112 protein-coding genes and 2 tRNA genes (2 of these 114 cut by a window edge) are annotated in these 108,539 nt (G+C 61.0%); 51 read left to right on the top strand and 63 right to left on the bottom strand.

Features of this window, described 5'->3' with window-relative positions:
* Nucleotides 1–90, bottom strand: partial view of a metal-dependent hydrolase gene (locus AC1DF8_RS24410; protein ID WP_478155360.1) — the start only. Its footprint begins 411 nt before the window's first position; 90 of the gene's 501 nt are visible here — the first part of the coding sequence; its start codon is at nt 88–90; the stop codon falls past the left edge of the window.
* 460 nt (nt 91–550) lie between these two features.
* On the opposite strand from AC1DF8_RS24410, the gene AC1DF8_RS24405 reads away from it, so the two are divergent.
* On the top strand, nt 551–2,077 hold the full coding sequence (locus tag AC1DF8_RS24405) for an ABC-F family ATP-binding cassette domain-containing protein (protein WP_478155359.1): 1,527 nt from the start codon (nt 551–553) through the stop codon (nt 2,075–2,077).
* 55 nt (nt 2,078–2,132) lie between these two features.
* Here AC1DF8_RS24405 and AC1DF8_RS24400 read toward each other — a convergent pair whose 3' ends face one another.
* From AC1DF8_RS24400 to AC1DF8_RS24390, 3 genes are all read right to left on the bottom strand, one after another.
* Nucleotides 2,133–2,909, bottom strand: coding sequence for a VOC family protein (locus AC1DF8_RS24400; protein ID WP_112543044.1), 777 nt, complete (start codon nt 2,907–2,909; stop codon nt 2,133–2,135).
* Between the two features lie 112 nt (nt 2,910–3,021).
* Entirely contained in the window at nt 3,022–3,486 is a 465-nt protein-coding gene (locus tag AC1DF8_RS24395; protein WP_478155358.1) for a DUF1579 domain-containing protein, read from the bottom strand.
* A gap of 87 nt (nt 3,487–3,573) precedes the next feature.
* On the bottom strand, nt 3,574–4,317 hold the full coding sequence (locus AC1DF8_RS24390) for a DUF899 domain-containing protein (protein WP_478155357.1): 744 nt from the start codon (nt 4,315–4,317) through the stop codon (nt 3,574–3,576).
* A 90-nt stretch (nt 4,318–4,407) separates the two neighbouring features.
* Between AC1DF8_RS24390 and AC1DF8_RS24385 the strand changes: the two genes are divergently transcribed.
* The 3 genes from AC1DF8_RS24385 to AC1DF8_RS24375 all read left to right on the top strand — a co-directional run bounded on the left by AC1DF8_RS24385 (nt 4,408) and on the right by AC1DF8_RS24375 (nt 6,339).
* On the top strand, nt 4,408–4,854 hold the full coding sequence (locus AC1DF8_RS24385) for a MarR family winged helix-turn-helix transcriptional regulator (protein ID WP_112971012.1): 447 nt from the start codon (nt 4,408–4,410) through the stop codon (nt 4,852–4,854).
* Nucleotides 4,855–4,967: 113 nt separating this feature from the next.
* Complete coding sequence (locus tag AC1DF8_RS24380) at nt 4,968–5,375, top strand: MerR family transcriptional regulator (RefSeq protein ID WP_478155356.1); 408 nt, start codon at nt 4,968–4,970, stop codon at nt 5,373–5,375.
* On the top strand, nt 5,344–6,339 hold the full coding sequence (locus AC1DF8_RS24375) for an aldo/keto reductase (protein ID WP_478155381.1): 996 nt from the start codon (nt 5,344–5,346) through the stop codon (nt 6,337–6,339). Before AC1DF8_RS24380 ends, AC1DF8_RS24375 begins: the two co-directional genes overlap by 32 nt.
* 63 nt (nt 6,340–6,402) lie before the next feature.
* Here AC1DF8_RS24375 and AC1DF8_RS24370 read toward each other — a convergent pair whose 3' ends face one another.
* On the bottom strand, nt 6,403–7,947 hold the full coding sequence (locus AC1DF8_RS24370; RefSeq protein ID WP_113116234.1) for an acid phosphatase: 1,545 nt from the start codon (nt 7,945–7,947) through the stop codon (nt 6,403–6,405).
* A gap of 211 nt (nt 7,948–8,158) precedes the next feature.
* Between AC1DF8_RS24370 and AC1DF8_RS24365 the strand changes: the two genes are divergently transcribed.
* Nucleotides 8,159–9,457, top strand: a complete 1,299-nt coding sequence (locus AC1DF8_RS24365; RefSeq protein WP_478155355.1) for a cytochrome-c peroxidase — start codon at nt 8,159–8,161, stop codon at nt 9,455–9,457.
* Between the two features lie 57 nt (nt 9,458–9,514).
* Here the strand turns inward: AC1DF8_RS24365 and AC1DF8_RS24360 are convergent, their stop codons facing one another.
* Complete coding sequence (locus tag AC1DF8_RS24360; RefSeq protein ID WP_007818814.1) at nt 9,515–9,937, bottom strand: organic hydroperoxide resistance protein; 423 nt, start codon at nt 9,935–9,937, stop codon at nt 9,515–9,517.
* Nucleotides 9,938–10,064: 127 nt separating this feature from the next.
* Here AC1DF8_RS24360 and AC1DF8_RS24355 point away from each other — a divergent pair, with 127 nt between their 5' ends.
* Nucleotides 10,065–10,541 (top strand): MarR family winged helix-turn-helix transcriptional regulator, encoded by a 477-nt coding sequence (locus tag AC1DF8_RS24355; RefSeq protein WP_113203626.1) that lies wholly within the window; start codon nt 10,065–10,067, stop codon nt 10,539–10,541.
* Between the two features lie 61 nt (nt 10,542–10,602).
* On the opposite strand, the gene AC1DF8_RS24350 is transcribed toward AC1DF8_RS24355, so the two are convergent.
* Nucleotides 10,603–12,003, bottom strand: a complete 1,401-nt coding sequence (locus tag AC1DF8_RS24350; RefSeq protein WP_112543036.1) for an MFS transporter — start codon at nt 12,001–12,003, stop codon at nt 10,603–10,605.
* A 123-nt stretch (nt 12,004–12,126) separates the two neighbouring features.
* Between AC1DF8_RS24350 and AC1DF8_RS24345 the strand changes: the two genes are divergently transcribed.
* Nucleotides 12,127–13,089 (top strand): LysR family transcriptional regulator, encoded by a 963-nt coding sequence (locus AC1DF8_RS24345; RefSeq protein WP_478155354.1) that lies wholly within the window; start codon nt 12,127–12,129, stop codon nt 13,087–13,089.
* Nucleotides 13,090–13,235: 146 nt separating this feature from the next.
* Here the strand turns inward: AC1DF8_RS24345 and AC1DF8_RS24340 are convergent, their stop codons facing one another.
* The 5 genes from AC1DF8_RS24340 to AC1DF8_RS24320 form a co-directional block, all read right to left on the bottom strand.
* On the bottom strand, nt 13,236–13,961 hold the full coding sequence (locus AC1DF8_RS24340; RefSeq protein ID WP_112543034.1) for a L,D-transpeptidase: 726 nt from the start codon (nt 13,959–13,961) through the stop codon (nt 13,236–13,238).
* 176 nt (nt 13,962–14,137) lie between these two features.
* On the bottom strand, nt 14,138–14,950 hold the full coding sequence (locus AC1DF8_RS24335; protein WP_112543033.1) for a L,D-transpeptidase: 813 nt from the start codon (nt 14,948–14,950) through the stop codon (nt 14,138–14,140).
* 147 nt (nt 14,951–15,097) lie between these two features.
* Nucleotides 15,098–16,021 carry an alpha/beta hydrolase family protein gene (locus AC1DF8_RS24330; protein ID WP_112543032.1) on the bottom strand — a complete coding sequence of 308 codons (924 nt, stop codon included), beginning with the start codon at nt 16,019–16,021 and terminating at the stop codon, nt 15,098–15,100.
* Nucleotides 16,022–16,135: 114 nt separating this feature from the next.
* Nucleotides 16,136–17,761: a cisplatin damage response ATP-dependent DNA ligase gene (locus AC1DF8_RS24325; RefSeq protein WP_478155353.1), complete on the bottom strand. Its 1,626-nt coding sequence runs from the start codon at nt 17,759–17,761 to the stop codon at nt 16,136–16,138.
* A 3-nt stretch (nt 17,762–17,764) separates the two neighbouring features.
* Nucleotides 17,765–18,775, bottom strand: a complete 1,011-nt coding sequence (locus tag AC1DF8_RS24320) for a ligase-associated DNA damage response exonuclease (RefSeq protein ID WP_478155352.1) — start codon at nt 18,773–18,775, stop codon at nt 17,765–17,767.
* Between the two features lie 155 nt (nt 18,776–18,930).
* On the opposite strand from AC1DF8_RS24320, the gene AC1DF8_RS24315 reads away from it, so the two are divergent.
* Nucleotides 18,931–19,527, top strand: a complete 597-nt coding sequence (locus tag AC1DF8_RS24315; RefSeq protein ID WP_113145925.1) for a DUF922 domain-containing Zn-dependent protease — start codon at nt 18,931–18,933, stop codon at nt 19,525–19,527.
* 5 nt (nt 19,528–19,532) lie between these two features.
* Here the strand turns inward: AC1DF8_RS24315 and AC1DF8_RS24310 are convergent, their stop codons facing one another.
* Nucleotides 19,533–20,105: a dienelactone hydrolase family protein gene (locus AC1DF8_RS24310; protein WP_478155380.1), complete on the bottom strand. Its 573-nt coding sequence runs from the start codon at nt 20,103–20,105 to the stop codon at nt 19,533–19,535.
* A gap of 133 nt (nt 20,106–20,238) precedes the next feature.
* Between AC1DF8_RS24310 and AC1DF8_RS24305 the strand changes: the two genes are divergently transcribed.
* Nucleotides 20,239–21,210: a glycerophosphodiester phosphodiesterase family protein gene (locus AC1DF8_RS24305; protein WP_478155351.1), complete on the top strand. Its 972-nt coding sequence runs from the start codon at nt 20,239–20,241 to the stop codon at nt 21,208–21,210.
* Here the strand turns inward: AC1DF8_RS24305 and AC1DF8_RS24300 are convergent, their stop codons facing one another.
* Nucleotides 21,211–23,508: a putative bifunctional diguanylate cyclase/phosphodiesterase gene (locus AC1DF8_RS24300; RefSeq protein WP_478155350.1), complete on the bottom strand. Its 2,298-nt coding sequence runs from the start codon at nt 23,506–23,508 to the stop codon at nt 21,211–21,213.
* A gap of 224 nt (nt 23,509–23,732) precedes the next feature.
* Between AC1DF8_RS24300 and AC1DF8_RS24295 the strand changes: the two genes are divergently transcribed.
* Both AC1DF8_RS24295 and AC1DF8_RS24290 read left to right on the top strand, forming a co-directional pair.
* Nucleotides 23,733–25,100 (top strand): TIGR03808 family TAT-translocated repetitive protein, encoded by a 1,368-nt coding sequence (locus AC1DF8_RS24295; protein ID WP_478155349.1) that lies wholly within the window; start codon nt 23,733–23,735, stop codon nt 25,098–25,100.
* Between the two features lie 98 nt (nt 25,101–25,198).
* Nucleotides 25,199–25,864 carry a glutathione S-transferase family protein gene (locus AC1DF8_RS24290; RefSeq protein WP_478155348.1) on the top strand — a complete coding sequence of 222 codons (666 nt, stop codon included), beginning with the start codon at nt 25,199–25,201 and terminating at the stop codon, nt 25,862–25,864.
* A gap of 3 nt (nt 25,865–25,867) precedes the next feature.
* Here the strand turns inward: AC1DF8_RS24290 and AC1DF8_RS24285 are convergent, their stop codons facing one another.
* Entirely contained in the window at nt 25,868–26,764 is an 897-nt protein-coding gene (locus tag AC1DF8_RS24285; RefSeq protein WP_478155347.1) for a LysR substrate-binding domain-containing protein, read from the bottom strand.
* 412 nt (nt 26,765–27,176) lie between these two features.
* On the opposite strand from AC1DF8_RS24285, the gene AC1DF8_RS24280 reads away from it, so the two are divergent.
* Nucleotides 27,177–27,554: an MmcQ/YjbR family DNA-binding protein gene (locus tag AC1DF8_RS24280; RefSeq protein WP_112543023.1), complete on the top strand. Its 378-nt coding sequence runs from the start codon at nt 27,177–27,179 to the stop codon at nt 27,552–27,554.
* Here the strand turns inward: AC1DF8_RS24280 and AC1DF8_RS24275 are convergent.
* Nucleotides 27,524–28,144, bottom strand: coding sequence for a glutathione S-transferase family protein (locus tag AC1DF8_RS24275; protein ID WP_478155346.1), 621 nt, complete (start codon nt 28,142–28,144; stop codon nt 27,524–27,526). The genes AC1DF8_RS24280 and AC1DF8_RS24275 overlap by 31 nt on opposite strands.
* A 103-nt stretch (nt 28,145–28,247) precedes the next feature.
* Entirely contained in the window at nt 28,248–28,604 is a 357-nt protein-coding gene (locus tag AC1DF8_RS24270; protein ID WP_478155345.1) for a DUF4406 domain-containing protein, read from the bottom strand.
* Nucleotides 28,605–28,727: 123 nt separating this feature from the next.
* Between AC1DF8_RS24270 and AC1DF8_RS24265 the strand changes: the two genes are divergently transcribed.
* The gene (locus AC1DF8_RS24265; protein WP_113014975.1) at nt 28,728–29,483 is read left to right on the top strand and encodes a DeoR/GlpR family DNA-binding transcription regulator; all 756 of its coding nucleotides are present in this window, start codon (nt 28,728–28,730) and stop codon (nt 29,481–29,483) included.
* Here AC1DF8_RS24265 and AC1DF8_RS24260 read toward each other — a convergent pair.
* Both AC1DF8_RS24260 and AC1DF8_RS24255 read right to left on the bottom strand, forming a co-directional pair.
* On the bottom strand, nt 29,458–30,279 hold the full coding sequence (locus AC1DF8_RS24260) for a hypothetical protein (RefSeq protein WP_478155344.1): 822 nt from the start codon (nt 30,277–30,279) through the stop codon (nt 29,458–29,460). The two genes, AC1DF8_RS24265 and AC1DF8_RS24260, sit on opposite strands and share 26 nt — an antisense overlap.
* A gap of 66 nt (nt 30,280–30,345) precedes the next feature.
* Nucleotides 30,346–31,350 (bottom strand): asparaginase, encoded by a 1,005-nt coding sequence (locus AC1DF8_RS24255; protein WP_478155343.1) that lies wholly within the window; start codon nt 31,348–31,350, stop codon nt 30,346–30,348.
* A gap of 199 nt (nt 31,351–31,549) precedes the next feature.
* Between AC1DF8_RS24255 and AC1DF8_RS24250 the strand changes: the two genes are divergently transcribed.
* Nucleotides 31,550–32,761, top strand: coding sequence for an MFS transporter (locus AC1DF8_RS24250; RefSeq protein WP_478155342.1), 1,212 nt, complete (start codon nt 31,550–31,552; stop codon nt 32,759–32,761).
* A gap of 1 nt (nt 32,762) precedes the next feature.
* Here the strand turns inward: AC1DF8_RS24250 and AC1DF8_RS24245 are convergent, their stop codons facing one another.
* On the bottom strand, nt 32,763–33,386 hold the full coding sequence (locus tag AC1DF8_RS24245; RefSeq protein ID WP_112543017.1) for a helix-turn-helix transcriptional regulator: 624 nt from the start codon (nt 33,384–33,386) through the stop codon (nt 32,763–32,765).
* A gap of 100 nt (nt 33,387–33,486) precedes the next feature.
* Here AC1DF8_RS24245 and AC1DF8_RS24240 point away from each other — a divergent pair, with 100 nt between their 5' ends.
* Complete coding sequence (locus AC1DF8_RS24240) at nt 33,487–34,944, top strand: MFS transporter (RefSeq protein ID WP_478155341.1); 1,458 nt, start codon at nt 33,487–33,489, stop codon at nt 34,942–34,944.
* 61 nt (nt 34,945–35,005) lie between these two features.
* Here AC1DF8_RS24240 and AC1DF8_RS24235 read toward each other — a convergent pair whose 3' ends face one another.
* The 4 genes from AC1DF8_RS24235 to AC1DF8_RS24220 form a co-directional block, all read right to left on the bottom strand.
* A complete protein-coding gene (locus tag AC1DF8_RS24235) occupies nt 35,006–36,004 on the bottom strand; it encodes an NAD(P)H-quinone oxidoreductase (RefSeq protein ID WP_478155340.1) in 999 nt (332 codons plus the stop codon).
* A 77-nt stretch (nt 36,005–36,081) separates the two neighbouring features.
* Nucleotides 36,082–37,887, bottom strand: a complete 1,806-nt coding sequence (locus tag AC1DF8_RS24230; protein ID WP_210295343.1) for a GGDEF domain-containing protein — start codon at nt 37,885–37,887, stop codon at nt 36,082–36,084.
* A gap of 154 nt (nt 37,888–38,041) precedes the next feature.
* Nucleotides 38,042–38,284 carry a ribbon-helix-helix domain-containing protein gene (locus AC1DF8_RS24225; RefSeq protein WP_112543014.1) on the bottom strand — a complete coding sequence of 81 codons (243 nt, stop codon included), beginning with the start codon at nt 38,282–38,284 and terminating at the stop codon, nt 38,042–38,044.
* Between the two features lie 212 nt (nt 38,285–38,496).
* Nucleotides 38,497–39,045 carry an HdeD family acid-resistance protein gene (locus AC1DF8_RS24220; protein ID WP_112543013.1) on the bottom strand — a complete coding sequence of 183 codons (549 nt, stop codon included), beginning with the start codon at nt 39,043–39,045 and terminating at the stop codon, nt 38,497–38,499.
* A gap of 140 nt (nt 39,046–39,185) precedes the next feature.
* On the opposite strand from AC1DF8_RS24220, the gene betI reads away from it, so the two are divergent.
* The 5 genes from betI to AC1DF8_RS24195 all read left to right on the top strand — a co-directional run bounded on the left by betI (nt 39,186) and on the right by AC1DF8_RS24195 (nt 44,655).
* Entirely contained in the window at nt 39,186–39,809 is a 624-nt protein-coding gene (betI, locus tag AC1DF8_RS24215) for a transcriptional regulator BetI (protein ID WP_112543012.1), read from the top strand.
* Entirely contained in the window at nt 39,806–41,269 is a 1,464-nt protein-coding gene (gene betB, locus AC1DF8_RS24210) for a betaine-aldehyde dehydrogenase (RefSeq protein WP_478155339.1), read from the top strand. Before betI ends, betB begins: the two co-directional genes overlap by 4 nt.
* Before the next feature lie 52 nt (nt 41,270–41,321).
* Nucleotides 41,322–42,974, top strand: a complete 1,653-nt coding sequence (betA, locus tag AC1DF8_RS24205) for a choline dehydrogenase (protein ID WP_478155338.1) — start codon at nt 41,322–41,324, stop codon at nt 42,972–42,974.
* Between the two features lie 93 nt (nt 42,975–43,067).
* On the top strand, nt 43,068–43,961 hold the full coding sequence (locus AC1DF8_RS24200; RefSeq protein WP_478155337.1) for a sigma-70 family RNA polymerase sigma factor: 894 nt from the start codon (nt 43,068–43,070) through the stop codon (nt 43,959–43,961).
* 88 nt (nt 43,962–44,049) lie between these two features.
* Nucleotides 44,050–44,655 carry a flavodoxin family protein gene (locus tag AC1DF8_RS24195; protein WP_478155336.1) on the top strand — a complete coding sequence of 202 codons (606 nt, stop codon included), beginning with the start codon at nt 44,050–44,052 and terminating at the stop codon, nt 44,653–44,655.
* Between the two features lie 5 nt (nt 44,656–44,660).
* On the opposite strand, the gene AC1DF8_RS24190 is transcribed toward AC1DF8_RS24195, so the two are convergent.
* The 3 genes from AC1DF8_RS24190 to AC1DF8_RS24180 form a co-directional block, all read right to left on the bottom strand.
* Entirely contained in the window at nt 44,661–45,131 is a 471-nt protein-coding gene (locus AC1DF8_RS24190; RefSeq protein WP_113014983.1) for a DUF6644 family protein, read from the bottom strand.
* Between the two features lie 9 nt (nt 45,132–45,140).
* On the bottom strand, nt 45,141–45,527 hold the full coding sequence (locus AC1DF8_RS24185) for a DUF6152 family protein (protein WP_113014984.1): 387 nt from the start codon (nt 45,525–45,527) through the stop codon (nt 45,141–45,143).
* Between the two features lie 93 nt (nt 45,528–45,620).
* On the bottom strand, nt 45,621–46,067 hold the full coding sequence (locus tag AC1DF8_RS24180) for an RrF2 family transcriptional regulator (RefSeq protein WP_478155335.1): 447 nt from the start codon (nt 46,065–46,067) through the stop codon (nt 45,621–45,623).
* A 419-nt stretch (nt 46,068–46,486) separates the two neighbouring features.
* Between AC1DF8_RS24180 and AC1DF8_RS24175 the strand changes: the two genes are divergently transcribed.
* From AC1DF8_RS24175 to cysN, 3 genes are read left to right on the top strand one after another with little or no spacing between them, the layout of a single operon-like run.
* Nucleotides 46,487–47,230, top strand: a complete 744-nt coding sequence (locus AC1DF8_RS24175; protein ID WP_112543005.1) for a phosphoadenylyl-sulfate reductase — start codon at nt 46,487–46,489, stop codon at nt 47,228–47,230.
* A gap of 17 nt (nt 47,231–47,247) precedes the next feature.
* Nucleotides 47,248–48,201 carry a sulfate adenylyltransferase subunit CysD gene (gene cysD / locus AC1DF8_RS24170; protein ID WP_112543004.1) on the top strand — a complete coding sequence of 318 codons (954 nt, stop codon included), beginning with the start codon at nt 47,248–47,250 and terminating at the stop codon, nt 48,199–48,201.
* Nucleotide 48,202: 1 nt separating this feature from the next.
* Entirely contained in the window at nt 48,203–49,687 is a 1,485-nt protein-coding gene (gene cysN, locus AC1DF8_RS24165; protein WP_112971038.1) for a sulfate adenylyltransferase subunit CysN, read from the top strand.
* Nucleotides 49,688–49,714: 27 nt separating this feature from the next.
* Here the strand turns inward: cysN and AC1DF8_RS24160 are convergent, their stop codons facing one another.
* The gene (locus AC1DF8_RS24160) at nt 49,715–50,767 is read right to left on the bottom strand and encodes a LacI family DNA-binding transcriptional regulator (RefSeq protein ID WP_112543131.1); all 1,053 of its coding nucleotides are present in this window, start codon (nt 50,765–50,767) and stop codon (nt 49,715–49,717) included.
* Nucleotides 50,768–51,288: 521 nt separating this feature from the next.
* On the opposite strand from AC1DF8_RS24160, the gene AC1DF8_RS24155 reads away from it, so the two are divergent.
* The gene (locus tag AC1DF8_RS24155) at nt 51,289–52,794 is read left to right on the top strand and encodes a DegQ family serine endoprotease (RefSeq protein WP_112543002.1); all 1,506 of its coding nucleotides are present in this window, start codon (nt 51,289–51,291) and stop codon (nt 52,792–52,794) included.
* Nucleotides 52,795–52,845: 51 nt separating this feature from the next.
* Here AC1DF8_RS24155 and pdxR read toward each other — a convergent pair whose 3' ends face one another.
* Complete coding sequence (gene pdxR, locus AC1DF8_RS24150; RefSeq protein WP_478155334.1) at nt 52,846–54,252, bottom strand: MocR-like pyridoxine biosynthesis transcription factor PdxR; 1,407 nt, start codon at nt 54,250–54,252, stop codon at nt 52,846–52,848.
* A gap of 106 nt (nt 54,253–54,358) precedes the next feature.
* On the opposite strand from pdxR, the gene AC1DF8_RS24145 reads away from it, so the two are divergent.
* Nucleotides 54,359–55,027: a GNAT family N-acetyltransferase gene (locus AC1DF8_RS24145; protein WP_478155333.1), complete on the top strand. Its 669-nt coding sequence runs from the start codon at nt 54,359–54,361 to the stop codon at nt 55,025–55,027.
* 238 nt (nt 55,028–55,265) lie between these two features.
* Nucleotides 55,266–56,144: a glutathione-dependent disulfide-bond oxidoreductase gene (yghU, locus tag AC1DF8_RS24140; protein ID WP_113145832.1), complete on the top strand. Its 879-nt coding sequence runs from the start codon at nt 55,266–55,268 to the stop codon at nt 56,142–56,144.
* A gap of 329 nt (nt 56,145–56,473) precedes the next feature.
* Here yghU and AC1DF8_RS24135 read toward each other — a convergent pair whose 3' ends face one another.
* Together AC1DF8_RS24135 and AC1DF8_RS24130 are read right to left on the bottom strand one after the other, a co-directional pair.
* On the bottom strand, nt 56,474–56,659 hold the full coding sequence (locus tag AC1DF8_RS24135; RefSeq protein WP_112542999.1) for a hypothetical protein: 186 nt from the start codon (nt 56,657–56,659) through the stop codon (nt 56,474–56,476).
* 197 nt (nt 56,660–56,856) lie between these two features.
* Nucleotides 56,857–56,933 (bottom strand) — tRNA-Pro (locus tag AC1DF8_RS24130).
* Nucleotides 56,934–57,194: 261 nt separating this feature from the next.
* Here AC1DF8_RS24130 and AC1DF8_RS24125 point away from each other — a divergent pair.
* The gene (locus AC1DF8_RS24125; RefSeq protein ID WP_478155332.1) at nt 57,195–57,605 is read left to right on the top strand and encodes a hypothetical protein; all 411 of its coding nucleotides are present in this window, start codon (nt 57,195–57,197) and stop codon (nt 57,603–57,605) included.
* 95 nt (nt 57,606–57,700) lie between these two features.
* On the opposite strand, the gene AC1DF8_RS24120 is transcribed toward AC1DF8_RS24125, so the two are convergent.
* The 3 genes from AC1DF8_RS24120 to AC1DF8_RS24110 form a co-directional block, all read right to left on the bottom strand.
* A complete protein-coding gene (locus tag AC1DF8_RS24120) occupies nt 57,701–61,096 on the bottom strand; it encodes an acyl-[ACP]--phospholipid O-acyltransferase (protein WP_478155331.1) in 3,396 nt (1,131 codons plus the stop codon).
* Nucleotides 61,097–61,187: 91 nt separating this feature from the next.
* Nucleotides 61,188–61,469, bottom strand: coding sequence for a YiaA/YiaB family inner membrane protein (locus AC1DF8_RS24115; protein ID WP_008529123.1), 282 nt, complete (start codon nt 61,467–61,469; stop codon nt 61,188–61,190).
* A 34-nt stretch (nt 61,470–61,503) separates the two neighbouring features.
* Complete coding sequence (locus AC1DF8_RS24110) at nt 61,504–62,190, bottom strand: PspA/IM30 family protein (protein WP_478155330.1); 687 nt, start codon at nt 62,188–62,190, stop codon at nt 61,504–61,506.
* 111 nt (nt 62,191–62,301) lie between these two features.
* Between AC1DF8_RS24110 and AC1DF8_RS24105 the strand changes: the two genes are divergently transcribed.
* The gene (locus AC1DF8_RS24105) at nt 62,302–62,919 is read left to right on the top strand and encodes a TetR/AcrR family transcriptional regulator (protein WP_478155329.1); all 618 of its coding nucleotides are present in this window, start codon (nt 62,302–62,304) and stop codon (nt 62,917–62,919) included.
* Between the two features lie 6 nt (nt 62,920–62,925).
* Here the strand turns inward: AC1DF8_RS24105 and AC1DF8_RS24100 are convergent.
* Nucleotides 62,926–63,000 (bottom strand) — tRNA-Gln (locus AC1DF8_RS24100).
* Nucleotides 63,001–63,157: 157 nt separating this feature from the next.
* Here AC1DF8_RS24100 and AC1DF8_RS24095 point away from each other — a divergent pair.
* The 3 genes from AC1DF8_RS24095 to AC1DF8_RS24085 are packed head-to-tail and all read left to right on the top strand — an operon-like array spanning nt 63,158 to nt 64,829.
* Entirely contained in the window at nt 63,158–63,454 is a 297-nt protein-coding gene (locus AC1DF8_RS24095; RefSeq protein WP_112542994.1) for a cupin domain-containing protein, read from the top strand.
* Nucleotides 63,455–63,456: 2 nt separating this feature from the next.
* Nucleotides 63,457–64,371, top strand: a complete 915-nt coding sequence (locus AC1DF8_RS24090; RefSeq protein ID WP_478155328.1) for an MBL fold metallo-hydrolase — start codon at nt 63,457–63,459, stop codon at nt 64,369–64,371.
* A 2-nt stretch (nt 64,372–64,373) separates the two neighbouring features.
* Entirely contained in the window at nt 64,374–64,829 is a 456-nt protein-coding gene (locus AC1DF8_RS24085; RefSeq protein ID WP_478155327.1) for a thiol-disulfide oxidoreductase DCC family protein, read from the top strand.
* A 170-nt stretch (nt 64,830–64,999) separates the two neighbouring features.
* Here AC1DF8_RS24085 and AC1DF8_RS24080 read toward each other — a convergent pair whose 3' ends face one another.
* Nucleotides 65,000–65,905, bottom strand: coding sequence for a DUF1499 domain-containing protein (locus tag AC1DF8_RS24080; protein ID WP_113015056.1), 906 nt, complete (start codon nt 65,903–65,905; stop codon nt 65,000–65,002).
* Between the two features lie 225 nt (nt 65,906–66,130).
* On the opposite strand from AC1DF8_RS24080, the gene AC1DF8_RS24075 reads away from it, so the two are divergent.
* Nucleotides 66,131–66,520: a hypothetical protein gene (locus AC1DF8_RS24075; RefSeq protein WP_112542991.1), complete on the top strand. Its 390-nt coding sequence runs from the start codon at nt 66,131–66,133 to the stop codon at nt 66,518–66,520.
* Nucleotides 66,521–66,572: 52 nt separating this feature from the next.
* Here AC1DF8_RS24075 and AC1DF8_RS24070 read toward each other — a convergent pair whose 3' ends face one another.
* Complete coding sequence (locus tag AC1DF8_RS24070; RefSeq protein WP_007818080.1) at nt 66,573–66,818, bottom strand: hypothetical protein; 246 nt, start codon at nt 66,816–66,818, stop codon at nt 66,573–66,575.
* 108 nt (nt 66,819–66,926) lie between these two features.
* Between AC1DF8_RS24070 and AC1DF8_RS24065 the strand changes: the two genes are divergently transcribed.
* Together AC1DF8_RS24065 and AC1DF8_RS24060 are read left to right on the top strand one after the other, a co-directional pair.
* Nucleotides 66,927–67,124, top strand: a complete 198-nt coding sequence (locus AC1DF8_RS24065) for a hypothetical protein (RefSeq protein ID WP_112542990.1) — start codon at nt 66,927–66,929, stop codon at nt 67,122–67,124.
* Between the two features lie 73 nt (nt 67,125–67,197).
* Entirely contained in the window at nt 67,198–67,473 is a 276-nt protein-coding gene (locus tag AC1DF8_RS24060) for a hypothetical protein (protein ID WP_112542989.1), read from the top strand.
* On the opposite strand, the gene ppdK is transcribed toward AC1DF8_RS24060, so the two are convergent.
* The 4 genes from ppdK to AC1DF8_RS24040 all read right to left on the bottom strand — a co-directional run bounded on the left by ppdK (nt 67,467) and on the right by AC1DF8_RS24040 (nt 75,549).
* Nucleotides 67,467–70,133 (bottom strand): pyruvate, phosphate dikinase, encoded by a 2,667-nt coding sequence (ppdK, locus tag AC1DF8_RS24055; RefSeq protein ID WP_478155326.1) that lies wholly within the window; start codon nt 70,131–70,133, stop codon nt 67,467–67,469. The genes AC1DF8_RS24060 and ppdK overlap by 7 nt on opposite strands.
* Nucleotides 70,134–70,572: 439 nt before the next feature.
* Nucleotides 70,573–74,031: a chromosome segregation SMC family protein gene (locus AC1DF8_RS24050; RefSeq protein WP_478155325.1), complete on the bottom strand. Its 3,459-nt coding sequence runs from the start codon at nt 74,029–74,031 to the stop codon at nt 70,573–70,575.
* Nucleotides 74,032–74,109: 78 nt separating this feature from the next.
* The gene (locus AC1DF8_RS24045; protein WP_112542986.1) at nt 74,110–74,808 is read right to left on the bottom strand and encodes a DsbA family protein; all 699 of its coding nucleotides are present in this window, start codon (nt 74,806–74,808) and stop codon (nt 74,110–74,112) included.
* A 249-nt stretch (nt 74,809–75,057) separates the two neighbouring features.
* Nucleotides 75,058–75,549: a DUF721 domain-containing protein gene (locus tag AC1DF8_RS24040; protein ID WP_112971050.1), complete on the bottom strand. Its 492-nt coding sequence runs from the start codon at nt 75,547–75,549 to the stop codon at nt 75,058–75,060.
* A gap of 97 nt (nt 75,550–75,646) precedes the next feature.
* On the opposite strand from AC1DF8_RS24040, the gene mutY reads away from it, so the two are divergent.
* The 3 genes from mutY to AC1DF8_RS24025 are packed head-to-tail and all read left to right on the top strand — an operon-like array spanning nt 75,647 to nt 77,724.
* The gene (mutY, locus tag AC1DF8_RS24035) at nt 75,647–76,738 is read left to right on the top strand and encodes an A/G-specific adenine glycosylase (RefSeq protein WP_478155324.1); all 1,092 of its coding nucleotides are present in this window, start codon (nt 75,647–75,649) and stop codon (nt 76,736–76,738) included.
* Between the two features lie 2 nt (nt 76,739–76,740).
* Entirely contained in the window at nt 76,741–77,355 is a 615-nt protein-coding gene (locus AC1DF8_RS24030; RefSeq protein WP_478155323.1) for an HAD family hydrolase, read from the top strand.
* Between the two features lie 3 nt (nt 77,356–77,358).
* Entirely contained in the window at nt 77,359–77,724 is a 366-nt protein-coding gene (locus AC1DF8_RS24025) for a nuclear transport factor 2 family protein (RefSeq protein ID WP_113014997.1), read from the top strand.
* Between the two features lie 129 nt (nt 77,725–77,853).
* Here AC1DF8_RS24025 and AC1DF8_RS24020 read toward each other — a convergent pair whose 3' ends face one another.
* The 3 genes from AC1DF8_RS24020 to AC1DF8_RS24010 form a co-directional block, all read right to left on the bottom strand.
* The gene (locus AC1DF8_RS24020; protein ID WP_112542981.1) at nt 77,854–78,984 is read right to left on the bottom strand and encodes a site-specific DNA-methyltransferase; all 1,131 of its coding nucleotides are present in this window, start codon (nt 78,982–78,984) and stop codon (nt 77,854–77,856) included.
* Between the two features lie 148 nt (nt 78,985–79,132).
* Nucleotides 79,133–79,492 (bottom strand): antibiotic biosynthesis monooxygenase family protein, encoded by a 360-nt coding sequence (locus tag AC1DF8_RS24015; RefSeq protein ID WP_112971053.1) that lies wholly within the window; start codon nt 79,490–79,492, stop codon nt 79,133–79,135.
* The gene (locus AC1DF8_RS24010; protein WP_112971054.1) at nt 79,489–79,818 is read right to left on the bottom strand and encodes an NIPSNAP family protein; all 330 of its coding nucleotides are present in this window, start codon (nt 79,816–79,818) and stop codon (nt 79,489–79,491) included. Before AC1DF8_RS24010 ends, AC1DF8_RS24015 begins: the two co-directional genes overlap by 4 nt.
* Nucleotides 79,819–79,889: 71 nt before the next feature.
* On the opposite strand from AC1DF8_RS24010, the gene AC1DF8_RS24005 reads away from it, so the two are divergent.
* Nucleotides 79,890–80,576, top strand: coding sequence for an ArsR/SmtB family transcription factor (locus AC1DF8_RS24005; protein ID WP_478155322.1), 687 nt, complete (start codon nt 79,890–79,892; stop codon nt 80,574–80,576).
* Nucleotides 80,577–80,654: 78 nt separating this feature from the next.
* Here the strand turns inward: AC1DF8_RS24005 and AC1DF8_RS24000 are convergent, their stop codons facing one another.
* On the bottom strand, nt 80,655–81,323 hold the full coding sequence (locus AC1DF8_RS24000) for a GntR family transcriptional regulator (protein ID WP_112543128.1): 669 nt from the start codon (nt 81,321–81,323) through the stop codon (nt 80,655–80,657).
* 160 nt (nt 81,324–81,483) lie between these two features.
* On the opposite strand from AC1DF8_RS24000, the gene AC1DF8_RS23995 reads away from it, so the two are divergent.
* Entirely contained in the window at nt 81,484–82,173 is a 690-nt protein-coding gene (locus tag AC1DF8_RS23995; RefSeq protein WP_112542977.1) for an HAD family hydrolase, read from the top strand.
* A gap of 154 nt (nt 82,174–82,327) precedes the next feature.
* Here the strand turns inward: AC1DF8_RS23995 and AC1DF8_RS23990 are convergent, their stop codons facing one another.
* Nucleotides 82,328–83,014 (bottom strand): hypothetical protein, encoded by a 687-nt coding sequence (locus AC1DF8_RS23990; RefSeq protein WP_183848403.1) that lies wholly within the window; start codon nt 83,012–83,014, stop codon nt 82,328–82,330.
* Between the two features lie 262 nt (nt 83,015–83,276).
* Here AC1DF8_RS23990 and thrC point away from each other — a divergent pair, with 262 nt between their 5' ends.
* The 5 genes from thrC to AC1DF8_RS23965 all read left to right on the top strand — a co-directional run bounded on the left by thrC (nt 83,277) and on the right by AC1DF8_RS23965 (nt 89,968).
* Nucleotides 83,277–84,677: a threonine synthase gene (gene thrC / locus AC1DF8_RS23985; RefSeq protein ID WP_478155321.1), complete on the top strand. Its 1,401-nt coding sequence runs from the start codon at nt 83,277–83,279 to the stop codon at nt 84,675–84,677.
* 27 nt (nt 84,678–84,704) lie between these two features.
* Nucleotides 84,705–86,003 (top strand): M16 family metallopeptidase, encoded by a 1,299-nt coding sequence (locus AC1DF8_RS23980; protein WP_478155320.1) that lies wholly within the window; start codon nt 84,705–84,707, stop codon nt 86,001–86,003.
* A 30-nt stretch (nt 86,004–86,033) separates the two neighbouring features.
* Entirely contained in the window at nt 86,034–86,648 is a 615-nt protein-coding gene (locus AC1DF8_RS23975; protein ID WP_112542973.1) for a GNAT family N-acetyltransferase, read from the top strand.
* Nucleotides 86,645–89,557, top strand: coding sequence for a sensor domain-containing phosphodiesterase (locus AC1DF8_RS23970; protein WP_112542972.1), 2,913 nt, complete (start codon nt 86,645–86,647; stop codon nt 89,555–89,557). Before AC1DF8_RS23975 ends, AC1DF8_RS23970 begins: the two co-directional genes overlap by 4 nt.
* 102 nt (nt 89,558–89,659) lie before the next feature.
* Nucleotides 89,660–89,968 (top strand): Dabb family protein, encoded by a 309-nt coding sequence (locus AC1DF8_RS23965; protein ID WP_112542971.1) that lies wholly within the window; start codon nt 89,660–89,662, stop codon nt 89,966–89,968.
* A 10-nt stretch (nt 89,969–89,978) separates the two neighbouring features.
* On the opposite strand, the gene AC1DF8_RS23960 is transcribed toward AC1DF8_RS23965, so the two are convergent.
* From AC1DF8_RS23960 to AC1DF8_RS23935, 6 genes are all read right to left on the bottom strand, one after another.
* The gene (locus tag AC1DF8_RS23960) at nt 89,979–90,878 is read right to left on the bottom strand and encodes a metal ABC transporter solute-binding protein, Zn/Mn family (RefSeq protein WP_478155319.1); all 900 of its coding nucleotides are present in this window, start codon (nt 90,876–90,878) and stop codon (nt 89,979–89,981) included.
* A 15-nt stretch (nt 90,879–90,893) separates the two neighbouring features.
* Nucleotides 90,894–91,766 carry a metal ABC transporter permease gene (locus AC1DF8_RS23955; protein WP_183887387.1) on the bottom strand — a complete coding sequence of 291 codons (873 nt, stop codon included), beginning with the start codon at nt 91,764–91,766 and terminating at the stop codon, nt 90,894–90,896.
* Nucleotides 91,763–92,503 (bottom strand): ABC transporter ATP-binding protein, encoded by a 741-nt coding sequence (locus AC1DF8_RS23950; RefSeq protein ID WP_113116274.1) that lies wholly within the window; start codon nt 92,501–92,503, stop codon nt 91,763–91,765. The genes AC1DF8_RS23955 and AC1DF8_RS23950 overlap by 4 nt, the downstream gene beginning before the upstream one ends.
* The gene (locus AC1DF8_RS23945; RefSeq protein WP_478155318.1) at nt 92,500–92,631 is read right to left on the bottom strand and encodes a hypothetical protein; all 132 of its coding nucleotides are present in this window, start codon (nt 92,629–92,631) and stop codon (nt 92,500–92,502) included. The genes AC1DF8_RS23950 and AC1DF8_RS23945 overlap by 4 nt, the downstream gene beginning before the upstream one ends.
* 156 nt (nt 92,632–92,787) lie before the next feature.
* On the bottom strand, nt 92,788–93,273 hold the full coding sequence (locus AC1DF8_RS23940) for a peroxiredoxin (protein WP_112542967.1): 486 nt from the start codon (nt 93,271–93,273) through the stop codon (nt 92,788–92,790).
* 69 nt (nt 93,274–93,342) lie between these two features.
* Nucleotides 93,343–94,182 (bottom strand): protein-disulfide reductase DsbD domain-containing protein, encoded by an 840-nt coding sequence (locus AC1DF8_RS23935; protein ID WP_478155317.1) that lies wholly within the window; start codon nt 94,180–94,182, stop codon nt 93,343–93,345.
* Nucleotides 94,183–94,323: 141 nt separating this feature from the next.
* On the opposite strand from AC1DF8_RS23935, the gene AC1DF8_RS23930 reads away from it, so the two are divergent.
* The 4 genes from AC1DF8_RS23930 to AC1DF8_RS23915 all read left to right on the top strand — a co-directional run bounded on the left by AC1DF8_RS23930 (nt 94,324) and on the right by AC1DF8_RS23915 (nt 96,377).
* The gene (locus AC1DF8_RS23930) at nt 94,324–94,929 is read left to right on the top strand and encodes a YqgE/AlgH family protein (RefSeq protein WP_112542965.1); all 606 of its coding nucleotides are present in this window, start codon (nt 94,324–94,326) and stop codon (nt 94,927–94,929) included.
* 94 nt (nt 94,930–95,023) lie between these two features.
* Entirely contained in the window at nt 95,024–95,215 is a 192-nt protein-coding gene (locus tag AC1DF8_RS23925) for a CsbD family protein (RefSeq protein ID WP_037105617.1), read from the top strand.
* A complete protein-coding gene (locus AC1DF8_RS23920; RefSeq protein WP_112543127.1) occupies nt 95,199–95,291 on the top strand; it encodes a hypothetical protein in 93 nt (30 codons plus the stop codon). The genes AC1DF8_RS23925 and AC1DF8_RS23920 overlap by 17 nt, the downstream gene beginning before the upstream one ends.
* A 9-nt stretch (nt 95,292–95,300) precedes the next feature.
* Nucleotides 95,301–96,377 (top strand): zinc-binding metallopeptidase family protein, encoded by a 1,077-nt coding sequence (locus tag AC1DF8_RS23915; protein WP_478155316.1) that lies wholly within the window; start codon nt 95,301–95,303, stop codon nt 96,375–96,377.
* Here AC1DF8_RS23915 and rnhA read toward each other — a convergent pair whose 3' ends face one another.
* The 5 genes from rnhA to AC1DF8_RS23890 all read right to left on the bottom strand — a co-directional run bounded on the left by rnhA (nt 96,378) and on the right by AC1DF8_RS23890 (nt 100,050).
* Nucleotides 96,378–96,830, bottom strand: a complete 453-nt coding sequence (rnhA, locus tag AC1DF8_RS23910) for a ribonuclease HI (RefSeq protein ID WP_113015008.1) — start codon at nt 96,828–96,830, stop codon at nt 96,378–96,380.
* On the bottom strand, nt 96,827–97,792 hold the full coding sequence (locus AC1DF8_RS23905; protein ID WP_112542961.1) for a homoserine kinase: 966 nt from the start codon (nt 97,790–97,792) through the stop codon (nt 96,827–96,829). The genes rnhA and AC1DF8_RS23905 overlap by 4 nt, the downstream gene beginning before the upstream one ends.
* A gap of 66 nt (nt 97,793–97,858) precedes the next feature.
* A complete protein-coding gene (gene ispH / locus AC1DF8_RS23900; RefSeq protein ID WP_478155315.1) occupies nt 97,859–98,863 on the bottom strand; it encodes a 4-hydroxy-3-methylbut-2-enyl diphosphate reductase in 1,005 nt (334 codons plus the stop codon).
* Between the two features lie 61 nt (nt 98,864–98,924).
* A complete protein-coding gene (locus AC1DF8_RS23895) occupies nt 98,925–99,677 on the bottom strand; it encodes an SURF1 family protein (RefSeq protein WP_478155314.1) in 753 nt (250 codons plus the stop codon).
* Nucleotides 99,670–100,050: a DUF983 domain-containing protein gene (locus tag AC1DF8_RS23890; RefSeq protein ID WP_112543126.1), complete on the bottom strand. Its 381-nt coding sequence runs from the start codon at nt 100,048–100,050 to the stop codon at nt 99,670–99,672. Before AC1DF8_RS23890 ends, AC1DF8_RS23895 begins: the two co-directional genes overlap by 8 nt.
* 125 nt (nt 100,051–100,175) lie before the next feature.
* Between AC1DF8_RS23890 and AC1DF8_RS23885 the strand changes: the two genes are divergently transcribed.
* Nucleotides 100,176–100,817 carry a chloramphenicol phosphotransferase CPT family protein gene (locus AC1DF8_RS23885; RefSeq protein ID WP_478155313.1) on the top strand — a complete coding sequence of 214 codons (642 nt, stop codon included), beginning with the start codon at nt 100,176–100,178 and terminating at the stop codon, nt 100,815–100,817.
* Between the two features lie 76 nt (nt 100,818–100,893).
* On the opposite strand, the gene AC1DF8_RS23880 is transcribed toward AC1DF8_RS23885, so the two are convergent.
* From AC1DF8_RS23880 to coxB, 6 genes are all read right to left on the bottom strand, one after another.
* Nucleotides 100,894–101,772, bottom strand: coding sequence for a cytochrome c oxidase subunit 3 (locus AC1DF8_RS23880; protein ID WP_112542957.1), 879 nt, complete (start codon nt 101,770–101,772; stop codon nt 100,894–100,896).
* Nucleotides 101,773–101,829: 57 nt separating this feature from the next.
* A complete protein-coding gene (locus tag AC1DF8_RS23875; RefSeq protein ID WP_112542956.1) occupies nt 101,830–102,435 on the bottom strand; it encodes a cytochrome c oxidase assembly protein in 606 nt (201 codons plus the stop codon).
* 4 nt (nt 102,436–102,439) lie between these two features.
* A complete protein-coding gene (locus AC1DF8_RS23870; protein WP_183848187.1) occupies nt 102,440–102,577 on the bottom strand; it encodes a hypothetical protein in 138 nt (45 codons plus the stop codon).
* Nucleotides 102,577–103,533: a heme o synthase gene (locus AC1DF8_RS23865; protein WP_478155379.1), complete on the bottom strand. Its 957-nt coding sequence runs from the start codon at nt 103,531–103,533 to the stop codon at nt 102,577–102,579. Before AC1DF8_RS23865 ends, AC1DF8_RS23870 begins: the two co-directional genes overlap by 1 nt.
* Before the next feature lie 67 nt (nt 103,534–103,600).
* Nucleotides 103,601–105,304: a cytochrome c oxidase subunit I gene (gene ctaD, locus AC1DF8_RS23860; protein ID WP_112542955.1), complete on the bottom strand. Its 1,704-nt coding sequence runs from the start codon at nt 105,302–105,304 to the stop codon at nt 103,601–103,603.
* 17 nt (nt 105,305–105,321) lie between these two features.
* Nucleotides 105,322–106,215 carry a cytochrome c oxidase subunit II gene (coxB, locus tag AC1DF8_RS23855; protein ID WP_478155312.1) on the bottom strand — a complete coding sequence of 298 codons (894 nt, stop codon included), beginning with the start codon at nt 106,213–106,215 and terminating at the stop codon, nt 105,322–105,324.
* Between the two features lie 314 nt (nt 106,216–106,529).
* Here coxB and AC1DF8_RS23850 point away from each other — a divergent pair, with 314 nt between their 5' ends.
* Together AC1DF8_RS23850 and tldD are read left to right on the top strand one after the other, a co-directional pair.
* Nucleotides 106,530–107,192, top strand: coding sequence for an invasion associated locus B family protein (locus AC1DF8_RS23850; RefSeq protein WP_183887381.1), 663 nt, complete (start codon nt 106,530–106,532; stop codon nt 107,190–107,192).
* A gap of 78 nt (nt 107,193–107,270) precedes the next feature.
* Nucleotides 107,271–108,539, top strand: the 5' portion of a protein-coding gene (gene tldD / locus AC1DF8_RS23845) for a metalloprotease TldD (RefSeq protein ID WP_113116282.1). 147 nt of this gene lie beyond the right edge of the window; the window shows 1,269 of its 1,416 coding nt (coding positions 1–1,269); its start codon is at nt 107,271–107,273; its stop codon lies beyond the right edge, outside the window.

The following is a 108,539-nucleotide window of genomic DNA, read 5'->3' as shown; positions in this document are numbered from 1 at the left end:
CAGCGCTGCCGCCATGACGGTAGAGGATGATGCCCTGCGTCGCGCTGCAGTTCCAAGAATATAGCCTGCCGGCAGATGAGCGATGAGCATGCGGTGCCTCCCTGTGACGCCTGACATCGCTAGGAGGCGATTGTGTCGGGATCAAAGCGGCTGCGACATGAAGACTTCGGTGTGGCTGATTTCTGCCGGCATGGTGTGAAGGGGTGCGAGTGCGATGCGGCTATCTCTATCGTGATCCCTTGTTTCCAGGCGCGAGCAATGGTATTTCCCTCGTGCAATCGAGAAAGAAAGGAGGGCTGCGCATGAATATCTATTTCCGGCATCATCGCCAGCGTGGCCCAGTCAACGCCCTGCAAATGCGTTTGCAGGGCTGACCAGAGACCGTTTCTCGCAAATCTCTTCCTGGTCTGCCCCTAGTGGCACTGCTGCACCTGAATGCCCGCCGTTCAAGCTGCAAGCATTTCATAATCCGCCAAGCATAACGCGCTTTTCCGTCGATGGCTGGAAGCCCCGGATATGCGCGATCGCTTGGCAAGACCAGGATACGATCATGACCCTCATCAATATCCGCAATCTCGGCATCGTTCTCTCCGCGCCGCTGTTTTCGAAGCTCAATCTCGTCGTCAATGYCGGCGACCGAATCGGCCTCGTGGCTGCGAACGGGCGCGGCAAATCCACCCTGCTCAACCTGATGACGGGCAAGCTGGAACCGACCGAAGGCGAGCTCACCAGGGCGCGCGGCCTCACCATCGGCCATGTGGAGCAGAATGTGCCGCCGGCACTTCTCGACGCGAGCTTCCGTGACGCCGTGCTTCACGCCCTTCCTCCCGATCAGGCCGACGGCGAAAGCTGGCGTGCGGATGTCGTGCTGGAATCGCTCGAAGTGCCCGAGGAATTGCGCGAGAGGCCGCTCCGACAGCTCAGCGGCGGTTGGCAGCGGCTGGCACTGATCGCCCGCACCTCGGTGAACGAACCGGACGTGCTGCTGCTCGACGAGCCGACCAACCATCTCGATCTCGAAAAGATCGCGCAGGTGGAAAACTGGCTGAACGCGCTGCCGCGCGATACGCCCGTGATCATCTCCAGCCACGACCGCGCCTTCCTCGATGCGACGACCAACCGGACGCTCTTCCTGCGGCCGGAGCAATCGCCGGTCTTCGCCCTGCCCTACAGCCGGGCGAGAGCGGCACTCGACGAGGCGGACGCATCCGATGCGCGGCGTTACGAGAAGGATATGAAGACGGTCGAGCAGTTGCGCAAACAGGCGGCCAAGCTCAACAATATCGGCATCAATTCCGGCAGCGACCTGCTGGTGGTCAAGACAAAGCAGTTGAAACAGCGCGCCGAAAAGCTGGAGGAAACGGCAAAGCCCGCGCATCTGGAGCGTTCAGCAGGCGCAATCCGCCTCGCCAATCGCGGCACGCATGCCAAGGTGTTGGTCACGCTTGAGGATGCGGAAGTCACCACGCCTGACGGCACGCTGCTCTTCCGCACGGGAAAGCAGTTCATCTGCCAGGGCGACCGCATCGTACTGCTCGGGCTCAACGGCGCCGGCAAGTCGCGGCTGATCTCCATGCTGCGCGCGGCGATCGCCGAGCCGGAAACAGCAAAGGCAGGCATCAAGGCTACGCCCTCGCTGGTGCTCGGTTATGGCGATCAGCTGCTTGCCGATCTCAGCGATGCCGACACGCCGCTGCAGACGATCATCCGCCGCTTCGATGTCGGCGACCAGCGGGCGCGCTCACTGCTTGCCGGCGCCGGCATGACGATCGAGATGCAGGGCAAGCCGGTCAAACTGCTCTCGGGCGGGCAGAAGGCACGGCTCGGCATGCTGGTGCTCAGGCTGACGCAGCCGAACTTCTACCTGCTCGACGAGCCGACGAACCATCTCGACATCGAGGGTCAGGAAGCACTGGAAAACGAACTGCTGGCGCATGAGGCGAGCTGCCTGCTCGTCTCTCACGACCGCAGCTTCGTGCGCGCGGTCGGCAACCGCTTTTGGCTGATCGAGCGGAAGAAGCTCGTGGAGGTGGAGAGTCCTGAAGGCTTCTTTGCAAGTGTGGGAGGGGCTGGGTAAGGCCTGCAGAGATGAGGGAGCGCGCGGATGCGTGCTCCCTCCTTGTTGACGATGACTACCGCACAGCCGCCGAGAGGCAGAAAAACGCTCCCTGCGGATCCACGGCCTGGCAGACCCAGCCGCCGGGGACTTCCATCGGACCGTTGACGACCTTGCCGCCGCCGGCATTGGTGCGCTCGATCGCAGCATCGAGCGCGGGCACGGTGAAATAGTAGGACCAGAAGGCCATGCCGACCTCAGGCGGGCGGGTCATCATGCCGCCGGTCTGTTTTCCGTGTTCGGCGAAGATGTGGTAGACACCCATTGGCCCCATGTCGAAGTCCTGATCCTTCGTCCAGCCAAAGAGCCTGGAATAGAAGTCGAAAGCCTTTGCCCCGTCATTGGCATAGAGCTCGCGCCAGCCGACATGGCCGGGCGTGTCGAAGGGCAATTCCGGCGGCGGGTTTTCCATCGGCAGCGGCGTCATGATGCAGAGCACCGCTCCGTCCGGATCGGCGACGACCGCGAAACGGCCTATGCCTGGAATATCCGCCGGCTGGCGGCGGATGGTGCCGCCATTTGCGGAAAAGTCGCGTGCCGACTGATCGACATTGTCGACGGCGACATAACCAGTCCAGTTCGGTGGAATGCCCTGCCCTTCCAGCTCTGCAGGAAAGGGCATCATGCCGGCGACCCTGACGCCGTTTGCTTCGAAGATGACATATTCCGGCTGGTCCGCCGCCGGCATTTTGCTCGATGTCCAGCCGACGACCGATCCATAGAATTTTGCCGCCGCATCGGGATCCGGCGTCATCAGTTCGCACCATATGAACTTGCCATGCGTATTGGACATCGTGTTCTCCTCGGTCCACGCTTGAGTTCTGTCTCGTTGTTTGCACGCAATTCCGGACACAAAACCGCTCTCGCACTTTTGCTGGAATTGCGCTTGAGATGCCCCGGCGATTTCAGCCCTTGCGGGTGTATTTGACTTCCATGAACTGCTTCCAGGTGCCGTCGGCTTCCCTGGCGCTCGATGTGAAGGTCCTGACATTGTCGTCGAGAAAGGCGATCTGCTCGCGATAGTCGGCAAGGCCGTCACCTTCGAAGGCCGGCCCTCTGGTGAAGAGCGACAGAACATTTCCCGAGGGATCGACCTCGCCCTCATAGACCCACATGTAATCCATCATCGAGCCGATCCAGCTGCCGACATATTTGCTTTTGCTGGAGTCGTAGCCGAGGGTCAGGATTGTCGTTGCCTGCTTGCCGTCGCTCATTTGACCGGCTCCTTCGGCAACGAACCAAATGCCCTGCAGGGAGCGCACGGTCTCCTGCCAAGGCTTGTCGCCGGTCATGTCTGAGGCGGCGACGATCCAGTCGCCGACCATTTTCTCCAGGAAAGCATGCTCCTTCAGCACTTCTGCAGTCTTCATCGTCCTTCTCCTCCGGATGATGGATGGCTGGCTGGATGCTTCATGCAATTCCGAACGCAAAACCACGACAGTTTTGCGGGAATTGCGTTAGTGGCAGCAAGATGAGGCCTGGGGGGCTTCCTCATATTCATCGTGACGCTTCACGAAATCCATCGTCGAATCCTCGTTGCGACCCTTGGGGGCATGATCCAGGATCATCAACGTGCCGAGAATTTCTTCCGCGCCGCGGGCGTAGCTCGAATAGGTATGGAACACTTCGCCCTTCTCATTCTTGTAGAAGGCCGAAAGTCCGGGCAGTTCGTCATTGGCCTCATCAGGCGCTACGGAAGTAAAATTGTAAAAGACCTTGTCCTTGGCAAGGTCCTCGGGCGTGAAAGATACGTGATAGTCGAAATTGAAGTCGCTGCCGAAAGACGAAACCCAGGGAAATTTCCAGCCCATACGCGTCTTGTAGGCCTCGATCTTGGCGAGCGGCGCGCGGGCGACGGAAACAAGGGTGACGTCATGGTGGTTGAGGTGCGCCAACGTGCCGTCGAGGTGATCGGCCAGGAACGAGCAGCCCGGGCAGCCGGCTTCCCATTCGGGGCCGAACATGAAGTGATAGACCATGAGCTGGCTGCGGCCATCGAAGAGGTCGGCGAGCGATTTCGGCCCCTGAGGCGTGTCGAACATGTAGTCCTTCTCCACCTTCACCCAGGGCAACGCCATGCGTTCGGCATTCACCTTGTCTCGGAGATGGGTCGCCTCCTTCTCTTTCGAGAGCAGGGAGCGGCGGGCTTCAAGCCATTGCTCGCGGGAAACGACGGGATTTTGAGTTACCTTGTTCAGCATGGTCTACGCCCTCCTCCGGCGCGGCCGGCACGTTCCGGCAAATAGTCTCCTCTTCTTGACTAAATAGATTGATATCAATAGAAATGGATCATGTCAAACGCGATAATGATTCCATTTTCTACGACGCTTCTGGTGCGCGACACGTGCCTCTGCCTGCACGTACAGCGCGCCGCCCGCGCGCTTGGCCGCCTGTTCGACGATGCGCTGCGGCCCGTCGGATTGACCAACGGGCAGTTCTCGCTGCTGATGTCCTTGAACCGGCCGGAACCGCCGCCGATGGGCCCGGTCGCAAGCCTGCTTGCCATGGACCAGACGACGCTGACGGCAGCGCTGAAACCGCTGCAGCGCAGGGGGTTGGTCGACATCGTGCCCAACCCGAAAGACCGGCGCGGCCGGCTACTCCGGCTGACGGATGAGGGGCGAGCCGTGCTGCAGAAGGCTCTGCCAATCTGGGAAAGCACGCATGCGTCGCTCGAGGCGAAAATGCCCGGGGGCAATGCGGATGGGCTGAGGCGAGACCTGCAATACCTGGCGTGATCATTCTGCTGCCGGGGACAAGACGCCTGCAAAATCAGCCTTAAAAAGCCTCTTGACTTAGAGCGCGCTCGAAGCCGTAGCTTCCTTGGCGTCGTGACGAGAACAGGTGTTTCATGAAGATCAGTGACCTCGCGAAACGGTGCGGTCTGTCGGCTCATACGCTGCGTTATTACGAGCGTATCGGCCTGCTGCCCTATGCCGATCGCGACCGATCCGGACAACGCGACTACGACGCTTCAATCCTTTCCTGGATCGAGTTTCTCGGCCGTCTGAAGACGACCGGCATGCCGATCCGCGACATGCTGCTTTATGCAAAGCTTGCCGGTATCGGGAAAGCCACTTTCAGCGAGCGTCGCGAGATGCTCAAAAAGCATCGTGAGCATGTCCGGGCCCATGTGGCCGATCTCGAATCCTGCCTTCGCGTCCTCGACGGCAAAATCGCCTCCTATGAGGAGGCGGAAGAAAGGATGAGAGATGACAAACGGAAGATTGCAGACACGCCGGCTCGGGCAAGGACTTGAGGTCGGGTCGATCGGCCTCGGCTGCATGGGCATGAACTGGGCCTATGGCGCAACGGCGGACGATAGAGGTGAGGCGATCGCCACGATCCATCATGCGCTCGAGCGCGGCGTCACCCTGCTCGATACGGCCGATACCTATGGTCCGCACACCAACGAAGAACTTGTTGGGGAAGCGATCAAGGACCGGCGTGACCAGGTGGTACTGGCAACTAAGTTCGGCATCGTACGCGCAGCAGGAGCGATGCCCGGCGTCAGCGCCCAGTCGGCCAACGGACGGCCAGACTATGCAAAGGCATCCTGCGAAGGGTCTTTGCGCCGGCTCGGCGTCGACCATATCGATCTCTACTATCTCCACCGTGTCGATCCCGATACGCCAATCGAAGAGACGGTGGGCGCGATGAAGGAACTCGTCGAAGCCGGCAAGGTCCGACATATCGGCCTGTCGGAAGCGAGTGCCGAGACGATCCGCAGGGCGCATGCCGTGCATCCCATTACTGCCGTTCAAAGCGAATATTCGCTCTGGTCGCGCGAGCCGGAAGACGGCGTGCTGCAGACGCTGCGTGAACTCGGGATCGGACTTGTCGCCTATTCGCCGCTCGGACGCGGTTTCCTGTCCGGAGTGATCAAGTCTGTCGACGAACTCGCGCCCGGCGACTACAGGCGCAGCTCGCCGCGGTTCATGGGTGAGAACTTGCAGCGGAACCTCGAACTGGTCGCGGTGGTCGAAGAGATTGCGCGCCGCAAGGGCGCAACACCCGCACAGCTGGCGCTCGCCTGGGTGATGGCTCAGGGCGAAGATATCGTGCCTATTCCCGGCACGCGCCGCCGCACGCGGCTCGACGAAAATCTTGGAGCGGCTGCCGTTGATCTGACGCAGCAGGATCTCGAGGAAATCGCCGGCGCCCTGCCCCGCGCTGTCGGAGATCGCTATAGCGAAGTCGGCATGCGCGCGCTCAACGGATAAGACATCCGAAAGCAAGAAGTCTTCTCCCCAATGTCTGGGGAGAAGACAACGTTATCGTGACGATCAGCGCGTCAGGTCGAGCGATGCCGTCAGGTTGCCCATCGGCGGCTCGTTGTTCAGCGCCAGCGCCCTGTCGCGGGCAAGCAGGCCCGGAAGCACCGGCAGGTCGTAACGGGCCGTGATCAGGCGCAGGATCGAGGTCGTGTCATATTGCGTATGATCGACCATGCCGCCCTTGGCATAGGGCGAGATGATGAAGGCTGGAATGCGATTGCCCGGGCCCCAGCGGTCGGCCTTCGGCGGAGCGACGTGATCCCAGAAGCCGCCGTTTTCGTCATAGGTGACGATGACGAGCATATGACCCCATTGCGGGCTCTTTTCGAGATGGGAGACGAGATCGGCGAGGTGCTGGTCACCGCTCGAGACATCGGCGTAGCCACCATGTTCGTTGAGGTTGCCCTGCGGCTTGTAGAAGGAAACGGCCGGCAGTTTGCCGTCGTCGATATCCTTGATGAAGCCTTCGCCGCCGAGGCCGCCGTCCTTCAGATGCTCGGCGCGGGCGGGCGTGCCCGGCGCAAAATTGGCAAAGTAGTTGAAGGGCTGGTGATGGAACTGGAAGTTCGGCACCGGCGTGGCGTTCTTGCCATCGAGGGCTGCCTGCCATGCGCCGCCGTACCATGCCCAGCTGACGCCCTTTAGTGACAGGAGATCGCCGATGGTGATCTCGTGCTGCGGCGGCAAGGTGTTGGGCTGCGAGGGATCGGCATAGGCTGCATCACCGTCCTTGGCCGGTGCATTGGCGCTCGGCTGGTAGGGCGGCTGCATGGTGTTGACGGCATAGAAATCCGGCGTGAGGTTGCCGTCGGAGACGAATTTCGGGGCACCGTCGAGCGCGGATTTTGGTGCATTTTCGGCAACGGTCAGCGAAATGCCGTCGGCATCGACCTTGGCGATCGTGGGCTTGGCGGGGCTCTTGTCGGCATCCGCATAATAGGGTGCGCAAGCGCAGATCAGCTGGAAGTGGTTGAAGAAGGAGCCGCCGAAGCCGCCCTGGAAGAAGTTGTCGGCGAGGACGTATTTCTTGGCGACCTGCCACATGGGCAGGATCGAGCCGTCATAGTGGCCCATGACGAGGCTGCCGGAATCGGCCCAGGCGACGAACTTGTCGTTCTTGCCGCCATCGATCTGCATCTGCTCCTCATAGAAGCGGTGCCAGAGGTCGCGGGTGATGACATTGGTCGATTGAGCAAAGCCCTTGGGATCGTCGATCGAGAAGACGGCATTAGCAAGGTGAGCGGACTGGGCCTCGGTGACGGCGGGTGTCACACCCTTGGCGGTGAGACCGCCCCAGGAAGGCGGCAGTTCGGAAAGCGGCGCGCCATCGCGATCGAGCTGGCGTGCCTGGCTTTCGCTTGCATTGGCGAGGCCGTTGGCGCCCGGAAAGCTGCCATAGAGGTTATCGAAACTGCGGTTTTCAGCGTAGATGACGACGATATTCTGGATCTTGTCCATGCCGGCGGGTGCTGCATGGGCGGCCGTGGCAAGCGCCAGCGGCAGCATGGCCGAGCCGGCCAGCGAAAGATTGCGGAGGAATTTCAGTCTGGTCATGGCGGGATACCTCATGGCTAAGGGGGCGTGGCTAGAGGGGCGTCGGGCGGACGTGGAAAGACCCAGCGCAGGCGAGACGCTATTCCCGCCATCTATCAACTTTGTGACATCGGGCGGGTTGTTGCTGCGGCCGGTACGCGCGCGTCATCAATCTGTTGCAGTCAGGTTCGATCATGAGCATGCATTATGTTAACTCGTTGGAATCGCTGACATGGCGACAAAGATTATCTGGCTTCTGCGGTCCGGACTGGCGCTTGGTCTGGCGGCCAGCACGCTTGGTTTCAGCCTTATTCCCCTGCGGCAAAGCAGCGCGGCCGTCACCGGCGGCGCGCACCCCGGCCCGATGTCGCGGGCACAAGCCTATGCCCGCGCCGAGGCGCTGACGGAACTCGGCCGCAAGATGTTCTTCGATTCCTCGCTTTCGGCCTCCGGCATGCAGGCCTGCGCCTCCTGTCACGACCCGCATCATGGTTTCGCTCCTGATACCGCGACACCGGTCGAAATGGGCGGGGCGCATCTGGACCGGCCGGGCCTGCGCGCGGTGCCGACCTTGCGCTACCTGCAGGCGGTCCCCTCCTTCACCGAACATTTCTACGATTCCGAGGATGAAGGCGACGAGAGCGTCGACAATGGGCCAACGGGCGGCCTGACCTGGGACGGGCGGGTGGACCATGGCTATGACCAGGCGAAGATCCCGCTGCTTTCGCCTTTCGAAATGGGCAACAAGGACGAAAACCAGGTCGTCACCTCGCTCAGCAAGGCAGCCTATTCCGGCGACTTCAGGGAGATTTTCGGCCAGGATGTCTTCGGCAATGCCCGGGATGCGTTCCAAGGGGCAGTCGAGGCGCTCAGCACTTTCGAGCAGAGCGGCGCAGACTTCTATCCCTATTCCAGTCGCTATGACGCCTTTCTTGCCGGCAAGGGCACCCTGACGGCACAGGAGCTTCACGGGCGCGAACTCTTCGAAGACCCGGCCAAGGGAAACTGTTCGAGCTGCCATCTGAGCGAGCCCGCCAATGACGGGGAGCCGCCGCAATTTTCCGACTTCGGCTTCCTCGGTCTCGCGGTACCGCGCAACATGGCAATCCCGGCCAATGCCGACCCCAACTACCATGATCTCGGCCTTTGCGGCCCTCAGCGTACCGATTTCAAGGATCGGCCGGACTATTGCGGTCTGTTCCGCACGCCGACGCTACGCAATGTGGCGCTTAAGAAAAGCTTCTTCCACAATGGCTATTTCCACTCGCTGCGCGACGTCGTCTCCTTCTATGCCACACGCGACAGCGATCCGGGCCGCTGGTATCCGAAGAACGCCGACGGCACGATCCGCAAATATGACGATATACCGGAGGCCTATTGGGGCAATCTCAATCAGGACCCGCCCTTCGGCCGCAAGCCCGGCGATCCGCCGGCACTGACGGAATCGGAAATCGACGATATCGTCGCTTTCCTCGGCACCCTGACCGATGCCGATCAGTTGCCCGGGCCAGCACAGCAGGCGGCGCATTGATCCAAAAGAAAAGGCCGGAGCATTGCCCCGGCCCTTGTTCACTGGCGCAGCAAGTAATCAGGCAACCGTGACCGGAACTTCGGTCGAGGTGCGCATGGCGTGGCTGTAGGGGCAAACGATGTGGGCGGCAGCTGCGAGCTTTTCGGCAGTTTCGCGGTCGACACCCGGGATGTTGACGGTCAGGGCCACTTCGATGCCGAAGCCGCCGCCATCTTCACGCGGGCCGATGCCGACGGTTGCGGAGACGGTGGTTTCCTCGGGAATCTTGACCTTTTCCTTGCCGGCCACAAATTTCAAAGCACCGAGGAAGCAGGCGGAATAACCGGCCGCAAAGAGCTGTTCGGGATTGGTGCCGGTTGCGCCGTCGCCGCCGAGTTCCTTCGGCACGGTCAGCGTGACGTCGAGAACGCCGTTTTCGGAAACGGCGCGGCCTGCGCGGCCACCGGTGGCGGAAGCTTTGGTCGTGTAGAGAATAGGCATGACAATCTCCTTTGGTTGGCCCCGTTCGTTCGGGTTGAGTTTTTAATAATGCCCAATTAAATTGTACGCAAGTGAATTTTGCAAATTGCATTCGGAATTTGAAAAGAGGACAATGGGACCTCTGAGGATGATAGCGATGAAAGCGAGAACGGCGAAAGTGATGGAAATACCGGAAGAGGAAAAGCGGCTGGAGAAGCAGCTCTGTTTCGCGGTTTACGCGACGGCGCATGCCTTTACCCGCGCCTACAAGCCCATACTTGACAAGGTGGGCCTGACCTATCCGCAATATCTCGTCATGCTGGTTCTATGGGAAAAAGCCGAACTGCCGGTCAAGACGATCGGCGAGCAGCTCGATCTCGATTCCGGCACGCTCTCCCCTCTCCTCAAGCGGCTGGAGCAGAACGGCCTCATCAAGCGCACCCGCGATTCCCGCGACGAGCGACAGGTCATCGTGTCGCTGACACCGAAAGGTCAGTCGATGAGGGGCGAGGTCAATACGATCATGTCGTCGATCGGCGAGGCGATCGGCTGCACGCTGGAGGAAATGGCGGTCATGCGCGACATGCTGACCCGGCTGCGCGGAAATCTCAACGCAAGCATATAGGCCGAGGCCAAGCACGGCCTGAAAGACGATGCCCGCGCCACCCCGGCGCGGGCAATTTGCATTATTCCGCTGCCTGATAGGCCTGCGGGCGAAGCGTGGCGCTCTTCGGGCCGACAGCAGCAAGCAGGGTGATCAGGATCGCCAGCAGCGCCACGAAGACGATGCCGCCGACATAGGGATCCCAGCCGAAGTGCGGGGCTGCGGCGAAGATGGCGGAAGCGGCCGCAAGCACGATGCCGCCGCCGATCTGGAAGGAGGCAAAGAGCAGGCCGGAGGCAAGGCCGGACTTGTCTTCCTCGACGTCAGACAGTGCTGCAACCTGGATTGCCGGATAGGTCATGGCATAGCCGACGCCGAGCGGGATCTGGTTCAAGGCAACCAGGATGATCGGATCGATGTGGCCGACCAGAGCAACCCAGAGGATATAGCTCGTCGCCTGCAGCCCGACGCCAACCGCCATCAGGCCCGTCGTGCCGCGGTTCTGCGCGACAGTGGCAAAACGCGGTGCAAGGAACATCACGCAGACACCGCCGAAGGCGAAGCAGAAGCCGGTGGCAAAGGCCGACCAGCCGATCACATCCTGATAGTAGAGCGTGGCGATGAACTGGAAGCCGACATAGGCTCCCTGGAACAAAGCGGCGATGGCATTGGCATGGCTGAGCTTTGCCCGGCGGAAGATATGCAGCGGCACCATGGGATCGGCATGGCGCGATTCGACAATCAGGAAGAGTGCGATCAGCACCACGGAGGCAACGAGCGAGCCCCAGGTGAAGAAGTCATTCCAGCCGGCTGCGGCAGCGTTGGTAATGCCGAAGACGAAGAGTAGCAGGCCGGGGGTGATCGTCAAGGCGCCCGCCCAGTCGAAATGCTTGCGTCCCTCGCCGCGCCGCGCATCCGGAGGCAGGACAAAGGGAGCGATCGCCAGCGTGAGGATCGCGACCGGAGCGCCCATGACGAGCGTTGCCCGCCAACTCACGAGGGTGGCGGCACCGCCGAGCACCATACCGAGCACAAAGCCGGTGGCACCCGTCGAGGCGAAGACGCCGAGCGCCTTTGCCCGCTTCTCGCCCTCGCCGAAGACGGAGAGCAGCAGGGCAAGGGCCGCCGGGGCGGTGAAGGCTGCGGCGATGCCTTTTACCAGGCGGGCAGCGATCAGCGTCGGGCCGCTATCGACGAAACCGCCGGCAATGCTGGCGGCCGCAAAGATGCCGAGCGACCAGAGGAAGACGCGGCGGTGGCCGAAGAGGTCGGCGACACGGCCGCCGAGCAGCAGAAACCCGCCGTAACCCAGCACATAGGCGCTGACGGCCCATTGAAGCGAGGTTGGCGGCATACCAAGTTCGGTCTGGATGGCAGGCAGGGCGACCCCGATGGTGGAAACATCCATGGCGTCAAGGAAATTCGCAGCGCAGAGCAGCAGCAACGCCAGGCCGGCTCCGCGTGGAGATGGGGAATTGGTCATCGATCTCGGTTCCTTCTTTGCTGCCGTCGTCGCCGGGAGGCTGGCGGGCGGCAGGGAACGAGAAAATGTACAGCTTCAAACCCTATTGCAAATTGATAGTAGCCATGTCAGGTATTACTCATAATGATGAATGATGCTGTCCTTCGCAAAATTGATCTGAACCTTCTGCTTGCCTTTTCAGTGCTGATGCAGGAGCGCAATGTCAGCCGTGCAGCTGAAAGGCTGTTGCTCGGCCAGCCCGGACTTTCCGCCGCGCTCAAGCGATTGCGCGAGGCGCTGGACGACGAACTCTTCATACGCGTCGGCCGCGGCCTGCAGCCGACAGCGCGGGCGCTGGCGATCGCCCCAGCGATCGAGGATGCTCTTTCCGGCATCGAACGGGCGATCCGCCCGCCCAAGGGTTTCGACCCATYGACCTGGCAGGGTGAATTCCGCGTCGGCATGTGCGACAATCTGGAAACCGCTTTCTTCGGCCCGCTGGTTGCGCGGCTACGTCAGCTTGCGCCGGGCGCGCGGCTCGTGGGCGTGGCAGCCGACAAACGCGATGCGGCGCAGATGCTTGATGACGGCGCCTACGAATTCAGCATTTCCGTTCATGGCGAACCCGCCTCCTGGCACATCCGCATGCCGCTGTTCGAGCAGTGTTCGGTCGCCATTTACGATCCGCAGCAATTGAAACTGAAGCCGCCGATCAGCGTCGAGGATTTCGTCGCCGCACCGCATATCGCCATCTCCTTCGTCGGTAGTGCGACGACGGCGGTCGATGCCGCGCTCGACAAGGTGGGTTTGAGCCGCAACGTGGTGGCGACTGTGCCCCGCTATTCGGCGGTGCCGCCGGCGCTCAGAGCCATGCCGTCGATTGCCATCGTGCCGGAATCGCTCGGACGCTGCATGGCGCAGCTTCACAATCTCGAGGTCTCGATGCCGCCGATCGAGCTGCCGGCCGATCCTGTGTCGATGCTGTATCGGCGGGTCGACAGGGCGGACGAGCGGGCGTCGTGGTTTCGGCAGTTGTTTGTCGAGGTGGCGGACAAGGCGCTGCTTGCCTCGGGGTGCAAGGCTGGGATTTGCGCTGAGGCGGCGTAACTATCAAGTCAAAAGAAAACCGCCCGTGTTGGGCGGTTTTTGTGTTTTGGGGTTAGGCACCCTTCCAGCCCTGCGCTTACGCTTCGGGCGTTCGCTGCTGCAATCGATTCACTGGATCGATTGCTCGGGCTACGCCCGACCGCAGCTCACTGCCAAACAACGATCGGGGTTTTGTTGGGAACGCGATCGTAGAGGTCAATGATGTCCTGGTTGAGCAGGCGCACGCAGCCCGACGAGACGGCCTTGCCGATGGAGCGCCATTCCGGGTTGCCGTGCAGGCGGTAGAGCGTATCTTCGTTGTTCGAGAAGATGTAGAGCGCGCGCGCACCGAGCGGATTCAAGAGGCCTGGCTCCATGCCGCCACGCTCGATTGAGTATTTCGCAAGCTCCGGCTGGCGGGCGACCATCTCGTTCGGTGGCTTCCAGCGCGGCCATTTCTGCTTCCACTGGATGACGCCATTGCCCGACCAGGCGAAACCTTCGCGGCCGATACCGACGCCGTAGCGCATCGCCATGCCACCGGGCTGGACGAGATAAAGGAAGCGCGAGGGCGTATCGACGACGATCGTGCCCGGCGGCTGGCCGGTCGGATCCACGACCTGCTGGCGATAGTAGCGCGGGTCGATCTGCTGGTAGGGAACGGCGGGGATGAGGAAACCGCCGTCTTCGATTGGGCCGTACATGACGGCAAGTTCTGCTTCGCTGGGTACGCTCGTCGTCTGGAACGCGCGGAAGGGCGAACGGTAGCTGATCGACATGCCGCCATTTTCGACCGTATTCGAAGTGGAGGCACAGCCTGCCAGCGCGGAAGCCGCTGTCAAAGCCGAAAAGGAAAGAAAGCTACGACGGGAGATGGGGTTATCGAGGCTCATGACGCGGGACTGATTTCCTTCGTGATGCGGGGCTTGCCATAAACGCAACTCACCCCTGATTCGTCCAATGCCGAAATCGACAAGGAAAAAATCTATCGGCTTATACTAAATAAACCATAGCATCACGCAGACGTGTCCAGCTTCGGGCAGACGATCTCGCCCGCCCTGTTGCAGCCCTACATCACCACGATCTCCGACTTGGCCGACACGCGGTCGTAGAGGTCGACCACATCCTGGTTGAGCATGCGTACGCAGCCGGAGGAAACCGCCTTACCGACGGATTGCCAGTCGGGCGTGCCGTGAATGCGATAGAGCGTGTCCTGGCCATCCTTGAAAATATACATGGCGCGGGCGCCGAGCGGATTTGCAAGGCCCGGATTCATGCCGCCATTTTCCGCCGAGAAGGGACGAACTTCCGGCTGGCGGGAGACCATTTCGACCGGCGGCGTCCAGCGCGGCCACTTCTGCTTCCACTGGATGACGCCGCGGCCCTTCCAGGCAAATCCCTCGCGGCCGAGGCCGACGCCGTAACGCATGGCCCTGCCATTGCCTTCAACGAAATAGAGGAAGCGGTCCTGGGTATCGACAACGATCGTGCCGGGGCGTTCGTTGGTCTGGTACTCGACCTCCTGGCGCAGATATTCCGGACGGATGCGAGTGGCGGGGATGGCCGGCAGCGTGAAATCGCCGTCCCTGACCTGGCCGTACATGCCCATGTCGAGGTTCAGCGGGTTGCTGACCGGCAGGCCATAGGTCTGATTGAACTGCGTCCTGTAGAGTTCGCGTGTATGCGGCACCGGTTGATCGGGAAGCGGCTTGACGCGACGCGGATCGACGCCCGGCGGCTCGTAGAAGACCGGTGAAATCTCCTGCACGAAGCGCGCAGGCGAATCGGCTGCGACATCGGGGACAAGAATGTTGCAGCCGCTGAGCATCGTTGCAGCAGCCGCGAGCCCGACAAACGGGAAAGCCCGGCGCAGAAAATTCATGAAACCACCCTCATCAGCGATCACGGAGACAGCATTATCTGCTCACAGGATGGCATTCGCGGCTGGCGCGAGGCTGGTGCCAGAAGCTGGAACCCGCCGAAAAAGACGGATGACGCAGGTCCCTGCCGGACATGCATCCGGCAGCTGTCAGGCCGCCACACCGTGGAAGAATGCGATGCTCTGCGCGATCTCGGCCGGCAGTGCCGAAGTGTGGTTGCCGTCAACCGTATCTGCTTCGATATGCGTACCGGCCGCACGGGCACGCGAAACGAGAAGATCGGCGCGATCGTTGAAATGAGACTCTTCCGTGCCGTGCAGCACACGCACCGGGCACTTGAAGCTGTGCGCATAACAAAGCGCCGTGCGTACCTCGAATTCATGCGCGTTGGAATCGTCGAAGCGGATGTCTTCGGGATAGCGGTTGAAGAAGCGGAAGGCATCCGCATTGCCCGAAATCGGCACCGCCGCCCGAAAATGATGCGTACTCATCGCCGTCAACATGGTCAGCGTACCGCCGATGCTGTGGCCGGCAATGAAGAGGCGCGCGGGATCGACGCCCGGCAGATGGCGCAGGCGCTCGGTCGCGGCAAGCACGTCGTCCACCTCGTCATAGAAACCGGAAAAATTGCCCATCTGGCCGTTTTCGCCGCGCATGGAAGGCATCATCACCACATAGCCGGCATCCACGTAGGGCTTCATGAGCTGCCAATGGCCGATGCCCATGGCATTGCCGCCGTGAAGGAAGAGGATGCCGGGCTTCGACTTGGTCCCGCGCTTGTATTTGGACACCCAGGCCGTCAACTCCAGCTCGCCGCCATAGCCGGAGCGGTAGAATATCCGGTCGGCATCGGCCGGTGCCGTCAGCGGCTCATATTTATCCGGCGCCGGCCCCTTCTGCAGCAGCTTGGTGCGGAAGTGATGGCGGACACTGGCATAGTCATGCTTGGCGAGCCTTGGAACATCGGGGACATCGAAGGCATTCGCGAGGCGAGGCAGCATAAGAGAGCCGGCTATCCCTGCAAGCACGCCGCGGCGTTGACGGAAAAAGGCATTTCGTTCTTGCGAGCTCATACGCGGCACCCATCATTTCCCCGGCCCAAAAAATCTGCACCGGACGAACCTTGCCGCCAATACACATGCTGTTGAAAACGGGGGACTGCGTCATTTTTGCGCAGGCAGGTGATATCAACCCGCCTTGGCGTCGATCATAGCAATGAGCGTGCGCAGGCGATCGGCCTCGTAGGAGGGCTTGTCGGGGCGCAATCTCGCGATGCGGGGGAACCGCATGGCTACGCCCGACTTGTGGCGTGTGGAGCGATTGATTCCCTCGAAGGCGACTTCCACCACGAAGCCGAACTCCTTGTCCGCCCGCACTGCGCGGACCGGGCCGAAGCGCTCGGTCGTGTTATTGCGCACGAACTTGTCCAGCACTTCGAGCTCGGCATCGGTGAAGCCGAAATAGGCCTTGCCGACAGGGACGAGCTGTTCGCCATCCTCATCCTCCGCCCAGACGCCGAAGGTGAAATCGGAATAATAGCTGGAGCGCTTGCCGTGGCCGCGCTGGGCATACATCAGCACCGCATCGACATTGTAAGGATTGCGCTTCCACTTGAACCACGGCCCCTTCATGCGACCAGCCTGATAGATGCTGTCGCGGCGCTTGATCATCACGCCTTCGATAACGGGATCGGGCGGGGCAGCACGAAGATCGTCCAGCTGCTCCCAGGTGGAGAACGGCACCAGAGGCGAGAGGTCGAAGCGGTCGTGCGGGGCGCGGTCGATAATTTCCGAGAGCCGGTCGCGACGCTCGATATAGGGCTTGCCGCGCACGTCCTGGTCGCCGTCGAAAAGCATGTCATAAGCGCGGATGAAAGCCGGATATTCTTCCAGCATCCGTGCCGTCACCGTCTTGCGGTTCAGGCGCTGCTGCAGGTCGGAGAAGGTGCGGGTCGGGTTGTTGGAACGCGCCGTGCCGCCAACCAGAAGCTCTCCGTCGATGACGCCGGAAAAGCTGATCGAATCAAGAATATCAGGAAAGGCACCGGAGATATCGTCGCCGGAGCGGGAATAGATCCTGCGTGTCTCGCCGGAGCGGGAGAGCTGGACGCGAATACCATCCCATTTCCACTCCGCGGCATAATTGGCGGGGTCGAGACTATCGAGATCGCCCTCCTCCACCGGATTGGCAAGCATCACGGAATGGAAGATCGCAGGCGTTGCAAGCACCGGCTTTTCCTCACCACCCTCCAGCCATTTGAAGAGCGATTCATAGGGCGGCTGCAGGCCGTGCCATAGAGTTTCGATCTCGGTCACCTCCTTGCCGCCGAGATCGGCAAGCGCCTGCTTGGCGAGGCGGGCGGAAACGCCGATGCGCAATGCCCCGGTCGCGAGCTTGATGAAGGCAAAGCGCCCGGAGGAATCGAGACGGTCGAGCAGGTCGCGCACGAAGCTGCGCACTTCCGTGCGGCCAAGCGAATTCATCCTGACGACCACCTCGCCGAGACGCGGCTGGGCGAGCGCAGAGCGGTCGACATCGCGTTCATTGTCCCAGACCAGCGAGATGGTTTCGGCGAGGTCGCCGACATAATCATAGGAGTAGCGGAAGAGCACATCGTCCATGCGCTCCAGAACCAGTTCGCGCAGCATGGCGGGCTTGACGTTGCGCACCTCCAGCGTGCCGGCAATGGCAGCAAGGCCATAGCCGCGATCAGGGTCGGGCGTGTCGCGGAAATAGTCGGTCAGCAGCTTGAGCTTGCCGTTGCGGCCGGGGGTCAAGACCAGGCGGTCGAGGAGGTCGGCGAAGGCTTTCATGCTTCAATCCCCCTCGTCCTCATAACCCACCAGATGCAGCGGCTTGGCCTTGATGCCCTGCAACTCGCACCAGCGCACCAGTGCCTCCTCGCGGCCATGGGTGACCCAGACTTCCTGCGGGGCAAGCTCGGTGATCGTCTCGGTCAGTTCCGGCCAGTCGCAATGGTCGGAGATGACGAGCGGCAGTTCGACACCGAGCTGTTTGGCGCGCTGGCGCACCATCATCCAGCCGGAGGCGAAGGACGGCAACGGATCGTTGAAGCGGCGGGCCCAGCGGTCGGCAAAGGCAGAGGACGGGCCGACGACGACGGCGCCCTTGAAAATGGACTTGTCGCGGCTTTCGATCGTGGCCGGCAGCAGTTCGCCGAGATCGATGCCCTGGCTGATATAATAATCGCAGAGACGTTCCATCGCGCCGTGAATATAGATCGGTTCGCCGTAACCGGCGTCGCGCAGCAGGCGGATGACACGCTGTGCCTTGCCGAGCGCATAGGCTCCGACGAGGTGCGTGCGTTCGGGAAACTGGCGCAACGAGGCGAGCAGCTTGCCGGTCTCGTCGATCGGATCGGGATGGTGGAAGACCGGCAGGCCGAAGGTCGCCTCGGTGATGAAGACATCACAGGGCACGGGCACATAGGCTTCGCAGGTCGGGTCGGGCCGGCGCTTGTAATCGCCCGATACGACGATGCGCGTGCCATTCTTCTCGATGGCGATCTGGGCCGAGCCCAGCACATGGCCGGCAGGATGGAAGCTTACCTTCACGCCGTTGACGACGAGTTCTTCGCCGAAAGCGACCGGCTGTTCGCTGGCAGAGAAGCCGTCGCCGTAGCGGATGCGCATGATATCAAGTGTCTGGCGGGTGGCGAGCACATTCACGTGGCCGGGACGCGCGTGATCGGAATGGCCATGGGTGATCAGCGCCCGCTCCACCGGCCGCACCGGATCGACATAGAAGCCGCCTTCCGGGCAATAGAGCCCTTCGGGGGCGGGATAGAGCAGCGCGTCTGGTCTCATGACAGCAAAGATAGTGGGAAATGCGTTTTGCGCCAGAGGGATACGCAGAACCAAATTCAGCGGTGAAGACGGGCTATGCGGCCTCTGTCCATTGCATCCGCCGCCAAGCCTCGTTAGCTTCGCCCGCGCTCGGCAAGGAAGCGGATGAGAGGCATATGAGGACTGTTTTCGGATATGCGTTGGTGGCGTTCGGGCTGGCTCTGCCTGCCGCGGCCGCGGCAACCGACTGGCAACCGAGTGAGGAAGTGAAGGCATATGCAATCGCCGGCCGCACCGGCATGCAGCTCTACCAGTCCATCGGCGAGCGCGGCCCGCAGGTCGGGCCGGGCCGGGTCATCGCGCATACGACTTTCAAGCTGACCTGGACGCGCAAATACGAACAGCAAGGCAGTGCCTGCACGCTGACTTTTGCAAAGCCGAAGCTCATCATCATCTACACGCTGCCGAAGGCGCCGAACGACCTGCCGGCGGCGACCAAGGCAAGTTGGGAGAGCTTCATATCGGGTGTGCGCATACATGAGCGCTGGCACGGCGAGACGATCATCGAAATGGTCAAGGAGATCGAGACGCTGAGCAACGGCTTCTCCGTGCCTGATGATCCCGGCTGCAAGAAGATCAGGCCGGAGCTGACGGTGCGGCTCGGAGAGCTCTCCAACAGGCAACGTCAGCGCGGCCGGGATTTCGACCGCGTGGAAATGAGCGAGGGCGGCAATATCCAGCAGCTCATTCTGAAGCTGGTGAACGGTCCCTGAGCGGTTCAGAGCGCCGCGAGGAAAGTGTCGACGCGGCTCCAGGTGGCCTCCGCCGCCTTTGCATCGTAGTCAGGCAGCGACGGATCGGTATAGAGATGGCCGGCGCCGGGATAGAGGAAGACCTCCAGGCTGATACCAGCTCTTGCGGCATGCGCACGCCATGGAGCCACCTCGTCCGCGGGCGCGAACTCGTCGGGGTCCGCCAGATGGACCTGAAGGGGAATGCCTTCGCGCGCGTTTGCCGGAATTTCTGCGATACCATGCAGCAAGAGGATGCCGGCCGCTTGCGGTCGTCCCGGCCAGAGGCTCGCGGCTACGCCTGCGCCCATGGAGAAGCCGCCGAGGACGGCCGATGCCGGCAAGTCGGCGATCGCCTTTTCAGCGCGCCCGCAAAGTTCGGCCCAGCCGATCTCTTTCCTGAGGGCAAAGCCTTCTTCGAGCGTACCCCCTACCCTTCCCTCGTAAAGATCCGGCGTTACGACTTGATGGCCTGCCGCGCGCAGACGCGCCGCGGCGTCGCGTTCAAGGGACCGCAATCCGTAGACCGAGTGAAAAAGTGCAATCGCCGCCATCACCATCTCCCTGTTTTCTGGGCTAAACATAGGGTTTCTGCAACGTGAAGGCGAGCTTTAACGCACAAAAGCCCCAAATGAGCCAAAGAACCACCGGAATCGCTTTCTAGCCATTGCCGAGGCACGGCCGGAGGGGATGATGGGACGGAAGCTCAAATATGCAGGCGCGGCAATTCTCGTATTTGCCGCCGCAGTTTATCTCAACAATACCAGCTTTTTAGCCAAACATCGCGAGGGCAAGCCGTTGCTTCTGGCGCATCGCGGCATTGCCCAGCGTTTCGATGAGACGGATCTCAAGAACGACACCTGCACGGCTACACGCATGCTGCCGCCAAAGCACGACTATCTGGAGAATACGATCCGCTCCATGCAGGCGGGTTTTAATGCGGGTGCGGACGTGGTGGAGGTCGATATCCACCCCACGACGGACGGGCAATTTGCCATCTTCCATGACTGGACACTCGATTGCCGGACAGATGGGCATGGCGTGACGCGGGAGCATTCCATGACCGAGATGAAGATGCTCGATATCGGCTATGGCTACACCGCCGATAACGGCAAGACATTTCCTTTTCGTGGCAAAGGCGTCGGTCAGATGCCGACCCTGGATGAGGTGCTTTCTACCTTCCCGGACAAACATCTGCTCATCAATGTCAAAAGCCGCGACCCCGCGGAGGGCGAAAAGCTCGCTGCCGTGCTGAATGGCCTGCCGGCTGAGCGGCGCGCCAGGATCATCGTTTATGGCGGTGATGAGCCGATCGATCGCTTCAGGCAATTGGCGCCCGAGATCCGCACGGCGTCGCGCGCCAGTCTCATGGGCTGCCTTACCGGCTATATCGGCTATGGTTGGACGGGTGCGCTGCCTGCCGATTGCAGGAATGTGATGATGCTGGTGCCGATCAATTACGCGCCCTGGCTGTGGGGCTGGCCCGACAGGTTCCTCAACCGCATGCAGGATGCGAATACGCTGGTCTTCGTGATCGGCCCCTATCACGGCGGCGGCTTTTCGACCGGTATCGACAGTGCCGAACGCTTTGCGCAACTGCCAGCCAATTACTCCGGCGGCATATGGACGAACGAGATCGAGACGGTCGCCGATCTGGTGAAGTGATCAAGCGCCCCGCGCGAGCAGCATGACGACGATTTCTTCCGGCGCAACAGGCTCGGAGAAGCGATAGCCCTGTGCCTCCTCGCATCCTGCGTGGCGCAGGAATTCCAGCTGCGCATCGGTTTCCACGCCTTCGGCGAGCACCGAGAGCTTCAGTGTCTGGGCAAGCGAAATGACGGCCGACGCGATGGCAACGGCAGTCGTATCTGCAGGCAGAGCCTCGACCAGCGAGCGGTCCATCTTCAGCCGGTCGAAGGGAAAGGTCTTCAGTGCCGCAAGCGAGGAATAGCCGGAGCCGAAATCATCGATCGACAGGCGCACACCGAGCGCGCGCAGAGAGAGCATGATCGCGAGCGCTCTGGCCGCATCCTGCATGATGACGCTTTCGGTCACCTCCAGCTCCAGCCATCGCGCATTGAGCCTATGGCTGTCGATCGCCTCGGCGACGTGGGAGGCGAAGTCCGGATCGGCAAACTGCTTGGGCGAGACATTGACGGCAATGGTCAGTGGCGTCAGGCCCATGTCCTGCCAGGCGCGAGCCTGGCGACAGGCCTCGTTCAGCACCCACAGGCCGAGCGGCACGATGAGACCGGTTTCCTCCGCAAGCGGAATGAAATTGGCAGGCGGTATCACACCCTTCATCGGGTGATTCCAGCGCACCAGTGCTTCGAGGCCGGTAACGCGGCCTGTCGCGACATCGACCTGCGGCTGGTAGAGCAGGAAAAGCTGGTGGGCGACGATCGCCTGGCGCAATTCCTCCTGTTCGGTGAGCGGCAGGTCGACGGAATCGCTTACAACGCCGTCGTGATATTGCAGCGTATTGCGACCGAGCTGCTTGGCGCGGTACATGGCGCGATCCGCATTGGTGAGCAGTTCGTCCGCTGTCGCGCCGTCCCATGGGAAGGCGGCGATGCCAATGCTTGAGGTGACAGCGATTTCACCCACAACGGAGCGGACCGGCTTGGAAATCGCCTTCTGCAGATCGCGCAGGCGCCGCATGATGCCGGCATCGTGACTGGACTGGTGGACGAGCACGACGAGGAATTCGTCACCGCCGAGGCGTACGACCATATCCGAAGCCCGTACGCAATTCGCCATGCGCGTGGCGGTTTCCTTCAGCACCTCGTCGCCGGCGGCGTGGCCGCTCGTGTCATTGATCTCCTTGAAATTGTCGAGATCGATGTAGGCAACGGTGACCTTGCGGTTGTTGCGCCGGGCCTGATCGAGGATCTTCGCCATGCGCTCCTTCAGAAAAGCACGGTTCGGCAGGCCCGTAAGATCGTCGTGATGGGCCATGAAATGAATGCGGTCATCGACACGCTTGCGCTCTACGGCAATGCCGGCGACGTGGGTGGCGAGCGCCACCAGTTTCATTTCGTGTTCGGTGGGGCGCCGCGTCTCTTTCGAATAAAGCGCGAAGGTGCCGAGGACATTCTTCTGCGAGGTGCAGATCGGCGTCGACCAGCAGGAGCGGAAGCCGAACTGGCTGACCATCGCCCGGAAATCCTCCCAGAGCGGGTCGGCCATGACGTCCTCGACGATGACGGTTTCGCCACGCCAGGCTGCCGTGCCACAGGAGCCCACCTTCGGGCCGATGACAACGCCGTCGATCATGCGGCTGTAGGCGCCGGGCAGATTGGGAGCCGCGCCGTGGTAGAGCCGCGTACCCTCGCTGTCCAGCAGCAGCACCGAGCCGGAAATGCCGGTCATCTGCCGCTCGATCATCAGCACCAGCGCTTCGAGGATCATCGGCAGCGGTTCGTTGCGGGCGATCATTTCCAAGAGGTTCGCCTGGCCGCGATAGAGCTCTTCCTGCCGCTTGCGCTCGGTAATATCGCGGGAGACGCCGATGAGCCCGACGACTTCGCCGCGATCGTTGCGCAGCGGTATCTTGGAGGTCAGGCGGCACATGGTACCGCCATCAGGCAGCGGCACGAATTCCTCCAGGTCAATGCGGGGCTCGCCGCCCGACATGATCTCCTGCTCGACATCGAAATACCGGCGGGCCGTCTCAAAATCGAACAGGTCGAAATCACGCTTGCYGGCGATCTCGGCAGCGTTCTCAAATCCGTGGCTGCGCGCCGTGACAGCATTGGCGAAAACGAAGCGGCCGTCGCGATCCTTGACGTACAGAAAATCGGGAAGCTCGTGGACGATCGCCTTGAGGCGGAGGTTCTCTATGCCTTCGGAAAGATGGTGCGCGGTCGCCGCCATCATTGCCTCGGTGGCAGCTACGATACGTTGTGTCTCGGCACTGAAGCTATCACCAGATTCCCAACGCCGGGCACCAATTCCATTCATGACGCTGTTCTCCCGGTAACCTCAGGCGCTGTCCACAATAGTCATAATTGAAACCGCTTTCCAAAATAGCGAGCATTTCCTTCAGGTTGTTTAAATGGAAAGGTGAACAAGACGACAATATCCGGGAGGTTGCGTTTCTTACTCGACCGACGGTTATTCTTCTTTTGCGGATATGCATCAAAAGAGGACATTTCTACTGGCATGTTTCCTGCGTGGGCACCGATATGAAGAAAGATTTCAGCAAAATCTCCCGACGAGATCTGCTTGGCATGCTGGCCGCCTCCGCGGCAGCCATGACTGCGGCTCCCGTTGGTGCGGAGCAACCCGACCTGCGTGGCTCGATCGATACGGTCCGGTATCGCGCCGTTCCCGAGAGCGGCGACAGGAAGAACCGTAACCTGCAGCAGATGATCGAGCAGGCGGCTCGCGAGAACGCACCGGTCTTCCTGCCGCCGGGCACCTACCGGATCTCCAACCTGACCTTGCCGGACAATACGCGCATCAGTGGCGTGCCCGGTGCGACGCGGATCGTCTATACCGGCGAAGGCCATCTCTTCGCAGCCGAAAATGTCGGCCGCATCGAGCTTTCCAACCTCGTGATCGACGGATCGAACCGCTTGCTTGCGGACTATGCCGGCGGGCTCGTCCAGTTCACCGGTGTCGGTGAGGTCCTGATCGACAATTGCCAGATCATCGGCAGCCGCAAGCACGCGCTGCAGCTCGAGCGCTGCGGCGGGCGGATCGAGCGCAGCACGGTTTCCGGCGCCGGACAGTCCGGCATCTATGCTGTGGAATCTTCGGGACTTGAAATATCGGGCAATACGGTTTCGGATTGCGGCAATGGCGGCATTCTGGTGCACCGCTGGAAGAAGGCCGAGGATGGCACGGTCGTGTCCGGCAACCGCGTTTTCAATATCCGCGCCAATGATGGCGGCACCGGCGAGAACGGCAACGGCATCAATATTTTCCGCGCCGATGGCGTAACGGTGACGAACAATCAGATCTCCGACTGCGCCTTCACTGCGGTTCGCGCCAATTCCGGCTCCAACATCCTGATCAGCAACAACCAATGCCGCCGCTCCGGCGAGACGGCGATCTACGTGGAGTTCGAATTCGTCGGCGCGGTCGTCTCCGGCAATGTGATCGACGGGGCGGCAAACGGCATATCGATTGCCAATTTCGACCAGGGCGGCCGGCTGGCAAGTGTGACGGGCAATGTCATCCGCAACCTGACGCTCAAGGGGCCTTACAAGCACGAGGTCGGCTTCGGCATCGGTATTGCGGCGGAGGCCGATACGCTGGTGTCTGGCAATGTCATCGAGGATGCACCGCGCTGGGGGCTGCAGATCGGCTGGGGGCCTTATCTGCGCAATGTCGTGGTCAACGGCAATGTCGTGCGCAAGTCGCCGGTCGGCTGCGCGGTCTCGGTCGCGGAGGGCGCCGGTTCGGCCGTGATCACCGACAATATCTTCCAGGAGATGGGCAAGGGCGCCGTGATGGGATTCGAGTGGGAGAAGCAGGTTTCTGACGAGCTTGCTGACAATAACTCCCGCTATAAGCAGCTGACCGTCGAGCGAAACCGGATTTCCTGAGTGCTATCAAAAGCTTTCATCGACATATCATCCGCGGATGCTTTCTTCACGATCGCGCTGGCTTTAGGGTCGGCGCACCAAAGAAGAGGGACATTTCCATGCTAACGATTTATGGGGTTTACCGCTCGCGTTCGGCCCGCGTTTACTGGATGGCCGAGGAACTCGGGATCGAATTCGAGTCCGTGCCGGTGTTGCAGGCCAAACGGCTTGCCAATCCGCTCTCGCCGGACGCGCCTATCAATACTCTGTCGCCGAAGTTCCTTGCGCTCAATCCGATGGCATTGATCCCCGCCCTCAAGGACGGCGATCTCGTGCTGAACGAGTCTTTGGCGATCAACCTCTATCTTGCGCGCAAGTATGGCGGCGAGCTCGGCGGCAATACCGTCGAGGAAGACGGTTTGATGACGATGTGGACGGTCTGGGCGGTTTCCGAACTCGATGGCAATACGGGCAAGATCGTCTCGACCTATGATGACGGCAGGGAAAACACCGAGGCAGGACGCGCGGTGGTCGATGTCGCGTGCCGTACCATGAAGCGGCCGCTCTCGGTTCTCGAAAAGCATCTCGACGGCAAGGACTGGATCGTCGGCGGACGCTTCACGGTTGTCGATCTCAACATCGCGGAAGTGCTGCGCTATGCCCAGAGCGAAACCGCGCTCTTCGAGGCACATCCGAATATCAACGCCTGGATCAAGCGCTGCCAGTCGCGTCCGGCCTATCTGGAGATGCAGCGCAAGCGCTCACTGGAGCCGATCGAGATTTGAGGATCAGCCGAAGATCGCGGCAGTTTCAGCCATTTGCTCGCGAATCCAGGCCTTGAAGTCGCGCACCTTCTTCGGCTCGCGGCTGCCTTCGGCTGTTACGAAATAATAGCCGTCGCCGGTATTGGCGCGGATGCCGAAGGGTGCGACCAGCCGGCCCTCCTGCAGGGAAAAGCCCGCAAGCGTCTGCCAGGCAAGCATCACGCTCTGCCCGGCAATCGCCGCATCGAGGCAAAGCGAGGCATCGTTGAAGCTGTGGCGTACTGCGGGCGGGGCGCCGGATAGGCCGGCCGCCTGCATCCAGACATCCCATGTGAACATGGCATGGGCATCGATGACGGCCGGGAGCTTCAGGATATCGGCCGGCCTCTTGAGTTTCGCGGCCATTTGCGGAGAACAGACAGGAAAGACCTGCTGATCCAGAAGGTGCTCGATCCTCACGCCGGGCCATTGACCCTTGCCGACGCGGATCGCGACATCGATATCGGAGGCGGCCGGATTGATGAGCCTCGTCGTCGCATCGAGGCGCAGGTTGATTTCCGGGTGGCGCTCCATGAACCGGTCGAGGCGGCAGACCAGCCAACGGGCGGCGAGAACCGGCGCGACCGAGATGGTCAGGATGCATTCGTCCTTTCGCTGCGCCATCGAGACGGCTTCCGAAATACGGAGGAAGCCCTCGTTCAGGGCGGCAAGGACAGGTGCGCCTGCTTCCGTTACCAGCATGCCCTTCGGCGTGCGCTCGAAGAGCAGTCGGCCAAGCTGGGCTTCGGCCTTGATGACTTGCTGGCTGACAGCGCCAACGGAAACGCCAAGTTCATCTGCGGCCGCCTGAAGCGAGCCAAGCCGACCGACGGCTTCCAGTGCGCGAAGGCCATTGAGATGCACAGAGCTGAGATTTCTCATATAGTTTTCCTATAGCAGGAAACCGGTAATCTCAATTGAAAAGCAAGCGTTCGCGGCTGATATTGCGATCATTGGACGCCGATCTTCATTCCATGACTAGATTGGACGCGCGGCCAACTGAAATCCATTGCGCCAAAAGCCGAGCTGCGCCCTCAGAAAGCGAGAGCAAGATGTCGTTGCTGAAGTTTTTCTTGAACCAATCCAACCCTGTCTCCAGGGTTCCGCAAAGCGAACATGACAGGGGTGACGATCTTCTCGATCACCCGGATATCGCCTCGATGTCGCCGCGGGAGCTTGCCGACCTGCCGCTGCCGGTCCCCGCGCCCGGACGCCCCCCTGCAACGACAACTAGAGAAATGCGCCTGAACATATGATAGAATCTGCCCGGGGACGATTCAGGGCGGACATTACGATGGAAAGCATAGCGAGCATTCTGGCGCGATTGAAGCGGTTGACAAAGGAGGCTGGCCTTTCCGGCATCGAGGAAAGCACGTCTTATGGCAACCTGGCGCTGAAGGTCGGGGGCAAAAGCTTCGTCGCGGTCAAGAACGACGAAACGGTGGTGATCTCGATCCCGATCGACCACAAGGAACATCTATTGACGATGGCGCCAGACATCTACTTTCAGACGAACCACTATGTCGGCTGGCCGCACCTGCCCGTGCGGATCGCCGCCATCGGCGACGATGAACTCAAGCAACGGCTGATTGACGCCTGGACGTACCGGGCGCCGAAGAAGCTCATATCTGCGTACCGTGCTCAGGCCTTTTCGCGTGCCAGCGCGCGCTGAACAGCAGGGCGTTCCAGCATGCGGGCATAATGCGCGCTGATCCCCGGGAAACGCGCGGGATCCACGCCATCGGACGGCAGCCAGCCGGTCATGACGAAAAGATAGGGGTCGGCGACCGTATAACTGTCACCCATCACCCATGGCCCCCTGAACAGGGCGGCCTCGATAAGCTCAAAGCTTTCACCCATGGTCTGCGGCACCTTGGCCTTCATCGATTCCAGCGCAGCTTCGTCATCAGCCCAGCGGGATCCGCGCGGGCGGTGGGCGTGGTTCACATGCACGGTGGAAGAGATATATCCGTTGAAAGCTTGCAGCCGGGCAAACTCGAACGGATCGTCTAGCGGGGCGAGTTTCGCAGTCGGCGCCGTCTGGGCGATGTAGGCGAGGATCGCCGTCGACTCCGTCAATACGCCACGGTCGGTGGCGAGTGCCGGAACGCGGCCCTTCGGATTGATCTTCAGAAATGCTTCCGAGCGCTGCTCGTTCTCCCGCGTATTGACCTTCTTCGTATCGAAGGAAAGGCCGGATTCTTCCAGGGCAATAAGGCTTGCGAGAGCGCAGGTACCCGGTGCGAAATAGAGTGTGTGCATAGTGAGACTCCCCTTTCGGGGAGCCTTATAGCGCGAGTTTCAGGACCGGCGAAAGACGCCGGGGCGCTTTCTCTTCCCCCTCTCGGGAAGAAGAGGCAGGGCCTCAAGCGCAACCCGGCACGTCCTCCAGCCGATACCAGACGGGAATGCCGCGCTCGGTGGCGATGCGGACGTCATTATCGGCACCCTTGGAGTCGCCCGGCAGGCGCAGAACGCCCTCGCAAAGCTGCAGCAGCCTGCCTGCGACCGGATGGAAGATTTCCTCGTAGAGATCGTCACCCACCGACTTGCCGCCGGCGGCGCTCCACACCGGCAATGCCACCCATTCGCCGATCATGGGCACATGGCCAGCCTTGAAGAGCGCGTGCGACGGCTCCTCGAGGCGCTTGAGATTGGCAGCCATCTTCGTCGGGTCATCGCCCGTTCCGGACCTGTAAGGCCCGGCAATCAAAATCAACATGATCTACTCCATCAAGTCCCGGCCTCATGCACGGGATTTCGCGAAAATGCACGATATTTCTTGAATGTCGAGTCAATTCGTGCATATTCACGATACTCCGTAAATTTTCGTGCAAGAACATTCATGCTGACCAGCCAACGCAAGACCCTCATTCTCGACATCCTGCGCCGCGACGGGCAGGTCATCGCCAAGCGCGTGGCGGAGGATTTCGAGCTTTCGGAAGACACGATCCGCCGCGACCTCCGCGAAATGGCGGCGGAAGGGCTATTGAAGCGCGTGCATGGCGGCGCCTTGCCCATTGCCCCCGACCTGCCAGACTTCACGGCCCGCCGCGACGTCGCTTCCGACGTCAAGGCGCGGCTCGGCGCGAGGGCGGCGCAGATGGTGAAGGCCGGACAGATGGTATTTCTCGACGGCGGCACGACGACGGCAGAAGTTGCCCGTCACCTGCCGCGCGACATCGCCTTCACGATCGCCACCCACAGCCCGACGATCGCCGCCGAGTTGGAGCATCACCCGACGGCCGAGGTGATCCTCTGCGGCGGCAGGCTCTACAAGCATTCCATGGTGGCGACAGGCGCGGTCGCAATGGCTGCAATCTCCGCTCTGCGGCCGGATCTCTTCTTCCTCGGCGTGACGGCCGTCCATCCCGTGCACGGATTTTCGACCGGGGATTTCGAGGAGGCGGCCATCAAGCGGCATATCGCCCGGTGTTCGGCGGAGACGCATGTGCTGCTGACGGCGGAGAAATTCGATCTCGTTTCACCCTGCACAGTGCTTGCCGCAGGCGAAGTGGCGGGGCTGATCGTGCCCGCAGAAATGCCTAGGGAAAGGCTTCAGCCCTACGCCGAACTCAATGTCGCAATTGCCTCAGCTTGACCCGCTTTCGGCGCAGCGGAGGAACAAGGCCCGGCGGCAGCAGGCTGAGGACAAGCGCGGCGATGAAAACCATAAGCACGAAGACACCAGGCAGGACATTGCCGAACCCAAGCGTCAGTACCTCGTGGAAGCGTGGCTGGACATTGGCAATGATGGCCGCGAGCGCCGGCATGCCTAGAAGCTTAGCCACCATCGATGAAAGCCAGTTCATTTCAGCAACAGCGGCGAGAACGCCATAGAAGGCCGCGGCGTAGACAATGCCGCGTAGGACAGTCGAGGCGCCGAGGGGCTTGGTGCCATCATCCTCGAAGGGAATGGCAAGATAGGCAAGCAAGGAGGCGAGAAACAGGAAAGCCAACGGAAGCGCTTCAGATATCGCGGCCCATTGCAGGCGTTCGCCGGTCGCGACGAACAACAGGAAGGGCATGGAGGCCACAAACCACAGGGTTACCGGCAGCCCCCAAAGCCGCAGCAGCGAAAGATAGCTCAGCCGCAGCAGCGCAGCGCCAAACAGAATCCCGATCGCAATCCACACGCCTGCAGTTTTCAGCGTACCGGCCATGAACTGCACCACCGGCATGCAGGAGCCGGCCATTTCCACACAATTGGAGAGCTGGACCGCAAGCCAGGTGAAGTAATCGAAGCAGAGCGTAAAGAACATCAGGAGGGTGATGCCAGTCAGCATCCACCACAAATAGCGGCCTGCGAACATGTTCTGCCCTCGCAGATCAGGAGGAACCGTATTCATGCGCTCCGTCGCGGCGAAGACACGGCTGACCGCCGGACGTGCCTCCATTTATATTAGGTAATTCTTATTTTTTTATAACTTATATATTTAACAATGCAGCGATCGGGGCAGCGATCAGGCAAAGGCATCTGTCACCCTGACATCACCGACATGGATGCCGTTCCAGTTGCGCATCGATTTATTTGCCATAGCGCTCAGCGCGGCATGTTCCTTGCCGCCCTTCTCGAAGTAGCGTGCAAGCGTCGCGGCAACCATGGCCTCGGCAGCGCGCGTGGTGCCGTCATCACACTTCAATGCGATTGCAATTCCCTGTTCCGGGATAGCCGCGCAGAAGACACCTTCCGCGCCCGTCTTGCAAAAGATCCGTCCGGGGGCGATCTGCATCAGTTCGGTGCAGGCACGGCCGGTGCCGGCCACATAGAAGGGCTCGGCCATGCAGGCTTCGATGAGCCGGCGGGAAGCTTTCGCGCGTTCGGGGCCGAGGCCATGACCCGTCGCCATCTTCGCAAAGCCATGAGCAAGTGCTTTCAGCGGCACGGCATAGGTCGGAATGGAGCAGCCGTCGGTGCCGCAGACATCATGACCGAGTGTGGCGCCCGTCAGGTCCCCCATGGCGTCTCGGATCTGCTGCTGCAGCGGATGATCGTAGCTGACATAACCCTTGCTATCGATATCCTGATGGCAGCAGACGCAGATGAAACCGGAATGCTTGCCGGAGCAATTGTTATGAAGCGCCGTCGGCTTCTCCAGCGTGCGCGCCTGATGGATCAGCGTCTTCTGGTCCGAGGACCAATGCGCGCCGCATTCCAGCGCCCCCACGTCACGGCCGGCACGCGAGAGCATGGAGGCGGCAAGGGCCACATGTTCATCCTCGCCGCTATGCGAGGAACAGGCGAGCGCCAACTCCCTGTTGCCGAAGCCATAGGCATCCGCCGCGCCGCTTTCGAGCAGCGGCAGGGCCTGCATGGCCTTGCAGGCCGAGCGCGGGAAGACACTTGCTTCGATATCGCCACGCGAAAAGGCGACACGGCCATCGCCATCCACGACCGCAACAGAACCGCTGTGACGGCTTTCGACAAGGAGGCCCCTGGTGACTTCGACGAGGACGGGATTGGGCATGAGCAAGGATCCGGATGTGGGTAAAGAGACTGCAGGAGGCATAGCCCCTCCATCTCTGAAAGCCAATGGAATTTGCGCCCGATGACGGCGGATCACAGCATCTAAACAGCGATCACACGAAGTGACCGGCGGTGCGTCAAACTATCGTTTTCCGTGTGGACGCTATGGGGCTAAAGGTGGGGTATCAGGACTCGTTTTCATGCCATCCTCATTCTCTTCCATCATCCGCGACAGCCGCATCCGCATTCCAACCGTCACCCTGGTGGCGCTCGCCTTCACCTATGCGTCGACCGTTCCCTACCAGTCGATTATCGGCATCAGCGAACTCGGCATGAGTGACGGCGCCTATTCGGCGCTGGTCTTCTTTGCTGCCATCGTCAATGTCTCGATCAGCCTGACGCTCGGCATATGGTCGGACAGGCTGACGGAAAGGCGACCGCTGGTGCTTGTGCTTTCCATTGCCGGTATGATCGGCTTCGGATCGATCGCGCTCATCCATAGTCCCGCTGTCTTCATCTTCTCGGTGCTGTTCCTCGTGCCGATGAGCAATTCCACCTATTCGCTGCTCTTTGCCAGCGTGCGGGCGCGCACCAACCAGCTGGTCCGCAGTGAAGCGGTCGCCATCACCTCGACAGTGCGCGCACTCTATTCGGGGTCCTGGGCGGTGGCGCCGGGGCTGGTCGGACTCGCGCTGGTCACTTCGCCATCGATGACGCCGGCTTATGGCGTGGCGGCGGTGGCAAGCCTCATCTGCTTCTGTCTCTATTTTTTCTTTGCGCCCGGCAATGGCCCGGTACGCGAGACGATCCCCAACCAGCCGGGCTTCTTCGCTTCACTGAAGCGGGTCTTCGCGCCCGATGTTTTCATCCGTGTTTTCGTCATGTCGCTGCTTCTCGGCCTGCAGCGGCTGAGCGGCATGGTTTCGCCGCTCATCGTCGTGCACAAGATCGGCGGCAGCGTCGTCGATGTCGGCTTTCTCTCGGGCCTGACGGCTTTTCTCGAAATGCCCTTCATGATGATGTGGGGGCTTGTACAGCGACGTTTCCGCACTGTGCATGTATTGGCTTTCGGCTCGGTGCTCTACTGCCTCTATCTGGTGCTGCTCGGCTTTGCCACCGCACCCTGGCAGCTCTATGCGCTGCTCGGTCTCAATGCCTGTGGGGCTGCTGCCATCCTCAGCCTGCCGATCACCTATCTGCAGGACCTCATCGCCGACCGGCCGGGTCTCGGCAGTTCGCTCATCTCGCTCAACACCTTTATCGGCATTGGCGTTGCCGCAGGTCTTTTCGCGCTCGGAACAGCGGTAACGGATTATTCCGGTACGGCCTTTGTCGGGGCGGCGACAGGCATCGCCACCATCGTGATCCTGCTCTATCTGGAAAGCGGCAGCGGCGTGCGCCAGCCTGCCTAAGTCATCGCGGTGTGATGCGATAGGCGCAGCGTCGTGCCCCAAGCAGGATGTGTTCGCTGCGCTCGACCCTGGCCGAAAGCACGCTGCGGAAAGTATCGAGTTCGGAACGGCAAAAACCGGCGCAGGCGGTTGCCGCCGCGCAGATCGGACAATGGTTCTCGACCAGCATCAATGATCCATCCTCCTCCTGCCAGCTATCGGCCATATAGCCCTCGCGGCTGCGGATGGCGGCCAGCCCCTCCACGCGGGCAGCAAGATCCGGCTTGTCTGCGAGTTCGTCGCGATAGCGCTGCAGCGTTTCGTTTTCGCGCGCAGTTATGACGGCATCGAGTGCTGCGGGGCCAAGTTGCTGAACCACCGTTGTCAGCAACGTCGCCGTCAGCTCGGCGTGGCCGTCAGGGAAATGACTGTTACCTTCCGCTGTCAGATGCCAGAGCTGGCTCGGACGCCCCCTGCCCCTGGCGGCGACGCTGACGGGCTCCACCAGCCCCTCCTCCGCCATCTTCGCAAGCTGCTGGCGAGCGGCTTCGCCGGAAATACCGAGCGCATTGCCGAGCGCGGCAGCAAGCTGCGGCCCTTCTGTCTTCAACAGGATCAGGATACGATTGACAGGGGACTGGCGCATATTTTCCAAGTTATCTCTTGTTTTAATCCGGTGCTCATGCAATTTTCCAATTCATAACTTGGAAAATAATCACGGGTCAGGAAAAACGCAAGGATTCATCATGTCCGAGACCGCCTTGGAACCGTCAGGCTCGACCACTTCCGTCTTCCAGCTGTTTTCTCCCACGCTTCTGCCGGCGACGCTGATGCTTGGCGGCGGTATGACAATCTCTGCCGTGGAAAGCTATATTACAGCAACGATCGCGCCGAGCATCGTGCGCGATGTCGGCGGGCTGGAGCTGTTTTCACTGGTCACGACGCTATATATCGCCGCCACCATATTGGGCGCGATCTTCATGGCCATGCGGCCAAGGACTATCGGGCTGCGCAGCGTCTATGTCATCGCGGCTGTGATCTTCGGCGTCGGCAGCCTGCTTTGTGCGGCTGCACCTTCAATGCCGGTCGTGCTGATCGGCCGGACGGTGCAGGGTTTCGGCACCGGCGCACTCGCCGCCCTTTGTTACGCCTTCATCCGCTTTGTCTATCCAGAGCCGCTCTGGCCCAAGGCGTCCACGCTCTATGCGGCGATCTGGGGTATTTCGACCGTCATTGGCCCGACGCTCGGCGGCTTCTTTGCGCATGGCAGCGCCTGGCGCTACGCCTTCGCCGTGCTTGTCCCGCTCGGCGTATTGATGGCGGTGCTGGCGCCGCGGCTCCTGCCGCAGGCCAAGGATGACCGGGAACACACAAAAATGCCGGTCGCGCAGATCTGCCTGCTGCTTGCAGCGGTGCTGCTGGTCTGCACCGCTGGCACAACCGAGATGGCGACGGCCAAGATTGGGCTGATCGCCGTTTCGATCGTCGCCGTCGGCGTCATGCTCATCATGGAACGCAGGGGGAAAAACCGGTTGCTGCCCCTGGGCGCGGTGACACTGAGCCAGCCGATATCGCGGGTTTATCTGACGATGCTCGGCCTCAACTTCGTTCTCGTCAGCGATATCTTCATTCCCTATTTCCTGCAGGTTCTGCACGGTGTAACGCCGCTGATTTCGGGCTATCTGGTGGCTCTCGTCGCGCTCGGCTGGACGGTGGCGGCCTTTTTCAGCGGCTCCTTCTCCGGCAGGAAAGCCAACGCCGCGATCATTGCGGGCTGTTCGACCGAAGCCGCAGCGACAGCCATGCTCGCCGTCTTCCTTGCCCGCGAGAACCCTGAGGCGCGCCTCATCGTCCTCGCACCGGCGGCCATCGCCATGTTCATGATGGGTTTTGGTGTCGGCCTCGGCTGGGCACATCTCGTCGCCAAGGTGCTGAAGCTGGTAGCCGACAGCGAGCAGGACAAGGCTTCAGCCGCCATCCCGACCATAAGCTCGCTCGGCAGTGCTTTCGGCGCGGCCTTCGCCGGTGTCATTGCGAACGGCACCGGACTGGTTGAGCCGGGCGGCATTGCGGGTGCATTGTCTGCGGCGAGCTGGCTCTATCTCATCATGGCATTGCCCGGGCTGATTGCGACAGGCGCAGCGCTGTCGCTCACAGCATCGAACCGAAAATCGGAATCGATCTTCGGAAAGCCCGATGCATAGATTCAAAGAGTTAGAGCGTGTCGCGATCGCAAAACCGCTATACACTTTTGTGCGACACGCTTCAGCCGAGTTTCAGCATGATCTTGCCGATGTGGTTGCTGCTCTCCATCAGCCGATGAGCGGCTGCTACATCCTCGAATGCAAAGGTCTCGTAGATGACGGGTGCGACCGTGCCGGCTTCCAGAAGCGGCCAGACCTCGGAGAGAAGATCGTCGCGGATTGCCCGCTTCTCCTCCGCCGTGCGCGGGCGCATGGTGGAGCCTGTCACAGTCAGGCGCTTGACCATGATCGGCGCCAGATTGACCTTTTCGGCAACCGCGCCCTGCAGGAAGGCGATGATGGAGAGGCAGCCGTCCTTGGCCAGCGAGGCGATGTTCTTCTCGAAATAGGCCGCGCCAATCATATCGAGGACGATATCGACGCCATGGCCGGTTTCTTCCCTGATGACGGCGGCGAAATCTTCCTGCCTGTAGTTGATGGCGCGCCTGGCGCCAAGCCTCTCGCAGGCCTCACACTTTTCCTTCGAGCCGGCGGTCGCATAGACCTCGGCACCGAAAGCCTTGGCGAGCTGAATCGCGGTCGTGCCGATGCCGCTGGAACCGCCATGGATCAGCACTTTCTCGCCTTCCGTCAGGCCGGCCATCTGAAAAAGGTTTGCCCAGACGGTAAAGAAGGTCTCGGGAAGGGCCGCTGCCTTCACCGCATCGAACCCTCTCGGGAAGGGCAGAGCCTGACCGGCCGGCAGAAGGCAATACTCGGCATAAGCGCCGCCATTGGCGAGGCCGCAGACCTTTTCGCCCAGCGAATAACCCGTCACGCCAGGCCCGATCGCGACCACCTCCCCCGCAAGTTCGAGGCCGAGAATGGGGCTTGCATCTTTCGGCGGCGGATAGCTGCCCTGGCGCTGCGAAATATCGGGCCGGTTAATGCCGACCGCTTCGGTGCGGACAAGGATCTGACCTTCCGACGGCGCCGGCACAGGTCCATCCGCAATGACCATCGCCTCCGGACCACCGAACGAGGGCACATCGACAAAACGCATACGCGACGGCAACGACATGACCGGCTCTCCCTATTCCTAGGCAATGGAGATAAATCAGGGTCCGTAGCTTGGGAAGGCCGGAAGTGGCAGAGGCGTCAATTCGCCTCGCCTAACGTATGGAATACGAGGCCTTCGTCGCTCTCCTTGGCGCTCGACTTCACTTGGGCGATCTCGGCGCTGACCCGATTGATGTCGTCGATAACCAGACCCTCGGACAGTTCCAGTACACCGATCGAGCAGCGCATCAGTGGGAACAAGGCTTCCGCACCGGCACGGTCGTGCCCGCGGATGCGGCCGGCGGCGCGGTCCTCATCCGAATAGAGATCGAGCACGTCATCATGGAAGTCGCTGATGAGACGATCGAGGATTTCCGTCAGTTCCTCCTTCGTCCAGCCGACGACGCCGATGAAGAAGTCATCGCCGCCGACATGGCCGAGGAAATGGCGCTCGGCGAAGAAGTAGCGGCGCATCAGCGCGGCAAAGAGCGAGATCGCATGGTCACCGAGGTGGAAGCCGTAGGCATCATTGAAGGGCTTGAAGTTGTCGAAGTCGCAATAGCAGAAGTGGCGCACTTCATCGCCGTCGCGTCCGGAATGGCGCATGAAGTCGCGGATGGCGCGGTTGCCCGGCAGGCCGGTCAGCGGGTTCTGATCCTGCGCCGTTTTCAGTTGCTTCTCGTTGATGACCTTGATGAGCGAGGCGGCGGAAACGACACCGGCATAACGCATATTGTCGGTGAGGATCAGGCAGTTGCTGCCTTCCATATTGGCGAAGATCGCCATCAGCTGATCGGCGTCGCTGTCGAGGCCGACAATCGGCGCGCGCTCGACGAAATGCGATATGGCGCGCTCGTAGACCTTGTTCTTCAGAAGATCGCGGCCGAAGGGCTGGTAGATATATTCCTTCAGGTGGTGCTCGTGGATGATGCCGCGCGGCTCACCATTGGCATTCAGGACCGGGAAATAGGCCTGGCGGGGATTGCGGCGGAAGAGCTCGAAGACCGTATCGATGGCGTCGCTCTCGTAGACGGTCGGCAGCATTTCGATCTGCTTGCGGATGAGGATTTCGTCGAGCGACTGGCTGGTGCCCTTGTTCTTGCCGAGTTCCTGCAGATGCGGGAAGGCCGGCACCAGTTCCGAGAGATGCGTGGAAGGGCGGGAGATGAACCAGCCCTGCACGAGATCGACGCCATAATCTCGGCAGACGATGAATTCGGCTTCCGTCTCGATACCCTCGGCGATCACGCGCGTGCCGAGGACATGAGCCATATTGACGATACTCTTCAGCAGGTGCCGCTTGCGCGGGCTGCGATCGATATCGGCGACGAAGTGGCGGTCGATCTTCAGGTAATCGACGGAATAGTCGCAGAGCAGTTTCATTTCGCCGTGACCGACACCGAAATCGTCGATCGCCAGTTTGAAACCAGCCTTGCGCAGGCGCGAGACGAGCTCGGCGAATTCAGGCACGCTGGTATTGTCGAAGCGCTCTGAGAATTCGAAGCAGACGGAGGACGGGGGGATATTGGCCGTTTTCAACTGCAGAAGCAGGCTCTCGAGAAGGCGATTGCCAAGCGGGATCAGGCGGACATCGAGATTGAGAAACAGCGTCGCGGTTGCGAAGTTCGACAGCGTGGCAAATTTGGCGAGCGCTCGGCTGGCCACCATTTGCTCGAGCTGCAGAAGCTGTCCGTTCTCATGGGCTTCATCCAGGATTTCGATCGGCGTCTCGAAACCGATACGCTCCTGCCCGCGCATGAGGGATTCATAACCGAAAACCGTGCCGGTACCGGCTTCGACAATCGGCTGAAACGCATTTTCAATGACGAGTTTGGCGAGGGTGACGATCTGATCGCTGGCGTAACGACGCACGACACCCGGTTTGACGCTGGCAGCCAAAGACATGCCAATCTCCACTGTGACCTTTTCTTTTTCGGCCGGACAATGGAGCAGAAGGGTCAACGAACCCTTTCGTCAGTGTGAAACTTTCATGACCGCGCAAACGCTTATGCACGCTGCGCGCTTATTAGATTTTTTGATCTTACAATCAACGGCTTGACTAGGCCGAACGGCGATGCTCGGCTTCGTGATCGGCGAACATATCGGCGACGCATCTGCCGCTGCCGGGTGCGCTTTCGTCAGCTAGGACTTCGCTGCTGTATTCGCCCAGTTTGCGGGCGGCATCCCACAGTCGCAGTGCCTCGCGCACGACTTCGCTGCTCGATGCATATCCACCTTGATCGACAGCATCGCGGATGCCGGCTGCCTGGAGCGGTGAGATGGAAACGGTGACCATCGGCATGGAATTCTCCTCCCATTCTATTTCGGCAGAGACTGCCTCGGGGGTCCATTTTCGGCTTCTCAAGGCGACAAGCGCCAATGCCGAAGTGCCTGAGCACAGGAGGCGGCTCTTCTGCGAAGCCGATCTCCAGCGGGGAACATTAGTCCCCCGTCATGACCTTGTCAAAAAAGAAACGGCCGGATCGAACCATCAGCCCGCCTCTCTCCAAAGTTTCAAGAGCGGATACCTAGGCCGAAGGCGAGCATTGTCCAGCCCTGAACGATGAGATCGATCGCCAGGAAGAGGCCAAGGATCCAGAGGCTGTTGACAGGCCAGCCAAGCGCGATCACGAAGCCTGCGAGAGCAGTGATGAGGCCGCTCGCAACAATCCAGGCCCAGCCCTTGAGGGGCCGCATGCGGATGCCGACGAAGAGCCGGAAGACACCGGCAATGAGCAGCGCGATGGCCAGAAACAGGGTCAAGGCGGCAGATGTGAGGATGGGATTGATGAAGGCACAGATGCCGGCGAGCACATAGAGCACGCCGCTCAACGCCCAGAAGAGCACATGATCCCAACCACGCACCTGGAAGGCATGGACGAGATAGATGACACCGCCTGCCAGCATCAGCATGCCGACATAAAAGACCGAAGCGACGGTCGCCATCAGCAGGTTGCTGACAGCGATGAGACCGCAAATGAGAAGCAGCACGCCGAGACCGGCGAACCAGGCCCACTTCGACCGCAGCGGGGATGCGGACATTCCGTCATAAATATTGGCCATTTGCGCACCTCCTGATTGCCGGAGATATGCTGCAACAATTTTGCACGGAAAGAGCTGAGCGAGATCAATCTGGCGAAAGATTTTTATTGATTGATCCGTCAATCAAAAATACGTTGCTTATATTCTCGGGAGAAATTGGCTTGCCGAAGGTTGGAATGGAACCGGTGCGCCGCAAGGCGCTTGTGGATGCGGCACTGCGAGTGATCGGCGATCACGGCTCGCTCACCGTCACCATGTCTGATATCGCCCGGCGGGCCGGCGTCTCGCCGGCGCTTGCACATCATTATTTCGGCAGCAAGGAGCAATTGCTGATCGAGACGGTTCGCTTCCTTCTACGCCAGTTGCGCAACGATGCGGTGACGGCGCTGAGAGAAGCAGCGACACCGCGCGAAAAGGTCTCAGCCATTATCCGCGTCAGCTTCCAGGCCGACCAGTTTGCGCCGCAGACGATCGCCGCCTGGCTTGCTTTCTATGCCGAGGCCCAGCGATCCGAGGAGACACGGCGTTTCCTCGTCATCTATGCCCGGCGCCTCCGCTCCAACCTGCTGGCACCGCTGAGGTCGCTCTGCGCTGCCGATGCCGCAGAACGCATCGCCGAAGGCGCGGCCGCGATGATCGACGGGCTCTATATTCGGCAAAGTCTGAAATCGGCGCCGATCGGCATTACAGCCTCGATCGCCCTGACTGAGGATTATGTCACGACACAACTCGCCCGTATCGGGGGCATGAACCAAGCAACATCAAGCCAGGGACCAGCGACATGAAAGCCCAGCCGAAAGCATCGCACTTCATCGACGGGGAATATGTCGAGGATGAAGGCGGCACCGTCATCGAAAGCATCTATCCAGCAACCGGCGAAGTGATCGCCCGGCTCCATGCCGCAACACCCGCCATCGTCGAAAAGGCGGTTGCGGCCGCCAAGCGCGCACAGCCGGAATGGGCGGCGCTGAGCCCGATGGCGCGTGGGCGCATCCTGAAGCGCGCGGCCGAGATCATGCGCGAGCGCAATCGCGAACTTTCGGAGCTGGAAACACTCGATACCGGCAAGCCGATACAGGAAACGATCGTTGCCGACCCGACCTCGGGCGCCGATGCCTTCGAATTCTTCGGCGGCGTGGCACCCGCCGGCCTGAATGGCTCGCATATCCCGCTCGGCCAGGATTTTGCCTATACGAAACGCGTGCCGCTCGGCGTCTGCGTCGGCATCGGTGCCTGGAACTATCCGCAGCAGATCGCCTGCTGGAAAGGTGCGCCGGCACTGGTCGCCGGCAATGCCATGGTCTTCAAGCCATCGGAAACCACGCCGCTCGGTGCGCTCAAGATCGCCGAGATCCTGCATGAGGCCGGCCTGCCGAAGGGCCTTTACAACGTCATCCAGGGAGACAGGGACACCGGACCGCTGCTCGTCAACCACCCTGATGTCGCCAAGGTGTCGCTGACGGGCTCGGTACCAACAGGGCGCAAGGTGGCTGCTGCGGCGGCGGGGCAGCTCAAGCATGTGACGATGGAACTTGGCGGCAAGTCGCCGCTGATCGTCTTCGACGACGCCGATCTAGACAGCGCCGTCGGCGGAGCAATGCTCGGCAATTTTTATTCGACGGGCCAGGTCTGCTCCAACGGCACGCGCGTCTTCGTTCAGAAGAAGATCAAGGGCGAGTTCCTGAAGCGATTGAAGACGCGGACCGAGGTAATCCTCATCGGCGACCCCATGGACGAAGCCACCCAGCTCGGCCCGATGGTGTCCTGGGCGCAGCGCGAAAAGGTGTTGTCTTATATCGAAAAGGGCAAGGCCGAGGGCGCAACGCTGGTGACCGGCGGCGGCATTCCCAATCACGTGACCGGCGAAGGCTACTATGTGCAGCCAACTGTCTTTGCCGATGTGACCGATGGCATGACGATTGCCCGCGAAGAAATCTTCGGCCCAGTCATGTGCGTTCTCGATTTCGACGACGAGGCGGAGGTGATCAAGCGCGCCAACACGACGGAATTCGGCCTTTCCGGCGGCGTCTTCACTGCCGATCTGACCCGCGCGCACCGCGTCGTCGACCAGCTGGAAGCCGGCACGCTCTGGATCAATACCTACAATCTCTGCCCGGTGGAAATTCCGTTCGGGGGCTCGAAGCAATCGGGCTTCGGCCGCGAGAATTCGCTGGCTGCACTCGAACACTATAGCGAGCTGAAGACGGTTTATGTCGGCATGGGGCCAGTCGTCTCACCCTACTGAGCCCATCCAAAATCGACGCATCCGTTGCACACGACAATCCAAAGGGAACAGCATGCAACAGGCAGATTTCGTCATCGTCGGCTCCGGCTCGGCAGGCTCGGCGCTTGCCTACCGGCTTTCGGAAGACGGCAAGAACACGGTCATCGTCATCGAGGCTGGCGGCTCGGATTTCGGGCCGTTCATCCAGATGCCGGCGGCCCTTGCCTGGCCGATGAGCATGAAGCGCTATAATTGGGGTTATCTTTCCGAGCCCGAGCCGAACCTCAACAACCGGCGCATTACAGCCCCGCGCGGCAAGGTGATCGGCGGCTCCTCCTCCATCAACGGCATGGTCTATGTGCGCGGCCATGCGGAAGACTACAACCGATGGGAAGAGCTCGGCGCCAACGGCTGGGCCTATGCGGATGTGCTGCCCTATTTCAAGCGCATGGAGCATTCGCACGGCGGAGAAGAAGGCTGGCGCGGCACGGACGGGCCGCTGCATGTGCAGCGCGGCGTGCTGAAGAATCCACTGTTTCACGCCTTCATTGATGCCGGCAAACAGGCTGGTTTCGAGACGACCGAGGATTATAACGGCTCGAAGCAGGAAGGCTTCGGGCTGATGGAACAGACCATCCATCGCGGCCGGCGCTGGTCGGCGGCAAGCGCCTATCTGAAGCCGGCGCTGAAGCGGCCGAACGTTGAACTCGTCAAGGGTTTTGCGCGCAGGATCATCATCGAGAACGGCCGGGCGACAGGTGTGGAGATCGAACGCGGCGGCGCAGTCGAGATCGTCAAGGCCAATCGCGAGGTGATCGTCTCAGCTTCCGCCTTCAACTCTCCGAAGCTGTTGATGCTGTCAGGCATCGGGCCAGGTGGCCATCTGCAGGACATAGGCATCGAGGTAAAGGTCGACCGGCCGGGCGTCGGCGCCAATCTGCAGGACCATATGGAATTCTATTTCCAGCAGATCTCGACGAAGCCGGTTTCGCTCTATTCCTGGCTGCCGTGGTTCTGGCAGGGTGTCGCCGGCGCGCAATGGCTGCTTTCCAAGGGTGGCCTCGGCGCTTCCAACCAGTTCGAAGCCTGCGCCTTCCTGCGTTCCGCACCGGGGCTGAAGCAGCCGGATATCCAGTATCATTTCCTGCCGGTCGCCATCAGCTATGACGGCAAGGCGGCTGCCAATACGCACGGCTTCCAGGTGCATGTCGGCTACAATCTTTCCAAGTCACGGGGCAATGTCACGCTGCGCTCGGCCGATCCGAAGGCGGACCCGGTGCTGCGCTTCAATTACATGAGCCATGCCGAAGACTGGGAGAAATTCCGCCACTGCGTGCGCCTCACCCGCGAAATCTTCGGCCAGAAGGCCTTCGACCACTATCGCGGCCCGGAAATCCAGCCGGGCGAGAAGGTCCAGACGGATGATGAGATCGACGCGTTCCTGCGCGAACACCTTGAAAGCGCCTATCACCCCTGCGGCACCTGCCGGATGGGCGCGAAGAACGATCCGATGGCGGTGGTCGATCCCGATACGCGGGTCATCGGCGTCGACGGCCTGCGCGTCGCAGACAGCTCGATCTTCCCGCATGTCACCTATGGCAATCTGAATGGTCCATCGATCATGACGGGCGAGAAGGCCGCAGACCATATTCTCGGCAAACAGCTGATAGCCCGGTCCAATCAGGAACCGTGGATCAATCCACGTGCGGCGGTGAGCGACCGTTAAGGCTGCACAAAAAACTGGACAGCGTGTCACAAATCGCTGCCTCATCTCGTCCAGCCTTCTCGAATGGACAAGATGAAGGAAATGGCGACGGCAATGGCGAAGCTGGATCAGATGACAGCGGCAGAGGGAGATCCGATAACCGCTTTCAATCCGCTGCGCCCGCGGCTGATGCGGGTTGCCTATCGCATGCTGGGATCAGTCGCAGAGGCGGAAGACATCGTGCAGGAGGCTTTCCTGCGCTGGCTCGATGCCGATCGCAGCGCTGTCCGCGAGCCGGCCGCCTTCCTGCATCGGGTCGTGACGCGCCTTTGCCTCGATCAGCTGAAATCGGCCCGGCGGCGGCGTGAGACCTATATCGGCCCGTGGCTGCCGGAGCCTATCGTGGTCGCGGCCGAGGAGGAAGTCGACGACGTTACGCTGCCGCTGATGCTGGCGCTGGAACGGCTCTCGCCGCTCGAGCGCGCGGTCTTCGTGCTGCATGATGTCTTTGGAGTCGGTTTCGAAGAGATCGCAGCGACGATTGGGCGCAAACCGGCGGCCTGCCGCCAGCTTGCCAGCCGGGCACGGGCCAATGTCCGGAGCGCACGGCCGCGTTATGCCCTGCCGCCCGAGCACGGAATGCAGATCGCCTCTGCGTTCTTCACGGCATCGCGCAGCGGCAATATCCAGGAATTGCAGGCGCTGCTTGCCGAGGATGCAACCGTCTATACGGACGGTGGCGGCAAGGCAGTGGCGCCGCGGAAGCCGATCATGGGTCGCGACAAGGTGACAAGGCTTTTTGTCGCGCTGGCGCCGATCTTCACCGCGCATATGTCGCGCATGCTTCACTACGGCTTGATCAACGGATTGCCGGGCTTTGTCAGCATCGAAGAAGACGGCTGGCTGCAGACTACAGCCCTTCAGATCGAGGGTGAGAGGATCACCGCGATCTATGTGACACGCAATCCCGAGAAGCTCGCGCATCTGGAACAGAACGCCCTGCACTAGGCGCATCACGCTCACAATCTGCCCGTTTCACCATCCGCAGTCGACTGCGGAGGCAGGCACCCGTTTTCACATCGGAGGAGATCGACCCATGACAGAGACACGTATCGCCATCGTCTATCACAGCGGCTACGGCCACACCGCGCGCCAGGCAGAAGCGGTAAAGGCGGGCATCGACCGGGTCGCCGCTGTCAGCGGTCTGCTGCTGACCGTGGAGGAAGCGCCGAACCGTTGGGACGATCTTGCCGCAGCGGAGGCGATCATCTTCGGTGCGCCGACCTATGTCGCCGGACCCTCTGCCGCTTTCAAGGCCTTTCAGGAGGCAAGTTCGCACGCGGTCATGGCGGCCGGGTATCGCTGGAAGGACAAGATCGCCGCCGGTTTCACCAATTCGGGTTCGCAGGCGGGCGACAAGCTCGCCACCCTGATGCAGATCGCGCTGTTTGCCGCCCAACACGGCATGCATTGGATCAATCTCGACTTGCCGCCAGCCAACAATTCCTCCTTCGGCTCCAAGGAGGAGCTCAATCGGCTGGGCTTCTGGCTCGGCGCAGCCGCGCAATCGAATGTCGACGAAGGCGCTGACATCGTGCCGCCCGAAGCGGACCTCGCAACCGCCCGCCATCTCGGCCAGCGGGTCGCCGAAGCAACGTTGCAATTCGTGCGTGGACGCGGCTGGGCAACATCAGGCCGGTAATTGGCTCAGAGAAAACCGATCCACCTTCCGGCTATGACGGCCGCGATCCATATGATCGCCGAGAGAGTTGCGGAGAACCGCACAACGGGGCGGATAATGCCGATCGTGACTGCGGTTCGCCAAGCCCGCCCGGCATGTACTGCCAGCACATTCAGAATGCCGAAAGCGATCAGCCCGAGCTTGGCAAGAAAGGCAGGATTGGCGGCATATTCGATCGGACGAACGCTAAAGAGACAGAAGCCGGTGAGCAGCGCCAGGGCGAGGCCGACGCCGGCCGAGCGGGACAGGAATGGGGCAACGACCTCCACAGGCACCTTGCCAAAGAAACCGGCGAGCCTCAGATCAAGCGGCAGGATGGCGCCGACCAGGAGGCCGATCGCCAGGATATGGGCGGCATTGACGAACATATAGAGCGTTGCGGAGCGGCGAAGCTCGACCGCAAGCGTGGTGGCAGCCAGCCATTCGAGAAGCTCCATGACGAGGCGTCAGTTCGTCTGGATGCGTTCCGGATAGATATCGTAGCGCTTTTCACCGACAGTGATGCGCACCGCCTTCATCCGCTTCTCGGTGCGGTCCTGTGAGCGGTTTCCGAGCGCTGTGACCTGATCGCCGGGCTTTGCGACACCTTCAACGAAGCCCGCGCGCTCCGTCTGGCGCGGATTGCCGAGCTCGACGCGCCAGACGCCGTCGTCAACGGTTGCGACATCGAGCGTCGGGTGCGGCCCGCCCATGGAAATCTGCTTGATGGTGCCGCGAAGCTCGATCTGATCGGCTTCCGCCCACGACCAGCCGTGATGGGCCGCGGCACCGGTTGCGACTGTCGCCGACAGCAGGACGGCCGCCAGCGCTCTCTTTGTCGAAAGTGCAAACATCATATTTCTCCCTACCCGAATGCACGGGCAGGTGGAGCATGTCAGGCAGATGGAAAGGTCACTCACCGAATCTTGAAGGCCGGTGAGAGGAGATCAGGCAAGCAGCCGGGTGACTTCGGCGCCGCGCTTGGTACCGACGGCATCGGCGATCGTCGTGGAGAACAGCACCTTGCGTGTGGCATCCGCCACCTTGGCGAAGACCTGGCGAATTTGGCAGGTCTGCTCGCCTTCGCAATCATCGCACTTGCGGTAAGCGGTGATCGACAGGCAGGGCAGCGGGGCGATCGGGCCGTCGATGATGCGCAGGATCTCGCCGAAGGTGATGCTGTGGGCTGGCTTCAACAGCAGGTACCCGCCCTGCTTGCCGCGGCGGCTGACGACGATACCGTGGTGTTTGAGGTCGAGCAGGATCTGTTCGAGAAACTTCTTCGGGATCTTTTGCTGCACAGCAATGTCGGAAATCATGACCGGTTCGTCGGCCGCAGCTTCCGCCAGAACCGTGAGCGCCCGCAGCGCATATTTTGCCTTTTGCGTAATCATCTCGGACCGTCGACACACACAGGGCGGTGTCGAATCCGACATCGCGAAAAAAGCTAATTGCCTCTATTGCACGGCCAGCATGAACGGAATTTGAACGCGCTGGAAAAAGCCTTGAGAGACAAGTATTTTGGCCCTGTTTTTCACCCTCGGCCAACAGCTGGTAATCTATTACAAAAGAGGGCAATTTTCATCATCCGTGCCATCAATTCAGATTTCCAATTGACAGGCGCCGTGTAACACTACTATTTCTATAGACATTAAGTTCGAGGTGCGATTTCTGCGCCTGCGGCTGCTTTTCTGCATTGCGGCAGGATGGGAGAGATATTTGCTCCGCTAAGCAGTCCTTTCGAAATCCCTTTTTCTGTCCGATCCATCTTTGAGCTGCGATACTCCGGCCAATATCAAGGACAGGATCCCCCATGACTGTTATCAATCCGATCGAAGAAGCCGAGGCTTTGGCTGACAAGCTTTCGGGTCTCGACCTTGCCGGCCGGCTTTCGTTCGTCGCCGGCCTTGGCGGGCGTGTGGTCTTCACCACCTCGCTCGGCATCGAGGACCAGGTCATATCAGCCGAGATCGGCACGCATCGCCTGCCGATCGACGTCGTGACGCTGCAGACAGGCCGGCTTTTTCCCGAAACGCTTGCGCTGATCGACGAGACCGAGAGCCAGTACGACATCCACATAACCCGCTACGAACCGGAGCAGGCAGATATCGACGCCTATGCGGCGAAATACGGCATGAACGGTTTCTACGAGAGCGTTGAAGCCAGGCATGCCTGTTGTGGCGTGCGCAAGCTGAAGCCGCTTGCGCGGGCGCTGGCAGGCGCCACAATCTGGATCACCGGCCTGCGCCGCGGCCAGTCGGCCAACCGCGCCGAGACGCCGTTTGCCGAGTATGACGCCGAGCGTCATCTGCTGAAGGTCAACCCGCTCGCCGACTGGGACATCGAGAAGATCAAGTCCTTCGTCGCCGATAACAGCGTGCCGGTAAACCCGCTGCATGCCCGCGGCTACCCCTCGATCGGCTGCGAGCCCTGCACCCGCGCCATCAAGCCCGGCGAGCCCGAACGTGCCGGCCGCTGGTGGTGGGAGCAGGACGAAAAGCGCGAATGCGGTCTGCATGTCGCCGAAGAGGCCGCCGCGATCGCCGTGCAGCAATAAGAAGTCTGGAGTATTTTATGCCCGATACCCGTCAGGATACGGAACTCACCAATCCGCAGAGCGCCAAGCCGCCGCTCGACCCGCATCTGAAGGCGCTGGAAAACGAAGCGATCCACATCTTCCGCGAAGTCGCCGCCGAATTCGAGCGTCCGGTGATGCTCTATTCGATCGGCAAGGATTCCTCCGTGCTGCTGCATCTGGCACGCAAGGCCTTCTATCCCGGCCGCGTGCCCTTCCCGCTGCTGCATGTAAATACCGGCTGGAAGTTCGCGGAAATGATTACCTTTCGCGACGAGATTGTGAAGAAATACGATCTCGACCTGATTGAACATATCAATCCGCGCGGCAAGGCTGAAAACATCACGCCGTTTACCTACGGCTCTGCCCGCTACACCGACATCATGAAGACGGAAGCGCTGCGCAATGCGCTTGATGCCGGCCAGTTCGACGCGGCCTTCGGCGGCGCGCGGCGCGACGAGGAAGCGTCCCGCGCCAAGGAACGCATCTATTCCTTCCGCACGCCCGACCACCGCTGGGATCCGCGCAACCAACGCCCGGAGCTCTGGAACGTGTATAACGGCCAGATCCGCAAGGGAGAGAGCGTTCGCGTGTTCCCGCTGTCGAACTGGACCGAAGTCGATATCTGGCGTTATATCCAGGCCGAGGAAATCCCGATCGTACCGCTCTATTTTGCCGCCAAGCGCCCTTATGTCGAGCGCGACGGCATGATGATTGCGGCATCCGATCCGCGCCTGGAACTGCTGCCCGGCGAAACGAAGCAGGAAGATTTCATCCGTTTCCGCACGCTCGGCTGCTTCCCGCTGACCGGCGCGATCCGCTCGACGGCCACCACCCTTGAAGACATTATCGCGGAGCTGGAGATCGCCACGGTTTCCGAGCGCCAGGGCCGCGCCATCGACCGCGACCAGTCCGGCTCCATGGAAAAGAAGAAGCGTGAAGGATATTTCTGAGATGAGTGCAGCAATTCCCGCAAACGTCGTCGCCGTGCCCGCCGCCGAGCCTCTGAAGGCCGTGCGCGACTCGCGCCCGTTGCGCCTCATCACCTGCGGCAGCGTCGATGACGGCAAGTCTACCCTGATCGGCCGCCTGCTCTGGGACACCAAGGCCGTCAAGGAAGACCAGGCAGCAGCGCTTCGCCGCGATTCCACCGGCAAGCAGAACGATCTCGGCCTGCCCGATTTCGCGCTCCTGCTCGACGGGCTGCAGGCCGAGCGCGAACAGGGCATCACCATCGATGTCGCCTATCGCTATTTCTCGACCGACAAGCGCTCCTTCATCGTCGCCGACACACCCGGCCACGAGCAGTATACCCGCAACATGGCGACCGGTGCCTCCACCGCCGATCTTGCCGTGCTGCTGGTCGATGCCCGCGCCGGCATTCTCGAGCAGACGCGCCGCCATGCGACGATCGCCTCCTTGCTCGGCATCAAGCAGTTCGTACTCGCCGTCAACAAGATCGACCTGACGAACTATGACCGTGCCGGCTTCGACAAGATCACCCACGAGTTCAAGGAATTTGCGCTGTCGCTTGGCGTCAAGCAGATCACCGCGATCCCGATGTCGGCATTGAAGGGCGAAAACGTCGTCTATTCCGGCCAGGCAGCCATGCCTTGGTATAGCGGCCCGACGCTGGTCGAGACGCTGGAACACGCAACCGTGCGCTCCGGCCAGTCGACCGGCTTCCGCCTCTCGGTGCAGCGCGTCTCGCGTCCCGGCGAAAGCTTTCGCGGCTATCAGGGCACGGTTGCCGGCGGCTCGGTGAAGCCTGGTGACAGCGTCATGATCCTGCCGTCGGGCATGGTCGCCAATGTCACCAAGATCGTCACCTTCGATCTGGTCCGCAATGCAGCCGTTGCCGGTGACGCGATCACGCTCGTTCTCGACCGTCAGGTGGATGTGGCACGCGGCGACATGATCGTCTCGATCGACAGCCAGCCGCAGACCGGGCTTTCCTTCGACGCGCAGGTCGTTGCCCTGCAGCCGGAAGGCATTGAAGCGGGCAAGCGCTACTGGCTGAAGAGCGGCTCGCGCCGCCAGCGTGTGCAGGTCGAACCCGTCAGCCAGCTGGAACTGAAGAGCGGCACCTGGAACTCGGCTCAGCGGCTCTACATGAACGCCATCGGCAAGGTGCGCCTGGTTTTCGACGAAGCCGCGATCTTCGATCCCTATGAACAGAACCGGGCCACCGGCTCCTTCATCCTGATCGACCCGGAGACCAACAACACGATCGCCGGCGGCATGGTGACCGGTAAGCGCGCCGACGTCAGTGGCCTTCATGGCAATGATGCCCGCGTGATCCTGTCGCTTCCGGCCGACCTTGCCGAGCAGATCATGGCAAGCGAGTTGTTCGCCAAGCGCAGCCACGAAGCGGAGGTGCGCCGCATGACGGCATCGGAAGCGGCCGAACTCTGGTCGAGCGCGGCAAGCGATATCTAAGAAAAAAGGGGCCGACCGGCCCCTTTTTTATTGCTTCGGCATCGAGCGTGTCGACCCGCGCTCGATGATCGAGAAGCCGAGATCGACCCTCTGCTCTTCCGGCGGCTCCTCGCGGATGGCGCGCAGCAGCATATCGGCGGCGCGGCGGCCGAGGTCATGACGCGGAACATGCACCGTCGTCAGGGATGGCGAGGTAAACTGCGCGAATTCCAGATCGTTGAATCCGCAGATACCGAAATCATCGGGCACCTTGATGCCGCGTTCATTGCACTCGATCAGAGCTCCAAGGGCGAGATCATCATTTTGCGCGAGGATCGCATCGAGATCGGGCATCCGCCCCAGCAACTCGGTGAACAGTCGCCGCCCGAGACCGATGCTCGTGGAACCGTCGACGCCGTGCATCAGCGATGGATTGCCGAGGCCGGCCTGGCGCATGGCCTCCTCATGTCCCGCACGACTGCGGCGCGAGCGGATGTCGCTTATCCCGCCGATGAAACCAATCCGCTTGTATCCTTTCGACAGGAGGAAACGGGTGGCGGCAGTCGCGGCCACATGATGCGACATGCCGACAAGCAGCGTTTCCGGCGGCTGACTGAGATCGGCAACATGGGCGACCGGAAAGGCGGCTGCATCCATCAGCATCGCAAGGCCGTCATAATATTCCGCGTTCACGAGGATGATCCCGGCCGGCTTCTGCGCCAGGAAGGATTTGAACTGGCTGATTTCCTGATCCGCGTCGTTGAGGGTGTTGGCATATTGCACGCGCAGATCCGTAGCGCGCAACCGCTCCTCGATGCCCATCATCACACCGGTAAAGCAGGGGTGGTGAAGCGAGGGCGTTATGACGCCGACGATGCCGCTGTGACGGCCGGCAAGCGCGCGCGCGGCAAGGTTGGGGATGTAACCCATTTCGTCGACAGTGCGCAGGATGACCTCGCGCAGCTCTTCTGAGACGATTTCGGGGTTGCGAAGCGCGCGCGAGATGGTGATCGGACTGACCCCTACCCTCTTTGCGACGTCGCTCAGCTTCACATGGGAACCGCGCTTCTTTTCCCGCCCCGGCTTCACTGAATCCCTCATCGCTTCCCGCATGCCACCGCGAGCCCCGCCTCCCGTCGATTCGCAGATCTCCCTTTCTGAAGAAAAATTAATTTAGAGTCTACTAACATTTAAAAGTCCATCTCAACCGAAACGCGAAAAAACATGAACAAATATCGCAAATGTTTCGGTTTAATACGTCGCTTGCAGGCTGATGGATCACGGAAAAGTGGAATATATTTTACTATTCTGGCGCCCCCCGAGGCAGGCAACACGAGCGCCGGGATAATTTCGGCAATGCTTGGCCAGTCAAGATTAAATTATAGTAATGTGTTACGATACCGTAATACAAACATGATCAATGTTTAATTTGTAAATCCCGCAGAACGGATCATATAGGTATCAAGCGCCAATTCTTACCGATCATAGTATTCGCCAAATCATACAGGCGAAATATAAGTAATCAACGGTAAAAGCTGGTGGAAATACTCGTTGACGCCAAGGTCCATGGCATGGAACCAAGACGCCATTCAATGCCAACGCTCTCGCAAGGGACTTCCACTATGTCAAACATTCTTCGCAAGCACCGGGCCGCAGCACTTGTCGGAGCGGCCATCGTTCTCGGCGCGGCCTCCCTGCCGTTTGCCCTTTCCTCTTCCTCGACGGCTCTTGCCGCGCCGGCTGAGGCAGGGGGCGCTCTTACCTCCAGCGGCTCCTTTGCTGCCGTCGTCGATGCCGACAAGCCGGCCGTTGTGACCATCACCACCACGATGAAGGCCACGAATGCCAGTGCAGACGGTTCGCCGATGGACGAGCAGTTCCGGCAATTCTTCGAACAGCAGGGTATTCCGCTGCCGCATCAGGCACCGCAGCAGCAACAGCCACAGCAGCATGCCATGGCGCTCGGCTCCGGTTTCGTCATCAGCCCCGACGGCGTGATCGTTACCAACAACCACGTCATCGATAACGCCATCGACATCAAGGTCACGCTCGACGACGGTACCGAACTGCCGGCCAAGCTGCTCGGCGCCGATCCCAAGTCCGACCTCGCCGTTCTGAAGGTCCAGGCTCCGCATCCGCTTGCCACAGTCGCCTGGGGCGATTCCGACAAGCTGAAGCTCGGCGACCAGATCCTTGCCATCGGCAATCCGTTCGGCATCGGCACCACGGTAACGGCGGGCATCGTCTCGGCCCGTGGCCGCGACCTGCACAGCGGCCCGTACGATGATTTCATCCAGATCGATGCGCCGATCAACCATGGCAATTCCGGTGGTCCGCTGGTCGATCGTGATGGCAATGTCGTCGGCATCAATACCGCCATCTACTCGCCAAACGGCGGCAGCGTCGGCGTCGGCTTCGCCATTCCTTCCTCCGAAGCAAAGGTGATCGTTGCCAAGCTGCAGAAGGACGGTTCGATCGATCACGGCTATCTCGGCGTGCAAATCCAGCCGGTCACCCAGGATGTCGCCGATGCTGTCGGTCTCTCCAAGGCTGAAGGCGCGCTGGTTGCCGCCGTCACCAACGGGACGCCTGCCGCCCATGCCGGGATCAAGACAGGTGACATCGTAACCGCCGTCGGCAGCGAAAATGTCAAGACGCCGAAGGATCTGTCGCGCCTCGTTGCCGACCTGTCGCCGGGTGCGAAGGAAACGCTGGCCGTCTGGCGTGACGGCAAGACGGTCGATCTCAACGTGACCGTCGGCGGCAATGAAGACACGCAGAAGCAGGCCGCCGTCGAAAGCAGCGATGATCAGGGCCAGGCTGCCGGTCAGCCGAGCCTCGGCATCGGCCTTGCCGACCTGACGCCTGATATCCGCCAGCAACTGAACCTGCCCCACAGCGTTGCCGGCGCCGTCGTTGCCAACGTCAACCCGGACAAGTCAGCCGCTGCTGCCGGCATCCAGCCCGGTGACGTGATCGTCTCTGTCAACGACAAGCCGGTGCACGATGCCCGTGACGTCAAGACCGCCGTTGCCGATGCCGGCAAGTCCGGCCGCAAGTCGGTGTTGCTCCTGATCGAACGCGGCGGCAACAAGACCTTCGTGGCCGTGCCCTTCGCCGCCGCTTGAAGGGCACCCACGTGAGCACTGCGCCCGGACCCGCTCCGGGCGCATGTGTTCTCAGCTCAGGATCCGATCGAGATCGGCTGCCAGTCTTTGAACGGCAGCCGTTTCCGCTTGCGAGATGCCGAAAAGGATGCCGGGATCGGCTTTGCCGATGAAGAAGCCTGACATCGGCATCAGTCCATAGCCCAACGCATTGGCCTTGGCGACGAACGTCCGGTCGTCCACCGTCTGATCGCAAAACCAGGCTCCAAGCTGCAGTCCGCCATTGCCACCCGAAACGGCCAGCCTGCCCGCGAAACGGCTCTCCAGCATGTCGGTCATCAACGCCATGCGTTCGGCATATTGCTGGTTCATGCGCCTGAGATAGGCACGCAGCCGGCCTTCATTGATAAAATCAGCAAGAGCCGCCTGAATATGAGTGGCGACGGCAACACCCCTGCGATGCAGCGCTTCCGACGCCTCCGGCACCAGCCAGCGCGGCACGACAGCGTAGGCGACGCGCAGGCCGGGAGCCAGCACCTTGGAGAAGGTGCCGATGTAGGCCACGACCTCCGCCCTGTCGATGCCCTGCAGGGCGGCGATCGGCCGCGAGCCATACTGAAAGTCGCTGTCATAATCATCCTCGACAACAAGGCTTTCGTGCCGGCGTGCAGCTTCCAGCAGTGCCAGCCGCCGCGGCAGGCTCAGCGTCGCGCCGGTCGGATACTGATGCGATGGCGTCACGTAGATCAGCGCCGGCTGCGGGCCTTCCACCCTGGAGACGTCGATGCCCTGCTCATCGCAGGGGACCGGCACGATGTCGGCACCCGCATCGTCGAGCAGCAGCCGGGCGGCGCTATAGCCCGGGTCTTCCATCCATGCGGTCTTGCGCCCGCTCCTTCTCAGCATTGCCCTTGCGAGCATGTCGATCGCCGCGCGCGTAGAGGGCACGATCATGACCTGCCCCGGCTCGGCGACCACGCCGCGCGTCGTCGAGATATGTTCGAGGATCGCTTCGCGCAGCTCGTGGAGCCCCGTCGGGTTCTCATAGCCGAGATGATGGCTGCGCAGAGACCGGCTGGACGAAGCGAGGTGACGGCTCCAGGCACCATGCGGGAAATCCGATACATCGGACACACCGGGCCGGAACAGGCCGCGGTAGGAGGGCCGGTCCGATCTCGCCTCCTCAAGAGGAGCGCGGTCGTCCCGCTGGCGTTCCGGCCGCATGCGTTCGAGGGCGGTAACCCGTGTCGCCGCACCGGCGGAGGCCTCGATATAACCTTCGGATTTCAGCCGCTCATAAGCTTCCACCGCCGTAGACCGCGCGACCTCGAGCGAGGCCGCAAGAGCGCGGGTGGACGGCAATTTGTGTCCGGCCGGAAGCTGGCCGAGCAGGATTCGGTCGCGCAGGCTTCGATAAATCTGGCCGGACAGATCGCCGCCGCTTCGATCGAGGTTCAGCCATGCAGGTGCCGATGTCATCAGTCAACTGGTCTGCCAATAAGTTTAAAACTGGACTTTTACTCCAGTCCATTTGCAAGGCAAGAGCAGCGGGAACTCAATGCATCACTTCAATGGGACGACGGATATGACAAAGGAACTTACCGACTGGAAGGGTGTTTCGCGCCCCGACCGCGCGCCGATTGAAGGCCGCTACACCCGCCTGGAGCCACTGGATGCCGCAAAGCACGGCGCCGATCTGCTCCGCTCGGCCCAACAGCCGGGCGCGGAAGACCGCTTCCGCTATCTCTTCGAACAGGCACCGGCCGATATGGAAGCCTTCATGCCCTGGCTGGAAAAATCCGTCGCGAGCGAAGACCCGCTGTTCTTTGCCGTGGTCGACAAGGCGACGGGACGTGCCGAAGGCCGGCAGGGGCTGATGCGGATCGATACCGCCAATGGCGTGATCGAGATCGGCAACATTCTCTGGGGACCTGAGATCGCGCGCAAGCGGGTGGCAACCGAAGCGCTCTATCTTTGCGCCGCTTACGTCTTCGACACACTCGGCTACCGCCGTTTCGAGTGGAAGTGCAACAACCTCAACGAACCTTCGAAGCGCGCGGCACAACGCTTCGGCTTCGCCTTCGAAGGCATCTTCCGCCAGCACATGGTGCAAAAGGGGCGCAACCGCGACACCGCCTGGTTTGCGATGACGGACGGCGACTGGCCGAAGCTGAAGGCTGGATACGAGGCATGGCTGGCACCCGAGAATTTCGACGCCGAGGGCCAGCAGAAGAGCAAGCTCAGCTTCCAATAGAGATCCAAAAGCGTCTCACGATCTTTCAATGGACGTGGCACGCCTTGGTCTTCTGTTTCGCATGTGCTTATCGCAAAACGCAGTGCACGTTTGCGCGAGTACTGCCACCCGCGGCGATTAAAAATCCGCCGCCCTGATGACAATAACTTCATTGCTACCAATATGTTCAGGGGTCCCAGTTGAGGTTAAGGATTGGGCCGCTCATTCAACGCACGAAGTTATTCCGTCAGGAGATCACATGACCAGCTCGTCCGACTATACGCCCCCCAAGATCTGGACCTGGGACAAGGAAAACGGCGGCCAGTTCGCCAGCATCAACCGCCCGATTGCCGGGCCGACCCGTGAAAAGGAACTGCCGGTCGGCCGGCACCCGCTGCAGCTCTATTCGCTGGGAACGCCGAATGGCGTGAAAGTGACGATCATGCTGGAAGAGCTGCTGGCGCTTGGCCATAGCGGCGCGGAATACGATGCCTGGCTGATCAGGATCGGCGATGGCGACCAGTTCGGCAGCGGTTTCGTCGAGGTCAACCCGAACTCCAAGATCCCGGCGCTGATGGACCGCAGTGGCGAAAAGCCTGTTCGGATCTTCGAATCCGGCGCGATCCTCACCTATCTTGCGGAAAAATTCGACGCCTTCCTGCCGACCGATCCGGCCAAGCGCGCCGAATGTTTCTCTTGGCTGTTCTGGCAGGTAGGCAGCGCGCCCTATCTCGGCGGCGGCTTCGGCCATTTTTATGCCTATGCACCGACGAAGATCGAATATGCGATCAACCGGTTCGCCATGGAGACCAAGCGTCAGCTCGACGTGCTCGACCGGCGTCTCGCCGAGAGCAAATATATCGCCGGCGACGAGTTCACCATCGCCGACATGGCGATCTGGCCCTGGTATGGTGGTCTCGTGAAAGGCTGGATGTACGGTGATTCCGCCGAATTCCTGCAGGTGCAGGAGTACAAGCACATGAACCGTTGGGCCGACATGATCGGCGACCGCCCGGCCGTCAAGCGCGGCCGCATGGTCAACCGCGTCAGCGGCGACCCCTCTAGCCAGCTCCACGAGCGTCATGACGCCAGCGATTTCGAGACGAAGACGCAGGACAAGCTGCAGGCAGCCGGCTGACGGGATCACAAGGTCAGGCGCGCCGCTGCGAACGGCGTGCCTGCGCTCGGAGAAAAAACGGCGCGAGGCGGAAATCGCAAATTTTCCCACTAAAAATGATGGGTTTTTAGGCGAACTGTACCGAATTCGGCAAAAGTGCCCTCGCCTCATTCTTCCAGTCTTGCTGAAATGCCCAAGCTCTCCTGCCACCTTTCGGAGAGCTTTCCCCATCTACCCCGCCGAAAGCCACCGGCGGGGCTTTTTTATTCCAGCGTCAGCAACTCTCACCCGCGTCGGAGCGGGCTGGCGCCGACGATCTTGAGCAAAGCTTTGGGTGAAACAGGTTCCAGTCAGCGCCACTTCGGCTGAGGCTTCGGAGCATTCGCCTGGATCTCATGGAGCGGTGCCCGATGGCCCAGGAGCTTCTTGAGCTTCTCCTCCTCGGCCGGGCCTATGCCGAATTTTCGGCAATGCTCGGTGATGTCCTGATCTTTCGGGCCGGGAATTCGAACTTGTCGATTGTTCATCTTCTTCATTGATGCTTCCTCCTCCGAAGGAAACCAGCTTAGCGCCAATTTGTTCGTTAGCAAAATCTAAAATTCCGGGCTTGCATGGTTCAAACCGGTGCATTTGCGGGAACGATCTGATGGGCGTGGCGAGCGCGTCCCAGGGGACATTGAGGAAGGACAGAAAGCCAGAAAAGAAAAAACCCCGCCGAAGCGGGGTTTTCGGCTGGTCGGAGTGGAGTGATTCGAACACTCGACCCCCACGTCCCGAACGTGGTGCGCTACCAGACTGCGCTACACTCCGTGACCAGCGGCGCCTCTATAGACCGGCCTATTATGTTGCGCAAGCACCAAAATTCAAAAAGGCGCGGGAATTTTTGACGGGCTCGTGACAAGGTGTTTCAGCCCACCGTGCAGCAAAAAGCCACACCCTCGGCAAATTCTTCAGAAGCAGCCAAGTGGCAATTTTCTTTTGCCGGGTTACAGGCTAAAGGGCTTGACGGGACAGGCGAAACCGTCGCGAAGGCGGCTTCGCAGCCACTGGCTAGATATCAGGGACGACACGATGAAACTCCGCACCATGACCGGGGCCGCCGCGCTTGCGATTGCGCTTGCCGGATGCACCACCATACCTTCCGCCGGCAACCCGATCGAGGCGCGCTGGGTCGGCCAGTCGGCCGGCAAGTTCTTTGCCGCCTATGGCCCGCCGCTCAGCGACCGCGACGAAGGCTCGTCGACGATCTACACCTGGAAGGGCGGTTACAAGACGGTGCGCGTGCCCGCGAAATATGCTGAAGGTGCTGACGGCAAGCGCGGCAAGCAGATTGCGACCGCCCGCACGCTTTACCTGCGCTGCCAGGCCGAAATCACCACCAGTTCCGACTATACGATCCGCGATATCCGCACCGTCACCGATATCCCCGGTGTGAACGGTCCTTCCTACTGCGCCGAATTCCTGGCGCCGGAACAGAAGTAAACCGGATTATTCGTCCGATAATGCCAACAGGCGGCCCGCAAGCCGCCTGTTTTGTTTTCACTTATGATCACTGCTGCCGGAGAATGAAGCCGGTTTTACGCCGCCTGCTCCGGCTGGGCCGCGCTCTCGGCCAATCTGCGCGCCGTCACAAAATCCACCTTCCCAGAGCCGAGGACCGGCACATTGCCGATGTTAACCTCGGCCGGCACCATCATGTCCATGGCGCCCTTCGATTTGGCAAAAGCGAGGAATTCGGCGCGAGTGGCAGTCGGCGCATCGGTCAGAAGTACAAGCCGCTCGCCCTTCTTTGCGTCCGGTATCGAGGAGACGACCGAAAGAGCGCCCGGCCAGAGTTCTGCGGCAAGGGCCTCGACGGCCGCGAGAGATATCATCTCGCCGCCGATCTTGGCAAAGCGCTTGGCGCGGCCGCGGATCTTGACGAAACCGTCCTCGTCGATGGTGACGATGTCTCCGGTATCATGCCAGCCGTCTACAAGCGGTTCGAGCACACCGGGATTTTCGGCACGCAGATAGCCGGCCATGACGTTGGCGCCGCGGACGACGAGGCGGCCACCGTCATCGATGCCGGCTACGGGTTCGAGCTTCCATTCCATGCCCGGCAGGATTTTGCCGACAGTGCCGGACTTGTTGTACATCGGCGTGTTGATCGAAATCACCGGCGCCGTCTCGGTGACGCCATAGCCTTCCAGAATGCGCAGGCCGAATTTCTCCATGTAGGTGGCGCGGGTGGACGCCTTCACCGGCTCGGCACCGGAGAAAATATAGCGGATGGAGCGGAAGTCGTAAGGGTGGGCCGTCCGGCTGTAGCCGTTGAGGAAGGTATCGGTGCCGAAGATGATCGTAGCATTCGAGACATAGATCAGCTCCGGCACGATACGATAATGCAGCGGCGACGGATAGAAATAGACCGGCACACCCGAGATCAGCGGCAGCACGGTGCCGGCGGTCAGCCCGAAGGAGTGGAAGACCGGCAGGATGTTGAACACCTTGTCGCCGCTGTGGAAATCGATGCGGGCGGCGGCCTGGGCTGCATTCGACAGGATGTTGCGATGGGTCAGCACCACGCCCTTCGGCGTACCTTCGGAGCCCGAGGTGAAAAGTATGACGGCCGGATCATCAGGCTTGCGCTTCACCAGCGGCCGTGCCTTGTGCAGATAGCCCCTGATCTTGCTCATAAGGCCGATTTCGGTGCGGAGATCGTCAAGCCAGACGATCTTAACCTGCTTTTCCATCTCCTCGATGACCGGGCCGAGCTTGGCCTGGGTCACGAAGGCGCGGGATGTGAGGACATGCTTCACTTCCGCCGCCTTGCAGGCGGACAGGATATTGGCCGCACCGGCGGTGAAATTCAGCATGGCCGGCACCTTGCCTGCCGTCATCACGCCGAGGAGCGTTGCGGCGGCGCCATTGGCGTTCGGCAGCATGACGCCGAGATTGCGTTCCGGGAACATGCTCCGGAATTTCGCGCCGAGCACAGCAGCCCCCGTCAGCAGCTTGCCATAGGTGAGCTTGCCAGTAACCGGATCTTCGACGGCGAGCTTGCCCATGCCGAATTCGTGGCTGGCCTCGATGATGCGGTCAATGACGGTCGAGGATGTATCGGCGGTCCTGAACATCAGGTTCGACATGACCTGGTAAAGGGCGGCACCGGCTGCCGTGCGGCGCTTGCGGCCCTTGAGTTCGGCCGGAACTTCGAGCTTCACCGGTTCGAGAATGGTGACCTTGACCTTGGGGAACAGCCGGCGGCGGATCTTGCCGTCGTTCAGGTAAGAGAGATAGCTCTTCTCCAGGCCGTCGATGCGCACCGGCACCACCATCGCTCCGGTCTTGTCGGCAACCATGGCGGCGCCGTCATAGACCTTCATCAGCGTGCCGGTTACTGTCAGGCGCCCCTCGGGAAAGATACCGATCGGGCTGCCGTCCTGCACGACCTTGATCAGCGAGCGCGTCGCCATCGGCTTGGTCGGATCGAGCGGCAGGAATTTGCACATTTTCAGGAAGGGTCTTACCCACCAGGCTTGGGCGATCTTGTAATCGACCGCAAAGACCGGCTCTTCCTCGGTGATGGCGAGCGCCAGCGCACCGTCGAGCAGGCTGACGTGATTGAGCGCGATGATCGGGGCCGGCCCTGCTTTCTTGATATTTTCGAGGCCTTCGACTTCCAGCCGCATGAAGGCACGGAACAGGATCGAGACGAAATCGCGGAAGGCATTGGTCGGCAGCGTCTTCAGCATCAGCCAGGCAACGGCGAAATTGATGATGCCGAGGCCGATCAGGATCTGCGGAATAGAGGCACCGAAGGCCTGGACGACGGCAACAGCACCGAGGCCGACAGTGATGAAGAGCGCCGACAGGACATTGGCGGCACCGATGACACGGGCGCGGCGGTCCTCATGCGCCCAGGTCTGCAGCGCGGCGAAAGTCGGAACTGCGATGAAGGCGCCTGATATCGCCATGCCGGCGAGATCGATTGCGACACGGATAGTGTTCTGGCCGGCGAAGAAAGCCAGGATGGTTGTCGCATGGCTGGTCGATTGCAGACCCCACAGGTTCCAGGCGAGATCGAGGCTGAAGATGGCAAGCAGGGCCGTGCCGATCGGCGCAGGCAGAAGCACAATGCGGCCTGATGACATCCAGGCGGCGATGGCGGAGCCCACTGCGACTGCCACGGCAAAGACCGTCAGATAGGCGGGCACGACAATTTCCGAACCACCGAGCAATTCGGTGACCATGGTCGGCAGGATAGAGAGCACGAATGCGCCGACCAGCCAGAACCAGCAGTTCATCAGCGCCGAACGCCACAGGCGCTTGTCGCTGCGGATTTCCATGACGAGGTTGTAGCTGGAGCGGATGACGTTGGTATCGACCTCGAGATCGGGAGCCTTGGAGCCGGTTGCCGGGATCATCCGGCTGGCAAACCAGCACAGCACCGAAAGACCGATCATCATCGTGCCGAAGACGAGGACATTGTCGCCGCCGGAAAAGGCGAATGCGGCAACGATGGTGCCGCCGAGGATGGCGATGAAGGTGCCGCCCTCGATCCAGGCATTGGCCTTCGGCAGGTCGCGGCGTTCCAGGTGATCAGGCAGAATGCCGTATTTGATCGGGCCGAAAAGCGCGGAGATGACGCCAAAGCCAAACAACGCCGCCATCAGGATCCAAATGGAGGAGAAGGCAAGACCGACGACAGCAACGGCCGCCACCGCAATCTCGCATCTCTTCAGGAGTTCGGCGACCTTGGCCTTGTCGTGCTTGTCGGCGAGTTCGCCGCCGATTGCCGAGAGCAACAGGAATGGAATGATCAGGACGACGCCGGCAAGTGTGACCAGTGCCGCGCCCTCGGCAGCCGACATCTGGAAGAGGATCAGGAATACAAGAGTATTCTTCAGGAAGTTGTCGTTGAACGCGGTGAGGAACTGCGTCCAGAACAGCGGCGCGAATTTCCTTGATGTCATCAGGTTGGTTTGCACGGCAGATCCTCCATTGGCTCGCAGAGAAGGCCACAGAGTTGTTACGCAAAAGTTGAGTATAGCAACAACTCTGTGGTGTAGTTAATGAAGATTAGTCTTCACCGTTACGATTGAACTTGACGAGCAGCTTCTCGGTGCGGGCGTCTTCAACCTTGCGGATCAGCTTTTCGGATTCAGCATTGTCGCGCAGCGTCTTGGTTATATTCACCGTCGTCTGAACCAGCATCAGGATGCCCATTGCCAGGTAGCCTTTGCCCCAGAGATCGAGCGGCATCATATAGAGGCCGAGCGCCAGCATGAAGGCTGCGGCGCCGAAGGAGATGTAGGAGAAGCTGACCCAGCTGGCGGAATGTTTCTGGAAACTGTCGTTCATTGTCGTGATTCCCTCAGGTTTGATGATGCTGATTTTAAGCGGCGGGATTGATGCGGCTGCGCAGGCGGGCGAGCACGTCATCGGCGGAAGAGCGCAACGGCGCACCGTATCCGGCATTGGCAAGCTTCTCGATGATGCAGGCAGGAGCGGTCGAAGTCTCCATCGCCTTCAGGGCCGAGGCCGTCATCTCATTCTGGTTCTGACGGATGCGAAGGCGCGCAAGCGTCTCCTCGGCATCGTCAAGCGTCGCAAGGCCTGTGCCGGCAACGACGGCATCGAGCTTCTGCGTCTCTTCGGTGGCGCGGGCCAGACGCTCGCCACGCTGTAGTTCCTGCAACCGCATTTCGGAGATGCGGACAATTCCCTTCAGCTTGTCGATAGCAGTCGTGAACTGCGCCTGAGCCTTTTCGGATTGATCGCGCTCCGCCTCGAGATAGGCGATCGCTTCGGCAGCCTCACGGGCCAGTGCTTCATTGCCCTTGGCAAGCGCAGCAGCGGCGCGGGTCTCAAGATCGTCGATCCGGGAAACGATCGTTGCGTGCTGAGCCCGCTCCTGCTCGTTCTGGGCAATGGCGATCGCCACGCTGCGGCGGGCCGACTGGATCGATTGTGCGGCATCGCGGATCTGCTGGGCGAGCAAAGGTACGGCATTGCGGTCGGCAAAGGCCTGTTCGGCATCGTAAGCCCTGCCCCGCAACAAAGTCGAAATCAGTTTGAACATTTCTTTCCTCCGGTTTATGAACGTTGTTCACGAGTTGAGTTATGGCAGAATCCTGAACGCCGTTCAAGAATAATTTTGAACGTCGTTCATAAAATCGAAGCGAGATGGTTAATGGCCGGGAAAAGAGAAGAAAAACGCGAAGATCTGAGGGCGCGGCTGATCGATGCAGCACGAAGCCGGATTATGCGAGAAGGGCTTGCAAACCTCAGGGCGCGCGAGATCACCCAGGATGCCGGCTGTGCGCTCGGCGGCCTCTATACGGTCTTCGCCGACCTCGCCGAACTCGTCATCCATGTGAATTCCACGACGCTGAAGGCGCTGGAAGCAAGGCTCACCTTGCCCGAGACCATGGACAGGACACCGACGGACCGGCTGCGCAATCTGGCGCAGGGATATTTAGGTTTCGCGGTGGAAAACCGGAATCTCTGGAAAGCGCTCTTCGAGCACTACCCGCCAGAAACCAGCCCGACGCCGCAATGGCATCTCGATGAACATCTCTTCCTGATGGACGTGATCGCAGAACCGCTCGCCGAGCTGCAGCCTGATATGACGGCGGAAGACAGGGCGATCCGCGCCCGCACCCTGTTCGGCGCCGTCCATGGCGTCGTCAGCATCAGTCTCGAAGGCCGCTTCGTCGGTCTGCCGGCCGAGCGCCTTGCGCGGGAAGTAGATGAGCTTGTGGTGACGATTGCCGCGGGTGCGGCGACAAGGCGTTTACAAGCTACTTGAACGTTGTGGCTGGGGCGCCTGGATTCGAACCAGGGGATGGCGGTACCAAAAACCGCTGCCTTACCGCTTGGCTACGCCCCACCAGAGCTGAAGCGAATGCCGCTTCGCCAAAACGTGGCCTGATTAGCAAAGGTCGGTCTGCCCCACAATCACTAAGTTCACTGCGACGTCATATTTGTATGCGCGGCCATGCCGGCATGGTAGGACTTCAAGCATCGAACAGCCAATGGAGACACCGTTGAGCCAATATCGCGCCCGTCCACCAGCGCTTGCGACGCTGATCCTCGATGATGCCATCGTGCGCATCACCCAGTGGGATTTCGAGCCGGGTGCCGATACTGGCGTCCATACCCATGGCTTCGGCTATGTGGTCGTGCCGATGACCGATTGCCAGTTCCTGATCGAGGATGCCGAGGGCAGCCGGCGGGTGGATGTGGCCAAAGGGGCTGCCTATCGCCGCGAGGCCGGTACCGAGCACAATGTCGTCAATGCCGGCGAGCAGCCCATGTCCTTCATCGAGATCGAATATAAATAGACATGTCCGGCGCGAACTTCGATCTTTTCTTCGATCCGGCCTATGGGCGGGCGGTTCCGGTCGCAGAGGGCATCCAGCGCCTGACGGCGAATAATCCGAGCCCTTTCACCTTTCACGGCACGAACAGCTATATCGTCGGCGGCTCATCGGTCGCCGTTATCGATCCGGGACCGGCGAATGCGGCGCATTTCGAAGCGCTGATGACAGCGCTTGCCGGCCGGCAGGTGACGCATATTTTCATTAGCCATACTCATCGGGACCACTCGCCGCTTGCAAAACGGCTGAAAGCGGAAACCGGCGCACTAACGGTCGGCGAAGGACCGCACCGCCCCTCGCGGCCGCTGCGCGAGGGGGAGGTCAACCCCTTTGCCGAAAGCTCCGATACGGATTTCGTGCCGGATATCGCTATCCGTGACGGACAGACGATTTCCGGCGACGGCTGGGTACTGACGGGGGTGCTGACGCCCGGCCACACGGCCAATCACGCAGCCTTCGCGCTCGACGGAAGCGGCATCCTTTTTTCCGGCGATCATGTGATGGCCTGGGCAACGACGATCGTCGCACCGCCGGACGGATCCATGGCGGACTATATGGCCTCGCTCGACAAGCTGCTTGCCCGCGATGACGGCCTGTTGCTGCCCGGCCATGGCGGGCCGGTAACTTCGCCTGCGCCCTTCCTGCGCGGGCTGAAGACGCATCGGCGCCTGCGGGAACGCTCGATCATCGAACGTATCCGGACGGGGGAAAGCACCATCCCCAGGATGGTCGAGATGATCTACCGCGATACCGATAAGCGACTGCATGGCGCGGCGGCACTTTCGGTACTGGCGCATATCGAAGAACTGATGGAGCGTGGCGAAGTCACCGCCGATGGGCCGCCTTCGCTTGTTGCGCATTATCGGTTGGCCGGAGGCTGAGAATGGCAAGGTCCGCGGATTACAGCTATCGCGACGATCCTTCCGTGCCGGCCTTTGCTGATGACAAGCCGCTGATCCTCTTCGATGGCGAATGTGTCTTCTGCTCCGGCTGGGTTCAGTTCCTGTTGAAGCGGGACAAGGAAAAGCGCTACCGCTTCATCGTCGCCCAGACGCCGCTCGGCGAGGCGCTCTACCGGCACTACGGGCTGGAGACGCGGGATTACGAGACCAATCTGCTGATCGACAAGGGCCGTGCCTATTACAAATCCGATGCGACGATCCGGATGCTGGAAGGGCTTGGTTTGCCTTGGGCTCTGGCCGGTGTGTTGCGGATCGTGCCGCGGCGGATTGCGGATGTCGTCTATGGGGTGGTTGCGCGGAACCGGTTGAGGATTGCAGGGCGGCGGGAGAGTTGCATGGTGCCGACGGCTGACGTGCGGGAACGGTTTTTGGGGTAAGGCGAGTTCTGCGCTCCTTCGTTGGCGCCAGGTGCTCGATTTATAGGACAGGTTCGCGATAAGGGCGTTTTCGTGTGCCTCACCGTATCCCGGCCCTTCGCATGGCTCAGGGCGTTCGCCCCTGTAATCGATCCACTGGATCGATTACTGCCGCTTTGCGGCACCGGGGCTCACCCACCCGCAATCCCGAGAAGCTCTGAATCGAGGGCACCAAGATATTGCTCGGCCTCTTCGGCGCTGAAGCCGAGGTCGTGCTGACCATAGCGGGAGGCGACGCGCACGTCGACGAAGGTGGTCTCGGCCTCTTCGCGCAGGCGGATGATGAAATCGAAACGCAGGCCGAGGACGAGGGTGCGGGTCGTGCCTTGCAGGATCACGCCATTGGCGCCGCGGATCATCTTCGCCACATCATCCTCATAGGGGCGCGGCGTCGGCACGGGGATGACATCGGGCGAATCGGCCACACCGCTTTCCGGCTGAGCCGGAACCGGCTTGTCCTCAAGCTCGCGGCCGGGCGTCGTATCGCCTTCGCTTTTGGTGATGGTGACGCCGTTCTGCTTGGCGACCTTCTTCACGGCCTCCAGAACACGGTCGAGCGCTCCGTCGTAACGGCGGCCCGTGAGCTCCGGATAGGCGGAAAGCTGCTTCTCGCGGTCGCCTGACGTCACGACTGGTTCACGAGGCAGCCAGATCTGGTCGGCCTGCGGCGTCGAGAGCCAGTCGGGCGCGGAAGCGGTATCCGTGGTCACGTCGTAGATTGCCGGCAGGGTGAAATAGCGCTCCGCCGCAAAGGCGCCGATGCCGAGCGGAAAGGCGGCATAGATGAGCGCCGCCAGCGCATTCGTCCCGCCCTCGGCACCGGTCATCCAGAGGCTGCGCAGGCCGATGGCAGCCAAGAGGGTCGCGAGGACCGCGCAGCCGACAGAAACGAGCAGCACGAGGATGAGATAGGGTGTCGCCAGACCGCCGAAGCGATGGGCAATCAGCACCGCTACCGAGAGCACGAGCGCAAACGCCCCGAAATGCCGCGATAAGCGGGCAGCGCTGGAAACGGGACGATCGAAACGGATGGCCATCAAAACTACCGGTTGGTCGGCGGCGAGCAATCGAATGAAGCTGCTGCCATCGACTTTTCTAGTGCAAGATTCGTCTAAATTGAAACTCTTGTCTGAGCATTGCCGAAGCAATCCACGTCAAAGGTCCAGGTCTGAGGGCGCTCCCTCTGTAAGCTATTGCTGATATGCCGTAAAAAGGCCATTCTACCGGGGTCTGATACATGTCCCACGAAACAGGAGAGACAGATGATCTCGTCCGAAATGAGGGAAAGGCCGCAGGCATCTTCGCTTGGCGGCATCGAGCGTGGCGAGCCGCTCTTGCCGCTGGAACTTCTCGAACTCGAACTCTCGCTGGAAGGCTATGCCGATGGCGAGGCCGGATTCTGCGAAGCGGTGCGCAGAGCTGCTGCCGAAACCCGAGGCGAATTTCTCTTCGACCTGCCGGCGGCGGGGCTCGTCGAGGATTGCAGGCGAATCGCCGTGCTGCGCATCCCGACGTCGGACAAGACGATGCGGGTGGTTCTGGCCTTGCTCGACCAGAACGGTACGGAAATCCGAATGCAGGCGCCTGATGAGGACACCGAACATCTGGTGCGCTTCGCCGATGCCTTCATCGAGGTCCTCGAGCGGATCTGAATCCCAAGCGTCTCGTTAGCGCAAAACCGCTGCAGATTTCGCGAGCCATGCTTCAATCGCGGCCGGCCGCAGCTTCCGCGAGCGAGCGGAAAGGAAATTTGCGGCCGCATTCGCATTTCAGCATGAATGTTTCCTGATGCACCGAGGGGCGCTGCACAAAGAAGCCGCGCGGCAGCTGATCGACCTTGAAATCGGGAGTCTTGCGCTTGGCATCATCAATCTCGGAGGCCTCCGCAAAGCCGCTATTGCCGCATTGCGGACAGGTGAGTTTCTTCGAGAATCGATCGCGGATCGCCATGGTGCTCTTTCCTGTGAGTTGCCTTTGCTCTTACATAGGAATGCATGGCGGTGAAAGTGGAACCAAGCCTGCACCCTGCCGTTCCTTCTTCAGTGAAGGAGGTAAATCATGCCCAACAGAGACCCCATTCCGGCACCGGGCGCAGAGTCGCCGCTTGGCCCGCAGCCGACACCGGGTATTCCCGATCGCATCCAGGAAAAGCCGCCGTTGACCCCGGCCCAGGATCCGAGCGATACGAAGAACCCGGAGGATCCGCCGCTCGATCCGGCCCTTCTGCCGATCGGTGACCCCGCGGGCGCAGCCTGATAATGTAGTCGGGTTGACGACGTCAGACGGATCGATTCTCCTGGCCTGGCGTTCATGCTCGAGGAAGATACCGATGCGCCCATATATCCTGCCCCTTCTTGCCGTTCTGGCCGCCGGGCTTGCCGCCTGCCAGACGCTGACGCCCGAGGAGCGGCGAGCACGTGACGAGCAGACCTGCATCGGCTACGGCTTCAAGCGCGGAACGGATGGTTTTGCGACCTGCCTGCAGCGGATCGAGCTCGACCGCCGTGCCCAGGCCCGCTACGACAGCGACTGGGTGATGGCCGATATGGCCTATAATCTGAACGGTCCCTATTACTACCCGCGCTATTACCGCTACCGTCACTGAGCGGCGGCAATGACCGCCTGGGCGGCCGCAAGCCGGGCGATCGGCACGCGGAAGGGCGAGCAGGAAACGTAATCGAGGCCGATCGTCTCGCAGAAATGGATTGAGGCGGGATCGCCGCCGTGTTCGCCGCAGATGCCGAGCTTCATGTCGTTGCGGGTGCGCCGCCCGCGCTCGGCGGCAATGCGGATCAGTTCGCCCACGCCATCGAAATCCAGGGATATGAAGGGATCATGCTCGATGATGCCCTTGCGCTGGTAGGTCGGGATGAAGGCCGAGGCATCGTCGCGCGAAATGCCGAAAGTGGTCTGCGTCAGGTCGTTGGTGCCGAAGGAGAAAAATTCAGCCGCCTCGGCGATGACGTGGGCACGCAGTGCGGCACGCGGCAGCTCGATCATCGTGCCGACGAGGTAATCGATGCGCATCTTGGCTTCCGACATGACATCCTGTGCCACGGCATCGATCTTCGCCTTGACGTAATCGAGTTCGGAGCGAAGGCCAACGAGCGGCACCATGATTTCGGGAACGACGGCGGCACCCGTTTCCTTTGCAGCCGCGACCGCCGCCTCGAAAATCGCGCGGGCCTGCATCTCGACGATCTCGGGATAGGAGATGGCAAGGCGGCAGCCGCGATGACCGAGCATCGGATTGAATTCGTGCAGCGCGTCGACACGCTGGCGCAGTGCCGAAGGCTCCATGCCCATGGCATAGGCGACCTCGGCGATCTCCTCATCACTCTTCGGCAGGAATTCATGCAACGGCGGATCGAGGAGGCGAATCGTCACCGGCAGTCCGTGCATGACGGAGAACAGGCCGGTGAAATCGCCCCGCTGCATCGGAAGGAGCTTGTCGAGAGCGCGCAGCCTGCCCTTTTCGTCCTCGGCCAGGATCATCTCGCGCATGACATGGATGCGCTCGCCCTCGAAGAACATATGCTCGGTACGACAAAGGCCGATACCTTCGGCACCGAAAGAACGGGCCGCGCGGGCATCGGCCGGCGTGTCGGCATTGGTGCGCACCGTCATGCGGCGAGCACGATCCGCCCAGCCCATGATGCGGCCGAAATCGCCTGACAGTTCCGGCTGGATCATCGGCACCTCGCCCTTGAGGACCTGGCCGGCGGAACCGTCGATGGTGATGACATCTCCCTTTTTCAGCGTCACGCCGATGCCCATCAGCCGCTCATTGCGGGCGTCGATGCGCATGGTGCCGGCGCCAACGACGCAAGGGATCCCCATTCCGCGGGCGACGACAGCCGCATGGCTGGTCATGCCGCCGCGTGTGGTCAGGATGCCTTCGGCAGCGTGCATGCCGTGAATGTCTTCGGGGCTGGTCTCGACGCGCAGCAGGATGACCTTGCGACCTTCCGACTCTGCCTCAACCGCTTCTTCCGCCGTGAAGACGATCTCGCCGGTCGCTGCACCGGGCGACGCCGGCAGGCCGGAGCCGATCACCTGGCGGCTGACACGCGGATCGATGGTCGGATGCAAGAGCTGGTCGAGCGTCGATGGCTCGATGCGCAGGACGGCTTCGTCCTCGGTGATGACACCTTCGTCCACCATGTCGACGGCGATCTTCATGGCTGCCCTGGTCGAGCGCTTGCCGGAGCGCGTCTGCAGCATCCAGAGCTTGCCGCGCTCGATGGTGAATTCGATGTCCTGCATGTCGCGGTAATGCGACTCCAGCTCGGCGCAGATGCGGCCGAACTCGGCGAAGGCCTCGGGCATCAGCTTTTCCATCGAGGGCTTTTCGGAACCTGAGGTTATGCGCCCCTCCTCGGTGATGCTTTGCGGCGTGCGAATGCCGGCAACCACGTCTTCACCCTGCGCATTCACCAGGAATTCGCCGTAGAGGATCTTCTCGCCCGTCGAGGGGTTGCGGGTGAAGGCAACGCCCGTCGCCGACGCGTTGCCGAGATTACCGAAGACCATGGCCTGGATATTGACGGCAGTGCCCCAGGCTTCCGGAATATTGTGAAGTTGGCGATAGGTGACAGCGCGCGCGTTCATCCAACTCGCAAACACCGCGCCGACAGCGCCCCAGAGTTGTACCGCCGGATCCTGCGGGAAGGCCTCATCCAGTTCTTCTTCGATCAGCGCCTTGTAGAGCGAAACGACATGCTGCCATTCGGAAGCGCTGAGCTCGGTATCGAATTCGTGGCCAAGGCGCGCCTTCTCATCCTCGAGAATTTCCTCGAAGAGATCGTTGCCGAGCCCCATGACGACATCGGCATACATCTGGATGAAGCGACGATAGCTGTCCCAGGCAAAGCGCGCATCGCCGGCGTCATGGCCGAGCGCCTGCACCGTCTCGTCATTCAGGCCGAGATTGAGCACCGTATCCATCATGCCAGGCATGGAAACACGAGCGCCTGAGCGAACGGAGAGCAGAAGAGGCTGTTTGCCCGCGCCGAAACGGCGGCCGGTGATCTGCTCGATATCCGCAATGCCTGCGAGCACCTGTTCCTTCAATGCGGGATCGATCTTGCGGCCGTTCTTGTAATAGGTGGTGCAGGCTTCGCTGACGATGGTGAGGCCAGGAGGGACCGGGAGGCCGAGGCTGCACATTTCGGCGAGATTGGCGCCCTTGCCGCCAAGGATCTCCTTGTCTCGCGCCCGGCCTTCAGCCTGCCCATTGCCGAACGTATAGACCCACTTGGTCATCTTCCCCCCAACACCATTTCGGGACCAGCTTAATCCCTTGGTGTTGAAATGAAAATCGACAAATGCGGCGAAATGTTGCGTCGCACAATAAATCCGCAACAGGAGGCAAGATCAAACGGTTGAAACGGAGGACGCGGTGCAAGCGCATAAAAAAAGCTTTGCGGGACTGCAACAACGGTCCCGCAAAGCCTTGTTTCCGTCCGGCCAGGAAAACCGGACGGGGGGTCCATCTATGCCATGTGATCTTCGACCGTTCGCCCCCAACCCGAAGATAGCATTGCAAATTCCACGGTACGCAACGACCGATTGCTACTTATCCGTACCGGCGCGGTTGCGATAAAACAACTTCTAATGCAATGCGCGCAAAAGAGCATCACCCAAATGGGGTACGCACCCGATGTCAGGGTGACCTTTTTTGGTCTTTAATTAAAATGCCGCCTCAGGCCGTCTCACGGAGACGCTCTGCAGTCTGCAGATCAACCGAGACCAGCTGAGAAACACCCTGCTCGGCCATCGTCACACCGAAGAGGCGATTCATGCGCGCCATGGTGATCGGGTTGTGGGTGATGATGACGAATCGTGTCTCGGTGGAGGCCGCCATCTCGTCCATCAGGTTGCAATAGCGCTCGACATTGTGGTCGTCGAGCGGGGCATCCACCTCGTCCAGCACGCAGATCGGCGCGGGATTGGTGAGGAAGACGGCAAAGATCAGCGCCATTGCCGTCAGCGCCTGCTCGCCGCCGGAAAGCAGCGTCATGGTCTGCGGCTTCTTGCCGGGCGGGCGGGCGAGGATTTCGAGGCCGGCTTCCAGCGGATCGTCTGATTCAATGAGCTGCAGTTCCGCCGTGCCACCGCCGAAAAGGTGGGTGAAGAGCCGCTGGAACTGGGCGTTGACGACATCGAAGGCGGCAATCAGTCGTTCGCGGCCTTCACGATTCAGGCTCTGGATCGCGCCGCGCAGTTTTCTGATGGCATCGATGACGTCGTCTCGTTCCTTGATGAGCGCTTCCAGCTTCTCGCTGAGCTCCTTCTGCTCCTCGTCGGCCCGCAGGTTGACGGCGCCCAGACGCTCGCGTTCGATCCTTAGCCGCTCCACTTCGCGCTCGACCTCGCGCGGATCCGGCATCGTCTGCAGTCCCGGCCGGCCGGCGAGGCGCAACGCCTCATGGGGCTGTACATTGAGTGTCTCACGAATGCGCTGTTCGCTCTCCTGCCGCTTCTCGCGTGCGGAGACGAGGCGCTCCTCGGCGCGGCCGCGGCGCTCGCGGCTTTCAGCAAGCTCTGAAAGCGCTGTCGCCGCCTTGTGGTCGGCGTCGCGCTGCAGCAGCTCGGCTTCAGCCAGCAGATCAGCGGCATGACGGCGGGCCTCCTCGGCCTTCTGCAATTCCGTCAGCAAAGCACGGCGTTTGTCATCGAATTCATCGGGCGCCATTTCAAGCTCGGCGGCTTCTTCGCGGGCTTCCTCCTCACGATCGCGGAGCGTCGCGATGTGATCTTCCGCACTTGCGGCGCGCTGTCGCCATGTCTCGCGCTCCTGGCCGATGGCGACGATGCGGCGCTGGCGCGCATCGTTCTCGCGGTTCAGGCTCTCATGGCGAGCGCGCGCTTCAGCAAGCGCACCGCGATCGGTCGCGACTTCGGCCTGCTGGAAGCGCAGACGGTCATCGAGCGCAGTCAGATCTGGCGCATCTTCGAGCTCGATGCGGGCATTTTCTTCCTGAACGGCAACATCTTCGAGCTGCGACTGCAACTGACTGACGGCTTCGGCGACGACATCGCGGCGGCGAATGAGATCGCCCGAGGCGCGCTCAGCAGCGGCCAGAGCCTCGCGTGCCTCGGCAAGATGACGGGCGGACAGGCGGTTCATGTCGCGGGCGTCAGTGAGCCTGCGCTCCTCTTCACGGATCGCATCAGCCGCAGCGGCAAGGCGCTCCTCTGCTTCGGTCAGAACATCGCGAGCGAGTTCAGCCTCACCTTCGAGCTCGGCGAGGCGGTTTTTCTGGGCGAGACGAAGAGCGGCCGCGCTCGGTGCGTCCGCGCCGGCGACATGGCCGTCCCAGCGATAAACGGCGCCTTCCCTGGTGACCAGCCGCTGGCCGGCCTTGAGTTCCTTCACCAGACGCGGCGCATCGCTGGCGGCCACCAGGCCTATCTGGCGCAGGCGACGGATCAGCGCGGCGGGTGCACGAACGTGATTCAGCAGCGGCACAGCACCAGCAGGCAATCCCGGATCGCTGGCACCATCGCCGTTTTCCGACCAATGGGCGGGCGCATTCGGGTCGAGCGGGGATTCAAGGTCGTCTCCGAGGGCGGCACCGAGCGCGGTTTCGAAACCGCGATCGACTTTCAGCTCTTCGGCAACCGGCGGGAATTCGCCTGTGGCGGCGCCTGCCAGCATGCGCTGGATTGTGCGTGCTTCCGTCTCAAGCGCGTTGAGCTTGCTGCGTGCCTGATCAACCGGAGCGCGGGAGAACGCTTCCGTCTCGCGCGCCTTTGCGAGCGCCAGTTCGACGGACTGGATCGCCGCTTCGGCATCGGCGACGGCGATCTGGCCGGCTTCCACCACGGCGCGCTTTTCTTCCGGGTCCGGCAGCGTTGCGATCCTCTCGCCGACACCGGCAAGTTCACGGTTGGCCTCGTCCATCTGGCGTTCGAGCCTGAGCTTGCGATCGGCGAGATCGCGGATGGCGCGTTCCAGCTGGTTGCGTCCGGCTGCGGCTTCAGCGCGCTCCGCGGTCAGGATGGTGAAGATACGCTCACTATCTGCCAGCTTGGTGGCAGCCTCTTCGAATACCTGCCGCGTCTCCTCGGCATAACGGCCGGAATCGGCGAGGATTTCGGCGATATCGGCCTCTTCGGCATCGAGCCTTGCCAGGATGACCGCATTGTCGGCGACAAGCCGTTCCTCACGCCTGATGTCTTCGGCAAGCTGCGTCAGACGACGGGTTAGTTCATCGCGACGGCGCAGGATGCGGTTGGCATCTTCCTCAAGCTGGCTGCGGGCGATCTGCAGGCGCTGGAGGGCGGCCGCGACCCTCGCCTCGCCTTCGCGCAGTTCAGGTAGTTTCAGGCTGGCAATGCCTTGGCTCTTAGCCGCCTCCATCTGGATCTGCGCCTTCTCGGCGACGACGACGGTTGCCTGATTGAGTGCGCTATCGGCTTCAGCCTCGGCTTCCTTCGCCTGCACCCAACGGATGTGCAAGAGCATAGCCTCGCGGGCGCGAATATCGGCAGAGAGCGTCTTGAAGCGGTTTGCCTGGCGCGCCTGGCGCTTCAGGCTCTCGATCTGGCTTTCGAGCTGTGACGTGACGTCATCCAGCCGCTCCAGATTGCTTTCTGCGGCGCGCAACCGAAGCTCGGCCTCATGGCGGCGGGAGTGCAGGCCGGAAATCCCGGCCGCCTCTTCCAGCAACTGGCGGCGTGCCTGCGGCTTTGCGGAAATCAGTTCGCCGATACGCCCCTGCCCCACCATCGAGGGAGAGCGAGCGCCGGTGGAAGCATCCGCGAAAAGCAGCTGAACATCCTTGGCGCGGCTTTCCTTGCCGTTGATGCGATAGATCGATCCCTGCTCACGCTCGATGCGTCGGGTGACCTGAATTTCATCGCTGTCGTTGAAGGCGGCAGGCGCGGTACGTTCGCCATTATCAAGATAGAGCGCAACTTCGGCGGTATTACGCGCCGGGCGGTTTCCCGAGCCGGAAAAGATCACGTCGTCCATGCCGGACGCGCGCATGTTCTTATAGGAATTCTCGCCCATGACCCAGCGCAGAGCCTCGACGAGGTTGGACTTGCCACAGCCGTTCGGTCCGACGACACCCGTCAGGCCACGCTCGATAATGAATTCTGTCGGTTCGACGAAGGATTTGAAGCCGACAACGCGGAGCTTGTTGAACTTCATGCCACGGCCTCACACCGCGCAAAAGAAAAAGCGGGCGCACGGCTTTCGCCGTCGCCCGCCTTCGCAAAACGGTACGGATCAGAGGAGGCTGTCGATGAGGGCCGACATGGTGTCAACCGGCATGTCTCCAGAATAGCGCTTGCCATTGATGAGGAACGTCGGCGTGGCATTGACGCCGAAGTCCTTGGAACCCCGTTCCCGCGTGGCATTCACTTCATCCAGCAGTTTCTGGTTCGTCAAGCACTTCGTGAAGCTATCCTCAGTAAATCCGGCAAGCTTCGACATCTGCAGCAGTGCAGCGCGGCCATCATCGGCTGCTGCCCAGACCTGCTGCTGCTTGAAGAGCATGGCGACCATCGGGAAATACTGTTCGGGTGTTGCGAGCTCATCAGGCTTCTGCGGGTTGCAGCGGGCGAGCATGAAGGCAGCGGCAGCGCGGGGGTCAAAGGGGAATTCGCGCAGGATGAACTCGACCTTGCCGGTATCGACATATTTCTGCTTGATGGTGTCGAAGGTCGTGTTGTGGAAGTGGGCGCAGTGCGGGCAGGTCATCGACATATATTCGACGATCTTGACCGGGGCATCGGCTTTGCCGAGTGCCATTTCCGGCAGCGCGCCGGGCTCCAGCACCTTGGCCATGTCGACATCGCCGTCCGGCTTCGGAATTTCCGGGGCTGCCTGCGCCTGCGCCGTACCGTATACCGCCATGGATGCGGTTGCGGCGGCGACACCGCCCAGAAGCTGGCGTTTCGTCAATTGCATTTCAGAGATGCGCATGGGTTCCCCATAAACAAGTGTGGCAGCTGCTTGTGCGATATAACGGCCAGAAGCCGCTAACAAGGCACGCTTCGCCAACTTTCTTCAAAGAATTGTGACCTGCGAAAGACGAATAGTCAAAAGAGTGCAGGATTTTGCCCTATCGATTGAGATCGTGACGATTGCCGACACGCAGAACCAGAAACCGGACCGCGTCGTCATCGAAATCGTCAATCACGCGACGGTCGCCGGCGAGGCGTCAAACGACACCTATCTGCCCCGCTTGCCCAATACCGCCGTCCCCAGACGAGCGATCGCCTTTCTGATCTTTTCATCCTCCAGGCCCTGCATCATCCCTTCCAGCTTGCGGGCCGCCTCGCCCTTCAAGGGCGGCGGCGTGCGGGAACGTTTGACCGGCTGGTAGACCGGTTTCTGGACGATGCGGAGTTGGTGGACGGCGGCAAAGCCGAAGAAGCTGTTGATGCGCTGGATAAGCTCACCCTGCGCGTGGGTGAGAAAAAGAGCGCGTGCGCCTTCGCAGGCAACCGTCAGCACACCGGGACGGAAGCTTCCATCATCGCCGCCGCCGCGGGCCCAGGCAATCTTTTCCGGGCGGGTGCAATCGGCGAAGTCCTCGCCGGCGATTTCGTCCCAGGAGCCGAGAAGTGCGCTGTTGATGCCGGCACGGCGAGCGAGAACCGGATCGATGATGCCGTTCGTCAGCTCTGCAATCTGCTTCTCATCTTTGCGTGGATAACTCATCGAAACCTTGGTAAGCGACGTCCATCGGCGGCCGTCGGCTTGATCACGCCGCCTTGCTTCGCCAAGTATAGATCACTTCCCCCGATCGCGGCAAATAATGACGATACGCACACCGGACGCGCCGAATGCCTCCCCTCTCCTGGAATGGTACGACCGCCATCATCGCGACCTTCCCTGGCGGGTTTCGCCACCGATGGCCAAGCGCGGCATCAAGGCCGATCCCTATCACGTCTGGCTGTCCGAGGTGATGCTGCAGCAGACGACGGTGCAAGCGGTCAAACCCTATTTCGCGAATTTCCTGGCGAAGTGGCCAACAGTGACCGATCTCGCCAATGCACCCGTTGAAGCTGTCATGGCAGCCTGGGCGGGACTTGGATATTACGCACGGGCACGCAATCTCAAGAAATGCGCCGAGGCGGTCGCGAGCCAGCATGGCGGCATCTTTCCCAACACCGAAGAAGGCCTGAAAGCGCTGCCCGGCATCGGCGACTATACGGCCGCGGCAGTCTCGGCCATCGCCTTTGACCGGCAGGCCGCCGTGATGGACGGCAATGTCGAGCGGGTCATCTCCAGGCTCTATGCCATCGCCACGCCGCTTCCAGCCGGCAAACCGCTGATGCGCCAGAAGGTGGCGCTGCTGACGCCGGCTGACCGACCCGGCGATTTTGCCCAGGCGATGATGGATCTCGGCGCCACCATCTGTACGCCGAAGCGCCCGGCCTGCTCGCTCTGTCCGTTCAACGGATCGTGCGAGGCGCTCAGCCTGCATGATCCCGAGCAGTTTCCGGTCAAGGCCGCCAAGAAGGAAAAGCCGATCCGGCGGGGTGCGGCCTTCGTCGCGGTCACCTCCGACGGCGATATCCTGCTTCGGCGGCGGATTGAGAGCGGCCTGCTCGGCGGCATGACGGAAATTCCGACGACAGCATGGACCGCGCGGCAGGACGGCGAGACCTCAGCCGAAGCGGCACCCTTCAAGGCTGACTGGGAGAGCGCCGGCAGCGTCACCCACGTCTTCACCCATTTCGAGCTCAAGCTTTCGATCTTCCGCGTGGCAATTACCAATCGCCTACAAATCGATGACGGCTGGTGGGAGCCAGTTATAAATCTTGAAGCTCAGGCGCTGCCGACTATCATGAAAAAAGCGATCGCAGCGGCTATTCCTCTCGCGTTCAAAACAGCCAAGGGATGATTATGGCAAACGACATCAAGCATATCGTTTTCGATATTGGCAAAGTTCTTATTCATTACGATCCGCAAATTCCCTTCAGCCGCCTCATTCCCGATGAGGCCGAGCGCACCTGGTTTTTCGCCAATATCTGCACGCACGACTGGAACGTCGAGCAGGACCGCGGCCGCACCTGGGCCGATGCCGAGGCCTTGCTGATCAAGGAGCATCCGAACCGCGAAGAGCATATCCGCGGCTTTCGCAAGAACTGGCACGAGATGATACCGCACGCCTATGAAGACAGCGTCGCGATCATGGAGGGCTTCATCAATGAAGGCCGAGACGTGACGATGCTGACCAACTTCGCGTCCGACACATTCCGCGAGGCGCAGGAACGCTTTCCCTTCCTCAAGAAGCCGCGCGGCGTAACCGTTTCCGGTGATGTCGGCCTCATCAAGCCCGATATCGCGATCTACGAAACGCATGCGAAGAGTTTCGACCTCGATCCGGCTGCGACGATCTTCATCGACGACGCACCCGTCAATGTCGAGGGCGCTAAGGCCGCCGGCTGGAATGCCGTGCTCTTCACCGGCGCCGACAAGCTGCGCGCCGACCTCGCGACTTACGGTTTGAGGGCCTGAGCCATGGCTTTCGATCCCGCTGACGCCATCGACCGCTTCCACGCGGCAATCAACGCGCTCGATTTTCCCGAGATCGAGCGCTGGTTCGCCGATGATGCGACCTACGTCTCCAACGGCGTCGGCAGCCTTGCCGGTCGGGCCGAGATCATGGCTGCCTTCCGACGCTATTTCGACGATTACCCTGACCAGACAGCAGAAAACTCCCTGGTGGAAACGCTGACGCCGCTTTCCGGCCGGGCCGTCTGGTCTGTTCGGGCAACACACAGCAAGACCGGCAAGCCGCTGATCCGCGAAGGCGAGGAAACGATCACCTTCAATGCGGACGGCAAGGTTACGCGGGTCGATGTGACCGACTACCAGGAATTCTGAGGCGAGATTGCTGCCGCTTTTGCAGAAACAAGAAGCCCGGGGTCTTTCGGCCCCGGGCTTCTTGTTTCTTCTTCCGTAACTGGAGGTACAAACCGGAAGAAGCTGTATCTCAATCTTGCAAGATGTTGCTCAATCCATCTTTGCAAGGTCGCTGCGGATGATGGACCGCAAGTCGTCGATCGGGCGCAGGGATTGCCCGTCGTCGAAGTGCCAGAAGGTCCACCCGTTGCATGCATCAAGGCCCTGCACTTTCGCGCCGAGACGATGAATGGAGCCGGCCTCGCCACCAGCGGCGACAGTGCCGTCGGCGCGTACCACGGCGCTATAACGCCGTCTGGCATCCGTCAGCACCTGGCCGGGCTTGATAAGGCCGCTTTCGACCAGCACGTTGAAGGCGACGCGGGCTTCGGCCTTCTTGCCGGTCATGACGGTCAGTTCCGCCTTGCCGAGCGGCTCGACGGCGGCGATGCGGGCAGAGGCCGCATCGATATAATCCTGCTCACGCTCGATGCCGACGAAGTGGCGGCCGAGACGCTTGGCAACGGCGCCGGTCGTTCCCGATCCGAAGAAGGGATCGAGAATGATATCGCCGGGCTTCGACGAGGCCATGATGACGCGGGCGAGCAACGCTTCCGGCTTCTGCGTCGGATGGACCTTCTTGCCATCCTCGCCCTTCAGGCGCTCGTTGCCGCTGCAGATCGGGAAGAGCCAGTCGGAGCGCATCTGCACATCGTCATTGGCGGCCTTCATGGCATCGTAATTGAAGGTATAGCCCTTGGCCTTCGCGTTCGGGCTCGCCCAGATCATCGTTTCATGGGCATTCTGGAAACGACGGCCCTTGAAATTCGGCATCGGATTGGTCTTGCGCCAGACGATGTCGTTGAGGATCCAGAAGTTCAGATCCTGCAGCGTAGCGCCAACGCGGAAGATATTGTGATAGGAGCCGATGACCCAGATCGTGCCCGTCGGCTTCAGAACGCGGCGGCAGGCGAGCAGCCAGGCGCGCGTGAAAGCATCATAGGCCTCGAAGGAGGCGAACTGATCCCATTCGTCGTCGACCGCATCGACCAGCGACTGGTCCGGCCGGTGCAGCGTGCCGCCAAGCTGGAGGTTATACGGCGGATCGGCGAAGATGACGTCAACCGACTGGTTCGGAAGAGCGTCAAGGGCTGCGACGCAATCGCCCTTGATGATCGTGTCGACCCAAGAACCCGGCTTGACGGAAGCCTTGAGGTCGGCAAGCGGAAAAACAGACGCCATTTAGATACTCACTCATACGCTTTACGCTTAACTGTCCGTTATGGTTACGCAAGTTGGTTACCAAAGGCTGAAGCATCGACCCGTTTCGGGAAAATATTCGGGTTTGCGCGTAGGAGAGAGGCAAGCACCAAGCCGGTGCCTGCCCCTTTCATTCCACTACATGAAGGCTATGGACGTGCCTGCTGTCTTCAGGTGCTTCGGCCCGCTCGATCATGCCATAATCCCTGATCACCTGGCCGATACGCAGGCGATAGTCTGCGAAAATGCCGTTGCGGCCGGCCTTCTGGGCCGCGCGATGGGCCTCAAGATTGCGCCACTCGCGGACCGCCTCTTCGTCCCTGAAGAACGAGAGCGAGAGGATCTTGCCGCGCATAGTCAGACTCTCGAAACGCTCGATGGAGATGAAGCCGTCGATCTTTTCGAGTTCGGATCTGAGTTCGCCGGCCAAGTCGAGATAGCGATGGCGTTCGCCGACATAGGGGATGACTTCGAAGATGACGGCGATCATGGCAGTACCAGTCTCGCATGTGGGGCCGAGACATTCTTCAGGAAGATGCGGTCCTCTTTCAGGATGAAGCGTTCACGGCGGGCGAATTCGTAGTTCTCCCGACCGAGCGGATCGGCGGCAAGTCTTGCGCGATAGGCCTCATAGGCTGTCAGGCTTTCGATGTTGTAGACACCGTATGCCGTCGTCGCGGAACCCTCGTGCGGGCCGAAATAACCGATCAGGTCGGCGCCGTTTCTCGGGATCGCCTGCCCCCAGTTGCGGGCATATTCGGCAAAGGCATCCTTGCGGAACGGGTCGATCTCGTAGCGGATGAAGCAAGTGATCATCGTTTTCTCCTTTCGTGTGCGAAGCGTTTTCGCACATTGCCGTACGAGAATGCTTCGGTTACCATCGAAGTATGAAAGAAGGGCCTGACATTGCTCAGATCGGCGCGCTCGTCGGCGATCCAGCGCGCGCCAATATGCTGGCGGCGCTGACCGGCGGGCGCGCGCTGACGGCAACCGAACTTGCTGCGGCCGGCGGCATCACCCTGCAGACCGCAAGCACGCACCTTTCAAAACTCGAAGCCGGCGGCTTGCTGGCGCAGCGCAAACAGGGGCGGCACCGCTACTTCACGCTCGCCGACGAGGCCGTCGCACGGCTGATCGAAAGCATGATGGGCCTTGCGGCAAGCCGAGGTCATTTGCGCCATCAGCCTGGTCCGAAAGACCCGGCGCTGCGCAAGGCGCGCATCTGCTACGATCATCTGGCGGGCGATTTTGGCGTGCGCATGCTGGACAGCCTCGTTGCCTCTGGGTCGATCGATGCCATCGGCGACGGGCTTGCGGTGACGGCGAAAGGCGAGAGCGATCTGCAATGTATCGGCATCGATGTCGCCAGCCTCAAGTCCTCGCGCCGGCCGCTCTGCCGCTCCTGCCTCGACTGGAGCGAACGCCGCGCCCATCTTGCCGGCAGCCTCGGCAAGGCGCTGCTTTCGAATTTCATGGAGAAGGGCTGGGCAAGGCGGATACCGGAAAGCCGCTCTGTGGTCTTTTCACCCGAAGGCGAGCGGCAGTTCCTCAAGCTCTTTCCGCTGGAAGGCTAAGGCGCGACAAGCGTATTCCTGAATGGTTGCGAGCGACCATGGTGTAAAACTCGCTCAGGTACCTACAATTTTGAGAATTCAGCCGACGATGGCAAAGGCTTCACGTTCGCCGCCCTTCTGGGCGGGTTGCGGGGCACGTCCGATCCACTGCACATGCTTCTGCAGGATGGCGGCAGCCTCCTCCGCCTTGCCCTGGCGAAGTGCGGCAAGGATGGCCCTGTGATCGTGATCCGTACGTTTTTCCCAACCGGATCGCCAGGCGGAAAACAGGAAGCGGGCACTTGCCGCATGGAGGTCGTCGATAGAGGCGAGCAGGCGCGGCATGGCGCAAGGGGTGAGGATCAGGCGGTGGAAGCGGCGGTTCGCCTCTTCCCAGGCATGCACATCGGCAGCGGCATCACCTTCACGTGTCGCCTCCTCCGCGGCGTCAAGAATGGCGGGCGTCAAGTGGCGGCTGGCATGTGTCAAAGCAAGCACTTCGAGTGCGGCGCGCATTTCAGCGACCTCGCGCACCTCGGCGAGATCAAAGGAGGCGACGCGAACGCCACGGCGCGGCTCGCTTATCGCCAGTCCCTGCGCCTCCAGCCGACGGAAAGCCTCGCGTACCGGCACATGGCTGGTGTCGAACTCCTCGGCAATATGGTCCTGTCGAAGACGAGCGCCAGGCGCAATCTCGCCATGGACGATGCGCTCTGCAAGCACGCGGGCGATGCGCGCGGTGATGGTGTCTTCAGGTTCCCTGCTCATTGCCATCAAGTAGCGAGCCCTGCAGGACTTGTCGAGGTGGGACGGAACCTGCTCCCGGCAAAGCTGCCCGCACAATGCATTCCAGCCATGCCGTGCAGCCGATTGAGCTTTCGGCGGCCATCGTGTAAAGCCGCATCATCCCCGAATAAGGCATGAGTATATGGACGGCTTCGACCTCATCATCTTCGACTGCGACGGCGTTCTGGTCGATTCCGAAATCATCGCTGCCAACGTGGAATCGGTGCTGCTGACCGAAGCAGGCTATCCGATCAGCGTCGAGGAGATGAACGAGCGCTTCGCCGGCCTGACCTGGCAGGACATACTCTTCCAGATCGAGCGCGAGGCCAGCATTCCGATCTCGGCATCCCTGCTCGACAAGTCGCAGCAGATCCTGGACGTGCGGCTCGAACAGGAAGTACAGGCTATCCCCGGTGTCGAATATGCCGTCGGCCGCCTTCCGATGAAGCGTTGCATCTGCTCCAATTCCTCGAGCAAGCGGCTCGATATGATGCTTGGCAAGGTCGGCCTGAAGCAGCTCTTTGCACCAAACATCTTCTCCGCCAAGGATCTCGGCCCCGATCGTGCCAAGCCGAAGCCGGATATTTTCCTGCATGGCGCCAGCCAGATGGGCGTTTCGCCTTCCAGGACTGTCGTCGTCGAAGATTCCACTCATGGCGTTCATGCTGCACGCGCGGCAGGCATGCGCGTTATCGGCTTCACCGGCGGCTCGCATACCTATCCGTCGCATGCCGACAAGTTGACGGATGCGGGCGCAGAGACGGTGATTTCACGCATGAACGATCTGCCCGGCGTTGTCGCCGCGTTGGCGGAGTGGGAAGGCGTGCTTTAAGGGCGCAGCCTTGAAACTCTAGCGGAAAAAATCCGCACCGGGAGCCCGCAACCTGCGGGCTTTTTTGCATCTAGGGTGATGTTTGTCGCGCGGCAGCATGCACCACGTCAATGGGCGCGTTGGGTCTCGCAGGAGTGATCAAGCGGCCGATGCTTCAGCTGCTCTTCTTCTTCGAGTTCTTTGCGTTCTTGGAGGGCTGAGTGTCGAAACCGACATTGACGCGCACGAGAGCACCGGAGCCGACCGGCATCTTGATGCCTTCATGGCGGAATATGACCTGGGTCGCCGGTGCGCCGGCCGGGATCTGGGCTGGGAAATTCACGACTTCGGACGACAAAACATCCTGGCCATCCAGCACCGAGATGCGGATCGGCAAGGTGACCGGGCCGGAGGCGCCGCCCGGGCCGGCGACGAGGCGAAGCTGCGCCACGACGGTCATCGAAAGTGCCGTATCGTTCAGCGTGCACTGGCGGGTGTAGTCACCGAAGGATGCCTGGAAGACGACTTGCTGCGGGTCGCCGGCCTTTGCGCCCTTCGCGTAGGTGCGATAGATCGCATCCTGATCGCGCATGAATATCTGCGGGCAAGCGCCCTGAACCACCGGCGCGACCCTGCCTTGTGCGGTAACGCCGGTCCCGATCGGGGCCTGGTTCGACGAAGGATTGGTCGGTGCGACCGGCATGATCTGGGCATCGCCATTCGGCTGAAGCGGCGCCGGGCCGGTTGCCGCGGCGGTCGCCTCAGGCTTGCTGTCGCCGCCGAGGCCAAGCGAATTGCAGCCGGCAAGGGCGGCAAAAAGCGATGCAGAAACAATGAGACGCGAGACCTTGCCGAGCACGATATTCCACCCCTTGCAGACGCTTTTCTTCTAGGTGCTTGCGACTTTCCCGCAAGGCCTTTCATGACAGTTGGCGATGGTCTATATCAGCGGCGCAAAGAAAAATCGATTGGGTAAGCACCGTTTTGATGCACTTTTCGGCGCCGGATGCGGGCAACTTCAATAACATACCTGCGGCAATGCCCCGGCGAGCCGGCAAGCTCCCTCTTTTCAACGCGGCGACTGTCCGTTTTTCGCGCGGAAACTCTCCAGCCATAGATCAAGGATGACGAACGTGGACTATATCTCGACCCGCGGCGAGGCCCCTTCCCTCGGCTTTTGCGACGCCCTTCTGGCAGGGCTGGCGCGCGATGGCGGGCTCTATGTTCCGCGCAAATGGCCGAGTTTTTCCAAAAAGGAAATCCGGGCGCTGCGCGGCAAGACGTATCAGGAGATCGCCTTCACCATCCTTTCGCCCTTCACCAATGGCGAAATCCCGGACGAAACCTTCCGGGCGATGATCGACGAAGCCTACGGCACTTTCCGCCATCCGGCGATCGCGCCGCTGGTGCAGACCGGCCCGAACAGTTTCGTGATGGAATTGTTCCACGGCACGACGCTCGCTTTCAAGGATGTGGCGATGCAGCTTCTTGCCCGCCTGATGGATTACGCTCTGGAAAAGCGCGGCGAGCGGGCAACGATCGTCGGCGCCACCTCGGGCGATACGGGTGGTGCAGCGATCGATGCTTTTGCCAACCGCGAGCGCACCGACATCTTCATCCTCTTCCCGCATGGCAAGGTTTCGCCCGTACAGCAGCGCCAGATGACGACGTCGACATCGGGCAACGTGCACGCGCTTGCCGTGGAAGGCAATTTCGATGATTGCCAGAACCTCGTCAAAGCCATGTTCAATGACACGGCCTTCCGCGACAAGGTGAAGCTCTCGGGCGTCAATTCGATCAATTGGGCGCGCATCATGGCCCAGATCGTCTACTATTTCACGACGGCGATCGCACTCGGCGGGCCGGACCGGAAGATCTCATTCACGGTGCCAACGGGCAATTTCGGCGATATCTTCGCCGGCTACTGCGCCCAGCGGATGGGACTGCCGATCGACAAACTCGTCATCGCCACCAACGAGAACGATATTCTGGCGCGCATGTTGAAAACCGGCCGCTACGATATGAAAGCGGTTAAGGCTACGACTTCGCCTTCCATGGATATCCAGATATCCTCGAACTTCGAGCGGCTGCTGTTCGAAGCCTATGACCGCGACGCCTCCAAGGTTCGCGCCGCAATGGAAAGCCTCAAGCAATCCAATGGTTTCGAAATTTCGCCCGAAGCGCTGAAATTCATCAAGAAGGATTTCCGTGCCGGTCGCGCAAGCGAGCGCCAGGTGGCAGAAACGATCCGCAAGACCTATGAAGAAACCGGCTATCTCCTCGATCCGCATTCCGCGATCGGCGTCTTCGTCGCCGCCAAGCGGGAAAAGCCGAATACGCCGATGGTGACGCTTGCGACTGCGCATCCGGCGAAATTCCCCGCTGCCGTAAAATCCGCCTCCGGTATTGACCCGGCGCTTCCGACGTGGCTTGCTGATGTGATGCACAGGGAGGAGCGCTTCCAGATCATCGAGCCCGAGCTCAAAGCGGTTGAAACCTTTATCGGCAAGCATGCCCGCAGCTAGATGACGGCAAGCGCAGAAAGATAGCACATGACAGTTGAGTGCACCCGGCTCAAATCCGGGCTGACAGTAGTCACACAGACCATGCCGCACCTTGAAAGCGCTGCGCTCGGAGTCTGGATCAAATCAGGTTCGCGTAACGAGACGGAAGACGAACACGGTATTGCCCACCTGCTCGAACACATGGCCTTCAAGGGAACGGCACGCCGCTCCGCCCGCGAGATCGCCGAGGAAATCGAGGATGTCGGCGGCGAAGTGAACGCTGCGACCTCCACCGAAACGACCTCTTATTATGCCCGTGTCCTGAAGGATCATGTACCGCTCGCCGTCGATATCCTCGCCGATATCCTGACGGAATCCGCCTTCGAGGAAGAAGAGCTGGAGCGCGAGAAGCAGGTCATCCTGCAGGAGATCAACGCGGCCAACGACACGCCCGACGACGTCGTGTTCGACCGCTTCTCCGAGGTCGCCTATCGCGGCCAGACGCTCGGGAGACCGATCCTCGGCACGCCGGAAACCGTCGTTTCCTTTACGCCGCAGCAGATCCGCACCTATCTCGGCCGCAACTACACGACCGACCGGATGTTCGTGGTGGCGGCGGGCGCCGTCGAGCATGACGAATTCGTTCGCTTGGTCGAAGACCGCTTCGCCAGCCTGCCGACCACGCCCAATGCGCCGCCGGTCATGGAGCCAGCGCGCTACATCGGCGGCAATTTGCGTGAGCCGCGCGACCTCATGGACGCGCAGATCCTGCTCGGCTTCGAGGGCAAGGCCTACCACGCCCGCGATTTCTATTGCTCGCAGATCCTCGCCAATATTCTCGGCGGCGGAATGTCCTCCCGCCTGTTCCAGGAAGTGCGCGAGTTCCGTGGCCTCTGTTATTCCGTCTACGCTTTCCACTGGGGCTTTTCCGATACCGGCATCTTCGGTATCCACGCCGCCACCGGTGGCGAGAACCTGCCGGAACTGGTGCCCGTCATCATCGACGAGTTGCACAAGTCGGCCGACAGCATCCATCAGAAGGAAATCGAGCGCGCCCGCGCGCAAATCCGCGCCCAGCTTCTCATGGGCCAGGAAAGCCCCGCCGCCCGTGCCGGCCAGGTCGCCCGGCAGATGATGCTCTACGGTCGCCCGATCTCCAATCCGGAGATGATGGAGCGCTTGGAAGGCATCACCATAGAGCGTCTGACCGACCTAGCGGGTCGCCTGTTCTACGACACCGTTCCGACGCTTTCGGCGATCGGTCCGCTTGAGCAGCTCGCCCCGATGGAAGACATCACCGCCTCGCTTTCGGTCCCGGCACCGAAGACGAAGCAGGCGAGCCTCTGACCGACACGTCCGTTGCGCCGAGGGGTATCGATGCCAAAATCGGTTTTTCGGTTCCTATCGCGACAGCCTGAAGCGGTCGAACTCGAAAACGATAAATATGTCTTGCGCCTGCCGCGCTATCAGGATTTCAGCCAGTGGCACCGGCTTCGCGCCGATAGCCGCCGATTTCTGGAGCCCTGGGAGCCGACATGGCGGCGCGACGAGCTGACCGAGGGATCGTTTCGCGCCCGGGTGATCCGCGGCAAACAGGAATATGCTTCGGGACAGGCAGTCCCGCTCTTCATTTTTCTAAGGAAGGACATGACGCTCGTTGGCGGCGTCACCATCGGCTATATCCGCCGGGGTGCGGCCCAAAGCTGCATGATCGGCTATTGGATGGGCGAGCGTTTTGCCGGCCAGGGCCATATGTTTGCCGCACTTCAACTGGTTATTCCTTATATCTTCGCCGGGCTTGAGTTGCACCGTATTGAAGCAGCCTGTATTCCAGACAATGCACGGAGCATTCGCCTGCTTGAGAAAGCCGGGTTCCAGCGGGAAGGCTACCTGCGCGGATATTTGAAGATCAACGGTCAGTGGCATGATCACGTGATGTTTTCACGTCTGGCCAGTGACGCGGATACAGGCAGGAAACCCAACAGCCGATGAACAAAGACCGCATGCTGCTGACGTCACCGTCCGGACGAGTGATCACGGTGATCGCAGCCCTTCTCCTGTCGGTATTCGCCCTTGCGGCGGGAACCGTGCAGGCGGCCGAACCGGTGAAGATTTCCCGCGACGATACTGCGCTGGACCTGACTGCCACGACCGAAATCTACGCCAACCAGGGCGAAGCCTTCCAGGTTTCCACCGCGGCCGGCGCCGATGGTATCCGCCGGCGTATCGAAGTGCGGGCAAGTTCGGAAAACCATCAGGGCGACTGGGCAGTCTTTGCGCTTGCCAATGTCTCGGAAGAGCAGCTTGAGCGCGTCATCGTCGCGCCGCACTTCCGTCTCGTCAATTCCAAGCTGTTCTGGCCCGATCTCGGCTCGCAGCGCATCATTGCCATTACCCCCAGCGAAGGTTTTGCACTCGACCGCCAGCCGAGCGACGAAGCGGACGTCTTCCGCATCACGCTGAACCCCGGTGCCGTCATCACCTTCGTGGCCGAGCTTGCGACACCCGACCTGCCGCAGATCTATCTGTGGGAGCCGGATGCCTATAAGGACACGATCAACGCCTTCACGCTCTATCGCGGCATCGTACTCGGCATTGCCGGCCTGCTGGCGGTTTTCCTGACCATCCTTTTCGTCGTCAAGGGAACCTCGATGCTGCCGGCGACGGCAGCACTTGCCTGGGCGGTGCTTGGCTATATCTGCGTCGACTTCGGCTTCCTCGGAAAGCTGATCAGCGTCGCCTCGGCGGATCAACGAATATGGCGCGCCTGTGCGGAGGTGGCGCTCGCCTCGAGTTTCGTGATCTTCCTCTTCACCTATCTCAATCTCAACCGATGGCATGTGCATCTCGGCTATGCCACGCTTGCCTGGGTGCTGGGTCTTGCGCTGCTCTTCGGCGTTGCGATCTATGATCCGTCGATTGCGGCCGGCATTGCTCGGCTCTCCTTCGCACTGACGGCGGCGACCGGCCTCCTGCTGATCATCTACCTCGGCTTCAACCGCTATGACCGCGCCATCCTGCTTGTGCCTGCCTGGGCGCTGACGCTTGTGTGGCTGTTTGGCGCGTGGATGACGATCACCGGCCGGCTCGACAATGACATCATTCAGCCCGCACTCGGCGGTGGTCTCGTCCTCATCGTGCTCCTGATCGGATTCACCGTGATGCAGCACGCCTTTGCGGGCGGCGCCTTCCAGCAGGGTCTGTTCTCCGATCTCGAACGCCAGTCGCTGGCGCTGACGGGCTCCGGCGACATGGTCTGGGACTGGGACGTAGCGCGCGACCGCGTCGTCACCATTCCCGATGTTTCCGTAAAACTCGGGCTTTCGCCGGGCACGATGCATGGCGCGGCGCGCAACTGGCTGCCGCGGCTGCACCCTGACGATCGCGACCGTTTCCGGGCAACGCTTGATGTGCTCCTGGAACATCGCCGCGGCCGGCTGAACCACGAGTTCCGCATCCGCGCCGAAGACGGGCACTTCCATTGGCTCCTGATCCGTGCCCGGCCGGTGCTCGGCTCGAACGGCGAAATCATTCGCTGCGTGGGCACGATCGTCGATGTGACCGAGCAGAAGAATTCCGTCGAGCGGCTGCTGCACGATGCGCTGCACGATAATCTGACGGGCCTGCCGAACCGGCAGGTCTTCATAGACCGCCTGCAGTCGGTGCTGACGCTGGCACCGGGTGGCGAGACGTTGCGTCCGACCGTGATGGTGATCGACATCGACCGCTACAAGCTGGTCAACGATTCGCTCGGAGTGGCCGCGGGCGACAATATCCTGATCGCACTCACCCGGCGTCTCCGCCGGCTTCTGAAACCGCAGGATACGCTGGCGCGTCTCTCGGGCGACCAGTTCGGTCTCATCCTTGTTTCCGAGCACGATCCGGCCAAGGTCGCGGATTTCGCCGATGCGATGAGCAAGGCGATCATGGTGCCGATCAATTTCTCCAACCGCGAGATCATCCTGACCGCTTCGATCGGCCTCACCTCCTGGGTGGACCAGCAGGAAAGTGCATCCGGCCTGCTCAGCGACGCCGAGCTTGCCATGTATCGGGCCAAGCGCGCCGGTGGCAACCGTGTCGAGCCCTTCCAGCCGGCCTTCCGCGATTTCGGCACCGACCGCCTGCAGCTTGAATCGGATCTGCGTCGCGCCATCGAACGCAAGGAACTTTCGATGGTCTACCAGCCGATCGCGCGGCTGGAGGATGTCGAGATTGCCGGTTTCGAGGCGCTGATGCGTTGGGAACATCCCAAACGCGGCAATATCCCGCCCTCGGAATTCATCCCGATCGCCGAAGCTTCCGACATCATCGGCGCGCTCGGCATCTTCGCGCTGGAACAGGCGACCAACGACCTGATGGGGTGGCAGAACCAGACCGGCGAACTACCGATCTTCGTCTCCATCAACCTCTCCAGCGTGCAGCTTCTCAACAACGAGCTTTACGACGACGTCCGCTCGGTGCTGGCGAAAACCCATTGCGATCCTTCAAGGCTGAAACTGGAACTGACGGAATCCATGGTGATGGAAAATCCGGAACAGGCCCGTCTCGTGTTGCAGAAGCTGAAGGAAGCAGGCCTTGGCCTGGCGCTCGACGATTTCGGCACCGGCTATTCCTCGCTTGCCTATCTCACCCGCTTCCCCTTCGACACAATCAAGCTCGACAAGGCGCTGGTGCGCGACAACAGCGACAAGAAGGCAACCGTGCTGAGATCGGTGATCTCCATGGCGCGCGAGCTGGAGATGAAGGTGGTCGCCGAGGGCATCGAATCCAACGAGGATGCGATCGAGCTTGCCAAGATGGGCTGCAGCTATGGCCAGAGCTATCTCTTCGGTCCGCCGATGCCGTCGGAATCGGTGCTGCGACTGCTGAGGGAACGGTTTCCGCTGACGAAGCGGGCCTGAGCGGATTTGCCCACAGAGGAATGCGGGGAGGACGCGGTTTACCGCCTTGCCCTCCCGGCCATGACAGTTATTCTGCCCGAAAACACAACCGGGAGGCCCCTTATGATCCTGCATTGCGTATTCATGCGGCTGAAGAGCGCCATGACACCAGATGACAAGCAGGCGCTATTCGACGCCATCGTGGCGCTGAAGCAGGTAATTCCAGGCATTCTGGATATCAAATACGGGCCGAATGTTTCACCCGAGGGGCTGCATGGCGGCTTCGTCGACGGATTTGCAGTGACCTTCGAGAGCCCGGAGGCCCGGGATACCTATCTCGTGCATCCCGAGCATGTGGCCGTCGGCGAGCGTATCGTCACGTCAACGGATGGAGGCCTGGCCGGCCTCCTCGTCTTCGATCTGGTTCTCTAATATTCCTTGATCAGCTCGATTTCGCCATCGCTGCGGAGAGCTGGTCAACATTGTAGCGAAACATCTTCTCGTAGGTCGGCGCCGGGCCTTTGGTGTCCGACAGCGATTCGACGTAAAGCTCACCGCCCGGCTTGGCTCCGGTGGCGGTGGCAACCTGTTTGACGAGCCGCGGATCGTTCGAGTTTTCGAAGAAGTAAGTCTTCACGCGCTCCTGCTTGATCTGCTCGATCAGCTTGGCGACCTCAGCGGCAGACGCTTCGCTTTCAGTCGAAAGTCCGAGCGGCGCCAAGAAGCTGACATTATACTCCCGGCCGAAGTAACCGAAAGCATCGTGGCTGGTCAGCACCTTGCGGCTATTATCGGCGATCTTGTCGAACTTGGAATGGGCATAGGCATCCAGCTCGTCGAGCTTCTTCGTGTACTTTTCGGCATTGGCCTTGAAGGCTGCCGCATCGGCCGGATCGGCAGCGGACAGCGCCTTTTCGATGTTGGCGACCCAGATCTTCACATTCACGGGGCTGTTCCAGACATGCGGATCGGTGACGGTCTTTCCGTCCTCTTCCATGGTGCGGGTGTTGATGCCCTCGGAGACCGTGATGGGTTTGCCCTTGTAGCCGGAGGCGGTGATGAGGCGATCCATCCAGCCTTCCAGCCCCTCGCCACTGACGAAGGTGACCTTTGCGGCGTTCRGCGCTTTGGCATCGGCTGGCGACGGCTCGAATTCATGGGGATCGCCGTTCGGGCCGACGAGACTCGTGACCTTGACGTGATCGCCGCCGACCTGGCGGACGACATCGGCAAGCACGGTGAAGGAAGCGACGACCTTCAGCGTTTCGGCCGAAGCCGGCACGGCTGAAAGCACCATCAGCACGGGCAAGGCGGCGGAGAGAAGCAGTCTGCGGGATATCATTGATGGCTCCTGTGATCAGCCCTTCAGATGCGGGCGGGGGAAGAAACGTCGGGCAAGGCCCGACGGCGCGAAGAAGATGGAGAGCCCGTAAAACAGCGCCGCCGTCATGATGATCGTTGGGCCGGAGGCAAGCTCGAGGTGATAGGACGCGATGAGGCCGAGATAGCCGGAAGCTGCGGCGCTGACCGCTGCTGTCATCATCATGGCCGGCAAACTGCGCGACCAGAGCTGGGCGATCGCGGCCGGCAGCATCATCAAGCCAACGGCCATCAACGTGCCGAGCGCCTGGAAGCTCGCGACAAGGTTCAGCACCACCAAGAGCAGGAAGAGAAAATGATAGAGCGGGCCTCGCCCGGCGACGGCACGCAGGAAACCCGGATCGAAACATTCCGCGACCAGAGGTCGGTAGATGACCGCTAGTGCCAGCAATGTAACCGATGTGATGGCGCCGATCTGCGTCAGTGCCGGTGCATCGATGGCAAGGATCGTGCCGAACAGCACATGCAGCAGATCGATGTTGGAGCCTCGCAGCGAGACTATAAGCACGCCGAGGGCCAGCGAGGCGAGATAGAAGCTCGCAAAGCTCGCGTCTTCCTGAAGCACGGTCATGCGACTGACGACGCCGGACAGCAGTGCGACAGAAAGGCCGGCGACAAGCCCGCCAATGCCCATTGCAGTCAGCGACAGCGAGCCGGCAACGAGATAGCCGATCGCCGCCCCCGGAAGCACTGCATGGCTCATGGCGTCTCCCATCAGGCTCATGCGTCGCAGCATCAGGAAGACGCCGATGGGACCGGAGCCGAGACCAAGGCAGAGGCAGGCGACGAGCGCGCGGCGCATGAAGCCATAATCGGCAAAGGGAGCGAAGAAGATATCGTAGGCCGTCATGCCGCCGGCTCGCAAGCTTCGGCATCCTCGTCCCAACGTTCGGCCATGGCGCGAGCCTCAAGCAGATTGGCTGACGACATGACCTCCTGCGTCATCCCCCAGCCGATCAGCCGGCGGGCGAGCAGCAGGGTTTCCGGGAAATGCGCCCTCACCTGCTCGAAATCGTGGAGCACGGCGATCACTGTCCGGCCGTCGCCGTGCCAGCGGGCGATGATATCGAGCAGGTCCCTGGTCGTGCGGGCGTCGATGGCGGTGAAGGGTTCATCGAGCAGGATGACACGGGCATCCTGCAACAGCAGGCGGGCAAAGAGCACGCGCTGGAACTGGCCAGCCGAGAGCGAGCCGATGTGGCGCGCCTCGAAGCCTTCCAGCCCGACGATGCCGAGCGCGGCGCGGGCGCGCATACCGTCCTGTTTCGCAACGCGGCCAAAAGCGCCGGCCGAGCGCCAGCTTCCGAGCAGCACCGTATCCAGAACGGAGATCGGAAAGCGCCTGTTGATGTCTGCTGCCTGTGGAAGATAACCGAAATCGGCGCGCTGCAGCCGGTGCTCCACTCGCCCCTCAGCCGGGCGCAGTTCCCCCATGATCGCTTTCAGCAGCGTGGATTTCCCCGCCCCGTTCGGCCCGGCGATTGCCGTCAGGCTCCCCGGCTGGAACGTGCCGGAGAGGTGATGGACCGCCGGGTGGCGATCATAGGAAACTGTCAGATTGTGGAGGCGGATGACCGGCGCGCTCATGGCAGTAAGATCGCCCAATGGATCGCAAGCCACAGGAGCGCAACGATAGTGATTGCGCCGCCGGCACGCAGCAGCGCCGATTGTCCGAGCAGGCTGCTGATGGCGAAACGTTGGGGGGCGGTCGGCATTGCTCATTCCTTTTATGTAATAACATTACGGTTATGTTATAACAATTGCGGCAGGAATGAGGCAAAGACGACCGGCGCCATATCGGCGCCTGTTTCAACGACAAATAAAAAAGGCGCCCGAAGGCGCCTTTCACACAAGCATCAATGGGTTCCGGCTCAGAGCTGCTCGAGCATCGCCGCGGCACCGGAAACCGTCGCCTGCCCGGGCGATTCCTCGACATTGAGCGACTTCACGACACCGTTCTCGACCAGCATCGAATAGCGCTTGGAGCGCACGCCGAGGCCGCCTCCGGAAAGATCGGCATCGAGGCCGACCGCCTTGGTGAAGCCGGCATCCCAATCGGCGAGGAAGTGGATCTTGCCGAGGCCGCCCGAGGACTGCGCCCAGGCGCCCATGACATGCCAGTCGTTGACGGCAAGGACGGCAATATCGTCGACGCCCTTGGCGAGAATGGCATCGCGGTTTTCCAGATAGCCCGGCAGATGGTTCAGCGAACAGGTAGGCGTGAAGGCACCCGGCACGGCAAAGAGCACGACGCGCTTGCCGGCGAACAGTTGCTCGGTGGTGGTTTCGACCGGGCCGTCGGTGGTTTTTTCCTTGAAGGTGGCGGCAGGAAGCTTGTCGCCGATCGCGATGGTCATGGATTTTCTCCTCGGTTCAGGCTGGCCGCGGCAAGGCCGCAGGGGATCGGGAGGGACTATAAGATGCGGTCAATCAAAGGCAAGCGTGGTTTCCATGGCGCGCGTGCCGTCAATGACGAGCACACCCCACTGCTTGCCCCTTATGTCGTAATTCTTCGGCAGCTTGCCGATCGTAATATCGGTGGAGTAGGCCTTGCCGCTGCGGCCGATATTCGTCTGCTTCGTAAAGGCATAGCCGCTGGGACCGGTCGCGACGATATCGGGAGTACCGCCTCCCGCCTCCGGCAGTGTGATCTTCAACGAGAGCTGTTTGAGGTCGCTCGATACGGCGTGTGCCACGACCTTAAAATCGGCAGTCGGGGCTTCGGGAAGACGGGCGGCAGCGTCGCGAAGGATTATCTCCTCCTGCGGGCGCGATTGGGCAACAGCTTCGAATTTCAGTAAAAGCTGCGCCTGGAAAGGAATGCAAATATCCTTGCAGATGCCGATGAACGCAGTGGCGTCTATTGCGACCGGCCCTGCCTTCGAAGCCGTCAGCGATAGTGGCAGGGTTACCGGTGCATCATAGCCGATGTCCTCGACCTTGCCGCGGGAGATATATTTCGGGACGGGATAGGAAATTGCGTCAAGCGTTACGCCGCTTTGCGGTACGATGGTGATCTGCGGGGGGATACCGTTATTGCCCGGCTCACGCCAATAGGTAATCCAGCCGGGCTTCGGCTCGATCTGGAGGCCGGCCCTTATATGGCCATCAGCATCCGGCGGCAGAGCCACGAGACGCATCCGACCGCCCTCATTCTCCGCCCAGTTGCTCATTTCTGCATGCGCCACCGGCAACAATCCAAGCATGGATGAAGCCGAAACGACTGCAATTAACAGGGGCCGGACAAGTAATGAAATAACTCTCATGGAACAAGGGTTTACCGAAACTCGCCAATTGCCGCTAGAAGTCCCGCCCATTTAAATCTTCATTTTCAGTTGATTGATTTGTGACATTGCCCCATGTTTCTCTTGTCGGAGCCTTAGTGCAGTCTGGCGGCAGGAGGAACCATGTCCCTTTCAACGCTGAAGAACAGACGGGAACGCGGATTTTTCGATGGTCAGTTCCTGATCGCCATGCCCGGCATGGAAGATCGAAACTTCGCACGCACGGTGATTTATATATGCGCCCACTCGGATGCGGGCGCCATGGGCTTCGTCATCAATCGCCCGCAGAGCCTCACCTTCACCGATGTGCTGCTGCATCTCGATATGATCAAGCAGGAAGATTCCATCGTGCTGCCGAAAGATGCCCGGGAATTTCCGATCCAGACCGGCGGGCCGGTCGAGAGCGGTCGCGGTTTCGTGCTGCATTCCGACGATTATATCAGCGACTCCTCCATTCCCGTCAGCGACGATATCTGCCTGACGGCGACGCTCGATATCGTGCGCGCCATCTCCAAGGGTGGCGGCCCGAAGCGGGCCACCATGCTGCTTGGCTACTCCTCCTGGGGTGCGGGCCAGCTCGAAAACGAAGTGGCCGCCAACGGCTGGCTCAATTGCGCGGCCAATGAGGAGCTGATCTTCGATCGCTGCCTCGACGACAAGTATGAGCGGGCGCTTGCCAGCATGGGTATCACACCGGCCATGCTTTCGGCCGAAGCCGGTCACGCCTGAGACTGCACCATTCCGGAACGAAATTCTTCCATTGGCGTTTCCAATCGGCAAGCGCGGGCACCCCGTCCGCGATCACCCGAGAGGAGACATCGAAATGGGTAGCACTGGCGATAAGATTTCCGGCAAGGTCAACGAGATGGCCGGAAAGGCAAAGAAGACAGCAGGCAAGGCCACCGGCAACCGTGAAATGCAGGCCAAGGGCGGCATGCAGGAAGCCAAGGGCAAGGCGCAGGTCGCAAGCGGCAAGGTGAAGGACAAGCTTAAGGGCGCTGTCGACCGCCTCTGACCGTCGGTTTCATGCCCAGTTCAATGCCTGTCGCACCCATGTGCGGCGGGCATTTTCCGTCATATCCTACCTGTAGGGGGCTGCCATGCGGTTGTTTACCTGCGACAATTGCGATCAGGTCATTCATTTCGACAACAGGCTGTGCGTGCGCTGCAACCATCGCCTGGGCTTTTTCGCCAGCGATCTGTCCATGCATGCGCTGGAATCACGCGACGAGGTGAACTGGCAGCTCGTCTCCGATCCGAACCGGCTCGTGCGGTTTTGCGCCAATGCGGGTCTCGACATCTGCAACTGGCTGGTCGATGACGGCAATGATTTCTGCATTGCCTGCCGACATAACCGACTTGTGCCGAATACCGACACGCAGGAGGGTATCGATCGCTGGCGGCGCATCAGCCAGGCACAACGCCACCTCTTCTATTCGTTGTTGCGTTGGAAGCTGCCGCATCCCGACCGGCAGGAAGATCCGCAAGGCGGCCTCGTTTTCGACTTCCTCGAAGACACCGTCCAGAATGACGGCAATGTCGTGCCGGCGATGACCGGGCACGAGGAAGGATTGATCGCCATCCGTGCGGCCGAAGCAGATGACCTGACGCGCGAGCAGGCGCGCGCGGCAATGGATGAACCCTATCGCACCCTGCTTGGACATTTCCGTCACGAGACCGGGCACTTCATCTGGGACAAGCTGGTGCGTGACCGCAACGGCTTCGACGCATTCCGCGCCGTCTTCGGTGACGAAAGGCAGGATTATGCGGCAGCCCTTCAGGAGCGCTACGCCAATGGGCCGGCACCCGGCTGGCAGGAAAGTTTCATCAGCGCCTACGCCTCCGTCCATCCCTGGGAGGATTTTGCGGAATGCTTCGCGCATTACCTGCACATCGTCGATACTCTGGAAACGGCCCGCAGTTTCGGCATAGCGATCGACCCACGCGGACATGAAGAGATCGCAGCGGAGGTGGATTTCAATCCTTACCGGGCGCAGAGCGCCGAGCAGCTCGTCAGCGCCTGGGTGCCGCTCAGCCTGGCGATCAACGCCATCCAGCGCAGCATGGGACAAGCCGATTCCTATCCCTTCGTGCTGTCGCAGCCGGTCGTAGCGAAGCTGGAATATATGCACCAGCTGATCCAGGCTGCCGCCAACGAGCAGCGACAGGCGGCCTGATCAGCCTGCCTTCCTGCTCTTCTTGAAAGGCTCCATACCCTTGCGGGCGAGCTCATCGGCGCGCTCGTTCTCAGGGTGGCCGGCATGGCCCTTGACCCAATGGAGCGTGACCTTGTGCCTGTTGCGGGCTTCCTCCAGCGCCTGCCAGAGCTCCGCATTTTTCACCGGCTTATTGTCGGAGGTCCTCCAGCCGTTTTTCTTCCAGCCGAAAATCCACTTGGAAATACCGTCCTTCACATAGGCGCTGTCGGTGTAAAGATCGACCTCGCAAGTCTCCTTCAGTGCGCTGAGCGCGGAGATCGCAGCCATGAGTTCCATACGATTGTTGGTGGTTTCAGCCTCACCACCGGAGAGTTCCTTCTCCACATCGCCGTAACGCAACACAGCGCCCCAGCCGCCTGGGCCTGGATTGCCGGAACATGCGCCATCGGTGAAGATATCGATGTGCTTCATAGGCTCAACCCGTATTCCGCAGGCGACGAAATCTGGCGATGAAAGCGCAGCTTGCGCAGATATTCCAACGGATCCTTCTTGGTGACCATTGCGCCTTCGGGCGTCGTCAGCCAATCGTAGAGACGGGTCAGAAAGAAGCGCAACGCCGAACCGCGAGAGAGGACCGGCAGAGCCTTGATTTCTGCCTCGCTCAGAGGGCGCACGCTCTGATAACCCTCCAGCATCTGCGTACCCTTGGTGATGTTATAGGCGCCGTCCTTCTCGAAGCACCAGGCATTGAGGCAGATGGAGACGTCATAGGCCAGCAGATCGTTGCAGGCGAAATAGAAATCGATGAGGCCCGACAATTCATCGCCGAGGAAGAAGACGTTGTCGGGGAAAAGATCGGCGTGGATGACACCGGCGGGCAGATCCTTCGGCCAATAGGCGCGCAGGAAATTGAGATCGCTGCGGATTTCATTCTGCAGGCCAAACTCCACCTCGTCGGCGCGCTCCTCCGACTTGTCCCAGAGCATCTGCCAGCCATCAAGCGACAGCGCATTCGGCCGTGTCAGTACAAAACCTTCACCAGCGACATGCATCTGCGCCAGCGCCTTGCCGACCTCGCGGCAGTGTTTTGCCTCCGGCTTCCTCAGCCACATGCCTTCAAGGAAGGAAATGAGCGCGGCCGGACGGCCCGACAGTGTGCCGAGCAACGCGCCATCCTTGCGCGGCAATGGCAGTGGACAAGACAGGCCGCCTGCCGACAGATGCTGCATCAAGCCGAGGAAGAAAGGCAGATCGCTCTTTTCCACCCGCTTTTCATAGAGCGTCAGGATGAGCGGCGCCTTCGACGTATGCAGCAGAAAGTTGGAATTCTCGACGCCCTCGGCGATGCCCTTGTAGGAGAGCAACTGGCCGGCATCATATTCAGTGAGAAACCATTTCAGCTCGTCTTCGGCGATATCGGTATAAACTGCCAAGGTGGGTCTCTCACTGTCGAGGCGATGTTGTCAGATGGGTGGGGCGGAGGAGAACTCCCCTCCGCCCTATTCCCCGTTCACGAATGCCATGTCAGCCGTCGTCAGCTCAAGGCTGCGCAGTTCGCGGTTGACGAGGAAGTGCTCGTTTTCCTGAACCGTTTCGGCAAGCTCGACACGGGCGTCGAAGCGAGTGCGGAATGCCTCGATGATCTCATTGACGATCACTTCCGGGGCGGAAGCGCCGGCGGAGAGGCCGAGAGTTGCAATCGGACCGATCTCATCCCAGTCGAGCTCGGAAGCGCGCTGCACGAGGATCGAGTTCTTCGCTCCTGCCCGCAGCGCCACTTCGACGAGCCGCTTGGAATTGGAAGAATTCGGAGCGCCGACGATGATGAAGAGATCGCAGCCGGGGGCGGCTTCCTTGACCACTTCCTGGCGGTTAGTCGTGGCATAGCAGATGGAATCGGCAGCCGGCGCGTGCAGCTTGGGAAAGCGCTCTTCCAGACGCTTGATGACGCCTGCGGTATCGTCGACCGAGAGCGTCGTCTGCGTCACGTAGCCGAGATTATCGGGATCACCGGGCTCGTAGGCATCCACATCCTCGACCGTTTCGATGAGCGAGACGGTCCCTTCGGGCAGCTGGCCCATGGTGCCGATCACTTCCGGGTGGCCGGCGTGGCCGATCAGGATGACGTGGCGGCCGAGGCGATTGTGGCGCATTGCCTGCTTGTGAACCTTGGAGACCAGCGGACAGGTGGCGTCGAGATAGAAGAGGTTGCGGGCATTCGCATCCTCGGGCACGGATTTCGGCACACCATGGGCGGAGAAGACGACCGGCTGGGCACGGTGTTCGGCCGGGATCTCGTCAAGCTCCTCGACGAAAACCGCGCCTTTTGCTTCCAGCCCTTCAACGACATACCGGTTATGCACGATCTCATGGCGGACATAGACAGGTGCGCCATAGGCCTTCAACGCCAGTACGACGATCTGGATTGCGCGGTCGACGCCGGCGCAGAAGCCTCGCGGACCACAAAGCCTGATCGTCAAAGGAGGTTTAGCCGCAATATTCATAACATACCCAGTTTGAGCTTCAGGGACCTCTAACCCAATATGGGGCGGAATTGAAGCGATACTATTGCGCAGCACCCTTGCGGGGGCGGAACCAGGAGATGGCGACGACGACGGCGAGAACCACCGCCAGCCCATACCAGGTGAAGGCATATTGCAGATGGTCGTTCGGCAGATCGACCTGCGTGACGCCGCCGATCGGAAAACCCGCAGGGTTGGGCGTGGAATCGGCATCGACGAAGAAGGGGATGACGCTGGCCTTGTCGAGATCGACGCTGGAGGCCATCACATCGAGATCCTTCCAGTAGAAGATGTTTTTCGCCACGTCATTGTCCGGCACCAGCGAGGACGGTTTTCCCGGAAGTTTTGCGCGCGCGAGGCCGGTCACCGTCTGCTGATCGGTCAGCTGGCCCTGCATGCGCATTTCCGGCTCCTTGTTCTCGTAGGGAACGAAGCCTCGGTTGACGAAAAGATAGCGCCCGTCCTCAAGCTGCAGCGGCGTGTAGATGTAATAGCCGGTCCGGCCGCGCCAGGTAGCGAAGAAGTGGCGCTCCTTGTTGTTGATATAGCGGCCGGTGGCGGTGACCGTGCGGTATTCGATATCGCCGCCCCGAGACGCCATGGACTCGATATCGGCAAGCGGAACCGGGGCTGCGACACGACGCTCGGCAATATCGGCGAGCAGGCCTTCTTTCCAGTGCAGGCGCTCCACCTGCCAGGTGCCGAGCGAGATCAGGATGGCGAGTGCGATGAGAACGGCAATGCCGGTAAAGATCGGCAGCTTGCGGCGCGGAGCCGGACTTTGGATGTCAGTCACTCAGGCGTCCCTCACGGGCATTGTGACGATATTGCATGGCGATGAGAATGCCCTTGCACCAGCGCAGTGCGAGCAGAGACAGAATGATCGTCAGCGGGCCGAAGAGCAGGATATGCACCCATATCGGCGGCGCATAATTGACCTGAAGCCAGAGCACCGAGCCGATGATGATGAAACCGACGATGAGAATGACGAAGACGGCCGGACCATCGCCTGCATCGGCGAAGGAATAATCGAGTCCGCAGGCGGCACAGCGCGGCTTCAGGCCGAGAACGCCGTCAAAAAGCTGGCCATGGCCACAGCGCGGGCAGCATCCCCTGATGCCGGTCTTGACCGGATCGACCGGGGGAAATTGCGCGTTGTCTTCATTCATCACCATCTCCATGCAAACGGCTTTTCGCCGTCTGCCATAACTCTCCCATAAAGTATTCGCATCCCGAATGGAAATACCTGCGCGTTTTCGCCTCAGTGATTCGCGCCAACAGAAGAAGAAGACTAATGACCAACGACAGCCATGCCGGACAGATCATTATCCTGAACGGTGCGCCGCGAAGCGGCAAATCCAGCATTGCGCGCGCAATCCAGGAAGAATTCGAGGGGCCGTGGATCAACCTCGGCGTCGACAGCTATAATGCCATGACACCGGAGCGCTACCTGCCCGGTATCGGATTGAGGCCCGGCGGCGAACGGCCGGACCTCGAAGAACTCGTGCCGTTCCTCTACGCGGCGCTCTACGAATCGATCGCCATCCATGCCGGCTTGGGCCTCAACGTCGTCGCCGATCTCGGCCACCACGACAGCTATTCTCAGCCACTCGGCATTCTCAGCGATTGCGCCAGGCGGCTCGACGGATTTTCCGTCCTGTTCGTCGGCGTCAAATGTCCGATCGAAACGATCATGCAGCGGCGCGCGGTCAATCAGGACGGGCGCGAGACCCTCTACCTGCGTGCCACCGAGGAGACGCCTGTGCCGGAGCCGGTGCAGCGCTGGCAGGACGAGGTGCATCGCCCAGGTCTCTACGACATGGAGGTCGATACATCCGTGCTGACTGCGCTCGAATGCGCCGAGGCGATCCGCCATCAGCTGGATCTTGGTATTCCCGATCCTTCGGCCTTCGAGAGGCTGGCCGGCCAGCGATAAATCAGAGAGCCACGTTGCGGCAAAGAAAAAGGCGGGGCCGAAGGCACCCGCCTTTTTGATTTCTATCCGACCTCGATCAGCCTGCCGCGACCGGAGCGCCCCAGCCGCCCCAGACGTAGATGCAGAAGAACAGGAACAGCCAGACGACGTCAACGAAGTGCCAGTACCAGGCTGCCGCCTCGAAGCCGAAGTGCTGCTTCGGCGTGAAATCACCGCGCAACGCCCTGATGAGGCAGACCAGCAGGAAGATCGTGCCGACCAGAACGTGGAAGCCATGGAAGCCGGTGGCCATGAAGAAGGTCGCGCCGTAGATCGAGTTGCGGAACTCGAACGGAGCGTGAGCATATTCATAGGCCTGGACGGAGGAGAAGAGCACGCCGAGCAGGACCGTCAACGTCAGGCCCTGGATAAGGCCCTTGCGGTCGTTGTGCAGCAGAGCGTGGTGAGCCCAGGTTACCGTCGTGCCCGAGAGCAGCAGGATGACGGTGTTGTAGATCGGCAGGTGCCAGGGATCGAGAACCTCGATGCCCTTTGGCGGCCAGACGCCGCCGGTATAGGCGAGCCGCGAAGCCTGGATGGCTTCATGCGGAAAGAGGCTGGCGTCGAAATAGGCCCAGAACCAGGCAACGAAGAACATCACTTCCGAAGCGATGAACATGATCATGCCATAGCGCAGGTGCAGCGACACGACGCGGGTATGGGCGCCCTCGTGGGCTTCCTTCACGGTGTCGGACCACCAGCCGTACATGACGTAGAAAACGAGAGCGAGGCCGATGAAGAAGAGCCACGGATGGGCCCACTCGATGCCGAGAACATGCAGCGAGCCGCCGTTCAGGTAGCGCATATAGCCGACGCCGCCGAAGGCCATCAGGAATGCGCCGAGCGAGGCCAGTATCGGCCACGGGCTCGGAGCTATGATGTGGTAGTCGTGATTCTTCTGATGAGCATCGGCCATGTCAGATCCCCGGTGTCTTCCTTCTCCGCTTCCGGCACTGCCGGAAACACTCCTCAATCAAAGTTTCTTTTCAGCCTGTCCCGCACTACCCTCATTCGAAGCCACCGGCTTCGGACCCTCTTTGGGATAGAACGTGTATGACAGCGTGACCGTGTGAATGCTTTTCGATTCAGCGGCCTTGGTAATTTCCGGATCGATGTAGAACACGACCGGCATTTCAAGCTTTTCGCCCGGCTTCAGGTCCGTTTCATTAAAGCAGAAACATTGCACCTTGTTGAAATAGGCGCCCGCTTCGCCTGGCGTGACGTTGAAGATCGCCTGGCCGCGCTGGGTTTCGTTGGACCGGTTCTCGGCGATGAAGTTGACCTGGATGGTCTCGCCGATCTTCGGATTGACCTCGCGCTCGACCGGCTTGAATTCCCATTGCAGGCCGGGAGCGACGTTCGCATCGAAAGTGACGCGCATCGTGCGGTCGAGGATGACGCTCGAAACCTGGTCCACGCGCTGTGTCGTGCCGTTATAGCCGGTCACTTGGCAGAAGAGCCGATAGAGTGGGACGGCGGCGTAGCTCGCAGCGCCCATGCCGACGACGAAGCTCAGGCACATGAAGACGACGGCAGCATTGTTGCGCGGCTTCTTCGGTGCGTTGACGGCGTCGCTCATTCCATCAGCCTCCATGTCCCAGAAACTTGACGATGGTGATGGCGTAGAAAAGGATCACCAGACCGGCGAGTACCACACCGAGCGCGATGTTGCGATTGCGGCGCGACTTGCGTTGCGCTTCGGTCAGCTTGACCAGATCCATCAGAACGAGCCTCCTGCGTATGAGACCAGCGTGGCGACCAGCCGGTCGATCATCAGCGCAGAGAACACGGCGAAGAGGTAGAAGATCGAGAAGCCGAACAGCTTCTTGGCAGGGATCATCTTGAGATCGCCGTCGGGCATGCGCCAGACGGCGATGGAACAGTATATGAAGACCGCGCCGAGGGCTGCGGCGACGACGCCATAACCAACGCTGGCGAAGCCGAGGAAGGTCGGCAGCACCGCACAGACGGCCGTCAGCACGGCATAGGCAACGATCTGATGCTTGGTGGTGCGCTCGCCCGACACGTTCGGCAGCATCGGCACGCCAACCGCTTCGTAATCCCTCATCTTGAAGAGCGCGAGCGCCCAGAAATGCGCCGGCGTCCAGAGGAAGATGATGAGGAAAAGAACAGTGCTTTCGATCGTGACGGAATTGGTCACGCAGGCCCAGCCGATCATCGGCGGGAAAGCACCGGCCGCGCCACCGATGACGATGTTCTGCGGCGTCGAGCGCTTCAGCCACATCGTGTAGATGACGGCGTAGAAGAAGATGGTGAAGGCGAGAATGAAGGCCGACAGCCAATTGATCGCGAGACCGAGGATCGTCACCGAGAAGCAGGAGAGCACGAGGCCGAAGGCCAGAGCCTCCTTGGGCAGGATACGGCCGGCCGGGATCGGGCGCTTGGCGGTGCGGCTCATGACGGCGTCGATATCGGCGTCATACCACATGTTGAGCGCACCCGACGCGCCTGCGCCGACGGCAATGCAGAGAATGGCGATCAGGCCGAGAACGGGATTGATGTGACCCGGTGCCAGCACCAGGCCGGCAAAGGCTGTGAAGACCACGAGCGACATGACCCGTGGCTTCAGAAGCTCGAAATAATCGCGCGCACTGGCTTCCGACAGGCGAAAATCGCCGTCTTCCGCAAGAGCCTCGTGATTGTCGATTACCGTCATCATTCCGTCCTGAGCAAATTAACTGACAGACGCCGCAGAAGCCTGCGGCGTCTGGAAAACCGGCATCTTACTTGATGCGCGGGAGCTGTTCCCACTGGTGGTACGGCGGCGGCGAAGGCAGCTGCCACTCGAGGGTCGTTGCGCCCTCACCCCATGGATTGTCACCGGCAACGCGCTTCTTGGCGAAGGCTTCCCAGACACCGACGAGGAAGATGATCACGCCGACGAAGGAGATGTAGGAGCCGATCGAAGAAACATAGTTCCAGCCGGCGAATGCATCCGGATAGTCGATGTAGCGGCGCGGCATGCCAGCGAGGCCGAGGAAGTGCTGCGGGAAGAACACCAGGTTCACGCCGATGAACATGACCCAGAAGTGCAGCTTGCCAAGGAATTCGCTGTACATGTAGCCGGTCATCTTCGGGAACCAGTAGTACCAGGCAGCGAAGATGGCGAAGACGGCGCCGAGCGACAGAACATAGTGGAAGTGAGCCACGACGTAATAGGTGTCATGCAGCGAGCGGTCGAGGCCGGCGTTGGCGAGCTGGACACCGGTGACACCGCCGACGGTGAAGAGGAAGATGAAGCCGATCGCCCAGATCATCGGGGTGCGGAAGCTGATCGAGCCACCCCACATGGTCGCAATCCAGGAGAAGATCTTCACACCCGTCGGAACGGCGATGACCATCGTTGCGAAGACGAAGTAGCGCTGCGCATCGAGCGACAGGCCGACCGTGTACATGTGGTGAGCCCAGACGACAAAGCCGACGGCACCGATGGCGACCATGGCGTAGGCCATGCCGAGATAACCGAAAACCGGCTTCTTGGAGAAGGTCGACACGATATGGCTGACGATGCCGAAGCCCGGCAGGATCAGGATGTAGACTTCCGGGTGACCGAAGAACCAGAACAGGTGCTGGTAGAGGATCGGGTCACCGCCGCCTTCCGGCGCGAAGAAGGCTGTGCCGAAGTTACGGTCGGTCAGCAGCATGGTGATGGCGCCTGCCAGAACCGGCAGCGACAGCAGCAGCAGGAAGGCGGTGATCAGCACGGCCCAGGCAAAGAGCGGCATCTTGTGCAGCGTCATGCCCGGAGCGCGCATATTGAGGATCGTGGTGATGAAGTTGATCGCACCGAGGATCGAGGACGCACCGGCAATGTGAAGCGCGAAGATCGCAAGGTCGACTGCCGGACCCGGCTGACCGCCGACGGCAAGCGGCGGATACATGGTCCAGCCGCCACCTGCGCCATAGGCGCCTGCCGGGCCTTCGACGAACATCGAGATGCACAGCAACAGGAAGGCCGGAACGATCAGCCAGAAGGAGATGTTGTTCAGACGCGGGAAAGCCATATCAGGCGCACCGATCATGATCGGCACCATCCAGTTGGCGAAACCGCCGATCATCGCCGGCATGACCATGAAGAAGATCATGATCAGCGCGTGAGCGGTGGTGAAGACGTTGAACATGTGCTTGGCGCCGTCGATGGCGGCATCACCTTCGAAGCCGTAGACCATGGAGGCCAGGCCGTGGAAGATCTGGATGCCCGGCTCCTGCAGTTCCATGCGCATGGCGACGGAAAGAAGGCCACCGACGATGCCGGCGAAGATCGCGAAGATCAGATAGAGCGTGCCGATGTCCTTGTGGTTCGTCGAGAAGAACCAGCGGTCTGCAAAGCTCGGCGTATGCGAGTGATCGTGGTGGTCGTCATGCGCGTGTGCGTCATGAGCGTGGTGATCATGAGAATGATCGTCGTGAGCGGAAGGTCCAGCCATTGTCCCGATCCCCTATCTTACTTTGCGACGTTTTCAGCGACATCGACGGTCTTTGCAGAACCATCGGCAGCGGCGATCAGTGTCTTGTAGGCGCCGGGCAAGTCGCTGGCGGCCGTGGTCAGCCACTGCTTGTACTTGCCCTCGGAGACCACGCGGATCGCGATCGGCATGAACGCATGGTCCTTGCCGCAAAGCTCGGAACACTGGCCGTAGAAGAGGCCTTCGCGCTCGGCGCGGAACCAGGTTTCGTTCAGGCGGCCCGGAACGGCGTCGATCTTGATGCCGAAGGACGGCATGGCGAAAGCATGAATGACGTCGGTCGGCGCGGCAGTGACAAGAACGCGAACGGTCTTGTTGACAGGCAGTACGAGTTCGTTATCGACGGCCAGAAGGCGCGGATAGACAGCAAGATCGGTCTTGCCGGCAGAGGCACGATCCGGTTCCTTCAGAAGGTAGGAGTCGAAGGCGACAGGCGTTTCGCCGGAGCCCTCATATTCATAGTTCCACTGCCACTGGGTCGCGGTCGCCTTGATCGTCACATCCGGATTTTCCGGCAGGGTGAGCTGCGCCGTCAGGAGGGTGAAAGAAGGAACAGCGAGGAAAAGAAGGATAAGAACCGGCCCCACGGTCCAGATGACTTCGATTACCGTATTGTGGCTCGTCTTGGAGGGAACCGGGTTTGCCGAAGCCCGGAACTTGAAACAGACGACCAGAATGAGAACGAGAACGAACAGCGTGATCGGAACGATGAACCACAGCGTATATTGTTCGAACCAGTGGATCTCCCGCATGATCGGCGTTGCTGCCGGCTGCAGTGTCGCCTGCCACGGCATCGGCTGATCGGCATATGTGCCGGAAGCAAAAAGCAGACAGACCAGCGCGGTCAGGGCTGCATAAGCCTTCTTAATCACCTTGTAATCTCCCTCGAGCGCTGATCTGCGATAAATCGAGCGCAGAATCCTTGCCATCCTGTGCGCTTCAAACCACAGTTTGGCATCCGCCGCAACAGGCAGAAGCAATTGTCTATGCGGCATTTTTGCTCAAAGACTGCCTCCTCAGCCACGGCAAAACATTCCAAGCTTTTCATCAGCATACGAAAAACGCGCTCCAGCGCCAATCCGCCCGCTGCACATTCTTTCGGCGAGGTCCTATTTCTGCCGCAGTCCCCCGGTTTTCACGGGGTGGGGCTTTTCATTTTCTGTGGGCAGCTTCACAAATAGCGGCAATGATTCGATATCCAGAGGTTTTCATGGGTTTCCGTTCCCTCGCGCGGCCTTTTGTTCTGGCCGCAGGCATCGCGACCGCCGCGACGAGCCCCGTTTTCGCGCAGCAGACGCCGACGCCCGCGCAGTCGCGTCCTGCCGCGCCTGCTGCGAAGCCCGCACCGACACAGCAGCCCGCACCGTCTGCGACGCCGAACGTCGAGCAGGTAACGCCCAGCCAGGCTCAGCCGCCGGCTCCCGGCACGGTCCGTTCCAACCATGGCGCATGGTCCGTCGTCTGCGACAAGCCGGCGGGCGCCTCGGCCGAGCAGTGCGCGCTGATGCAGAACGTTATTGCCGAAGACCGTCCTGAAGTAGGCCTCTCCGTCGTCGTCCTGAAGACCGCCGACCGCAAGTCGAAGATCCTGCGCGTGCTGGCGCCGCTTGGCGTGCTGCTGCCGAACGGCCTCGGCCTCAATGTCGACGGCAAGGATATCGGCCGCGCCTATTTCGTGCGCTGCTTTGCCGACGGCTGCTATGCCGAAGTCGTTCTCGAGGACGAACTGCTCAAGACCTTCCGCAGCGGCGCGCAGGCAACCTTCATCGTCTTCCAGACGCCGGAAGAAGGCATCGGCATCCCCGTCGACCTCAAGGGCTTCGCAGAAGGCTACGACGCCCTGCCCTGATGCAGGGCTTGCTCGCGCAGTGCATCAGACCTACATCGGCTATTGAGCATTACCGCTCTTCTTGCGGAGCATAAAACCATGACCACGGATCTCCTGACGCTCTTTGATGCCGATGAAGCGACGATGCGTAAGCATGTCGCCGAGGCGCTTACCGGCGCCGATGACGGCGAGCTCTTCATCGAGCACGCGCAGGCGGAATCGCTGACCTTCGACAATGGCCGCCTCAAGGGCGGCAGCTTCAACACCGAACAGGGTTTCGGCCTGCGCGCGGTTGCCGGCGAAGCGGTCGGCTATGCCCATGCGGGCGACCTTTCGGTTTCGGCGCTGAAGCGGGCAGCCGATGCTGTCGGCGCCGTCACGCGCGGTTATTCCGGCTCTTACGCGGCAGCACCGCAGGGTACCAACCGCAAGCTCTATACCGACGAGAACCCGATCGGTTCGCCGACCTTCGAGGAGAAGGTCAAGGTGCTGACTGATATCGACGCCTATCTGCGCGGCAAGAACGACAAGGTGCGGCAGGTCACTGCTTCGGTGGCGGCAAGCTGGCAGGTAGTCGATATCCTGCGCGCCGATGGCCATCGCGTGCAGGATATCCGCCCGATGACGCGCATCAATATCTCTGTCATGGTCGGCGACGGCGACCGGCAGGAGAGCGGCTCCTACGGCCAGGGCGGCCGCATCGGTTTCGGTGATTTCATCGCGACAGGAAGCTGGCAGCACGGTGCGGACGAAGCGCTGCGGCAGGCACTCGTCAATCTTGAAGCGATCGATGCACCTGCCGGTACGATGGATGTCGTGCTCGGCTCGGGCTGGCCCGGCGTCATGCTGCACGAGGCCGTGGGCCATGGTCTCGAAGGCGACTTCAACCGCAAGAAGACGTCTGCCTTTGCCGGTCTCCTCGGCCAGATGGTGGCCGCCCCCGGCGTGACCGTCGTCGACGACGGTACGATCGACAGCCGCCGAGGTTCCATCACCATCGACGACGAAGGTACGCCTTCCGCCTACAACGTGCTGATCGAAAACGGTAAACTGGTCGGATACATGCAGGACCGGCAGAACGCCCGGCTGATGGGCATGGCGCCCACCGGCAACGGCCGTCGCCAGGGTTATGCACATGTGCCAATGCCGCGCATGACGAACACCTATATGCTCGGTGGCGACAAGACGCCGGAAGAAATCATCGCTTCGGTCAAGAAGGGCATCTATGCCGTCTCCTTCGGCGGCGGCCAGGTGGACATCACGTCAGGCAAGTTCGTCTTCGGCTGCACCGAGGCCTATCTCATCGAAAACGGCAAGATCGGTGCGCCGATCAAGGGCGCCATGCTGATCGGCAACGGCCCGGACGCC

The organism is Rhizobium sp. 05N49 (assembly GCF_056396805.1).
This window is presented reverse-complemented; position numbering and strand designations above follow the sequence as displayed.

What these genes read in the sequence shown, in the direction of transcription:
- AC1DF8_RS24315 (WP_113145925.1), top strand. Translation starts at nt 18,931, where the DNA reads ATGAGGACTGTTTTCGGATATGCGTTGGTGGCGTTCGGGCTGGCTCTG.
- AC1DF8_RS24145 (WP_478155333.1), top strand. Translation starts at nt 54,359, where the DNA reads ATGACAAAGGAACTTACCGACTGGAAGGGTGTTTCGCGCCCCGACCGC.
- AC1DF8_RS24380 (WP_478155356.1), top strand. Translation starts at nt 4,968, where the DNA reads ATGAAGATCAGTGACCTCGCGAAACGGTGCGGTCTGTCGGCTCATACG.
- AC1DF8_RS23850 (WP_183887381.1), top strand. Translation starts at nt 106,530, where the DNA reads ATGATTCGATATCCAGAGGTTTTCATGGGTTTCCGTTCCCTCGCGCGG.
- AC1DF8_RS24385 (WP_112971012.1), top strand. Translation starts at nt 4,408, where the DNA reads ATGTCAAACGCGATAATGATTCCATTTTCTACGACGCTTCTGGTGCGC.
- AC1DF8_RS24310 (WP_478155380.1), bottom strand. Translation starts at nt 20,105, where the DNA reads ATGGTGATGGCGGCGATTGCACTTTTTCACTCGGTCTACGGATTGCGG.
- AC1DF8_RS23980 (WP_478155320.1), top strand. Translation starts at nt 84,705, where the DNA reads ATGACAGTTGAGTGCACCCGGCTCAAATCCGGGCTGACAGTAGTCACA.
- AC1DF8_RS24190 (WP_113014983.1), bottom strand. Translation starts at nt 45,131, where the DNA reads ATGGAGCTTCTCGAATGGCTGGCTGCCACCACGCTTGCGGTCGAGCTT.
- AC1DF8_RS24075 (WP_112542991.1), top strand. Translation starts at nt 66,131, where the DNA reads ATGATCTCGTCCGAAATGAGGGAAAGGCCGCAGGCATCTTCGCTTGGC.
- AC1DF8_RS23975 (WP_112542973.1), top strand. Translation starts at nt 86,034, where the DNA reads ATGCCAAAATCGGTTTTTCGGTTCCTATCGCGACAGCCTGAAGCGGTC.
- ispH (WP_478155315.1), bottom strand. Translation starts at nt 98,863, where the DNA reads ATGAATATTGCGGCTAAACCTCCTTTGACGATCAGGCTTTGTGGTCCG.
- AC1DF8_RS23880 (WP_112542957.1), bottom strand. Translation starts at nt 101,772, where the DNA reads ATGGCCGATGCTCATCAGAAGAATCACGACTACCACATCATAGCTCCG.
- AC1DF8_RS24390 (WP_478155357.1), bottom strand. Translation starts at nt 4,317, where the DNA reads ATGCTGAACAAGGTAACTCAAAATCCCGTCGTTTCCCGCGAGCAATGG.
- ctaD (WP_112542955.1), bottom strand. Translation starts at nt 105,304, where the DNA reads ATGGCTGGACCTTCCGCTCACGACGATCATTCTCATGATCACCACGCT.
- AC1DF8_RS23940 (WP_112542967.1), bottom strand. Translation starts at nt 93,273, where the DNA reads ATGACCATCGCGATCGGCGACAAGCTTCCTGCCGCCACCTTCAAGGAA.
- AC1DF8_RS23925 (WP_037105617.1), top strand. Translation starts at nt 95,024, where the DNA reads ATGGGTAGCACTGGCGATAAGATTTCCGGCAAGGTCAACGAGATGGCC.
- AC1DF8_RS24320 (WP_478155352.1), bottom strand. Translation starts at nt 18,775, where the DNA reads ATGAGACCAGACGCGCTGCTCTATCCCGCCCCCGAAGGGCTCTATTGC.
- AC1DF8_RS24020 (WP_112542981.1), bottom strand. Translation starts at nt 78,984, where the DNA reads ATGGCGTCTGTTTTTCCGCTTGCCGACCTCAAGGCTTCCGTCAAGCCG.
- AC1DF8_RS23965 (WP_112542971.1), top strand. Translation starts at nt 89,660, where the DNA reads ATGATCCTGCATTGCGTATTCATGCGGCTGAAGAGCGCCATGACACCA.
- AC1DF8_RS24395 (WP_478155358.1), bottom strand. Translation starts at nt 3,486, where the DNA reads ATGAAGACTGCAGAAGTGCTGAAGGAGCATGCTTTCCTGGAGAAAATG.
- AC1DF8_RS24115 (WP_008529123.1), bottom strand. Translation starts at nt 61,469, where the DNA reads ATGAACGACAGTTTCCAGAAACATTCCGCCAGCTGGGTCAGCTTCTCC.
- AC1DF8_RS24325 (WP_478155353.1), bottom strand. Translation starts at nt 17,761, where the DNA reads ATGAAAGCCTTCGCCGACCTCCTCGACCGCCTGGTCTTGACCCCCGGC.
- AC1DF8_RS23955 (WP_183887387.1), bottom strand. Translation starts at nt 91,766, where the DNA reads ATGACGGCCTACGATATCTTCTTCGCTCCCTTTGCCGATTATGGCTTC.
- AC1DF8_RS24010 (WP_112971054.1), bottom strand. Translation starts at nt 79,818, where the DNA reads ATGATCACTTGCTTCATCCGCTACGAGATCGACCCGTTCCGCAAGGAT.
- betA (WP_478155338.1), top strand. Translation starts at nt 41,322, where the DNA reads ATGCAACAGGCAGATTTCGTCATCGTCGGCTCCGGCTCGGCAGGCTCG.
- AC1DF8_RS24005 (WP_478155322.1), top strand. Translation starts at nt 79,890, where the DNA reads ATGAAAGAAGGGCCTGACATTGCTCAGATCGGCGCGCTCGTCGGCGAT.
- AC1DF8_RS24155 (WP_112543002.1), top strand. Translation starts at nt 51,289, where the DNA reads ATGTCAAACATTCTTCGCAAGCACCGGGCCGCAGCACTTGTCGGAGCG.
- AC1DF8_RS24290 (WP_478155348.1), top strand. Translation starts at nt 25,199, where the DNA reads ATGCTAACGATTTATGGGGTTTACCGCTCGCGTTCGGCCCGCGTTTAC.
- thrC (WP_478155321.1), top strand. Translation starts at nt 83,277, where the DNA reads ATGACGAACGTGGACTATATCTCGACCCGCGGCGAGGCCCCTTCCCTC.
- AC1DF8_RS24105 (WP_478155329.1), top strand. Translation starts at nt 62,302, where the DNA reads ATGGCCGGGAAAAGAGAAGAAAAACGCGAAGATCTGAGGGCGCGGCTG.
- AC1DF8_RS24335 (WP_112543033.1), bottom strand. Translation starts at nt 14,950, where the DNA reads ATGAATTTTCTGCGCCGGGCTTTCCCGTTTGTCGGGCTCGCGGCTGCT.
- AC1DF8_RS24340 (WP_112543034.1), bottom strand. Translation starts at nt 13,961, where the DNA reads ATGAGCCTCGATAACCCCATCTCCCGTCGTAGCTTTCTTTCCTTTTCG.
- AC1DF8_RS24070 (WP_007818080.1), bottom strand. Translation starts at nt 66,818, where the DNA reads ATGGCGATCCGCGATCGATTCTCGAAGAAACTCACCTGTCCGCAATGC.
- AC1DF8_RS24230 (WP_210295343.1), bottom strand. Translation starts at nt 37,887, where the DNA reads ATGTCTTTGGCTGCCAGCGTCAAACCGGGTGTCGTGCGTCGTTACGCC.
- AC1DF8_RS24255 (WP_478155343.1), bottom strand. Translation starts at nt 31,350, where the DNA reads ATGCCCAATCCCGTCCTCGTCGAAGTCACCAGGGGCCTCCTTGTCGAA.
- AC1DF8_RS24060 (WP_112542989.1), top strand. Translation starts at nt 67,198, where the DNA reads ATGCGCCCATATATCCTGCCCCTTCTTGCCGTTCTGGCCGCCGGGCTT.
- AC1DF8_RS24135 (WP_112542999.1), bottom strand. Translation starts at nt 56,659, where the DNA reads ATGAAGAAGATGAACAATCGACAAGTTCGAATTCCCGGCCCGAAAGAT.
- cysN (WP_112971038.1), top strand. Translation starts at nt 48,203, where the DNA reads ATGAGTGCAGCAATTCCCGCAAACGTCGTCGCCGTGCCCGCCGCCGAG.
- AC1DF8_RS23885 (WP_478155313.1), top strand. Translation starts at nt 100,176, where the DNA reads ATGACCAACGACAGCCATGCCGGACAGATCATTATCCTGAACGGTGCG.
- AC1DF8_RS24285 (WP_478155347.1), bottom strand. Translation starts at nt 26,764, where the DNA reads ATGAGAAATCTCAGCTCTGTGCATCTCAATGGCCTTCGCGCACTGGAA.
- AC1DF8_RS24305 (WP_478155351.1), top strand. Translation starts at nt 20,239, where the DNA reads ATGGGACGGAAGCTCAAATATGCAGGCGCGGCAATTCTCGTATTTGCC.
- AC1DF8_RS24365 (WP_478155355.1), top strand. Translation starts at nt 8,159, where the DNA reads ATGGCGACAAAGATTATCTGGCTTCTGCGGTCCGGACTGGCGCTTGGT.
- pdxR (WP_478155334.1), bottom strand. Translation starts at nt 54,252, where the DNA reads ATGACATCGGCACCTGCATGGCTGAACCTCGATCGAAGCGGCGGCGAT.
- AC1DF8_RS24025 (WP_113014997.1), top strand. Translation starts at nt 77,359, where the DNA reads ATGGCTTTCGATCCCGCTGACGCCATCGACCGCTTCCACGCGGCAATC.
- AC1DF8_RS24090 (WP_478155328.1), top strand. Translation starts at nt 63,457, where the DNA reads ATGTCCGGCGCGAACTTCGATCTTTTCTTCGATCCGGCCTATGGGCGG.
- AC1DF8_RS24355 (WP_113203626.1), top strand. Translation starts at nt 10,065, where the DNA reads ATGATAGCGATGAAAGCGAGAACGGCGAAAGTGATGGAAATACCGGAA.
- AC1DF8_RS24360 (WP_007818814.1), bottom strand. Translation starts at nt 9,937, where the DNA reads ATGCCTATTCTCTACACGACCAAAGCTTCCGCCACCGGTGGCCGCGCA.
- AC1DF8_RS24110 (WP_478155330.1), bottom strand. Translation starts at nt 62,190, where the DNA reads ATGTTCAAACTGATTTCGACTTTGTTGCGGGGCAGGGCTTACGATGCC.
- AC1DF8_RS23930 (WP_112542965.1), top strand. Translation starts at nt 94,324, where the DNA reads ATGTCCCTTTCAACGCTGAAGAACAGACGGGAACGCGGATTTTTCGAT.
- AC1DF8_RS24295 (WP_478155349.1), top strand. Translation starts at nt 23,733, where the DNA reads ATGAAGAAAGATTTCAGCAAAATCTCCCGACGAGATCTGCTTGGCATG.
- AC1DF8_RS24045 (WP_112542986.1), bottom strand. Translation starts at nt 74,808, where the DNA reads ATGCGCATCTCTGAAATGCAATTGACGAAACGCCAGCTTCTGGGCGGT.
- mutY (WP_478155324.1), top strand. Translation starts at nt 75,647, where the DNA reads ATGACGATACGCACACCGGACGCGCCGAATGCCTCCCCTCTCCTGGAA.
- AC1DF8_RS24080 (WP_113015056.1), bottom strand. Translation starts at nt 65,905, where the DNA reads ATGGCCATCCGTTTCGATCGTCCCGTTTCCAGCGCTGCCCGCTTATCG.
- AC1DF8_RS24085 (WP_478155327.1), top strand. Translation starts at nt 64,374, where the DNA reads ATGGCAAGGTCCGCGGATTACAGCTATCGCGACGATCCTTCCGTGCCG.
- cysD (WP_112543004.1), top strand. Translation starts at nt 47,248, where the DNA reads ATGCCCGATACCCGTCAGGATACGGAACTCACCAATCCGCAGAGCGCC.
- AC1DF8_RS24265 (WP_113014975.1), top strand. Translation starts at nt 28,728, where the DNA reads ATGCTGACCAGCCAACGCAAGACCCTCATTCTCGACATCCTGCGCCGC.
- yghU (WP_113145832.1), top strand. Translation starts at nt 55,266, where the DNA reads ATGACCAGCTCGTCCGACTATACGCCCCCCAAGATCTGGACCTGGGAC.
- rnhA (WP_113015008.1), bottom strand. Translation starts at nt 96,830, where the DNA reads ATGAAGCACATCGATATCTTCACCGATGGCGCATGTTCCGGCAATCCA.
- AC1DF8_RS24175 (WP_112543005.1), top strand. Translation starts at nt 46,487, where the DNA reads ATGACTGTTATCAATCCGATCGAAGAAGCCGAGGCTTTGGCTGACAAG.
- AC1DF8_RS24370 (WP_113116234.1), bottom strand. Translation starts at nt 7,947, where the DNA reads ATGACCAGACTGAAATTCCTCCGCAATCTTTCGCTGGCCGGCTCGGCC.
- AC1DF8_RS24000 (WP_112543128.1), bottom strand. Translation starts at nt 81,323, where the DNA reads ATGAGCAGGGAACCTGAAGACACCATCACCGCGCGCATCGCCCGCGTG.
- AC1DF8_RS24240 (WP_478155341.1), top strand. Translation starts at nt 33,487, where the DNA reads ATGTCCGAGACCGCCTTGGAACCGTCAGGCTCGACCACTTCCGTCTTC.
- AC1DF8_RS24180 (WP_478155335.1), bottom strand. Translation starts at nt 46,067, where the DNA reads ATGATTACGCAAAAGGCAAAATATGCGCTGCGGGCGCTCACGGTTCTG.
- AC1DF8_RS24270 (WP_478155345.1), bottom strand. Translation starts at nt 28,604, where the DNA reads ATGTTGATTTTGATTGCCGGGCCTTACAGGTCCGGAACGGGCGATGAC.
- AC1DF8_RS24160 (WP_112543131.1), bottom strand. Translation starts at nt 50,767, where the DNA reads ATGAGGGATTCAGTGAAGCCGGGGCGGGAAAAGAAGCGCGGTTCCCAT.
- AC1DF8_RS24400 (WP_112543044.1), bottom strand. Translation starts at nt 2,909, where the DNA reads ATGTCCAATACGCATGGCAAGTTCATATGGTGCGAACTGATGACGCCG.
- AC1DF8_RS24015 (WP_112971053.1), bottom strand. Translation starts at nt 79,492, where the DNA reads ATGATCGCCGTCATCTTCGAAGTCATCCCCTATGTCGGCGAACGCCAT.
- AC1DF8_RS24275 (WP_478155346.1), bottom strand. Translation starts at nt 28,144, where the DNA reads ATGCACACACTCTATTTCGCACCGGGTACCTGCGCTCTCGCAAGCCTT.
- AC1DF8_RS23875 (WP_112542956.1), bottom strand. Translation starts at nt 102,435, where the DNA reads ATGAGCGACGCCGTCAACGCACCGAAGAAGCCGCGCAACAATGCTGCC.
- AC1DF8_RS24330 (WP_112543032.1), bottom strand. Translation starts at nt 16,021, where the DNA reads ATGAGCTCGCAAGAACGAAATGCCTTTTTCCGTCAACGCCGCGGCGTG.
- AC1DF8_RS23950 (WP_113116274.1), bottom strand. Translation starts at nt 92,503, where the DNA reads ATGAGCGCGCCGGTCATCCGCCTCCACAATCTGACAGTTTCCTATGAT.
- ppdK (WP_478155326.1), bottom strand. Translation starts at nt 70,133, where the DNA reads ATGACCAAGTGGGTCTATACGTTCGGCAATGGGCAGGCTGAAGGCCGG.
- AC1DF8_RS24280 (WP_112543023.1), top strand. Translation starts at nt 27,177, where the DNA reads ATGGAAAGCATAGCGAGCATTCTGGCGCGATTGAAGCGGTTGACAAAG.
- AC1DF8_RS24235 (WP_478155340.1), bottom strand. Translation starts at nt 36,004, where the DNA reads ATGTCGTTGCCGTCGCGTATGCGTTTTGTCGATGTGCCCTCGTTCGGT.
- AC1DF8_RS23970 (WP_112542972.1), top strand. Translation starts at nt 86,645, where the DNA reads ATGAACAAAGACCGCATGCTGCTGACGTCACCGTCCGGACGAGTGATC.
- AC1DF8_RS24065 (WP_112542990.1), top strand. Translation starts at nt 66,927, where the DNA reads ATGCCCAACAGAGACCCCATTCCGGCACCGGGCGCAGAGTCGCCGCTT.
- AC1DF8_RS23870 (WP_183848187.1), bottom strand. Translation starts at nt 102,577, where the DNA reads ATGGATCTGGTCAAGCTGACCGAAGCGCAACGCAAGTCGCGCCGCAAT.
- AC1DF8_RS24350 (WP_112543036.1), bottom strand. Translation starts at nt 12,003, where the DNA reads ATGACCAATTCCCCATCTCCACGCGGAGCCGGCCTGGCGTTGCTGCTG.
- AC1DF8_RS23995 (WP_112542977.1), top strand. Translation starts at nt 81,484, where the DNA reads ATGGACGGCTTCGACCTCATCATCTTCGACTGCGACGGCGTTCTGGTC.
- AC1DF8_RS24125 (WP_478155332.1), top strand. Translation starts at nt 57,195, where the DNA reads ATGAAACTCCGCACCATGACCGGGGCCGCCGCGCTTGCGATTGCGCTT.
- AC1DF8_RS24050 (WP_478155325.1), bottom strand. Translation starts at nt 74,031, where the DNA reads ATGAAGTTCAACAAGCTCCGCGTTGTCGGCTTCAAATCCTTCGTCGAA.
- AC1DF8_RS24250 (WP_478155342.1), top strand. Translation starts at nt 31,550, where the DNA reads ATGCCATCCTCATTCTCTTCCATCATCCGCGACAGCCGCATCCGCATT.
- AC1DF8_RS23865 (WP_478155379.1), bottom strand. Translation starts at nt 103,533, where the DNA reads ATGACGGTAATCGACAATCACGAGGCTCTTGCGGAAGACGGCGATTTT.
- AC1DF8_RS24245 (WP_112543017.1), bottom strand. Translation starts at nt 33,386, where the DNA reads ATGCGCCAGTCCCCTGTCAATCGTATCCTGATCCTGTTGAAGACAGAA.
- AC1DF8_RS23935 (WP_478155317.1), bottom strand. Translation starts at nt 94,182, where the DNA reads ATGAGAGTTATTTCATTACTTGTCCGGCCCCTGTTAATTGCAGTCGTT.
- AC1DF8_RS23915 (WP_478155316.1), top strand. Translation starts at nt 95,301, where the DNA reads ATGCGGTTGTTTACCTGCGACAATTGCGATCAGGTCATTCATTTCGAC.
- betB (WP_478155339.1), top strand. Translation starts at nt 39,806, where the DNA reads ATGAAAGCCCAGCCGAAAGCATCGCACTTCATCGACGGGGAATATGTC.
- AC1DF8_RS23890 (WP_112543126.1), bottom strand. Translation starts at nt 100,050, where the DNA reads ATGAATGAAGACAACGCGCAATTTCCCCCGGTCGATCCGGTCAAGACC.
- AC1DF8_RS24260 (WP_478155344.1), bottom strand. Translation starts at nt 30,279, where the DNA reads ATGGAGGCACGTCCGGCGGTCAGCCGTGTCTTCGCCGCGACGGAGCGC.
- AC1DF8_RS24040 (WP_112971050.1), bottom strand. Translation starts at nt 75,549, where the DNA reads ATGAGTTATCCACGCAAAGATGAGAAGCAGATTGCAGAGCTGACGAAC.
- AC1DF8_RS24225 (WP_112543014.1), bottom strand. Translation starts at nt 38,284, where the DNA reads ATGCCGATGGTCACCGTTTCCATCTCACCGCTCCAGGCAGCCGGCATC.
- AC1DF8_RS24220 (WP_112543013.1), bottom strand. Translation starts at nt 39,045, where the DNA reads ATGGCCAATATTTATGACGGAATGTCCGCATCCCCGCTGCGGTCGAAG.
- AC1DF8_RS24030 (WP_478155323.1), top strand. Translation starts at nt 76,741, where the DNA reads ATGGCAAACGACATCAAGCATATCGTTTTCGATATTGGCAAAGTTCTT.
- AC1DF8_RS23945 (WP_478155318.1), bottom strand. Translation starts at nt 92,631, where the DNA reads ATGCCGACCGCCCCCCAACGTTTCGCCATCAGCAGCCTGCTCGGACAA.
- AC1DF8_RS24200 (WP_478155337.1), top strand. Translation starts at nt 43,068, where the DNA reads ATGGCGAAGCTGGATCAGATGACAGCGGCAGAGGGAGATCCGATAACC.
- AC1DF8_RS24195 (WP_478155336.1), top strand. Translation starts at nt 44,050, where the DNA reads ATGACAGAGACACGTATCGCCATCGTCTATCACAGCGGCTACGGCCAC.
- AC1DF8_RS24185 (WP_113014984.1), bottom strand. Translation starts at nt 45,527, where the DNA reads ATGTTTGCACTTTCGACAAAGAGAGCGCTGGCGGCCGTCCTGCTGTCG.